We start from the raw sequence: 114,833 nt of genomic DNA, 5'->3' as shown, positions 1-114,833 counted from the left end.
TCAAGTACTAGTTTATTTACCGATCTGGCTAAAGGTGTTCAAATGGCACGAAAAGGGCCATGTTTTTTTTCATTTGTTGCACGTAAATGTTTTTTTCCGGGGTTGCCGTGCGATCAATCAGAGCCTTTGCTCGGCCAAAATAGATATAGGGCAAATAATCAACATATGTATTTTCATTGATATGGGTCAATTTATTATTGCGGGCTCGATTTTTTAGCTCGTGAAGTGATTCGATCAGGAATCCCATAGTCGCAACGGCGGCGGCTTTTGGGTTGTCTAAATCTTTAGATGAAATTTTATAATAATAGGCGATGATATCTGGAACAATTTTAATTTGAGTAGGACCGCGACTGTTTTCGCTGACGGCACCACCCTTAATACTAGATTTAATAATTTTGGCGCCTGTAACCATCCAAGGAAAAGCTTCTTTAATTTTGTAGCGGCCACTTTCGTAGAACCGGGATTCTTTGCCAAGAATACCCAGGGCCATCCAAGCTAAAAGATTGTACTCTTGCGGATCGGATTGGTAGATTTCCAAAATTCTTTGCTTTTCGTCTTCAAGCGTTCTTTTAAAGACGAGGACGCGGTCGTCAAATTCGTGGTTCGATTGGACCTGAAAGTAAATGCCGCATTGATCGCATTTGCTTTGCCCCCAGCGCCATTCAAACATTCCATCGTCAGCAAAGGCCGAACAAATAGAGGAAAAGACAAGTAGGGAGTGTATCAAAATGAGACTAACAGTTTTCATAGCATCCTCGTCAGGGGCTTACTTAAGACACCCTCAGAGTTTGAGGTAGCTAAAACAGTGCCAAAATCGAATTTTCTAAGGACGCAATATACAGTAGATGAGACCCCATTAAAATGGAATCACGCTTACAAGCGGTGAAAGATTTAGACGACATCCATGAAATGTCACATTTACTCTTCTTCGATAGAAGTTCTTAAAAGAGTTTTGATGTGGGACTTTCTTTGCGAACTTCCCAAGACACCCTTCAGCTGATTGTGAATTGTAGGGTCATTGATGAGGGCACCCAAAGTGCCTTCTCCTTTGTCGATTTTAGTCAAAATGCGATCCATTTTATCAATGCTTTGAACAATTTTTTCAGAGGTCTTGCGCTGATTCATATCTGCAGCCAGATTCTTTGCCTCGAGACTGGTGTCTTTTAAGTTCTGAGAAGCCGCTGAAAGATTTTGCATGATTCTTTCAAGGCGACCGTCGGCATTCAGGGTGTGGGTTGTCTTATAAACTTCGTTGATGATATCGAAGATTTTATCAGTTTCTTTGCCTCGTTCAGAGATGATTCCAATTAAGTCCGAGGCCTTAGCTACAGGTAAAAGTGAACCTGACTCTAGCACCTTTCCGCCTGAAGGGCCCGGGATGATATAGACAAACTTATCACCCAATGCTCCTTGCGTCCGAATCTCTGCTTGGCTGCCCTCAGTTAGTTTTGTTTGGTATTGCTTTTCTATTTTGATGCGGACGTTGATCAGATTCTGTGTTGATTCAAATTGGATATCATCAACGTTACCTATGACTAAACCCGCAAGCGAGACCACACTTCCCGAATTAAGTCCCTGCACCGACTCGAACTGGACATTCATTTCGACATAGCTTTTAAACAGTGCTTTGTCTGCCCCTAACATAAAGATAGATAGTAAAAGCAAGATAATGCCAGTTGTTAGGAATATGCCTACTTTAAGTTGGTGATTATTATTCGATTCCATCTAGGCTCTTTCTCCGTTAATGAATTGTGCTATCAATCCTTGATTGTCGTTTTGTAGTTGCTCGATCGTGCCCTGTGCAGCGACTTTTCCGTTCATTAGAAAAGTCATTTTGTCGCAGACGGCGAAGGCCGTTGGCATATCGTGAGTTACTAAAATTGATGTAACGCCCTTATTTTTTAACTTTAAAATGCTCTCTTGAATCTTTTTTGTATTGAAAGGGTCAAGCCCTGCCGTGGGTTCATCATAAAGGACCACATCTGGATGCATCATCATCGCTCTGGCTAAGCCAACTCGTTTTTGCATCCCGCCTGAAAGGTTCCCGGGAAATAGGTTTTCGGTTCCCTTGAGGCCAAATTCTTCAAGCTGATTTTCGATTTCTAGGCGGATTAATCGCTCGGATTTAGTGGTGTGCTCTCGTAGGGGATAGGCTAGATTGTCGAAAACAGACATCGAATCGAAAAGAGCTCCGCCTTGAAAGGCATAGGCGACTTTTTTGCGAATTTTAATGAGGTCTCTCTCATTCATTGGAACAATGTCCTCTCCGTCGATCAGAATCTGTCCTCCGTCGGGCTTTTCTAATCCAATAAGACTGCGCAGGATAACACTTTTGCCTGCGCCAGAACCACCAATTAGACCTAGGCATTCACCTCGTCTTACGTAAAAAGTCACATCTTGGTGAACGACTTTTTTGCCGAAGGATTTTTTGAAACCGATAACCTCGATGGCGCCTACGTTGTTATTCATATTGCCTCACAGTTTTTCGATGATCCAAAAAAGTTTGGACAGAAAGAAATCACCAACTAAGATCAAGATGGATGAAACAACGACGGCCTTCGTCGTGGCAATACCAACCTCTTTCGTTCCATTTTTGACTTTCAGCCCGAAGTAACAGGCAGGAATCGAAATGAAGAGTGCAAAAAAGAAGGTTTTTCCAAAACCGCTTAGATAGTCTCCGATTTTGGAAGTCGTCAGTACTTTTTGAAGATAAAAATTGGGGTCCAAATTAAGTTCGGCGGCACCGATCACAAGGCCCCCAAGGTTGCCAACAATATTGGCCATGGCAACTAATAACGGTAGAGTGATAAGGCAGGCGATAACTCGTGGGACCACAATCACTTTTGTTGGCGAAGTGCCAAGAGCTCGGATCGCATCGATTTGCTGAGTCACTGTCATCGAGCCAATTTCTGAAGCAATTCCAGCGCCGACCCGGGCGGCTAACATAAGCGAAGTGAAAACCGGGCCCATTTCGCGCAAGATAGTTACGGCCATTAATTTGGGGACGTAAAATTTTCCGCCAAATTTTTCAAGGCCTAAGCCGAATTGCAAAGACATTACCATTCCGGTAAAGCCAGCAGTTATAAGAACCAATGGTAAAGACCGCATTCCTATTTGGTAGATTTGTTCTACTAAGAGCTTCCAATAAAATTTACCAATGAATGTTTCTTGCAATACTTCCTTAGTAAGTAGGCCTACGCCCCCAATGAAGTAAAGAGACTCGATGATAAATAAAGTTAAAGGAAGTTGAGCCAAGTTCATGGGGCTTTAAACTCCTTTAAAAAGTCCTGAAAGGTATTTTTATCAGCCTCAAAGTTTTTCGATTGGCCAGACAGTGTGATTACGTAGTTGCAGGCGTTCTTTTTAAATATCATCGAAGCTAATTTGACCGGAATCCCGTCAATTTTACCGGTGACTTCGCTCCATAGGGCCTCGCGGTCGTTAAACATGAGCTTTTTTGATTCTTGGTTGTCGGTTTCTTGCATGGCTGACTCTAGTTCGGATTGAAGGCTTTCAAGGCTAGGATCGTTGCCTCCACATTCCGAAAGAACTGAAATCAAGTTGTTGGTTTTTTTATTTTTCCATGTTTTGTCGCCATATTTTTCGGCGATGGGGTCAAACCCATGTCCTGGTTCTTTATATACGATTCCCTTAGCTGGTGTACCTTTTGAGGAAGTTGGCAAATTGACTGATACACAAGCCAATAGGTTCATCAAAAAAATAATCAGAACTGTCAGTAGGGTTTTCGATGATGTCATTTTATTTTGCCTTCATGCTGTTAACTCGAAAGTTGAAAATTCCATTTTCTAATTCGGCAGTTACAGCATTTTTTATTAGGTCTGGGTGATGAAGACTGGACCAATGTCGAATGTCAGAAATTTGTCTGATATGACAGAAATCCAATGGAGTTTTTTGCCCAGCTTGAAGATATTGCCCAGTGAGCCTAGAAAACCCCTCAAAAAGGCTTGGCATTGGAAATGCATAGCTTTTGTTTGGGCGAGATATGTTCAAGGAGTGAACATTGAAATTACTAGGATTGTTGTCGGCGTTCTTATTCCTGTCTAACTTTACTTTTTCTGCGGCGGTTGCTGCAGAAATTGGTGGAAGCATTTCTTTTCAAGGGGACACTGTTCATCTTGAAATGTCTGGACGTTCGAACTGGACCTATGACGTAAAGAAAATTCAGCGCAATGGGAAATACGTCATGCAAATGTCGATCGAGCCCATTTCTGATGTACTGGTAAAGCAACTTGAATCTTTTAAAAGTGCCTACGTAACTTCAGTCAAGGTCGATAAACTAGGTCAAGATGGAAAGTACAATATAGAGTTCGTACTTTCTGCAAATAACATTGAGGCTTTTGATTATTTGACGGATTCGCCCTCGCGTTTGATTGTTGATTTCTATCCAGACCCAAATACTCCGATTGAAACACCTAAAAAATCTGCGCTTAAAGAAAAAGCGAGTAATAACAACGTAGAGTCTAGCGAGGAAACCGTTACATCTTTAGAATCCACAACTGTGTCCAAGGGTAAAGAGAAGCCCCGAAAGCCTGCAACAACCGATGTACTAGTGGTGGCTGATGGTCAAAAAGAGCCAAGTAAAGAAGTACGGTCGGGTATTTTTGATGGCGGTGATCCTGATTATGAGCGCTTTACAGTTAAAGATTACGAAATCAAAGATGAAGCATTGATCGCAAGTCAGGACAATTACTATATTCCATTCCCGATGGTAATGGCGGAATCTGAAACTTGGGAAAAAGTAAAGATTGCACCAACTTTATTCGAGATTAAGCCTAAAGATACTGAAGAAAACAAAATGGCTCGTCTGTTGATGACTCTTTTTGAAAAGAAGCGTCCTTTAGTATTTTTGAAAACTGTAAAGTGGTTTCACGAAAGGTATCCTCAGTCTGAATATAAAGAAATGATAGAGTTTATGACTGCGGATGTGCAGTTTTCGCTATGGGAAGAGAAGCATTCTCCAGCGGACTACGATCAGGCAATGTTGGCATATAAAAAACTTGTTCAAAAGTATCCGACCAATCCCTTGAGTGAAAGAATATCAGTTCGACTTGGCTACATTGCTCTTGAAAGAAAAGATGCAGTAGCAGCTCTTCGCTATTTTAATGATCATATTGGAAATCCGAACTTTAAAGACACTAGCTTGTCCAAAGATTTGGCCCGACTTGGCACCGGCTTAGCTTTCCATACTTTGAATCGCTATGATGATGCATTTAAGATTTATGATGACGTCGAGAAGACCTCTAAATATAAAGATATTCAAGTCGAAGCCGCTTATCGAAAAGGTGATGTCTATACTCAAAAGGGCGATTTTTTAAAGAATATGCCGGAAGAACATCGTCAGGCTTGGGCTACTGCAGTCAAAGAATATCAAATCGCCCAAAAGAAGTTTCCGGAGGCGCGAACTAGCTTTCCAAATGCTGACTACAACCAAGCCGAAGCGTTCTTCTGGCAAAAAAAATATCCACAGGCTTTGGATGCTTATAGAGACTTTGTAAAAAGATTCCCCTCACATGAACATGCCCCATTTGCTATGACCCGAATCGGCGAGTTGATGGAAATTCTAGGCGCGGATTCGTCTCGGGTGATGGGGGCGTATCTAGAGACCTACTTCCGCTATGGTGAAAGCTCTCAGGCCGCAATCGCTCGAATGCGTATGTTATCCGCTAAAATGAAAGGCATGAAGCCCAAAGAGGCTGATGCGGCAATGAAAGAGATTACTACTTTATCCAAAAAGCTAGATCTTCCAGAGATGCCTCAGTTCACAACGGTGGTGATTGCAGATGGATTGACCTCGCGTAAAGAATATGAAAAAGCGGCTGACAATTTGATTAAGTACTATCAAGCCAATCCCGTTACCGCAGATCGTAAGTTACTTACGAAGAGAATTGTAAATAACATCAACAGTCGGATCGTGGATCTGGTTGAGGACGGTCAATTTATTTCTGCCCTAAAGACTCATAGTGACTACTGGGACAAATGGTTAAAAAATTCCGAGCGTTTAGATACGAAGTTCTATATCGGTAAAGCATTTGAAGATGCAGGTGTTGATAAGCAAGCCGAGGATTATTACAAAGAAGTTTTGAATAGAAGTTATTCCCTAAAAGGCAGCAAGGCCGAAAAAGAGCTGGCGATCGTTGAAAAGATTCCTTCGGAAGATCGCCTTAGCTTGCGTTTAGCTAGCGTTTATGAAAAGCAAAATAAGATGAAGCAGTCTTATGACATGCTTAAAAATATCAAACAGCCGGAAAAGATGTCAGAGCTCGAGCAAATCGAGCGTGTGGGTTTAGCAGTTCGTTTGCTTGAAAATAGGGGCGAAAATGAATCCGCGATCCGTTATCTGACAGAATTGTTAAAAACATGGAAGGGGCAGCCAAGTCTGGTGGCGGGGCCATTTTTGAAGTTGGCTGAATTAGAAGCTAAAACTGGGCGCTTCGAGGATGCCATCAAGTCACTGGATCGTATCGATGTCATGATGAAAGACTCAAATAAAGTTGATGAATCTATTCACTTGGCATCACTTCAAAAGAAAGCCGAAATTTTGTTCGGTCAAGGTAAGAGCCAGCAAGTTATTCCGGTTTATGAATCGATGCTTGAACGTTACGAAGCTAAAAAATCACTGGGATCGATTCGTTATAAGCTCGGTGAAATATATTTTGCTAAAGGTGATTTAGCCAAGGCCGCCAACACTTGGAAAGACTTTAAGGGTGATAAATCCAAGTTTTGGCAAGATCTTGCACAAGAGAAATTAAAAGATGCCGAGTGGGCAGATGGATATAAGAAATATATAAAACGCATTCCAGCTATGAGTGAAAGCGAAGAAAGCCAATAGGAGTAAATGACAGGATGTCTTACTTTGATTTCGATGCGATGACATTTAAAGACGACGACATGAGAAAAGTGGTAGCATTGGCTCGCCAACTCTCTGGATCTGCAGCTACGATTTTACTGCGTGGTGAATCTGGAACTGGCAAGACTTGCTTGGCCCGATATATTCACGAAAAGAGTCGACGATCTGTATTAATTCATCTGGATTGCAAAACAATCCATGAACTGCCTTCATTAGAAGGAAAAAACTTGGCGCAAATCACGGTGCTTCTTGAAGACGTAGATTCAGCATCAACAAGTTTGCAGACGGCCTTGGTCGCCTTGTTTGAACGAAGCGAAAACTTAAGGCCTCGCATCATTGCGAGCTCGCGACGTGACTTAAAACAGTTGGTAAAAACCGAAAGCTTTAAGCCTGAACTTTTCTATCGTTTGGCGGTCATCCAACTTGTAATTCCAAGTCTTCAAGAGCGAGTTCAGGACTTTTCGGATATTTGCCAATTTGTCGTCGACGTTCATTCGATCATGCATGGTAAGGGTGGAGTTAAGATTTCTACTGATGCTTTGAAAAAACTTCAGACTTGGCCTTGGCCAGGTAACCTACGTGAGTTGGAAAGTGTTTTAGAAAGAGCAGTAATATTGGCTCAGTCAGGCATGATCACTGATGATTTGGTCCAGTTCGAGCAGTTTAACGGAGAAATCGCCTTCGATTTTATCCCCGGCATGTCCCTTTCTGAGGTCGAGAAGCGTCTTATCCTACAGACGTTGGAATTAACGTCGCAGAACCGGACCAAGGCGGCGCAATTGTTGGGCATTAGTATTCGAACATTAAGAAATAAACTTAACGAATATCGATTGGAGGGTTCACTATGAGTGACTTATTTGGCAAGACCATAAACGGCCTGGCGACCTCGCTGAGCATGCGCCAGATGCGACAAACGGTTCTTCAATCGAATATTGCGAATGCCGAGACTCCTGGCTATCACGCTCAAAAAATGGATTTTGAAGATGCCTTGGGTCGCGCGATGGACCTTGATGGCATGAATGCACTTTCAACTTCTGATAAGAGTCACTTTGCTTTGGGACGCATTTCTTCGGTGAAAGAGCGACCAGAAATTTATGAAAATCCCGATGTGGTAGCAAATAACGACGGGAATACTGTGGATTTGGAAAAGGAAATGGCAGCATTGACTGAAAACGCCATTCTTTATAAGTCGGCCTTACAGCTGATCAATAAGAAGATGGCTGCTCTGAAGTATGCGGCGACCGATGGTCGATAGTAATTAATTGAATTATTTAAAAGGGAGCTAGGATGGCTGACTTTTTAACGGGAATGAGAATCGCAAGTAGTGGTATGGCCGCACAAAGAATGCGGATGAACACTATTTCATCTAACATTGCTAACATTAATACGACTCAAACGGCAGAGGGGGGACCTTACCGTCGTAAAGACGTCATTTTTCAAGCAATGCCTGATGCAAAGAACTTTGGCGAAATTGTCTCGGCGACATCGCCTAATGGTCATTATCAGAGGGTCCAAGTGACAGATGTGGTCCAGGATCAAAAAGCTCCTTTGATGAAATATGAGCCCAATCACCCAGATGCAAATGCTGACGGGTTTGTTGCCTATCCCAATATCAATTTGATGGAAGAAATGACCAATATGATACAGGCGACTCGCTCTTACGAGGCTAACGTCTCGGCTTTGCAGGCCTCGAAGGATATGGCTTTAAGTGCGCTGGAAATTGGAAGATAATAATAGATATCGCTAGGATGGCGATTTTAAAGGCAAGGACGCAATGGCAGGTTTTACAGTTTCAAACTCCAACAAGTTTTTAGATACAGGCTCGATTGATGCCCAATCGATGCGTATCGAAAATGGTACGACAGGTTCGGTTGCTGAAGCGGGAAAAAGTTTCGCTGATACTTTGTCCGATGCAATTGGTAACGTCAATCAGCTTCACAAAGTGGCGGATAAAAAATCCGAGATGCTAGCAACGGGTAAGACAGATGATGTTGCCGATGTGATGATTGCGGCTGAAAAAGCAGACATCGCTTTGAAAGTCATGGTGCAAGTACGTAACAAGGTGATTGATGCGTACAATGAAATCATGAAGATGCAGGTTTGATAGTTAATTTAGCTTAAGGGACGAGGGGTATTCCTTTGGGAAAAATATTTGGTGGTTTAATAATTCAGTTTCGCGAGTTCTTCAAAAATCTTGGTCCGACCAAGAGACTCGCTGTTATTTCCGTTTCGCTTATCGCGGTGGTTACCGTTGTTACGATGGTCTTCATGGTGTCTGGAAAAGACTATGTCCCATTGTTTACAAATATTCCATCAGATCAGGCGTCGGTCATCGTTGCAAAGTTGAATGAAAAAAATATCCCGTTCAATTTGAAGGATGATGGAAAGACCATTGCGATCCCTAAAGATCTTTTGCATTCAACTCAAATGACTTTAATGTCCGAAATTGGTTCGCCTAAAATGGGTAACATTGGTCTTGAGATCTTTGAAAAGCAAGATTTTGGAATCAATTCCTATGCTCAAAAGATCAATTATCAAAGAGCCCTGCAGGGCGAATTGATGCGCGCGATTAACACGTTGTCTGCGGTGAAACAGTCTAAAGTTATTTTAGCGATGCCAAACAAAAAGACCTTTCTTGAAGAAGGCAACAAAGCCTCCGCTTCGGTAGTTGTCGAGCTTCATCAAGGTAAAGAGCTTTCTCAGGATCAAATCCGAGGTATTCGTTACCTTGTCGCTAATGCTGTTGAAGGACTGGATGCTGATCGAGTCACTGTCTTGGACGATCGAGGCAAGATTTTAACAAAACAGTATGATGGCACAACAGCAGGATCTAATGAGCTGATGGAGCTTAAAGAAAAAGTCGAAGCCGAGCTTGAACAGCGTATCGAGCAAATGCTTACTAAAGTTGTGGGTCATGCTAAAGTGGTGGCTCAGGTAGATGCGACTTTAAATCATAGAATTATTTCTTCCGTTGAAGAGTCTGTGGATCCAGAGAAAACGGCAATTCGGTCTCAACAATCTGAAGAAGAGTCCTTGGATGGTTCACGCACGAATCCATCAGGTGTTCCGGGGGCCCGATCTAATGTGCCTGGTGCCGACGATGGAACATCAGTAGGTTTCAAACAGGATGTTAAAAAGGAAATCAAAACAACAAATTACGAAGTTCCTAAGACTGTTCGAAACATCAAAGAGTCCGCGGGTAATCTAGAAAGACTTTCTGTTGCGGTTGTCGTAGATGGCGTAACAATTAATACAACAAAAGAAGACGGAAGTGTTGAGTCCAAGTGGAATCCTCGGTCAGCGGAAGAGCTTAAAAAGTACGAAGACCTTGTTAAAAATGCGATTGGCTTTAGTGCGAATCGTGGGGACTCGGTCCGAATTGAAAATATTCAGTTCCAGCCCGAGGATTTTTCAGAGGCCGAGAGATTGTTAACAAACTTGGAAAGAAAAAAACTTATCCATGCGTTGTTTAAGTGGGCGCTACTTGGGTTTTCATTGGCCTTATTCTTCTTTATCGTGGTTCGTCCATTCATGCAGTGGATTACGGATTCTTTCCAGGATTCGGTCGAGGAAATGTTGCCACGTACTATCGAGGAATTGGAAGAGCTGCAATCTGTTGATAATACCCTTCCAGGGATGTCGACAGCCTTGCCAGTCCTTCAGGAATCAATTGACCCAGAGAAAGCCGAATCCGAGCTTCTTAAGGATCGCATCATGACGATCATGGGCAAAGACGAAGAAAAAGCAGCCAATGCCTTTGGTATGTGGCTAGTAAGAAAGGATATGTAACATGAAACTACATAAGCCTGAGGTTATTGAATACGAACAACTGAAGGGTTTTGATAAGGCCGCAATCCTTATTAACTACCTTGGTACAGACGCAGTAAAAGTTTTACTAAAGCATATGGATGATGCCGACATTCGTAAGTTGATCAATCAGATGAACAAACTTCGCATTGTCCCAGTACATGTTACAAAACGTGTCCTAGAAGAATACTACGAAATGATTTCTGAATCTGAAGATTACATCTTTTCAGAACAGATTTCAGCCAAAGATACGATTGTTGATGCTTTAGGTGAAGAGCGCGCCCGAGGAATCTTGGGTGGTTTGAATATAACGGCGGGATCAAACAGATCATTAGAATCTTTAGAGATGGTTGATGCGAAGTCATTAGCCACGTTCTTGGTGAACGAACACCCGCAGACTGTCGCAGTTATTTTAGCCCATCTAGAGCCCGAGAAAAAAGGCGAGGTTCTTAAGCGGCTTCCAGAAGCACTTCAGGCTGAAGTCGTTCTGAGAATGGCGAACTTGGAACACGTGGATCCAGAGCTCATCGCAGAGATTGATCGCGTTCTTAAGCATCAGCTTGCAAATACTGCCACAGTTGAACAAGCCGCACTGGGTGGAGTCCAGCCAGTTGCTGAGATGCTCAACGTTATGGATAAGAATACGGAATCGGCGATTATGTCTCGCTTGGAAGAAAAGGATCCATTGTTAGCCGAAGAGATCCGCAAATTGATGTTCGTATTTGATGACATTGTTAAAATTGATGATCGCGGTATTCAATCTCTTCTTAAAGAAGTGCCTAATGATAAGTTGTTATTGGCACTTAAAACTTCAAGCGAAGAGATTCGTGCGAAGATCTTTAAGAATCTTTCCGGTCGTGCGGCAGAAATGCTTAAAGAAGATCTTTCAAGCATGGGACCATCAAGATTGTCAGATGTTGAGTCCGCTCAACAAGAGATTGTCAACGTGGCTCGTCGTTTAGAGGCTGAAGGAAAGATCCTAATTGCAAGAGGTGGTTCGGAAGATGCCATGGTCTAAAGCTGTTTTACCTAAGGAAGTTGCTGAAAAGTCAGTTCTGTCTTATGTACCGACTCAAATCAATTTGGGGACGCCTCAGCAGGCATTGGACTATTTGCTTGAAAAGCAAAAGGGTTCTGATTTCCGTATGAGTGAGCCGATGCGAGTCCAGACTGGTATCGCAGAGATCGAAGAGGCAGACTCGCAAGAAAAAATCGACGAAGCGGCTTTACAAAAGCTTCAAGAAATTCAGGAAGCGGCTTATCAAGAGGCTTACCAACTAGGTATGGATGAAGGAAAGCAAACGGCCTTTCAGCATCATTCGTCAGAAATTTCAGCACGTCTTGACGAGTTTGACAGATTGCTAGGAACACTCGGAGAACTTAAAAAAGAGCTTTTAGCTTATAACGAAGCTCATTTAGTTAAGTTACTTTTTCATATGGCTTCGCGAATTGCTCATAAGGAGATCAAAGAAGACCCAATGACAGTAGTCAATGCTTTGCGTGATGCTGTAGCGTTAGCTCAAGACGAGCAAAATATTCTGGTTCGAGTTGCTCAAGAGCAATTTGATTTTTTTGAAGGCTTAAAAAAACAAACAGGCCGAGAATTCGATTTTTTAAGAAAAATTCGATTTGAACCAGCGGCCGAGGTGAATGTCGGTGGCTGTATTGTTGAAACGAATTTTGGTGAAGTCGATGCGCGCATCGAGCAGCGTATTGAAACATTGTGGAACGTCATTCAGGAAAACACTCCTAAAGTAAAAGAAAAGATAGCGGGCTAATGGACGAGCTTCGGTTAGATTTGGATAAGTACGCAAATGTTATTGATTCGGTTCACTTGACCAAAGACTCTGGTAAGGTGACCGAGGTTAACGGTATGCTTATTAAGGGAAATCTTCCCGGCGCAAGCGTTGGTAGTATCGTTGAAATTGCCCCGAGTGGGCACGATCGTACCTTTCTTGCTGAAGTTGTTGGTTTTAAAGATAAAAGTGTTTTGATGATGGCCTTGAACGACATGCGAGGTGTCGGCTTGGGATCTAGAATCACTTTGGCCCGGCAAATAGCGACGGTCAAAGCCGGTGACGCTTTATTGGGACGAGTCGTTGATGGTCTTGGACGGCCCTTAGATGACCTTGGCGAATTAGAAGATTTTCGAGAAGTTCCCTTGTATAGTGAAGTTCGTAATCCATTACAAAGAACGCCCATTCGCACTCCGGTAGATATTGGTGTGCGAGCAATTAATGGGGCATTAACCGTTGGTCGTGGTCAGCGAGTCGCAATTATGGCAGGCTCCGGAGTTGGTAAATCTGTTTTATTAGGTATGATGGCTCGAAATACCGATTCAGACGTGAATGTGATTGCTCTGATTGGTGAGCGGGGACGGGAAGTTCGTGAATTTATCGAGCATGATTTGGGTCCCGAAGGGATGGCGCGCTCGGTTGTGGTTTGCGTAACGAGTGATCAAAGTCCTCTGCTGCGAATGCGCGGGGCTTATGTAGCCACTGCTTTGGCAGAATATTTTTGTGCTCAAGGCAAAAATGTTCTTTTGATGATGGATTCAGTGACTCGATTTGCGATGGCTCAGCGGGAAATTGGCTTATCAACAGGCGAACCTCCTTCTTCAAAAGGATATACACCAAGTGTTTTTGCGACCTTACCTAAACTTTTAGAGCGTGCTGGAGCTTTTGATGGTGAAGGCAGCATTACTGGATTCTATACAACCCTTGTCGAGGGCGATGACATGAATGACCCGATTGGGGATTCAGTGCGAAGTATTGTTGATGGACACATAGTCTTATCAAGATCACTGGCGCAGCGGGGGCATTTTCCCGCGATCGATGTTATGCAATCAGCCAGTCGGGTTATGCGAGCTGTGACGAGTCCCGAACATGCAAAGCTTGCTCAGAAATTGCGTGAAGTTTTAGCGATCTATAAGGATGCGGAAGACCTAATTAACATTGGAGCTTACAAAGCGGGTTCAAATCCAAAGATTGATAAAGCAATTAAGGTTATTGATCAGGTCAACGCGTTTTTGCGTCAGGCCGTTGAAGATCCTACGGATTTTAACTCAACAATTCGAATGTTACAGGGAATTTTAGTTCAATTCTAATTTAGAGGAATCTTGCGGTGCCTAAATTTAAATTTTCTCTGCAGAATGTAATCAAACATCGCAAGGTCAAAGAAGATCTAGCACAAAAGGATTTTATGGAGGCAGTGGCCTTTTTAAGATCGCAAGAAGAAAAATTGCACAGACTCTCTTTAGATCTTAAGAAGTCGTACACTCAGGCCGGTCAATTTATAAGTCAAGGGGGGCCTCAAGGTCCAGCTCTTCAGCAAATAAATGAATTCAAAAAATTACAGGATATTCGTATTGAACTGCAAAGGTCTAAAGTCCGAGAAGCAGAAAAAATAGTCGAGGAGCGAAGGGAAATTTTGCGACTTGCGGCCTTAGATACTAAAATAATAGAGAAGTACCGCGAAAAAAAATTCGAGGACTGGAAATTTGATCAGAAAAAAGCAGAGCAAAACGAAATGGATGAGATGAGTATCCTACGTTTTGAGAGTGGAGAAGCTGAAAAATGAGAAACGGATATGATCAGTTTTTTAAACAGGCTAAACGAGTGGCTGCCACAACAGGGCATCAGCCAAAGCCTGTCCGTTCTCGTCTCGAGGCTCGGCTTTCTGATGAGGAAATTGAAGAGCAATTGCGTTCACGTGCTGGTGTGCAACGCCGAACAAAGAATAAGAAAACGAAGAAGCCATTTCCTTGGATGATGACAATTGTCTCTATCCTTGGGGTGGGTGTTGCATATTGGGGAATGGAAAATTTCGAACTGGTTGAAAAGACTGTGAAGCGCATTGAATTCACGTTGACCGGACAGGTTTATGCGGCGGACTCGGCAACTCCGGCTCCTGCGCCAACTGCGGCCGAGGCGAAAAAAGAGGCTGAAGGGATTTCAGCAGAGGTTGCCAAAGCAGAAGACATCAAAGATCCAAATAAAATAAATGATGATGAACTCAATCACATTGCGCATTTAAATGATAAGAAGAAAGAGTTGGATGCGAAAGAGGAAGAACTTTCGCGGATGGAGCAGGAATTAGCTGCTCAGAAGGTCGAACTAGAAAAAAGAATGAAAGAGCTAGAGGAGATGAGACGTGGTATTTCCTCTGTTCTGGAAGAAAAGGTTAAGGTGGATTCTGAAAAACTGGATACGCTGGTTCAGATGTATACCAATATGAAGCCACCGCAGGCTGCAAAAGTTTTCGAAGAGATGGATGAAGACTTGGCTGTCGAGATTTTAAGTAAAATGAAAAAGAAAAGTGCCGCAGATATTTTGAATTTGTTAAAGCCGGAAAAGGCCAAAACATTCTCGGAAAAATTTGCAGGCTATAGAAGAAAATAAACTAACGATTCTGCAACCAAGGAAGGAGGCAGTTTTGATCAACAACATACTGGTCGGGTCACCCATACAGGGTGCGCCGGGTGTGAAGGTCCCTGATCGGGATTCGAAAGCACCGCCGGGGTCCGACTCGTTCGGGGAAGTCTTAAATGCCAGGACGCAAGATGCGAAAGTACCTGACAGAAAGACGGAAAAAGACGCCAGCAAGGGCGAACCGAAAGAGACTCGAATAGGCCGCGAGCAAAATAAGACAGACTCGGGAAAGAAAGACAAGGCAGAGGCAAGATCTAAAAACGACGAGCCAAAAGCTGAGAAAAATAACGAGAGTGTCGAAACTAAAAGCGCAAAACCAAATAGTAGGAAGCAAGCGATACAAAAATTCATGGACTCATTCGAGAGTGAATTCGGAATACCCTCCACACGACTTGTGGAATCCATCGCAAACTTAAATCCTACCGAACAAGAAATGACGCCTGAAGACACAGCTCAGGAAGTCATTGGAGATTTGGGACTTGATAAAGAGTCCGAGCAACGAGCTATGCAGATGTATGCGGGGCTGTTGGCGGATTTGAAGTCTCAGCCAATGGTTATTCCTGTGCCGCTAGAAAATAGCAATGCTTTGGCTGCGCCAAAAATTGAAATCGTGGATTCGAATTCTAATCAAACAGACGCAATGGCGGCTTTGATGGCTAAGTCGAAGTCTTCAGAGGCCTCGGCAAGTGCTGCAACGGCGTCGTCATCGGCGAAGATGCCTGCGTTGTCTGTGGACTCGTTGGCGAAGCTTCAATTGGATTCAGAACTTCAATCTTCGATGGATGCTGCGCAGGAGTTCGATGCTGATGAATTATCAGCAGCTCCGGTGGATTCCGAAGCGATGGTGCCGGAAAATGAATTTGCAAAGCAAGTTCCGAATGCAAAGTTAGAAAGTGCTTTGTCTCAGTTAAAAGCTCCGGTGCAAGAGATGTCACCCTTGGCCTTGGCCGCTTTGATTGCTAAACAGCAGTCAGCAAAAGCGGCCCAGGGTTCAGCTGATTCCTCTATTGAAGGAACGCTCAGCGAAGGGGCGTCGGTTGACGCTAATCAGAGTCCGTCTTCAACCATGGAGGCAATGCTCAAGAATCAATTAAGCAAAGCACAAGGGCAGCAAGAAGCTCCGTTGCAAATGCGCCAGTTGATGGACGAGTATCGTCAGCAAGGTTCTGGTCAGCAATTCAATGGCCAAGCTTCGGCTTCGAAGTCTGCAAATCTTCCTAATGAAAGTAAGGGCGATTTAAAGACATCAGAGTTTAAGTCGACCTTGGATGCTCTATCGCCTCATTTGATGCCATTGAAGACAGATATGGCGAAATTAGAAGGCCCTATTGCTGCGGCGGCAACGGCTGCGACTCTTCAACCGACACCGGCTGATCAAGAGGCCAATATTAAACAAATCTTAAGCCAAGCCCAAATTCTTGTGAAAAAGGGTGGTGGTGAAATGAGCTTAAGAATGAGTCCAGAGGGAATGGGTGAAATTCATTTGAAGGTCCTAATGCAGGACGGAAAAATGAGTATGCAAATGCAAGCCGAGTCTAAGGAAGCGAAACAGGCCATTGAGTCTAGTCTAGCTGAACTAAAAACCAGTCTTGCAGCACACAAATTGTCGATGGATCATGTTAAAGTGGATGTTGTAAGTTCGACGAATACTGAGAACTCTACGAACAACCAGATGAATATGAATTCACAGGGTGGACAAGACCAGGCGAAGAAGTTTTGGAATAGCTTCAACGAAAACTTTGGATCGAATGCGAAAAGAGAGTCATTTTTCAATTCGCCTAATTCGACCGGTTATGGAAGCAAAAAAACCAATCCACTTCAGCCCATTGAAACTTCAGAACGATCTTCCGTTCGTGCAGTTTCAGGTCGCGGACAAGGTTTGAATTTAGTCGCATAACTTTAGAGGAGGCCAAGGATGGCAACAGTACAGGCAAAACAAGGTGTCAACGCATTCGGAGCTATGTCGGAAAAGCCGACGAGTGCAGCATCATCACCCTCGAATTTAACACCTCAACAGCTACAGCAGTTGGGTGGAGAGAACGTCGGTGAGGTTTTAAATAAACTTGCTGATGCTAACTATGTGGATCCTTCAAAAAAGACTCGGGCCGTCGGTAGTGATAAGCTGGATAAAGATGCTTTCTTTAAGCTGATGCTTGCGCAAATGAAAAACCAAGATCCTACAAATCCACTAAAGTCACACGAGATGGCCGCACAGCTTGCGAACTTCTCTTCACTCGAGCAGATGCAGAACATGAACTCAACAATGACTGAAATTAAGAATGGTCAAAAGCCTCAAGAGGCTTTCCAGGCTTTAAATTTGATTGGTAAGTCAGTGGCAGGAGACTCTGCAAAATTGACTCGTATGAAGGGCGATACAAATCATGATTTCAGATTTACTCTTCCAGCGGACGCTGCAGAGTTTTCTTTGAAGGTTCGTGATGCATCTGGGACTGTTGTAAAAACTCTTGATGCGAAAGCATTAAAGGCCGGAGAAAATAAACTTACTTGGAACGGTCAAGACGAGAGAGGAAATGCAACAGCTGCTGGAGAATATCAATTCTTTGCAGAGGCAAAAGATGGCGCAGGCAAGAAGCTAGAAGTAAAAACATCTTTTGATGGATTGATCACGGGAGTGAACTTTGGTGCAGAAGGACCTGTACTTGTGGTGGGGAATCAGACAGTCAAATGGCGAGATGTGAAGAAGATCACAGACCCAAGTCTACTGAAGAACGACCAGAAAATTAATAACATTGAAACACAAGACTTGAAAAAAGATAACGCAACAGGCGAAACTCAAATCAAGGGGAATGTAGAGCAAGCAAAAGCCGCCCCTGAGGCTCCTGTAGCGGATGTATCAAACATCATGGATTCGGTGGGGTTAAGCCGAGAGATGATGGAACAAGTCGCGAAAGAGACACAAGGCGGTTAGTTATGGATCTAAAAAAGCTCCAAACGTTTGAAGCTCTAAAGCCGGTCACGCAACCCCAAAATGGTATTCTGCCAAAAGCAGATGCCACGCAGGGAGCAGGGCCGTCCTTCAAAGACACCCTTGAGGCAGTGTCGCAGCCAGCGGGATTGCAACAGGTGGCAAAGCCAGATGCAGCGCAAGTTGCAAAGGCAATTGAAGGGATTAAATTTTCCAACCACGCGGTAGAGCGGATGAAGACTCGCGGAATCAATTATGGTCCCGAAGATCTTGAGAGGCTAAACCAAGCAGTTCAAAAAGCTGCAGCGAAGGGTTCGAAGGATTCATTGGTGCTACTCAATGACTCTGCACTCATCGTGAGCGTGAAGAACAATACGGTTGTGACCGTGATGGATAAGACGGCATTAAAAGAAAACGTCTTTACCAATATCGATAGCACTGTGGTGTTGTAGCAACGTCCTTTAGAAAATGAGTTTCTGAGGGACAAAACGCAAACAAGATGGCGACTCTGTCTTGAATGCAAAAAAACTTAATATTGGGCCGGTCCTCGTAGAGGAGGCCCTCCAAAAACTGAGTAAGCCGAACGACAGAGGCGAACTCAAATTGACATGGAGGTCACATGGGTATTCTTTCATCTCTTTACACTGGTGTATCTGGTATGACAGCTCAGGGCGAAGCCTTGGGAGTTATCGGTGATAACATCGCCAACGCCAACACTATTGGTTTCAAAGCAAGCCGCGCAGAATTCCAAGATATTATCGCAAAAAACTTAAAAGGTATCCTTGGTGGTAACCAAATTGGTCGTGGTGTGAAGATCGGTGCAGTAAACCCAATTCTTTCTCAAGGTAACGTCGATGCGACGGAAAAAGTGACGGACCTTGCAATTTCTGGTGATGGATATTTCAAAGTTAAAGGTTCAGATGGTGAATCTTATACTCGTGATGGATCATTTCACTTTGATCGTGAAGGTTATCTAGTAACAAATGACAATCAAAAAGTTCAAGGTTTCTCGATTGATGATCGTGGAAACGTTTTGAATAAAGTTGGTGACATTAAGTTCCCTCGCGCTTTGATCCCAGCAAAAGCAACAAAGGAATTGAAGTTTGACTTGAACTTAGATTCACGTGTTGAAGCGACAAAGAAATTCGACATCAAAGATCCATATGCAACTTCTCACTACTCTACAGGTGTAGAGATGTACGATTCTCAAGGTAACAAGCACTTGCTTTCAATGTTCTTTAATAAGGTAAACGATCGCGAGTGGGAATTTAAAGGCCTTGTAGACGGAAAAGAAATTTCTGGTGGCGAAGAAGGTATTTTCTCTCAGGTATGTTCGGGTAAGTTGACATTCACCACTGATGGTAAACTTGAGTCTCAAGAAATGACAGAGTCTGCATTTAACTTCAAAGGTGGAGCTCTTCAAGATCAACAAATCAAAATCAATTTCGGTGATGCTATCGCTGAAGGCGGTAAAGGTTTGGATGGTACTAAGCAGTACGGTAAAAACTCGGACCTTATCAGCTGGCACCAAGATGGCGCGGCAGCTGGTACGATCACTTCACTTTCTTTCTCGGATGAAGGAACTTTGACAGCGGTTTATTCTAACGGTCAGGCACAAGATTTAGCACAAATCGCATTAGCAAAGTTCGAAAACCCAGAGGCGATGTTTAAAGTAGGTAACAACCGTTTGAAAGAATCTAGAGAATCTGGTTTGGCATCAATCGGTGCTCCAGGTGCTGCCGGTCGCGGTAAGCTTTTCGCAAAATCTTTAGAGCGTTCAACGGTCGACTTGGCAACTGAGTTCGTGAACATGATTCAGAACCAACGCGGTTTCCAAGCCAACTCTAAAACGATCACAACAACAGATGAACTTCTAAACGAAGTGATTCAGTTGAAGAGATAAGCTGGAGGCTAAAGGCTCGAGTTGACTCGAGCTAGAAAAGCCGCCGGAGTCTAAAAGCTAGGGCACCGCCCTAGCGTGTCCCTTAACCATGTTAAATAAACTCCAACAGCCTTCCTGTTACCCCCAGGAGGGCTGTCTTATTTTATAACAAATGTTGGTTTATAACGATCCAAGTTGTTGTAATTACGTATTAAATTAGTACCATTACATTAAAAGCGAGTAATTTAAGGCTTTTTGTAATGTTCATTATTTACATTGCAAAGGCCTCCTGTAATATACATTACATGATTACAAATACAGCACCCCAAACAGAAAAGACTTCTATTAAATGCCTCGTTGTTGAGGATGACCCAGAGATCGCGGCGATTGTTCGCGAAGGCTTGAAAGAGCTTGGCGGCGAAGTGGATATCGAATCCAACGGTCGCCGTGGTTTCGAAAAAGCTGTGGCGAACTCGTACGATATCATCATTCTTGATATGATGATTCCTGAAATGGATGGTTTTACTTTCCTTGAAAACCTGCGCGCTAAGGGCGTGACGACTTCTACATTGATTCTGTCAGCTCTTCGCGAACTTGATGACCGCTTGCGTGGCCTACAACTAGGTGGCGATGACTATATGACGAAGCCATTTGCAATGGCAGAGTTGCAAGTTCGAGTGCAAAACCTGTTGAAGCGTGCCACAAAAACAACCGAAGTGACCCAGCTTTCCTTTGCAGACATCAAGTTGAACCGATTAACTCGGGACGTGACTCGTGCGGGTCGAAAATTAGACCTTCAAGAGCGTGAATTCATCTTGTTAGATCTATTTATGTCAAATCCAAACAAGATTATCGGCAAATCGATGATTCTGAAGCATGTTTGGAACTATGATTTTGATCCTCAAACAAATATTGTCGACGTTCTTGTATGCCGCTTGCGCAACAAGCTTGAAAAGGACTTCCCAACACGGCTAATCTATACAGTCCGTGGGGTAGGATATGTCCTTAAATCTGCAGCCTAAAAGTTTTCTTTCAAAAGTCAGCGTTAAGCTGGCAATCCTATACAGTATGGGGCTGATCTTCAGCTCCATACTCGTGTTTAGTCTGGTCTATTTTCAAGTTCTTTATAGCTTTCAAAACCAAGGCAAGCGAGATCTCAATCAAAAGCTCAATGAGATAGCTCAAAGAATCGAGATAAGCCTTAACGGCGGAGTCACATCAGCCGACCAGATTTTTACTTCGGTCAATTTAGACGGCGAATCTACCTACTTCTTCTACTCAGCTCAAGGCGACTTATTGTATTCTCATCGTTCAAACGAGAGCCTTACAATTTCAGAAAATATTTTAAGTCGGCTTGTTGATGAAACAAAAGAGTCAGCGACTTTTCACAGTGAAGGGGACCCCTTAGGCGTTGATGGAGCTTTAGTTGTTTCGAAAAAACTTAAAGGTGGAGAAAAGCTGATTGTTGCACGATCCGCTAAGAGTATCGCAGACGAGTTGCTGGTTTTAAAAAGAGTCTTTTGGTGGACTCTATTTCCTGTGGTTCTATTTGGCTTCTTAGTTGGTTTCTATTTATCATTTAAGCTTTTAGGCCCTTTACAAGAAATCATTGAGGCATTTAGGAAAGTTGAGAGCGGCTCTTTTTCGGCAAGAGTTGCAGTTGGTAAATCGCAGGATGAGTTGAATGAACTTAAATCGATGTCAAATGGAGTTTTGGATCAGGTTGAATTAGCGATATCCAATTTGCGAGAGGCCTTTGATCACCTGGCTCACGATATTAGGACGCCGGTGACTCGACTTCGAGGTCGAGCAGAGTTAGCTCTAAATGGTGAAGAGTCTGTTGATGCCTATCGAGAAGCTTTGCAATCCTGCTTTGAAAACTCAGATCGAATTTTAAGATTTTTAGAAACGCTGACTCAGATTTCTGAAGCTGAGAATAGAGCTTTGAAGTTGAAATTTGAGAGGGTCTCGTTAGGCGAAATGGTTTCGGAAATAATGGAGCTATACGAGATTGCTTTTGAGGAGAAAAACATCACTGTTAAGAAAATACTCTTAAAGGCAGATGTAGTTGATTGCGATCAACATTTAATAAAACGAGTTATTGCCAATCTTTTAGATAATGCCCATAAGTACACTCCAGAAAATGGAGAAGTTTTTATCGAGACTTATAAGACTGATAAGCACGTGGTTTTATCAATCCGTGACAGCGGTATGGGTATTCCACGCGAAGAATTATCATTGGTTTGGAATCGTTTGTTCCGTGGGGATAAGAGCCGCACCGCTTACGGCATGGGCCTCGGATTGACTTTTGTTCGGGCTGTTGTTGAGGCTCATGGTGGGACGGTCAGTGTTTTAAGCCCTGTGGCGGAAGGACGGGGGACCGAGTTTTTAATAAAACTAAAGCAGCCTGCTCTTAAGGTCGCAAATAGTTCAAACGCTCTTCCTAGTAGAATGAATGTCTAATAAAAAAGAACCGAGCTAAGGCTCGGTTCTTTTTTATCCACCAAGATAAGATCTGCGAACATCATCGTTATTTAGTAGCTCACTTCCTGTTCCTGAAAGAGTCAGCATTCCTGTTTCTAGCACGTAGGCGCGGTGTGAAACCTTTAAAGCCATTTTTGCGTTCTGTTCGACCAAAAGAATGGTGGTTCCTTCTTGGTTTAGCTTTTTTACAATCTCAAATATCTGGGCAACAATCAGCGGAGCAAGTCCTAGCGAAGGTTCATCCAGAAGTAAAAGCTGTGGGCGACTCATAAGTGCGCGCGAGATCGCTAGCATTTGCTGTTCTCCGCCTGATAAAGTTCCCGCAAGCTGCCATTGGCGTTCTTTAAGTCGAGGAAAAAGGGTAAAGCACTGTTCAAGATCTGTTAGCATTTCCTTTTTGCTAGATTTTGAATAGGCACCCAGTTCCAAATTTTCAAGAACACTCATTCCAGGGAAGACGCCACGACCTTCAGGGGACTGTGACAAGCCTTTAGTGATACGCTGATGAACCGGAATCTTTTGTAAGTCTTCATTTCCAAGTTGGATCATACCTTGAGATTCGACGATTCCCGAAAGGGCGCGCAGGGTTGTAGTTTTGCCAGCACCATTGGCTCCGATCAACGAGACTATTTCGCCTTGGTTGATGTGAAAACTAATCCCTTTAAGAGCATGGATAGATCCGTAATAAACATGTAGATTTTCAACTTTTAAAAGAGGGCTCATGCTTCCTCCTCTACGCCAAGGTAGGCTTCGATAACTTTTTTGGATTGTTGAATAACACTTGGGGTGCCTTCTTCGATTTTTGTTCCGTGGTCTAGGACGAAAATGTTTTCACAGATTCCCATAACCAACTTCATGTCGTGCTCGATTAAAAGTACCGTCAGATTAAATCTCTTTCGGATCTCGGCAATTGTTTCCATTAACGAATGAGTCTCGGCGTGGTTCATTCCTGCAGCTGGTTCATCAAGCATAATAATCTTTGGATTAGTTGCCAGTGCGCGGACAATCTCGAGCTTTCTTTGTTCGCCATAGGGTAAAGATCCTGCGGCCTCTCGAGACTTGCCGTCTAAGTTGAAAATCTTTAGCAAATTAAGAGCATTTTCAAAAATTTCTTCTTCTTGGAGGTGAAATTTTTTAGTTAATAGTAGTGTATCGAGTAGGCCATAACGAACATGCTGGTGGGCCGCGATGCGCACATTATCGAGCACGCTTAGTTCTTTAAAGAGCCGAATATTTTGAAATGTTCGAGTGATCCCAAGGTGGGAAATTTGAAAAGGTTTTTTACCTTTTAAAGATTTTCCATCTAGGAAGACTTCACCGGCTGTGGGTTGATAGACTCCCGTTAGCATGTTAAAAACTGTCGTTTTTCCGGCGCCGTTGGGGCCAATCAGTCCAGCTAGTTGTCCAGATTTTATTTGCATATTCAGGCTATCGACGGCTTTTAGGCCACCGAACTGCATCGTAATATTTTTTGCTTCTAAGACAACATTAGACATTTTTTTGTCTCCAGCGCTGAATGTATTTTCCCAGGATTTCATTTAACTCTGTTTTGCCGAAAAGACCTTTTGGTCGAAGTAGCATCATAAGAATCAGCATCAATGAATAGATTACCATTCTTAAGTCAACACCTGTAAATTCTTGAAGGAAGCGAAGGCCTTCGGGAAGAATCGAGATTAAAATGGCCGCGACGATAGAACCGGTCATCGATCCCATTCCGCCTAAAACCACCATGATAACGCCATTAACACTTAATAAAAAACCAAAAGAGTTGGGTGAAATGTAATTGTTGAAATGAGCATACAAAGCCCCGGCAACTCCGGCGAAAAAAGCCGAAAGGATAAAAGACCGTACTTTAGTTTCAGTGGTATCAATACCCATGGCTGCCGCTGCGACTTCGTCCTCGCGCACTGACAAAAATCCGCGACCAAAGGAAGATCGCATCAAGCGCCAAATGGTGAAGAAGGTTACCAAAATCCAGATGCAAGCAAAACTCCAACCGACGATGAAATTGGGGAACACCGGATAGCCTCCCCAGCCTCGTGCGCCCCCAAGGAAGTCCATATTCAGAAGTGCAACGCGAATGATCTCGCCGAACCCTAGTGTGACAATCGCTAAGTAGTCACCTTTAAGTCTTAGCGATGGCTGTCCCAGTAAAAAGCCGAAACCTGCAGAAAGAAGGCCCGCAAGATAAACGGAATAGAAAAAATTAAGCCAAGCTAATTCCCCTTGAAAGAGTGGAAGCTTCGCGCTTACAAACACCGAAGTGTAGGCGCCCACGGCCATGAAGCCAGCGTGCCCCAGCGAGAACTGCCCCGTATAGCCATTCAAAAGATTCAGGCTCATCGCTAAAATAATATTAACCAGTACAAGTGTCGCCGTAAGTTGAATATAGGCATCGGTGCCAAACAGCAGAATCATTCCTAAAACAACCAGGGAGGCAAAAGCAATCAGAGGATTTTTTAATGCTTTAAACATAAGTGATTAAACCTTTTCGATGGTGTTTTTTCCCAACAGGCCAGCGGGCTTAAAGATTAGAATCGTGATCAAGATTCCAAACGCGAGGGCGTCACGATAGGTTGAAGAAAGATAGGCAACCACCATTTCTTCAGACAGGCCCATGATCAAGCCTCCTAAGATTGCACCCGGAAGGCTGCCAATGCCCCCGAGAACTGCAGCCACGAAAGCCTTCATTCCAATCATCATTCCCATCAATGGGTCCAATTTTGGATATTTCATGCCGACAAGTACTGATCCAACGCCCGCCAATGACGAGCCTATAACGAACGTGAAAGTGATAATTCTATCGACATTAATTCCAAGCATAGATGCAACTGCCGAATTGGAACTCACGGCCCGCATCGCTTTTCCTGTCTTGGTTTGGTATATCAAAAAACGCAGGCCAAGCATGGCAACAAGACCCACAGCTAAGACTGTAACATCAAAAGATTTAACAGGAACGCCCGCAATTTCGAACATGACCGAATCAACCATGACATCTGGAAAGACTTTAGGATCTGCGCCAAAAATAATTTGGGCCGAGTATTGAAGCAGAAGACTGACTCCAATAGCGGTAATAAGAATGTTTAGCTTCGGTGATTTGCGAAGAGGCTTGTAGGCGAAGCGCTCAATAATCATTCCAAGGGCGGCACAGGCAATCATCGAGCTGAAAAGAAGCAAGACCAATGTTCCTAGTCCAGGTTGGCTTTCAATACCTAGGAATTTTGCCACATAGTAGGCCGCAAAAGCTCCTATCATGTAGACATCAGAGTGAGCAAAATTGATCATCTGCAAAATTCCATAAACCATAGTGTATCCCAGTGCAATCAATGCATAGATACTTCCTAGGCTGATTCCGTTGATAATGTGCTGTAAAAAATCTTGCATTCAGTCTCCAAAAAAAAATCGAGAGAAAAGAAACTTCTCTCTCGATTTTGATCAAGTCTATAACACTTGTCACTCTTTAAGGTGTTACAGTTGTAACGAACTTTCTTTCTGGTCCTTGCACTTGGACTACCACTGCCGACTTAATCGCATCACGATTCTCGTTGATAGTGATCTTTCCGGTCACACCTGGGAAGTCTTTCGTTTTTGCAATCTCGTCGCGAATCTTGGCAGGAGAAAGGTCAGATCTTTCTAGGGCCTGAGCTAAGATGAGTGCAGCATCGTAACCCAAAGCAGCTAGGGCATCAGGAGTTTCGTTGTACTTCTCTTTGAATTTTTTGATGAATTCAACAACAGCAGGCTCTGTAGATTCTGTTGTGTAGTGGTTCGAGTAATATGAGCCATTGATCGCTTCTTTTCCGATTTCGTGCAGTTTAGAGGAATCCCATCCATCACCACCCAAAAGAGGAGCCTTGATGTTTAACTGACGAGTTTGTTGGGCAATGAGACCTACTTCCGTGTAGTAGCCAGGGACGAAGATCACGTCTGGATTTAATCCACGGATTTGAGTTAATTGAGCTTTAAAGTCAATATCACCAGCTTGGTAAGAAAGGTCGGTGACGATTTGTCCGCCCATTTTCTTAAATTCTGTCACGAATACGTCGGCCAATCCAACAGAGTAGTCATTCTTAACATCACGAAGAATAGCTGCTTTTTTTGCTTTCAAATTTTCAGTTGCAAACTTAGCCATTACGAATCCTTGAAATGGATCGATAAAGCAAACCCGGAAAATATAGTCACCGATTTGAGTCACAGTTGGGTTTGTAGAAGATGGGGTGATCAAAGGAATTTTATTTGCCTGGGCGATTGGAGCTGCGGCCTTTGTGCGTCCAGAAGCGACTTCTCCAAGAACGGCGATAACTTTATTTTGAGTGATCAGGCGAGTAACAGCTTGGGCTGCTTCTTCCGGTTTACCTTGGTCATCCAAAGTAATCAGCTTTAACTTCTTACCTTTGATTCCACCCTTCGCATTGATCTCGTCGAAGGCCATTCGAATACCTTTATTTGTCGATAGGCCAAATGTGGCATCGCTACCAGTCAGTGAGCCATATTCACCGATAAGAATTTCGTTATCTTTTTTTGTGCAGCCAGAAAATACAATTCCAGCCAGGCAAATAGCCGTAACAAGTAAACGTTTCATGAACTCTCCTTGATTCATTTTGATAGCCTTAATGAAATCAACCCTCGAAGGGTGAGTCAAACAAAACTCACTTTTACGTCGGTAAATCTTTAGTAATTACTTTTTTGAAATCCAAGCTATGTCGCTAAAATATTCGCAAGTTGTACTAGGGATAAGTCCGTATGCTTTCTATTTTCGGTCGCTGTTTTTAATGGCACTTCTACCAAGTTCTGTCCTTGGGTTCCTATCATCAAATTTGATTTGCCAGAGATAAGGGCTTCAACAGCGGCGCCTCCTAGGCGGGAAGCTAAAATTCTGTCTGAAGCAGTTGGGGCACCACCACGTTGTTGGTGTCCAAGGATGCAAACTTTCGCGTCTAAACCTGATTTCTTTCGAATCGCCTCGGCAAGATCATAGGCACGTCCAGGCTTTTGGCCTTCGGCGGTAATAATGATCGAGCTTGTTTTGCCTTTGGCTGTTGATTGTACGATTCTTTCCACGGCTTTTTCAACAGTGGTATTGCCATCGGGAGTGAAGATTTCTTCAGCGCCTCCAGCAAGCCCGACGTGGGCGGCGATAAATCCCGAGTTTCTCCCCATAACTTCCACGATGAAAAGTCTGTCGTGGCTGGCGGCTGTATCACGAATTTTATCAATGGCGTCTAGGGCTGTGTTAACGGCAGTGTCAAAGCCGATAGTGTTGTCACTTCCAAAAATATCGTTATCAATGGTCCCAGGAATTCCTATGACCGGGATTTTATGTTCTTCGGTTAGGGTCAGGGCTCCTCTGAAAGAGCCATCGCCGCCAATACACACTAAGCCTTCGATACCATGTTTTTTTAGGTTAGCTGCGGCCTGGGCGCGAAATTCGGGCTTCATAAATTCAGCAGAGCGCCCAGTTTTTAGAATTGTGCCTCCGCGCTGAATGATATTTGCCATGTCACGCAGTGAAAGGGGTTGGATATGGTTTTCAATCATCCCAACATAGCCAGAGTAGATTCCGAAAACCTCAAGGCCTCGGGCGATACCGACTCGAACTACTGCGCGAATGGCGGCATTCATTCCTGGAGCATCGCCACCACTAGTAAAGACTCCGATTCTTTTCATATCCCACTCCCTTTATGACAAAAAAGTCATGAATGAATTTATTTTGTCAGAAATTTCCTCGTCCGAGAATAAAAAAAAGCCCCTGTTGTATAACAGAGGCTTTTTTTGAATTCAGTTTAAGTAGAAACTACTTAACTACATTGATTTAAGTAGAAACTACTTAACCATGTTTTTGAATTCAGCACCAGCGCGGAACTTTGGAGTCCATGCTGCTGGGATTTTGATCGCTTTACCAGTTTGTGGGTTGCGACCAGTGCGAGCTTTACGTTTAGCTTTAGTGAAAGTACCGAAGCCAACTAGTTTAACATCGTCACCTTTTTTAACTGCTTTTTTGATGTTTTCAACTGTGCAGTCAAGGATAGCTTCAGCTTGAGCTTTAGAGATGTTTGTTTCTGTAGCGATTTTTTCGATCAATTGCGCTTTGTTCATGATGAACTCCTTTGATGTTTATCTTGTTGTTTAAATTTTTTGCCGTTTAGACGGCTGAATGCCTTCATTAAAAGTTGAAAAAATAGATATCGTCAATCAAATTCAGAAAAATTCTCTAATCCCATGTCGTCAGGGGGAGTTTCTGTCGGGACGCGATACGATTCATCCGCCCACTTGCCAAGGTCGATCAATTGACAACGCTCAGAGCAAAAAGGTTTAAATTTATTCTCGGGAGAGAAAACGGTCAAATGCCCACACTGTGGGCATTTGATGGTTTTAATATTCTGTGTTTTCGAATCCATAAGTATTTAATAGGCACACTTTTGCAAATGTGCAACTTTTTATGCTTAGCGAACGCGGCCAACACTTGAAGATGTCAAGATCACATACGGCACATTGTTGTGTGGGTAGGACACTGACATATTGTATGAGCCTTCGTTTTTCTGAGTCAGAATATCAGTTAACTGAACTTGTAGAAGAGTCAGTCCAGAGGCTGTTCCGAATGGTCCGTAACCTCTAAACTCAAGTCCTTGGTAGTTGTTGATCCAGGCCGGAGTTGCTGTAATACCAACGGTGCATTCAATTTCGGCAGTCGTGAATGAAGTAAGCCAGTAAATGCATCTTGCCGATTGTGGGCGCGGTCGGCCCACGTAAAAGTCAAAGTTAAATGGAGGAACTGTGGCATTGACTTTAACTACCACTTCGCCGGTACTATAAAGTGGTTTTCCTGCGCTGTTTACTGTTCCCGTTGGATTTAGCTGTGCTGTTACTTGAAATCGCAAATTTGTCCAATTATTGCAGCTCGAGCTTCCTCCAGTTATATCTGATCGGTCGCAAGCACCCATGTGGTTTTGAAGTAGGGATCTCACTGCAGCTGCGTTCTGAATCGTCATTTGCTGGAAGCTGCCGTAAACACCTGATTTGTAAGTGACTGTGTTCGGAGGGGTGATCACGCCCGTTTGGCAGACGCCATTAATAATAGCTCCGTTACAAACAACATTATTGTTAGAGCCGCCGCCCGAGTTGCCACAAGCAGACAGAACTGCTGCAGTTAAAACCGAACCAAATAATAGCAAAGCTTTTTTCATATGCGACCTCCCGAGGCCGAAAAAAATAAAATGATCTCGAACCTTCCAGATACAAGAACTGCGCCGGGGGATAGGGTGTGGCAGGTCAAATTTAATGCGATCTGGGCTTTTAGATCGGCCAATTTTTGCAAATCTATGCCATTTTTTGTCTGTTTAGACGTCTCGTTTTGAGAATTACATCGCCAAAGCTCATAAATAATATCTCGTATTTGGCGATCAATTTGCTCTCTATATATATGTTTAATTAATTTAAGCGTGGAGATTGCATGGACTCGAAACAGGGAAATCGTACTTTATCTAAATTTCTCGTACCAATCTTTTTTATGTTTTCTACTGAAACAAGCCATGCTTGGAAACTTCCTTCCCTCGGAGAGGCTCTCAATCAATATGGTGATGCTATGGGAAATCTATATTCGTTCGGAGAAACGGGTCGAAGACGAGATGAAGAGCGCTTAAAACATGCCCTTGAGATGGAAAAGCTGAAAACTTCCCATTTGAAGCAAAAGTTAGATCTTCAAATTCAGTACCTTCGAAACCAAGCTTCAATTGATCAAACTTATTTTTGTGACGACTTGGAACAGATGAAACTATCGCTGGATATTCGACGAAAGCTTTACCTGTCGGCATCTTTATTTAAAAACCTAAGGGCAAAGCTTTCGTTGAACGAAAATGCCTTGCGGGCGGGCGCTGCCTTATCTGCTGAAACTAAAAATCAAATTCAAGTACTATCAAATGATCTAAAGTTCGCCTTTGAAAATACCAATGGAAAGAATATTTTAGACTCTGGTGAAATTACCTTGAAAGTCATCGAGCTATCAAAAAAGTCAGAAGTAGATTCCGAAATACTATACGGATATCTATTGAACAATATAGTCGAAGAGGGTGAGGGCCTTAAGGCAAGCCTAAATATCCTTATTTCAGTATTTGAGGCTTTAGTGGTCGAGCACTCGAAACAAGAGGACCTAATTAGGAAAAGTATTGAAAGAATCACAAGCAATCAAAGAAAGACGCTTTCTCAACTAGCGGCTTTAGATGGATTAAACGGCATTTCAAGTATTCTACCATTTGATTTGATCAAGGGCTCTTTCTGGGAGACTGATGAGTGTTATCTAAGGTTTGATAGGTCCTCGATTGGTACCTTTGACAAAATCGGATCGGCTCAACAAGTAATTGAGTCAGCAATCAGGCATCGTAACAGTACTGGACAGCCAACGGCTATGGGGGCCGATCGGCAGTACCAGAACCTTCTAATTTATCAAAGCCAGATATCCTCAAAAAACGATTTAATTTATTCGCGGGGGCTAGAGAAACTAATGCTTTTTGGAGTGCCTAAATCTTCAGAAGTTATAAATTTTTCTATCTATTCAATTTATGATTTCCAAAATTATATGTTAAAGAAGTACTTATCTTTAAAAAATAAAGATCTTTACCAATTGGAATCTTTGATAGATCGTTTTTCGAACGATAGTATGTATGGACAAAAGCTAGATGGAGTTCATCCCGCTTATACTCTGGAAGATATCCTTGGCATATTCGTAAATCCAGAAGCCCCCTATCTTGATGTCGTTGAGTTTATTGGGCAGAGAAGTCGAATGGCAGAGGATGTGATTGCCGCCAATTTGATTTATCAAGGCTACAATAAGCTTAAAATTCGCTATTCTTCAGAACAGAAGATAGTTCCAACTTTCACCGAATATGTGGCAGGTCTATATGTTGAAAGAAATAGATTTTCAGCGGACTCGATGCGAAATAGCTATGAACTAAGTCTCGTAAAGGCAATATTTGATACTAGTTATTCAATTAAGCTCCAGGAAAACGTGTTTTCATCTGCTGTCGAAAACACAGCCCCCTTCTCGCCGTTTCCTAGAACTCAGATGCTAGTCCCTGTTCCTGGGACGCCGGTTCCGAGGTAGTACGTATGAAGAACCTTTCAAAAATGCTGTTTTGCATATCGATTACTTTAGTTTACTCACTAAACTTAGTGGCCAGTAGTGAGGTTCGTACTATTGGCGAAGAGGCGGGAAAGGTATATGTCATCGATCAGGTAGATACTTACCTGTTAAAGCATGTAGAGTTACCAGCTCCGGTTAATTCGACAGTAGGCCCTGTCAGCGGGGCCTTAAATGTATTGCAATTTGGAAGGTCCGTGGATGATTTTTCTAAAGCCAAAACAGATGAGCAGAGGCTATTTGCGACCGCGGATGCAACAGCCGCCGTACTAAATATTGTTGTTCCAGGAGTCGGTCTAGTTGCAAGCCTGGGTATACTAGCATCAAAGGCGATCGTAGCTAATCTTTCGATGAGCGCATTGAAAAGAATGTTAGAAATTCAAAGAGCAATTGAAGTAGAAATTAAGCAGCAGCTCAAGATGAATGAAATGAAGCTTAGATCGGATATTGTTTATTTGAATTTATCAATAGAGCGTATGACGTTGGGACAACGTCAGGTTCAGATGATATTACCAATTATGAATAAAACATGCCAAGCGATCAGTGGCGAATCCGATATATCAGAGATTCAAAAGTGTTTGGACATGGCAAAAGCGATTTTATTTAACCAAAGAATTTACGTTGAATCAGTGGAAGACATTTTAGATTTTTCTTCGAAGAATAAAGAATCTGCGATAATGCTGGATTCGACCGGATTAGATTTGAAAGCCTTGCGTGCTGATATAGAAAAATATAGTGAAAATCTGGATAGTTCTAAAAAGTTCATTAAGATTTTAGAGGAAGTATACTCAAAAAAATTATTTTCCCTTCTTCTGACTGATGACGATGTTGATAGTCAGAATGTTCAGATGGCTTTCTTTTCATCTTGCCTAGCAGACCTGAGGACCTTAGAGATGCTCGAAGTTCGGCAGCAGATCGGTAAGCTTGCGACGTCGGAAATTGATTTATTAAAAAATGAAATTAATAGGTCGACAGAAGATTATATTGCAAGAATTGAAGAAAAAGGATGTTTTGAGTTTACATCAGAGGCCGGCCGAAATCCATTCGGAGTCATGGTGTTAAATCGAAAGCAAAGTTTTGATAGCATCAGGACAAAGCACGAGGAGTCTTTATGATTCTATCAAGAGTCTTTAAGCTTCTCTTTTCGGTGTTGATCGGGGTGCAGTTCGCGTTCGCGGATTCGCAGTCTAATTTAGGGGCAGCTCGAAGGCAGGCTTTACAAAGTCCCGATTATTATTGGCACTTTGATGATAATGTAGCAAAGGTATTACTTAGTTCACCTCCGAATTCTGAAATGATTATATTCAGTGGAGGCCGAGCTTATTCTGTAATTTATCTGGGTACCGAAATGTATCAAGGAGAGCGAGTCCTTGTCTTTAACGGCACCTTGGATATCGGGCCTGCCCCTGAAGGTTTTAATAAGTCGGAAGTTGTCGTTTCCAGAGTCGGAAGTCAAAGCTTGTTAAGTGGTAAAGACGCGGCTTCGAACAATCAGTCTGTAAGTTCGGGACAAAGTAGCGTATCTACTTCTGATGGTGAGGCCTCCACTTCCGGTAAGTTAAATTCGAATTCCCATGCTAGTTCTTTAAGTAAGGGCATTCAAGCTGGACTTCAGAAAGTTTTAATTGGTGCCTTTTTCGATAAGGTCGTCGTTCCCGTAGAGCTAAAAAATACAATTACAGACATTGGTGCTGAAGTCCGAGATTTAGTTGCGTCTAATCAAGAGGCTTCTGCTATCAATGATCGTTTGTTCTCGGATATCGTCATTAAGCAAGCCGTCGTTTTAAATGACTTGGCAAATTCCCGAGGACTGATTGAAGCCCAGAAAGCGACTTTAGATTCGCTTGCTGCGATTGCCGAGGGGCGAAGAGGTAATGATCTAAATCGCGCCCAAATCTCAGATGTTGTTCGTGAGCTGAAATCTTATACACAGGTCAGACCAGATTTTAAGCATAAGATAGGGAATCTTTCTAAAAGAATTACTGACATTGATCCAAGAAGTTTAGATCAAGTAAAGGGCAACTACCGAAACCTATCAGAGCGGCTGGCTCTTTCAGCGGTACAAAGCGAAGTTATGGGGGACTTCGAGCTTTCTGATTCAATACTTAAATTTGCCGAAAAAGCTTTAGATGTGGTTGTTGGTTTAGACCCATTTACTGGAATAGCTAGAGATATCTTTGAGGTGTCTACAGGAAAAAACCTAATTACAGGAGAAGATCTCTCTTCGTTAGAGTTAGGGGTTTCAGTGGTCAGCTTGGCGGCTTCTGCAGTTAGTTTCGGAATGGCCTCAAGCCTTAGTCATGGTATAAAGGCTGGTTTAAGCTTAGTTGGAAAGACGAAGAGTGGTTCTTTATTAGCTGCTAAGTCAATTCAAGCCTCTGAGCAGATAAAGAACGTTGTTTCTGTTTTAGCTGAACATAGGGTCTCTTTGCAAAATTCTGGTGGTAAGCTTTTTCGTAAACTCAAAGAGGTCGCAAAGTCTTCAGCTGGAAATATACAAGATTTTTCAAAAGGCTTGAGGGCTAAAATTGGAGCCGGCGAGATTTCGACTCTTTCGCGTTTGTCCCGAGAAATTGTTGAGAATCCTGCAAGTCTTAAGGCTATCGAGAGAATGAATCAAATCGCTATTGATATAAAGAATATCAACATACTTCCCCACCATTTCAAGCCCGGTGGATCAAAGCTAGTATTAATTGGTAGAGATATGAAAAATCGAATCATTCCATTCGCTGAAAGATTAAAGCGAGAAGGATTCGATGTCGAAGTTTTTGATGCGGATCTTATGGGGAAATGGGGCAAAGAAGTTCCCTATAGCGCCGAGGATGTTTCAGATCTCCTTGAAGCTGGAAATAAGCTATCTTATAGGGAGATCCAGAGCACTAGCATGTATATGAAAAATAGAGACTTCATTTTGAAGGCCAAAGACCATGGCGCTACGATTCTAAATTTAGACTATAATAGCCGCCTCGGAGAAAGCGCGTTTTTTGACATGGAACGTTTTGAAGTTGGATTTGAGGTTATTCAATGAAACAAGTGATTCTTAAGTCCTTGATGTCAGATCTCTTTAATGAGGTAGATTTGCTGGGTTACCAGCAAATTGAGTTTACATCTAATAAAGAGAGAGTAAATACGAAGAACCCTTCTAGGGCCTACAGATGGCTTTTTGAGAATAGTAAATTGAAAATGAAATTCCGTGCTGAGGTATATGTAACTGGAGCTAGAGAGATTAAAGTGATCTGTTCGGTCCAAAGGGATGATTTTCAATCATGTATCTTAAACCTTTTACCCGAGTATCGCGAGATCAAAGAAGAGATGGGATTGTCTTCTTCGGGGAGAAATAGAATAAAAAATTTCATTCGTAGGTCTTCGGATTCTTTTGTTGTAGCCCTAAGGAGAGAATCTATACGACAAATTTTAATGGGTGAGCACTGGGTTCATAACTCGGTAGTTGAAAGATAGAACTATGAATATGCTGAAAAAATATAATAAGTATTTCTTTTTCATCCTCTTGTTCAATTTATTGGGAATTCACTCTTTTGCTGAACAAGAATCTGGAGATCGTCCGGGATATTTCTATCTGCCGCCGGGTTCGGCGAATGTCTCTTCGATCTCGGAAGAGCAATATAAAAAAGTATTGATTGAATTTCAAAATTTTTGGCAACTCGAGGTGATTCAGAAAACGAAGAAGCCATTACTGGTAAAACTGGAGTGGGAAAGCCCCTATTTTGCGGCCTTTGCAGTAGATAAGACGACTCATTGGGAAATTTCTTTATGGGGAGGAATGGCTAGGGCCCGAGAAGCGACAACGGCTCATTTGAAGGCTGTTCTATGTCATGAACTAGGACACATCATTGGCGGAGAACCCAGACAAACGATCCCGGGGTCGGATTGGGCCTCAACCGAAGGGCAATCCGATTTTTTTGCGGCGTCAGTATGCCTTCCAAAAGTTTTAAAGGCCGAGGATTTAAAGAACGGGCTTAGTGCCGATGTCAGTGTGATTTGCCAGCAAAATGAAAAATGTCAGTTGATTGCTCAGGCAGGATGGGAGCTGATTTTGTTCTTCCAGCGCTTTTCATACAAAGAAAATCCCGAAGTCAGCTTGCTCACCCCCGCAAAGGCAGCGCCAGAGCTGGTACGTAATACTTATCCCTCGGATCAGTGTCGATTAGATAGCTATGTTCAGGGCGCCCTGTGCAGCACAGGCGTCAGTTGCCGTGCTCCGGTTTGTTGGTTGCCTCCAACGAGATAGCTATCTGAGTTTTATAGATACCTGCAATTCCGATGGCTATCAGGCCTAGGCTGATCCAACTGGAAAAGCTGAGTAAAAAGACGGGGCCGCGGAAATCAGCTCGGAATTGCTCGATGATAAGTCGGCCGATAGCATGCACAGTAATCCATCCAAAAAAGAGCCCGCCCTTATTGGGGCGTTTCTTTTTTTCTAAAATAAGAAGAAGAATCGTCAGCGCTAAATCCCATGCCAAAGAGTAGATTTGAGTCGGGTGGCGTTGGTTCCAAGCCCATGGTAAATCGCAGGACCTTCCGTAGCAACATCCAGCCAGTGCACAGCCAATTCGTCCCAGAGAAGTCCCAAGGGATGCGGGCACTGCGAAAAGATCAGCGAATGAAAGCCAGTCTTCGTTTTTAAGTTTTAAATAAATAAATGAAAACAGAAATGCGGCGATGGCGCCACCGAAGTAAACAAACCCACCCGAGCTAATATCGAATATTTTGGAAGGGTTGTTTTGATAAAACTGAAAGTCTTCCCAAAATACATGAGTGAGGCGTGCTCCCAAAAAAGCCGCCAGCATAATGATCAAGCTGACATTTAGAACATGAGAGGACCGCAATCTGTAGACATTATTTCGTTGGTAAACCCAAAACAGAAGTGTGGTGAACAGAATTGAAATGACTAAAAAGAAGTAAGGAAAACTTGGCGGTAAGATAAAGTTAGAGATATTTTCTGCCACGTAAATTCCTTTCTTACGACCTATGACTTGATTTTTGAGATTATCCTTCATAAGTGCAAGCTGAAACTTCCCAAGTCTATATTGGTATGGGCATAATAATTTTATATGTCGAAGCTTTTAATTCTCGACGTTGATCCGGAGAGGCGAAGGGTCACGGGGGAATATTTGAATAAAATGAATGTTGTTGCGGCGGTTGTTGGCGATGAAGCGTCAGCAAGGCAACAACTGTTAGATGAAGCAGTTGATATATTCTATTGTGACTTAGCTTCGATCTCTTCGTTCGTGCAATTTCAGAAGGACTTCCCCAAGAAAGCTTTGGTTTTACTTTTGACCGATGAAATTGAAAAGCACTTCGCAGATTTATTAAATTATTCCCAAGTTAAATACATCGTTAGTTGTGCTGGTTTTGACGATGGCACTTGCCAAAGGGCCTTCATTGCTTCCTCCAGTAAAATTCGCGAGTCTCATTTTTTTGGGTTTGATAAATACTTTGCAGATGAGCCGCCAAATTTAACGCTGAAAGTATGTGACAGTCGTCAGCGCCATGATCTCAAAGATCAAATGATGGAAGAACTTAAAAACTCTGGAGTTCGAAGTAGTATTGCTGATCGAATGTATACAGTGGCCGAAGAGCTTTTAATGAATGCCATTTATGATGCCCCAGTTGATGAAAATGGTCAGTCTTTATACAACCATAAGTCTCGTAAAGAGGAAGTTCATTTGTCGGTACCACATCAGTCAGAATTCAATATTGTGGTAAGTAAAAAAATGGCAGGAGTATCAGTTGTGGACCCGTTTGGGGCCCTGCCAAGTGATTTAATAGTGAAATACCTTAAGTCATGTTACGAGGGCACCGCGGGCTCAATGAATCAAAATAAAGGCGGTGCTGGGCGAGGCTTGCATCAGATTATTGAAAACTCGGATGTAACAATTTTTAATGTCAGTCCTCAAAAAAAGACCGAGGTGATTTGCTTATTTAGTCTTGAGCGCCCTGGCACTTTGCCTCCCCCAACTTTTCATTATTTCAGGGAATAAAAAAAAGGAACCGCAAGGTTCCTTTTTTTATTCAGTTACTTTTTCCTGGGTTTCTTTGCCCTCTAAGAGCATCAGAATAAGAAGTAGAATCACTCCGCCGACGATGGCCATGTCCGCGACGTTGAAGGCCGGCCAGCTATATTTATTGTACAAGTGAAAGTCTAAAAAATCGATGACGTAGCGGAAGCGCACGCGATCAATATAATTTCCAATGGCACCACCGAAAATCGAAGACAGAGCCACGATTTGATAAGTGTCGTTGTCTTTAACTCCCCGAAGAATCGCTAAAATAATAATTAAAGCAACTGGAGGCATGATTAGGAAAAACATTTCTCGGAAGTTCGGGTGAGTCTCGGCAAGAAACCCAAACGCTGCGCCAGGATTTCTTACATAAGTCAGATTGAAAAAATTCGGAATGACTTGAATCGACTCGCCAAGGTGAAAATTCGTATGAACGTAAACCTTGATGACTTGATCAAGGGCAACGAAGAGACCCGAAATTAGCAAAAGCCAAATATATTTCTTTTTCATGAATTTAGGTTAATTGAAACTCAGTTTGAAGTCAGTACGAAAACTAACTTTGAACCATGTTTTTGGCGCGAGTGTAGCCAATTTTAATTAACATTCTTAGGGCCTCGTGGTCGTCAGACAGGTTGAAGTCTTCTTTGACCTCTTGAATCATGGCTAAAGATTTAGCGTCCATCTGAGACAGAAGCCCATTTGATTTGGCTGACTGGGACACAGGAGGAAGGTTGTTTGACTGCTGACTGGTTGAGGACGTCGCCATCATGGCCTGGGTCGGCTGTTGGTGGCCCGTGACGTTGACATTAATTACCGGCGGAGCCTGATAGTGATTAGATACCGACTGAGCCGCTACAGTTTGAGGCTGAGTTTGGTAGTGATTGTGTGAGGCCGAGTGGTTTTGCATATGGTGTGTGTAGTTCTGCTGTTGAGGTTCCAACTCGCCCATGAGGCCGGCAAGGCTTTTCAATTCGTTTTTAAAATTTTGAATACTAGGACGCTCTAAAACCGCTTCCCCATCCCGATGAGTCTTCAAATACAAACTGATCAGGATATCTGGCGTTGTCGCCATTTCCCGAACAGATTCACTTTGATTCATGAGCCATGCGTAGGCCTTCATCAAGGTGTCTTTTGTATATGCCTGAGGTGGTAGTGGATTCATTGTCATCTTTTTCTCGAAGGTCAAAAGTAGTAAGGCTTTCGTTACCGGCAGTCAATTATTGGAATGAACTATTTGTGCCTAATATTTAAGCAACACAAAATATAGGGGATAAAAAATGATCTACCCCTAGGGGCAGATCATTTTCCAAGTCTATTAAGTTGTGTGTCAAATTCGGAAAGCTATTGACCTAGTTGGAATAGTCTTTAGCGACGATCCCGTATTTTTCGATTTTCCGTAACAATGTCTTTTTGGGAATATTAGCGTGCAAGGCAGTCTGATTGATGCGTCCACCAAAGGTTTTAAGCGCTTTGATGATAAACTCTTTTTCAAAAGCCTCTTTTTGGGCATTGAAATCCAAATCGCCGCCAGCAGCATCACCAATTGTGATATCTGCGTCGTCGTCTAGGTCGCTATCTGATGTGTTATCGTCATCTTCATTTAAGTTAGAGATAGCGGCATCGCTACTAGTTGTTTGCGCAAGCATTTGGTTCTCTTCGGCTTTAACCATGGTGTCGATCGGCATCTCGATAAGATTCACGCCCGTGGCTTCTAAAACAGACTCTGGTAGTGAAGTGATCGTGATCAGGTGAGTAGATTCTAAAACGAAAGAGTGTTCGATAACGTTTTCAAGTTCACGAATATTACCTGGCCAGTTGTAGCGCTTCAATACATTAAGGGCATCATTTGTAATACCAGCGATACGCTTCCCATGAAGATTGTTGAACTTGCGAATAAAGCCATGAATCAAATTTGTGACGTCGTCCTTACGGGCAGCGAGGTCCGGCAAGAAGATGGGAACTACATTTAAACGATAGAAAAGATCTTCGCGGAATTTGCCTTGTTTGATCATTTCTTCTAAAGGTCTGTTTGTTGCTGCGATAATTCGCACGTTCGTCGGAATTTCGCGGTTACTTCCAACTGGAGTGAACACCTTTTCTTGTAGAACACGCAAGATTTTTACCTGCATAAGTTGTGGCATATCGCCTACTTCGTCTAAGAACAGAGTTCCGCCTTCGGCAAATTGGAATTTCCCCAATTTGCGGTCATTGGCACCTGTGAACGATCCTTTTTCGTGTCCAAAAAGTTCGGATTCAAAAAGATTTTCAGGGATGGCCGAGCAGTTGATCGCCACAAATTTTTCATCTTTTCTGGCCGAGTTATAGTGAATTGCTCGGGCTACAAGTTCTTTACCAGTTCCCGAAGCACCGCGAATTAAAACAGGTGTGTCGACTTTTGCAAGGCGGTTGATGATATTGAAGACCTTCTGCATCTGAGAAGTGTTTCCAATTATCTTACGACCTGCTTCCATTAATACGGGTGCAGAGGCTGCGATATTAGCAATCAAAGTGTGAGCGCTAAGTGCTTTTTCGACTAAAGCTAAAAGATCGTCCGACGATACTGGCTTTGAGAGATAGTCGTAAGCTCCGTCTTTTACCGCTTGAACCGCATCGTTCAAAGTTGCATGGGCAGTCATGATGATGACGATCGTGCCTGGATCATTTTCTTTGATCTTGCGAAGAGTATCGAGTCCCCCCATACGAGGCATATCGACATCTAAAATAACGAGGTTGTACTTCTTCTGGCCTGCTAAGATTTTTTCCATGGCATTGATGCCATCAAAAGCTTCATCAACCGTGAAACGGCTTTCCAAGCAGGATTTGACGGAAAGTCTTAGTGCCTGATCGTCGTCGACTACAAGTACATTAAGCATGGTTTACTCCCAAGTTATTCGGTATCTCTACCGTGAAGGTCGAGCCCTGTCCCAAAGCGGATTCAACGGAAACCGCCCCATTATGCAATTCAATAAAGTATTTCGCCAGATAAAGTCCCAGCCCTGAACCTTTTATAGGTGATGTTTTGGCATTTTTACAGCGATAGAACTTCATAAAGATATTAGGTAGGTCTTCGAGGGGAATGCCGGCCCCCTGGTCAGAGACTTGAACGACCACTCGGCCGTCTTTTTCCTCGGAGGTCACCAAAACTTTGGTTTCTTCCGGGCTGTATTTGATCGCATTTTCTAAAAGGTTGGAAAGAACCTGCCTCATTAAGTCGGGATCGACCTGGACAGGAAACATAGGTTCTAATTCTGTAATGATCTGAATCTTTTTAAGTTTAGCCAAGAAGTCATGCTTCTTAACGACATCTTCGATTAATTTGTTAATGTCTTTGGGCTGAAGATGAAGGTGCACGCTTTCCGCTTCTATGCGGCCATAGGCTAAAATAGCATTAATAAATTTAAGCAAATCGTCGGCAGAGTGTTTAATCGTATCGACAGCATCTCTTTGGGAAGAACTCAAAGTGACAGTGTCTTTTAGGATGATGTCAGTCATTCCTTGGATGCGCGCGATCGGGGTCTTTAAGTCATGTGACATCATAGAGATGAAGTTTGTTTTCAGTTCTTCCACTTGGCTTAAAAGTTTATTTTTTTGCTGATATTCCCAGCTTCGCCGATTCTCGACAATAAGCCGATATGGAATAAAAAAGTAATAACATAGAAAGATGGCTAGCAGGGGGGCTGCCATTTGAATCCACAGACCTAAGCTCCAGAAGACCGTCCAGCAGAAAATAGAAAAGCCAATAAAGGTCCCAACAAGAATCAGCAGCCCCTGAGCGGGGGTTAATGAAAGAACAACGTGAATTGTTAGTATGGAGATTAGAAAGATGAAAACGAAATTAAGCCAACGAGGTGTAGGGCTTGTGGCATTGTTTTGAATCAGAGTTTCGAAAATATTGGCGTGCATTTCAGCCAAAGTCATGGCTTTGATGTCGCGACTTAAAGGAGTCATGATATATTCTTGAGACGTCTTGCCAAGGTCGTTTCCAACGATAACTATTTTATTTTTTAACTGAGGCTGCTTTCTGGCAAACAAGATGTCAGCAAAATTATGGCGGGGGAAGCTACCTGCGGAATGAAAGCGGATGTAGGCCTGTTGTGATCCTGCAAAGTCGAAGACACCTTTGATTTTTTCTAAAAATTTAACGTCAGGGTTAAATTGACCCGCTACAAAAGTGTGTAACATCAATTGATCTTGGAATGAAATCAGCATGCGCCGGGTGACACCGTCTTTTGCGAAAATCTTCGTGTCAGCGGTTTTTGGAGCTGAAAAAACAGGAGCTTTGCTAAAAGGCTCGGGAAGTTTTAGTGTGCCCTCTTCGCCCTTCATCGATAATTCATCAGAGGTAAAGTAAAAGCCTTTGGTATTTGCGGCCTTTTCAGCGAACTCTTTTTTGTCAGCTAAGGTTCCCTGAATCTCTTCGGGGTTTAAAGTAAAGATGATGCTGTTCGGAGATTGGCCGTTTAGACGGTCTAAAATCAGGGTCAGATCACGAGCGGTCGGGGTTCCGCGCATATCCTGTACGGTATCAGAGTCAATGAGGACAAGTTCAACATTACCTGAAAGCTCTGTCTGAGGGGCCCAGCGAGAACGAAGGTCATAGAGATAATACTCGGCCCAGTCCATCTTTGATTGCGATAAAAAGAACGCAATAATTCCCGCAAGTAGGATCCTAAGTCCTACAAGAAATATTTTTGAACGAATGCTTTTTCCGAGGGAGGGCGGAAAAGGCATAACCTAACTATGTTCCTTCAAGGGGAAGGCAAGTAGGGCGTGGAGCCTGTTTAACAGAACCTTCTGTTTTCTTAGGAGCCACTTTTTTAATGTGTTTGGTGTTTTCTGACATAATGATTTCCTCTCTTTACGTCCTAGCTAGTTGATAATACATAATGCTACTTGCAAGCAAGCGTCTTTGTCGCTCGCAAAAGCTGTCATGTTTTTTATTCTTACTTCCTGTCAAAGTTTTATGCACATAAAGGCAGCCACCTCCGCAAAGATGGCGGGCCCAGCATTCCTGACAGTTGTTGGCATCGATAAAACTCTTTTGCAGGGGTATCAGTTTACTTTGATCCAAAAGCGTCTCTTGGCCAACTTGTTCTTTCTTATCTTCCACATCCAACGGGCAGGCAAAGATGCGATTCTTGGCATCGATGCTCAATAACGACTTACCAGATCCACAATAGCTGCTTTTTCGCAGCTGTGAATCCAAAGCTTTGAAATATCCATCGAACAAGGTGATCTTGCGAAGCTCTTGTTCTTGCCCTCGCTTCCACGCTAGAGCCGCCGTTCTTTCCATCTCTTGGATAAAAAGTTGATTAGCTTGGTGGTCTTTTTCAGTCACATCAAACGTGAATTCGTAGGCGTCTGGATTGAACTCCGATAGATACTGATAGGTTTCAGCTACAGCGGTGTGAGTCTTTGTAAAGACCGAGTGAATCAGAATACGCCCCAGGTGTTCACGATTTCTAATAGCTATTTCAAGGCCCGCAATGGCCGCTTGGCTCGAGCTTTTTCCATTTTTCATCGGTCGAACTCGGTCTTGCACTTCTGGCTTTCCATCAATGCTGATCGTAAGATGGGCCCGCATATCTTTCAGGATTTCGATGGTTTCCGAGTTTATTAAAGTGCCATTCGTAATAACGTTGTAACCCAGCTGCACCTCTGTACCTGCGGTCATCAACTTTAGGTAATTAGCAATAAGCTTAATTCCTTCTGGATAAAGTAACGGCTCGCCCCCAAGGAAGGTGATATTGAAGGTTCCTTTGCCGTTTAATTTATCGATAAAGAATTTTAACTGAGGCAAGGTTTTTTCAACAGAGATTTTGGCAATAGCATCGCCATAAGTGCCGTCGCCACCAGCGGCACAGTAGGCACACCCAAGATTGCAGATTTGGGTTACGTTGATTGTGAGGTGACGTATGGCACCTGAAAAGTTAACGTCGGTCGTTTCGCTAGAGGGCTCATTGTTCCACGCAAGTAGGTCTTGAGCGGCTTCGTTTTTTGGGTCCATTGGGTTATATTGCGTAGAGTTAAAATTGGCTAAACCCAAGGTCTCCCAGGCTTCAAGAGTGATTTCGGCAACCTCGAGATTGCTGGCGTGAAGCGCAATTATTTTTGACTCTGGAAGAGATAGCGTCGCTAGGGCAGGGTCAGTCTGCCCCCATTTAAATGCGATAATGTCTTTAAAACGCTTTACTTCCATCTGAGCCTTCGTGTTTTGCCACTTTCCGCGTTGCTTTTGGAGTCAACTTGACTCCAAATTTGAGCGTAATCGGGCTTAACTTTCATATAAGCAATTCTCATTCCATTTTTACTTAAGTGCCGCGTTAGACTTGATAGTGTACTCACCATTTTCGTCTGTCCACAAACGCAGGTCGAATCCTTGATTGTTGATGACACTCTGGGTGTACATCAATGCTTCGTAAAGGGCTTCTTGTTCAAACTTTCCAAACTTGTGGCTGATCACAGGGCCATCTTTAGAGGTTAATGAAAATTCGAAGCTGATCAGCTGCCCAAGACGACTTGCGGGAAGTAAAGAGATCAGAAATCCATCACCTTTGGCCTCCCAAGCGGGAATCTTCTTAAGACGATTGAACGCCTCCAAACGATCTGTCGAAGTGGCTTCAGCTACAGTGATTTTATGTAGATTTGAAGCAATATCTTCAAAGTCAAAGTCGTAGCGATAGGGGCCATAATTATGATTGTCTTGCCATGGACCTTCATTTGCGACTCTTACGTTCAGACCTCCGGTGGACTTGACATAAGCCTCGAAGCGCTTTTTTATCTCTCCCGTTGACAGTGAAGGAAGAGCGCTGAGGGCCTCAGGATGGAAGAACACCTGGATTCGATAAGAGGAGTTCAAATAATCACCGTTTTTGAAGTCATAGGCTGACCACGGAATTTTGTTGTACTCACTAATAGGAATTAGGGCGCGAACTTGTTTTTTGATTTTGTTAAGATCACCAGAATCAAGTTCTGACTCTTTTTTAGATTTATCAATCGACATGGCAACGAATTGAGTAGGATTGAATTTATCATCTGTTAAGAAAAGCAAGCTTGATGAGTCTATTTCATCTGAAGACCATAATCCAAACAGCCCTTTAGATTTTGCTCTGTTCGAATGCGTCTCTAAAATATATTTTTGGGGATTATTTTGTCGATCAAAACTAGTAACTTTTGATTTTGCCCAAGAAGTTCCATTTTCGAATTTAAGTAGGTTGAATCCAATCTTAAAGTTTTGGTCAGTATTCGACGATTGATTCAAGCCTTTGAAAAGGCGATGGACACGACGCTCTTGAGATTGCTTGCTACGATCTTCCGAGGCCAAGCTTTCGATATTGCTTAAATCTGTTAATACAACTTCAGCCATTTTTTCAGCGCTCAATAGCGGATTTGCTGCTTTCAATTCTTGAAATTGTACTTTACTTGTCATCATTTCGTCGTAGGCCTTAGCAGCAGTTGGATCTTTTAAGTCAATTACGTAATCTAACATAAAGACTTTGTTGTTAGATCTACTTACGCCGATATTGAGAGGACTCAAATCGATTATGCGATCAATTTGCTTCTCTATAAAATTAAATCCTACAATATCAAGGCCGTACTCCGCACCCAGGTGAAGGCCGGTGCCTTTTCTATTTAGCGAAATTAACTTAACTCGCATTTTATCGTTAGGAAGGCGGAATAAATGAACTAAAAATTTTCCAGAAATAAATGCGTGGGTAGATCCATTCAGTTCGAAGCCTCCCTGAAGGGTGCTCCCGTTCAAACTTAAAATAAACGCTAGATTTGCTTCTAAACCAACAAAGTCACCCACATTTAGCATACGCAGTGCCCGATCAGAGGATAGGGGTATGTTTCTGGGCGTGTATGGCAAGGCGACTAAGGATTCTTTTTGTGATTTGAATTGTCTCGCAAAAATTAATTCTGCTCCTTTATCGATGTTAAAGGATATAGGCATATCCATGTCATCGATAATGTCGCCAGGGCTAACCGAGGCATTAAAAGAGTACTTATCGATACGTGTGTAGAAACCATTGACGTAAGAGGGTTCAGACTCGATTCGATACTTGACGGCAAGACCTAGTCCATCAAAGACCTCAGCTGAAAATATTTTTAAGTTTGCACCGATTTCAGCTTTTGCGATCTCTTTGCGTACACGGTTTTCAATGTTAGCTGGCTTTAGGAATTCTAAGTCTGCTTTAGCGGAAGGTGTAAAGCCAATGCCGCAAAGTACGGCTGCACTTAATAATAAAACTCTGCTCCGAAACATGAGGCCTCCCGATGGAATCTATCGATTTAGCTACAGGTTTTGGGAAAGCTGCAATTCAAGGACCAGCTAGGGGGCCAAATAAATAAAAAGGCACTGTCTAAGAATAAGACAGTGCCAAATTTGAGGACTTTTAGCTTTTAAGATTACTGAGACTTTTCAGACTCAACTGCACGGCCTACGCCGCCAGCCGCATCGGCAGCTGGGCCTTCTGAAGCAACCATTCGACTTTGTTTTTTAATAATAGCCTTATTGATGGCAACTGTTTTTTTCATTCCAGAGTCAGAGTACAAGATTGTTGAATCTTTAAGTTGGAAATGGACAAGATCGATTTTTGTTTTGTCACCGACCTTGATTTTCTTTTTCTTAAGCTCTTCTACAACTTCGGCATCTTGTTCGATGGTTTTTGTATTCGTAAGGCTTTCAAGTGTTTTGTTATTAGGAATTTCAATAAAACGTACCGAGCCAGTTTTTTGATTTGTGATAGACAAAGTCAATGTGGATGGCTTTGTGCTTTTATCTGCGAATCCTTTATAAGCGTCTTGAGCGCAGCTTACCGAAATATCAGATTTGCAAGTTGGGCAATTATTAACTTTTTCAGCATTGCAATTCATGTCCGCAAGGGCTGTCGAGGTTAAAGTCGCAAGTAGAATTGATAGCATGAGGTCTCCTCTTTTTGTTGTTTTCTTTTCGTTAATTTGTAGGACATTGATATTCAATATTAATTGTTTTTCCAGCCGGAATCGCCGGCGAGAATATTAAGTTGTTGTTTTCAACCCTTGAGCTGAACGCCATAGTTGGGGTGATGCTGACTTGAACGTCATTTAGCGGTGTACATTCCAGAGGAATTGAAGACATAGAGCTTACAATTTTGTCTTTAAAGTACTTTAGATTGCTAGAGTAGTCGGATTCACAAATGCTTCCGGTATGTCCGCCCGTTAAACCCGAAAGCTCTGCATACTTTACTCCGTAATGAGACTTAGCACCTTCCGCATCTTGGGCCTGCATACAAGCAGCGTCTCCTGGGCGAACAATGATTGAATTTACGGCAAAGCGTTTTGCGTTGCCGAAAATATTCTTAACATGGTTTACAAACGTAGATGGCTGATCGTCTGATTCCAATGGCTTTAACTCGTCAGTATAGTACTTTTGGGACGCATCACCGCCGACCGATCGCTCGTCTTCGTCAGAAAGAATAATTACTGAAAGACCGGCATCTTTGCGATAGCAACCAGAGGCTCCACTATACGAAGGATCGCCGTTCCATACATGCCACCACGCTGCCTTGATGGCGCGCTCGTCGTCGGTTCCAGCCCAGCCGGCACCGATCTGATTAATAGTGTCTCGGAAAATTTTCATCGTGTCTTGATTGCTAGGTTTCAAGATATAAGGGACCGAGTTTGAGTTTCCTATCCAATAGCGAGATGCGCCCCAGTAATAGGTATTATCTGTGGTGGATACCTTTTGGGCTCGAGTGAGTGTCGCACACATTTGCCAATCAAAACCAGCTGTCGTTAGGTCATTTACAAAACCTTGAAGGCGATCCGCCAGACGCAAATTGTCCTTTAGCATCGAGTTGGAATCATCAACGACCAAAAGAATGTCTAGTTGATTGTCCGAGGCTTTTACTACTTTAGAGGTCTTAACGGTTCTAGTGGGACGGGCAGGCACTGTTACCGTCAAAGGAGTTTGAGACGTATAGGCTTGGTAACCGCTGGCAGTCGCATTCAAGCTGATTGTGTAAGTGCCGGGATTCAAAGATAAGAAGTTTGGTGTCGAGGAGCTGCCAGTCAAGGTTGGAACTGAAATCGTTTGACCCCCACTCGTTACCGTCCACACATATGACACATTCCCAGGATTGCAATTAGCGGCAATCGTAGGATTATTCCCACCGTACGTTAAAGTTAGGGTCTTTAAGTTGCCATTGATTGATTCTGTGCAAGTAATTTGAGGAAGGTTGCTTAGCCCAGTTACTGTTACGGTCAAGGGTGAGCTAGAATTGTAAGATTTTAATCCTGTTTTTGACGATGTTAAATTAACTAAGTAGGTTCCTTGGCCGGATCCATAAAAATCGCCAACTGACGATGCGCCCGAAAGGCCATTAATTGTGACTGCCGCCCCAGATTTTGTGACATTCCATTGATAAGTTACATCTGCGGGATTGCAACTTGCTTTGACTGTTGGGTTTTGTGTTGAGGCGCTCACCGAGGCGCTTGTCGCTCCAGAGTTTAAGCTGATGGCGCATTGAACGCTGTTCAAGTCTGTTGGATTGGTAATAGTGTCGTTGCTACTATTTTTTTCGTCTTGGGCAAATTTAACTTTGGAGCATCCCATAATAGATGAAATGATGATTGCTGGAAGCAGCCAATGGTACTTGCTTAAAGACATGATTCCTCCTGAATTCACAGACTAAATATAGAATATCAAACTGACTTGCTAACAACAGGTCCTGATTTTATCGGGTCTGGTTTTATAAATTATTCTGTGTTTTAGTCTAGGCCAGTCTGGTTTGTGAGAGGGACTCGTACAATTCGTTGCCATATTGTGAGGTGAACATCATGCTGATTATATGTCGTTAAATGTAAAGTTTTGGGGTGTTAGAGGATCCCTTCCATCAGCACCTTCTCCGCAAGAATGGGTTTATACGCTAGAGGGTCACCTCCGTAATTTCTTTTTATCTGGCCACCGAGACATCAATCAAATTTCGAAATATATTGAGTCTTTAGAGATCCCGATGATTGGAAGTTATGGATTAGCCACAACTTGCATTGAGGTTGAAAGTGCTAAGTCGCGTCTGATAATTGATGGCGGCAGTGGTATCCGCAATTTAAGCGAAAAGATCATGTCTGGAACCGCGATGCGCGGCAAGGGCGATTTTCATATATATATGACCCACTTTCATTGGGATCATCTTATCGGATTGCCTTTTTTTACCCCACACTTTGTTCCGGGCATGTCGATTCATTACTATGCAGTTCAGCCGGAACTTGAAAAGTGTATTAAAGCCTTGTTTCAAAAGCCGAATTTTCCAGTCCCGTTCGAGGCTTTGCGTTCAAAGATTTTTTTCCATACTTTAGAGCCACGCAAACCATATGTTATCGGTGATATGACTATCACTCCGTATAAATTAGATCATCCAGATCCTTGTTGGGGTCTTAAGGTCGAATCGGGTGGTAAAACTTATGCGCACTGTGTGGATACCGAAGGAACTCGAGTTACTCGTGAAGATTTGGGCGAGGATCTTCCATTGTACCAGGGTGTCGACATGATGTATTTTGATGCGCAATACACCTTCCCGGAGTTAGCTGAGAAGGCCAACTGGGGGCACAGTGCGAGCCAAGTTGGATTGGATATTGGAATTCGCGAGGGTATTAAGAACGTTATATTTTCGCATCATGATCCCGGAGCGACGACAAATCAGATATTGGATTTAAAAAGACAAACCAAAGAGTACTTTGATTGGCGTATTGAAGAGGCCAAAAAAGGTGGCGATCCGGCCCCTGATCTTCGGTGGGATTTTGCTTGGGAAGGCATGGAAGTGAAGCTCTAAGGAGCTTCACTTTTTTTTTCGAAATCGTGCACTGGAAATGGCTTCATTTTAAAATTCATATAGTCTAACCAAACGCCGACGGGGCCACTAGCACCGGTCAACCGATGAGGTGTGTTATTGTCGTATCCCATCCAAACTAAAGTTGTTATCTCGGGGGTGAATCCTGCGAACCAAGCATCTTTGTAGTCAGACGTTGTTCCAGTTTTCCCAGCTGCTTTCCAGATAAATCCGCTTTTACCGATGGCTGCAGAGGTTCCCGTCTGAGTTGCTTCTTCTAAAATTTTAACTACTTTTAGAACAGCATCAGGATTCGCATATTTTTTGTTTTCCTTGTTGGGCTCCCATAAAACTTTATCTTCTTGAGAGTAAATTTTAGATATAAAGCTTAACGAAGGAACTTCGCCTATCGTAGAAAGGCCGGCATAGGCCCGAAGTACTTCAAGGTGAGACATCTCGAAAGCGCCAAGGGTTAATGAAGGCACTTGTTCCATTCTGGATTCTAATCCAAAAAAATTGGCTGTTGAGATTACGTTTTCCAGGCCTGATTCGATGCCTATTTTTGCGGTAGGTATATTAAGGCTCAGCTTCAGGGCCTCTGTTAATGATACAGGTCCTCTGGCTTTTTTGTCATAGTTTTGTGGTGTCCAAGATTGTCCTTGCCACTTGTAGGTGAAGGTCTTGTCTTCGACAATTGAATCAGGGGTAAAGCCATGCTCGAATGCTGTTAGAAATACAAACGGCTTCATGATCGAGCCAATTTGTCGTTTGGCTTCGGTGGCTCGATTAAATTGAGTTTTCTTGAAGTCGCGACCACCCACGGCGACCTCTATTAAACCTGTTTTTGACGAAACCGAAAGGAGTGAGCCTTGAAGCGTCAGTCCCTGTTCTTTGTTCTTCTTGATTGTTTTATTCTCGGCTTCGAGTTGCTCTAACTTTTTGATAAGTGCATTTTGTGCCTGAGCTTGGGCTTCGAGGTTGAGGCCTGTATAAATTTTAAGACCTTCCCATGGTAGATTCAAAGTGCTGATTTGCTTCCGGACGGCTTCGACATAGTAAGGAGCTGTCTCGACAGCCAACGTGGGAAGCACTTTTGGTAGAGCTTGCTTTTCGGCTTCTTCTTTTTGGCGTTGAGAAATCAGATTCAGTTCGAGCATCTTCGCTAAGACAAGCTGCCGTCTTTTTATTGCCTTATCGGGGTTTTTAAAAGGATTGTAGATACCTGGGCTATTGATAATTGCGGCAAGTAGCGAGCATTCTGCAAGATTCAGCTTGCTCAGATCTTTGTCGAAATAATGGCGCGCAGCGGATTTGAATCCTTTGACTTGGTAGGCGCCGCTTTGGCCCATATAGATAATGTTCAGATAGGTCTCAAGAATTTGATCTTTGTTGAAGCGAGTTTCAAGCATCAATGCCATGGCAATCTCACGCGCTTTGCGTGAGTATGTTTTTTCGGCAGTCAGAAAGTAATTTTTAACAAGCTGTTGGGTGATGGTGCTTGCGCCCTGCGCTTTTCGTCCTTCGATTAAGTTCCGTGAAAGGGCCCGAAAGATTCCTTTGAAGCTGACTCCGCTATGCTCTAAAAATTGCTGATCTTCTATGGCCATCACGGCATTGCTGCACAGGGCTGGGATTTCGGCCATACTTGCAGATTCATGCAAAACTGGCTGAGCTCCCAAATACTGCGCAATCAAGCGCGGAGGGAAATCAAAGGATTCAGCTTTTTGGTTGTTGATATAAATTTGAGCCAAAGTCGTAGAGTCTTTGAACACAAACAAGACGTCTCGATTCTGTTCGTCCTTTAAGGCAATACAGGCAAATGCACTGAGGTTCCATTCGTCACTACATTGGGGGGAATTTAAGATTCTGAAGTCTTTTTTTAGTAGTATTTGTCCGTCGGTGCGCTGGCGAAATTGGTATTTGCTGAGTAAATTTTGAGCGTCTTGTGGTGAGGTGCTAAGGCCTGATATCAGGGCGGCCGGAGCTGAATAGATCTCGGTCGGAGAGATAAATTTTTTTGTTTCGAGTTTGGTGATCATCTCTTGTTCAAGATCAAGAAAAGCGTTGGCGCTCCACGCGATGCCAAGCGTAAACAAGAGGGATAGAACTATTGTCATCCTGAATAAAATGGTCTTTAATCTGTAACGTAACATAAACACAGACTACACTCACTTCTGTGAGTTTTCTAGAGAGAAAACCGTGGCTAAAGCGAAAAAGAAAACTAAATCAAAAGTGGTTCAAAAAAAATCAATTAAAAAAGCACCTAAAAAGGCTGTTAAAACGGCGGTAAAAAAATCTTCTACTGGTAAAGCAGCTAAGAAAGCCTCAAAAAAGGCAGCTAAACCGGCGCCGAAGAAGGCAGTTAAGAAAGCTGTAAAAAAGGTTGTAAAGAAGGCGACTCAAAAAGTCGCTTCGAAGCCGAAACCAAAATTAAAAACTAAAGTTCAGGCGACGGCGAAGGTCTCTGAAAAGACTTCAGTTAAGAAGTCCGAACCTTCGTGGACTCAGTCTTTGGAAAAAGCTTTGTCTCCGTTGGATGATCGTTTGGTCGTGCAAGTCGCTGAAGCTGAAAAAATGACGGCTGGTGGATTGTTTATACCATCGACAGTCAGTGATGTTTCTGGAAATTTAAAGGGCCGTGTGGTTGCAATAGGACGAGGTCACCAAAATAAAAAAGGTCATATTAAGCCGATGGATGTGCAAGTCGGTCAAACAGTCCTTTTTTCTGAGTATGCAGGTACGAAGTACAATCATTTAGGTACAGAAGTTATCATTATTCGCGAGTCCGATGTTTTAGGAATCGTAGAGTAAAAAGGCGGAATTATGTTTAAAAACTCTTTGAAATTAATGGTGCTAGCAGCAATGAGCCTAGCATCATTGCCCGTGACTGCGGCCACTTTAGACTTTACCGGTGGGTATCGTTTTGAATGGAACGAAGTTGACAATACAAATTTGGCTGCGAGCAAAGGGCGTAAGTCTTATTTGACGAATTATCTGTTCATAGCTCCAAAGTTTATCGCTGCGGATGGAGTGGATATTATCACTCGATTTGATGTGGTAACAGATGGAAGTGTTTATGAAAACACCTACGTTGGGGCTCTTTGGGGATCCAACAGTCATTTCGGAGTGAATAATCCACAGGGGACGATTTTCTCGGGTAACAAGGGAAATATCGAGATGAAGGCAAGTCAGCTTTATCTTAAAATTTCTCAGGAGTATGGCCAGATTATTTTAGGCCGTGCACCTTTTGAGTTTGGCCTAGGTATGACTTATAGTGGTGGTCAGGGCGAGTTTGACCATTTTTATCACAATCGCGACATGGCGGCTTATAAATTCATGATCGGCGATACGACTATTATGCCAATGATCACTCGCGTAGATGACGGTGATTTTGCACAAGGCCAGTCGGCAGGTTCTACTGCGATACTAGTTCAGTATGAAAACAAAGACTCTAGATCGACTATTGGTTTTTTCAAAGAGGATCAAAAAGGCTCAAGTACAACAAATAACTTTCCTGATTTTGGACAGACGATTGCTTCTCGCGGTGGATGGTCGATGGGGCGCACAAGCTTCTTTCTTTCTCGGGGTTGGGATTTCATGACCTTCAAGTTAGAAGGTGGTTTTGTCGATGGCTCTACTGGATTACGAGAGCAAACTTCGGGTAAAGAGATTGATATAAAAAGTTATGGGGTTGCGATGGAACTGGATTTCCCCCGTCCCGAGAACAAATGGAATTTCAGCTTGAAGTCTGGTATCGCCTCGGGTGATGACTCGTCGACAGTTTCCTACGAGGGATATTTGTTCGATCGTAACTACAATGTTGCGATGTTGATGTTTAATCATCGCCTAGGAAAGTATGATATTTTTAAATCTTCTGTTGGAAGATCTTCTTCGCTTTCGAATTCGCAGTCAGTTGATGATGAATATCTAAGCAATGCGATGTATGTTGTTCCTAAGTTTGCCTACACGATGAGTGATAAGTTAACTTGGAATAATAGTTTCGTGTTTGCACAAATTCTTAACAATGCGAAAAATTCTCTAGCATCTTCAAAAGATTTGGGCTTAGAATGGGATACAGAGCTAGTTTACAAGTACAATAAGAATGTTACTTGGGTGAATCAGCTCGGTATTCTCTTCCCGGGGAAGGCCTGGAGATACGGCTCGAACACGGAATACGAGAATGCGACAACGTACGGATTTGCATCTAAAGCCGCCATCAGCTTTTGATAGCATCTAGAAAACAACTAGTACGACAGCATAAGATTTCAACACGAAAACACAATTTATGGTGGTGAGCAGCCCGGAGGTCGCAAGGCCTCCGGGATTTTTTTCTTTAGTAGAGCGATTAAAATGAACTTGAAAATAGTCGTCGAAGATTGATAATTGAACTTAAGATGAAATCAAGAAACGGTCTATTTCGGATATTTGCACTCAGTCTTTTTATCGGTATTTTTATTTCTTTATGCTGGGTTGTTTATAAGGAGCTGGGCGAAAGAAAATTTCAGAAGCAAACAATCATTCTGGTAAAAAAGTCATTAGAACAATCACTTCCGCAGGAGCTACCGCGGAGGTTTGATAGTGATCCCGAGCTTCTTCAGTTAACAATAACCATGCTATTAGAGATCAGTGAAGTAAGTGTTAAGCATTCTTCTTTAGATGAGGATGTTGTTGTAGCGCAGATTGAGATTAAGACTATTTCACCCCAAGTATTCGAGCCTTTTATCGATATCATTGCCGACGAGCGTTCTAAGCAGCATGAACTATCAAATAAACAAGTGGTCTCCATTCTGAAAAGTAAAGATTCTTCTTTGACGATTTGGAGAACTCTATTTAAGACTATCGCATTTGATAAACAAAATGGACAATGGGTGCCTCGCGAAGAATACTAGTTTCCTATATTGATCCAGTTAGCACCGTCACAATATTTGTATTTATTTACGGAAGTGAAGTATTCGATACTTCCCTCTGAGCTTGTAGGAGTAGTGCATCCTGCGCCTCCAGCTCCTGGGGTTGGACCTGTTGCTATGAAGTTAGTACCATTGCAAAATGATATGACCTTTGCCGTCGTATTGTAGTCTAAATTTCCGGCGGTTGAGCATGTTCCCAGCATAACTGTCGGTGTCGCTTGATAGGTTGAGATCTTGTCGTTATACAAGGTCGTGGTGAGTAGTCGATTTGATGTATAGTATAAATCGTTATTTAAGGTACCAGAGATACTGTCGTTTAGCAGGGGGGCATTTTTATTGGTGATGTCGACAATTGTTAGATAGCTAGAACTCGTGACGTAGGCATAGTTTCCGGAAGTTGTAATGGCGCCTACCGATGAAAAGTTATTTAAACCAGTAAGGGACCCTACGATAGATGGACTTGCTGGAGTGGAAATATCTATAATGGCAAAGGTTTTATTGGTGGTTCCAGTTGCGTAAAGATAGTTTCCCGAGATTGCTAGTTGTGAGCATCCCCCCAACAAACTTGCATTTGTTAGCGTTGTGGTGAGGACCATGGATAAAGGATTAGAGATATCGACCACCGCTATTGAACTGGATCCACATGCATAGAGGTAGGTGCCGGACTGTGCTAGGCCATAAGCACTAAAACCTATATTTAATGAATGCTTAACTGTCGGAGTTAAAGGCGATGAGATATCTACACTTGTGACATTTGTTTGCGATCTAGGGCCTACATATAAATAGTTTCCGGAAGTTACGAGTTCGCCACCACCGGCGAAAGCAGTGTAGCCCGCGGTTTTTGCGTAATATTGAGGTGATGAAGGATTGCTGATATCGATGACGCTTAGAGTGTAACCGGCTCCCGAACCAACAACATAAGCGTAGTTTCCGTTTACTTCAACGCCCGTGGGGTTGTCAAAATTTGTGTTTCCAATGCTTCCTAGAATCGAGGGAGAGTCAATGTTGGTGATATCTAAAATAGTTAACCTGTTACTGCTAGCACCGGTGATGTAGGCCTTATTTCCAACGACTTTCATCATGTTATTGTTGCCGAGAGGCTTAGTTAAGGAAAAACTAGAATCAATGTAAAGAGCTGATTTAGAGTCGCTAATGTTCCAGACATCAAAAGAATTAATTGCGAGTGCTCTATATAAATAGTTTCCAGAAATAATAAAGTCTCTAATGGTCCCGGTACTAATAAGTCCCTTTAAGCCGGTTACTGCAACGCGAATATTTAAAACATCAGAAATGCTTGCTTGGCTTAGCAGAGTGGATGATGAGCCGTAATAGAAAAGTGTTGTTCCCTTTACTGCCATCTGGGTGACAGTTGTTGGCGTTGACATTTTTTTAACATAAGTGGGGGCAGAGGGGGTGCTTATATTTACAATTGCTATTCCGGAATTTACACCGACAAGGGCGTAGTTCCCTGAAATAACTAAAGTTGAAGCATTTAATAAGTTTGTTGCGTCAGATAGGCTACCAGAAACCGAAGGAGTTGTTGGGGTTGCTACCGATACTGTGACAATGGCATTCGTAGCATAGCAAGCTAGGTAAATGTTCGTACCCGACATTATCATTCGTCTGCAGTCTGAAATATTCGCGTGTGCTGTATTTGTGACGTAAGTTGGTGCAGTTTTGGTCGCGATATTGACAACAGTGAATCTGTTGCTTGCAGCGATGAAAGCGTAGTTTCCAGATATAATTATATCTTTAGGATTTGATAGGTTGGTGGAGTCATTTAGGAAGCCGGTAATGCTTGGGGATGTTGGGGTGGAAATATCTACTATTGTTAGGTAGCTGTTTGATAAAACATATGCGTAGTTTCCACTTATAACAACTTTAGTAGTGTTTGCAAATTTTGCGGCGTCAGTGATGCTCGCGACAATTCTTGGTGCTTTTGTGTTGCTTACATCGATGACAACAAATGATTGTTTTGCCGATCCTAAGGTAAAGGCATAGTTACCGGAAATGTCCAAACCCATTATACTATCAAGTTTTCCTGCTGGAGCGGCTGTTCCAGCTATCGAAGGACTGCCGGGAGTAGATACGTTAATCGCCGAAATACTCGATGCATGTTCGGTGTATAATATAGAGCCAGCTAAAAAAAGGCTGTTGCCAGAGCTTGCTAAAGAGCTAATAGGGGCCGGAGTTGTTGGTGTAGAAAGGCTAGAGACCGCTACTGATTTATTGTATGAAATTGTATAAAGAAAGCTTCCAACAACTGCGATGTCTTCTAGGACTCCGTAGTGAGTTGCATTGGTCACAGAGTTTGCAATTGTTGGCGCGGATGGCGTACTGATATCGACAACCGCAACACAACTGCAATTGACAGATGCGACATAGGCGTAGTTTCCAGAAACAGCAACACCTTGTGCTCCATTAAGTGCCGTTGTATCCGTTACTTTTCCGACAAATGTGGGAGCTGATTTATTTGTGATGTCGTATATGGCAAGTTCGCTAGCAAATGTCGTCATGTAAATGGTATTGCCGGAAATGGCAAGTCTTTGTCCCCTACCAGCAGATCCTGTGTGTTTGCTAACATAAACTGGGTTCGAAGGCGTAGATATGTCAAAGATACTGATTCCGGTGCTGTTTGTCGAAATTAAATAGTTCCCAGTAACAAGCAGTCCTGCGGCCGAACTCCAATTGGTGCTTATCAGTGATTTTTCCACTACTGGGTAGGTTGGATCCGTGATGTTGATCACGGATATTCGTCCCCAGTTCGAGTTCGAGGCGTAGGCATAATTACCTTTTAGTGCAAGTCCGGATCCGTAAATATTAGTTGTTCCAGGTATTGTCATTTGCCCTTTATAAACAATGCTCGCGGGATTGCTAACGTCTAAAACATATAGGGTTTCGGCGGCATCAAGTGAAACTGCGTAATTTCCATCAACGGCAATAAACCCACTTGAAGATTTATTTTTATCGGTAATAAATCCGTCGGGTTGGGTTCTCACTGTCGGTTTTAACGAAACGTCGAAAGTAGTCAATAAAGATTTGCTATCGAGAATGGCCAAGTTATTTCCTGAAACTGAAATACTTTTAGCACCTGTTGTGCCTGATCCGGGTACCGTTAATGAAAAAACGTTTGCTGGAGCTGTGGGAATTGAAATATCTATCGTAACGACATTGCCTGGAGAGTTGGAGCCCGGCATGGTGCCCACATAGGCTATTGAGCCGTTTAAAGCCAGATCAGTGATGCTGCTTGAAGCCGGCAAGTTAAGCGATGTAACAAAGGCGGGCGATGTTTTTGTTGTGACATCTACAACAATAAAATTACCGGGATTGCCGGTTGAGGTGGCAAAAATATAGTTTCCTGAGGTTTCTAAATTTAAAATTCCGTTCATTCTTGAGTCGGTGATAGTTCCAGTGATTGTGGGGTTTGACGGAGTAGATACGTCAATAACGGAAACCTGATTTGAGTTTCCAGCAATATAAGCGTAGCCGCCAGCGGCAACAACATTATAACAATATGGAATGCTCGTACTTGTTAGTGTGCCGACTAGGGATGGATTTGATTTGACGCTGATATCAATCACAAAGAGCTTGCCAGGGCTGGCGGACGAGTTTGTGCCATAAGCGTAATTGCCACTAACTGCAATATTCGTAATTCCAGAAACTGTCACGCTGCCAGCTATTGACGGAGAGCTTGGTGTTGTGATGTCCACGACAACAACCTTGCTAGAGGCCGATATAATTAGGTGCGATCCTGAAATTGCAATGTCGTTTGCATTGCTTAGAAGACTGTCTTTTAAAATTCCGATGGGAATAGGGTTTGCGATATTTGTGATATTTAAAATTTCAACAGCACCACTCGAGTCAATGACGTAACTGTAGGTTCCGCTGTTTAAAACTTTTACTGGAGTTATTAGCCCAAAAGGTGGCGTATCTGTAAGTTGATTGATTAAGGAAATGCCGCCGTATTTCATGCTTACCCAGTTTGTGCCATTGCAGTACTTGTAGGTTGATTCGGCGGAAAAATAATCCATAACTCCGGCTGTCGCAACAGGAGATGCACAATCAGCCCATGCTTGTTGGGAAAAAGCTGTAAGAATGCCAAAAATGAAAAAAAATGTTCTTAACACGCTCATTAATAAAAACACCTTATTTTAGCCCATGAAGCAACGAAGACTATTTAATCATCGGTTTAAATGACTAAAAACTAAAAATTATTTCGTATTAACGAATTTCAGAAATATAAGAGACTCAAAATGATACAAACCCAGTGTCTAATAGGTGTGTTTTTCGTCTAACGGCAAAAAGCTAAAACACCCGCGATTCCGACCTTGGAATTGGAGGGGGGTGTTTTAGCTTATTTGTTTTAAGTTTACAGTTTTAGTTATTTAGGACCGAACTGCGAGCGAATCTGTTGTCTTTGCTGAATCAACTCTGGAGTGGCAGTGTAAGCAGAGCCGTCAGTGTAAAAACCCTCTTGTACAGTCCCAGTCGAAGTCGTCGGTTTCAAGCTTTCAGGTACCGTTCTCATGCCACCAGCTGTTTCTGCTTTGATACGAGCGATCAGTTCTGGACTTAGCTGAACCGTCATTCCGTTAATTGTAGTTAGACCTTCGCGCTGAATTTGAGTCGCCGCATTCGAGTTTGGATTCAACTGAGGACCTGGCATAGTGACCGTTCCGTCAGCATTGTAAGTAGGACCTTTTAGAATTTGCTCCATGTTCTGATTGTATTGCTGGATATACTTCAAGTACACGTTGCGGTCAGAAGAAGAGATTTCTTTTCGGTCAGATAGATAATCCAGTCCCATTTCAATACCGTTGACAGACTTATAAGACCATTCTGAAAGTTCATTGCGAAGATTGTCTGCCTCGTGAGACTTTTGAAGGAATCCAGTATGGTTTTTGTTTTGAAGATCAGTCACAGCCATTAAGCGGAGCTCTCGCACAGCTAAGGCCGATCTTTGCATGACTTCAGTTACTGTCTTTGTAACTTCCGAGCGCAATTTTGGATACTTAGCACCTGAAGCTTTCACAAGGTTTCTTAAAGACTCTGCAAGGTCTTTGCGTGCATTTTCAATAGAGTCCCGAGTCTCACTAATTGTGTTCAAATACTCTTCGCGCTCTAATTGTTGGGCAAATGGATCCATCCCCAAAAGCATCTGATCTTCTTGGCTGTATTGTTTTCTGTTGAAGCTAAGCTCTTTTACTTTTGCCTGAGACTCTGTGACAAGGTCACGGATAGATTCGGCAACATGATCTTTATAGAAAGCTACAACCTCATCTTGTTCGATATTCTTATTTTTTGCGATTTTCTTAGCAAGCTCTGATGTTAAGCATGACGGCTTGGCTTCAGCGGATTTCTTTTCGCACTTCTTTTCGATGTCCTCAAAGTTATTTTCTCCGCGAACGATGCCACCTTCTTCAGCCTTTTCAGCTTTTTCAGGTTTGGCCGGGGCAGCTTCAGCTGCTGGTTTTAGTTTTTGAAGAAGCGCTACATTCAATGTCTCAAGGTCTGTCTTACTTTTATCAAAATTGACATCTAAAGTATAAGTGCCGCAATAATCGCAAGTCGCTTGTCCTTCAGTTTTAGGAACGACGGCCATCACTTTTTCGCCATCTTTGATGTACTTAACTTTAACGACACCTTTGTCAGTTGCCACGCGGGTTGCAACAACTTCGCCTTCATCGGAAGTGGATGCGAGATCTCTCGATCCAAATTCTTGTGGAATAGTTGTGAATGAGGCTGTTGCCGTTAGTGCGACCATCAGTACACTGGCAAGGGCCCATCTTCTTTGGTTATAAGTTAAAGTTTTCATACATCCTCCTATTAAAGGTCGCTCCGGACCTATTGGTTATCTGTCAGAAATGCGTGAACCACGCCAAGTCGGCAGGGGGCAGTATTGGCCAGCAAGTATTTGTAATTTAAAGGAAAAAATGACTATTCAGAGGAGTGTTTCACTGTGGGAAACTGTCGATTTTTTAAAGCCTCAATCTGAGAAATTCAAAAAAGTAGGAGTTTTCAAAGGGTTGAGTATATTTTTCGAGGGTTTGAAGATAGGTACCCAAAGCGCCAATTTTGGGCTATAAAGGCCTCCCTCGAGTATGAAAATACAATTCAAAAAGGCCCCGCGGCCTCCTCAGATTCAGGAATCCGATTGGTTGCAGTGGAGTTGGCAACTTCGAAAGTCATTGAAAAATGAAAGCGACTTTAAGGACGTGTTTAAGCTGACGGATGATGAGTTGGCAGCTTTTGCTGGCGGCGGAGAACTTTTTAATATTCGTACAACTCCCTACTATGCGGCCTTGGCTAATCATTCAGGTCAGGCACAAGATCCGCTTAGACGTATTTTGATGCCGACACGATTTGAATTAGCACCAGGTTTGCAGCAGATGCTCGATCCTTTAGGAGAAAAAAAGAATAATCCCGCACCGAGAATTATTCATCGCTATCCCGATCGTTGTCTTTTTTTGATTACGGATATTTGCTCGGTTTATTGTCGTTTTTGCACGCGAAAACATTTTACCGGTCAAGAGCAGGCCTTTGTAAAAAATGAAGAGTATGAGCAAGCGCTTGCTTACATTCGATCACACACGGGAATTCGCGAAATTATTCTTTCCGGTGGTGATCCACTGACAGTATCTGATGCTCAACTTGAAAGAGTTCTTTCTGATTTAAGAAATATTGAACACGTCGAGATTATACGCATTGGTACAAGAATGCCAGTGGTGTGTCCAATGCGTATCACTGAAGATCTTGCGAAAATGATTCGAAAGTTCAAGCCTGTTTATATGATGGTTCACTTTAACCATCCGCGTGAATTGACTGAAGAGGCGGCGATGGCGCTTGAGCATCTTGTTGATAATGGAATTCCTGTTATGAACCAGATGGTTTTACTGAACGGTGTTAATAATCATCCGCATATTGTGCAGGCTTTAAATCGTCGCTTACTTTATTTGCGAGTCAAGCCTTACTATATGTTTCAGTGCGATCCCTCGATTGGAACTGATCACTTGCGAACATCGGTTGAGGACTCTTTGCAAATACAAAAAGAACTTTGGGGGAATTTATCTGGATTGGCGATGCCTCATCTTTCGATCGATATACCAGATGGTGGTGGAAAGACTTACCTTGTTCCTAATTTTCAAGTAGGGCAAGAGGGCACTCGCCGCAGCTTTGTTGGCTGGGATGGTGTTGCTGCGGACTATGTCAGTCCCGAACCCAAGCAAATCGTTAAACCAATTGATGCCGATTTCTATGCTGAAGAATGGCAGTCTTTAAAGAACGCCAAGAAATAAACTTACTGAGGAGTGTTTATGAGCTCAACAAATGAAGTGAACCCTCAAGGGGTCGGAGCTTCTTACAATAAAGAGTCCTTCAAAAATTCTCAGAAAATAGGTTGGCAGATTCTAGAAAAATTAAACACTTTGATTTGCACTGGGCAAACCGAGGAGGACGCACGATCCTTGTATAAAGATGTGATGGCCGAGTTTGGAGTCGAAAAAAATTGGCACCCACCAAAAATTCGGTTTGGACCAAATACGATTAAGTCTTTTCGGGAGTTGTCTGACGAATCTTATCGCTTATCTGCAGGTGATATTTACTTTTTAGACTTGGGTCCTATTATTGATGGATATGAAGTGGATGTCGGGCGAAGTTTTGTTATGCCAACAAATGATCCTTCAGATTCTTTGCGTTTAGAACAGCGTCGTAAGGCCATCTTAGATGGGAAAGAAATTTTTGATTTAGTAAAAGACTATTTCCACCAAAATAAATGCCGGGGGCCAGAGCTGTATATGCATGCAGAGTCTTTGGCGAGCCAGCGTGGATGGGTTCTGATTGATGAGGGTGCCAATGGACATCGCATTGGTGACTTTCCCCATCATGGATTTTATCGAGGTAGTTTACGGGCCTTTGATGCACAGGAAATTGTGCCGGATCTATGGATCTTAGAAATTCAAATTACTGACTTAAGTAAGACATTCGGGTCGTTTACAGAAGATTGTTTGGGATAACTCGGTAGCAGAGTAAGGAGATTTTATGGAAAATGGATTGCAGGATATTGCTGGGAATTTTTTGAATCCGGATACAGAGACTAAGAAGTATGTTTTTAATCATACGATGCTTCGAATTAAAGATCCGAAGGCATCTTTGGATTTTTACACTCGCGTTTTGGGTATGAAGTTGATTCGTAAGTTGGATTTTGCAGATTGGAAATTTTCTCTTTATTTTTTAGCATATGTTCCTGAGGGCGTTCAGGTGCCCAGTGATTCAGTAGGAAATGCAACTTATACCTTTGGGCGTGAGGCGGTATTGGAATTAACTCATAATTGGGGCACGGAATCGCAAGAAGGTATGCCGTATCACAATGGAAACTCGGAGCCTCGCGGTTTTGGACATATTTGCATCTCTGTTCCTGATATTCACAAAGCCTGTGCCCGATTTGATAGACTTCAAGTTAACTTTCAGAAGCGTCTTTCAGAGGGGGGAATGAAGAATATCGCCTTTATCAAAGATCCGGATCAATATTGGATCGAGATCGTTCAAAATACCTTGATGGGATAGTTCATGAAAAGATCCGGCTTGGCGATGATTTTAAGTTTTTTGCTTTCAACTTTGATGCTTCCAAGCTTTGCTGCGGCAGTTTGCGAGCGCGGGCATCCTGCTTATGCACAGCAAGAGTACTTTCATTGGGTCGAAAGTGGTCCTTGGGAGCTTTATGCTTGGACGCGAAAGCCCTTTGATCCAACATTGCCAACCGTTCTATTTTTTAATGGGGGCCCTGGCCAAAGCTCTCATGGTTCCGAATGGGATATTCCAGGTTGGAATTTAATTTTTTGGGATCAACGCGGTGTCGGGTGTTCTAAACCCAAAAATGAACTTCAGTACTTAGATAACGGAAGTTACTCGATTGAAGGAACTGCAGATGATGCCAAGGCGATTTTGAAATATTTTGGCGTTTCTAAAGCAAGTCTTTACGGAGTGTCATTCGGGACAGCGCCGGCCACGGTGTTAGCTTCAAAATACCCCCAGTTAGTTCGCGCAGTTGTTCTTGAGGGCACTTTATACACGGGTTCAGAAAGCCTTCATAATGCTCCATTTCGACAAAATATTCTAAAAAGCTATTTTCAGAATTTAGATCCAGAGTTGAAAGAGATGCTACTGCTGTGGTCTCAGAATACTGAGCTGCACTCGGCATGGTTCAGCAGATTGGGGTTTTATTTTATGGGATTTAACGATGGTTTAAAGAAGTTCACTGATTTTTTAAAAGCCATCAAAGAGTCCGATTCTTTTTCTCCAGGTTTTTTTAATAATTTTGGTCCGCGAGCTTTTGAAGATGAAGAGCTTGGTTTTAGTGCTCGAACTTATGCAGCTATCGCTTGTCAGGAGTTGTCACAGGGGTCTGATAAGACTTTTGGGGGACTTCAGATTAAGAATAAAACTTTGCACAAGGTAGAGGACCTACCAGCGAAGTCTTTGTGTCGGGGAATTGCAGCTCGGAAAAATTTCGAGGCTCGCCATTTTCCAATTGATGTGCCTGTGACCTACTTTCAGGGAGCTCATGACGGGGCGACAAGTGCAGATCAAGCAATTCTGCATTTTAAACATGTCGCCAAGGGAGCAAAAGTTTTAAATCTTTTAAAAGAGGGTGGTCATACACCTTTGAGTGGCGACTTGTTCGATCCATTCTCTGGTGATGAGTCTTTGAAACAAACTTATATGAGGATGTTGACCAGTGCACTTTTGGGTGAGCCTTCGGCGTGGTCGGTCGAACATAAAAACTGGATACAGGTCAGACGGAACTAGAATATTCTAGCTAAAGCCAAATAGTAAGGTATTCCCAAAATAACATTCATTGGAAATGTAAGTCCTAAGGGGAGCGCAATATAGAAAGCAGGGTTGGCGTTTGGAATTGCAAACCGAATTGCTGCAGGAGCTGCAATATACGAAGCGCTGCCGGCCAAAACTCCAACCAGCACCTGATTGCCTTCAGAGATATCGAAGAAGCTGGCTAATATTAGAAAAAGACTTCCGTGAATTAATGGTAGAAGTAGGGCAACGAAGACAGCTTTTCCTTTTTGCTTCCAGGCTTGGGAGATTTGCGCCTGCGCATTGACTCCCAAATCCAATAAGAACAGAGCCAAGAAGCCTTTGAAGGCATCCTGGAAAAGAACTGAAACGGCTTTCCACTCTTGCTCGCGGAAAAGATAACCAATCACGAATCCACCTAAAAGCAGCATGATTGATTTACCTTTTAAAATGTCCAGGGTGTCATTGAGCACCGAAGAGTTTTGCTGAGATGTTTGATGGTGCTTTTTATAAAGGAACAAAGCAATAACAATAGCAGGTACTTCCATCAGGGCCATCACTGCCACCATGAACCCGCTGGTTTCGATCCCTTGGCTGCTTAGAAGTGAGTTGGCAGCGATAAAGGTAACAGCACTGACCGAGCCATAACTGGCAGCAAGGGCTGCCGCATTTTCAAGGCCTAATTCTTTTTTAAGAAGTCTTATAATAACAAAAGGAATGACAAAACAAGAGAGCATTCCAACACCCAGGACTTCGAAAAACCCATCCAGGTTCGTGGCCTCGCGAACTTGATGTCCGCCTTTTAGGCCCAAAGCTAGTAGTAAATAAACGGAAAGAAATTTCGCAGTATTTTCGGGGAATCTTAAGTCAGACTTAGCCCAAGAAGCAAAAAAACCTAAAGCAAAGAAAAGTATAATTAGATCTAAACCGCTAAATATATTCATGGCTCAACCTACCGAAATTTGAATTTTGCGTAAACTCAAAATTTGAGCATTTATCTGTTGAAATACAAAAAAGTGTGAATTAACAAAAAAAATTAAAATGCGATTATAAAGACACCAAGGCTGACTAGAGCCCCTCCGATTAATGTCTTCGGATTCAGGGGTTCATTGAAGATCACAAAAGAGAGTAATATCGTGATTGCAACACTTAATTTGTCGATTGGAGCTATTTTAGAAATTTCTCCCAATTGAAGGGCTTTAAAATAGAGCAACCACGAGGCCCCAGTACAGATTCCGGAAATAATAAGGAAAATTAAACTTTTATTTGAAATTTCACTTACGAAAAGCTTTTGGTGCCATACGATTGCGCTCGTAAAAACTAAAATTACGATAGTTCGAATCCAAGTCGCAAGATTGGAGTCAATAGATTCGACTCCAATCTTAGCAAAAAGGGCAGTTAGGGCTGCAAAAATAGCTGAACCAATGGCGTAAAGAGTGGCTTTATCCATACTTTTAACCAATACGCTCGAGTCGAGCGTACTTGGCTACGAATTTTTTGATGGTATTGTCTTGGAACATGACTCCGACCTTCAAAGTATCGCCGGCCCCTTCGATAGAGTAAATCGTTCCCGCTCCGAATGTTGGATGACGGACCTTCATACCCTTTGAGTAACCAGAGTTCGAACTTCCATCACCGTCGTAATCAGGAAAATCTTGAGAGTCGTAATCATCACTGGAACGCATCGTATTGCGTGCTGAAGTTGGTCGATTGTAAGAGCTACGTCCCCAACCAGAATCGTCTTCATCATACGAAGCATGCCGAGCCATAAAGCGAGGTGCTTCGACGGCTGACTTGAACTCATAGTATTCTTTCGGAATCTCTTTAATAAAGCGCGACTGAGGATTGCTTTGTTCATTTCCCCATACTCTTCGCATACGGGCATGAGTTAACCAAAGTTTTTGCCGAGCCCGAGTCATTCCAACATAGGCTAAGCGACGTTCTTCTTCGACGTCCTCTTTACCTTCTTGGTCTGTTGAGCGTGCACTGGGAAATAGATTTTCTTCCATACCAACAATAAAGGCATAAGGGTACTCAAGGCCTTTAGAAACGTGCAGGGTCATAAGCGTTACGGCGTTTTGTTCTTGATCCAAACTATCGACGTCGCTGACCAAGGCCATCTCTTCCAAGAAGCTGACAATAGTGGCATCTTCTCCGCGCTCTTTGCAAAATTGAGCAATAGCATTACTTAATTCTTCTATGTTTTCAATTCGGGCCGCCGCCTCCGGAGAGTCGTCTTTCTTTAACGAAGCTAAATACTCTGTTTTATCTAGCAAAATCTCGAGCAGGCTTTCAGGCGTATAATCAGGCGAACGAAACGTGGCCCCCAGGTCCGCAGTTAAATCTAAGAACCGACGAAGCTTGCCCGTCGTTCCAGCATTAAAGCTTCGATCTAAAATCGACTTTTCAGTCGCCTCCATCATAGTGATTTTATTTTCCGCTGCAATTTCTTCGATTTTATCGACTGTGGTTTTTCCAATGCCTCGAGCTGGCACATTGATAATTCTTTTTAGAGCAATATCATCAGATGGATTCACAATCAGCTTCATATAACTTAGGATATCTTTGATTTCCATGCGATCATAGAATCTAACTCCGCCGACAAGACGATACGGAATACCATGAGTGCGCAGCTGTTCTTCAAGAACGCGAGATTGAGCATTGGTCCGATAGAACACGGCATAGTCATTATAAGTTCCCTCGCCAGAGTTCATCATAGATTCGATCGTCTTCGCGACAAAGCGCGCTTCGTCGTATTCATTACGCTCTTCACGTACCTGGATCAGATCACCCTCGGAATTGCTTGTGAACAGAGTCTTATCTTTTCTTTGAGTATTATTTTTGATCACCGCAGTGGCTGCGCGAACAATATTTGAAGTAGAACGATAGTTTTCTTCTAGCTTCACAACTAAGGACTCCGTGAAGTCTTTTTCAAAACCTAAAATGTTCGAGATGTCGGCACCTCGCCACGAGTAAATCGATTGATCCTCGTCTCCGACCACACATAAATTTCGATGAGCTTTTGCCAGCATTTGAACCAATAAGTACTGAATGCGGTTGGTGTCTTGATACTCGTCCACCATGATATATTTAAACTTGTCCTGGTAGGCCTCTAAAATATCGGGATACATTTTGAAAAGCTCATGAGTCTTTATCAAAAGATCGTCGAAATCCAAGTTATTCGATTTCTTCATTTCGACTTCGTAGGCTTTATAGACCTCTAAAGTTTTAGGATCCATGACTCCGCGACTGCCTTTTTCAATATCCTCCGGCGCCAAGCCCAACATCTTTGCTCCTGAAATTCGATGTTGGAAATTCTTTGGTGGGTACATTTTGTCGTTGATATTTAAGGCCGTCATAACCTTTTTAATTTGGCTTAATGAGTCCGAAGAGTCGTAGATACCAAAGAAAGGTTTGTAGTCCAAAAGAGTGATGTGCTGTCGCAAAATACGCACGCAAAAGCTGTGGAATGTCGAGATCCAAAGCTGCGCATGAATGGCCACTTTATGATCCGACAGAATTTTGTAAATACGATGTTCCATTTCTTTGGCGGCCTTATTGGTAAAGGTCACACAAAGGATCTCTTCCGGGGCGGCTAAGCCCTTCGCAATGATATAGGCCATGCGATGAGTAAGAACTCGGGTCTTTCCGGACCCTGCTCCGGCAAGAATAAGCACGGGTCCCTCGGTCTGCTCGACGGCTTGGCGTTGAGGACCATTAAGGCTTTTCGTAATGTTATCGGCAGTTTCCATGCTCTTTGTACCCTTTTTAGTCAGACTGACAAAGTTTGTCCAAGTAGAGGTTTTTATTGCGAAAACCTTTAACTTCGCCTACAACTAACGCGATGCGTATTAAACTTTTTGGCGATCTTCGCACCTTATCACTAGTTTTGGCCTCTTCGATAGCTTTAACGGGCTGCATGGGCTCGAAAGAATTGAAGCCAGCCGATGGGCAAAGCTCTGTCCGTATTCCCGTAGAATCCCAAGGGCAATTTAAGATGGAATCCGTCGTTTTAGAGGGCGTCAAAGACTATACGACCCTGGAGGGCTCGGCGGCTCGCTTCGTCCTTTACCCTCGCATGGGAGAGTCTACCATTTCAGGGGCACGTCCTAATTTTAAATTTTCCAAGGGTAGCAAATCGCAGTTTCAGGCGATGGACGATTTAAGCCTGCAAGCAGCGATGATCGCCTATCACTTTCAAGAGTTTAAAAAAATGGATGCCCAGTTAGGTCTTGATGGAGTCCTCAAATACCCCCGAGCGGTCGGACTAGCCATAGATAAGTCGTTAAAAATTGTGAATAATGCCTTTTACGATTCTAAAACCGATGCTTTCGTCTTTGTCCCATTCACTGACAGCTCACTGCCTTTAATGGCCAATGCCGGAGTGCTAGCTCACGAACACTTCCACTCGCTGTTTAATAAACTTATTGGCGCAGAAATTCGCAGTACCTATACGGCAGCCCAAATTGCGACGGATCATATTCACGATGGTGTCTTTATTGGTCAGCCCCCAGAGCGGGAACAAAAAGTTGCCGTGGCCGAGCTATCCGTGGCCCAACGAGAACTCTATCACCAGGTTGTCTTCAGAGGAATCAACGAAGGATTGGCAGATGTATGGGCGTGGATCTATACAGGGAACCCTGACTTTTTGGCTTTGTCTTTACCTCGGGAAAAAGAAGGCCGCACGTTGGAAAAGCCAAAGAATCTAGAACTAGTTTTTGATTCTGTAGAAAAAATAAAACTAGATATTTTAGATACAGAAGCTGATGAGCCATCACCGAGAGCAAAGTATTTAAATTTTGTTTCATATGGTCTGGGGACTCAACTGTCTCGGCATCTCAAAGTTGCGGCGTCTCAACTTAAAGTCGAAAAAGAAATTTCCGAAACTGAAAGTCGGCGTCTGTTGGCGAAGGCACTATTGGCGGCTTTGCCCGAGCTAAAGGGGCAGTTTTTATCCCTGAAAGAGAACGAATATCTGGCCCCCAATGCTGTGTACGATATTATTAAAAGAAAGCTGAGCGAGCTATGAAATTTGCGACCTTTAAATTTTTAATTCTTTTGCTTTCTTTTCTGTTCACGCATCAGATGGCGTGGGCCCAAAGTGATAGTTCATGGATTTTTTCTCCGTTTACTCCCGAGTTAAGAATTGTTGATGGCAGTGATAAAAATCATAAACAAGAATCCGCATGGGGTGCTTCGCTAGAGCTGCGCAAAAACTTTTGGGGCCTGCAAGCTGAAGTTCTGAAATCAAATACTCAATCCGGAAATCAGTCGTTAAATGTCGGAGTCGAACGGTCTGAATTAAGACTGCTGGTTCTACTTAACCCCACTCAGTCGACGTTTCTTGGAAACAACCAATTCTATTTGGGGGCCGGAGCCGCGTCTTATCAAGACAAAATCGAGACCCGAGTTCTAGGAACATCGGATTTATCAACGCAGCCCTGGAAATCTGCGGGTCTTTTATCCGCGAAAATCGAAACTGCTCTTCCTGCTTTCGAAAAACAGCAATTTATTGCAGCATTGGACGGAAAGATGCTTTTTGCCTCGCAAATTCAAAAAAATCCGATTTGGATTTTAGGCTTAAAACTGGGAATTCTTTTTTAAATGAATTAACTATCGGATACCAGGGAATGCTGTTTTAAATGCTTTCAGCATTTCCTCTGCACGTTTTTTAGTTTGAGGGTTGCTGGAATAAATATCTTTTTTCAGCTGATTGATTTCTGCATAAAGCGTGTTTTCAAAGACGTCGCTTCTTTGAGGTACATCAAATCTTTTTGCAATATCATCTTTAACAATCTGATAGCGGCGGGTAATTGAATTGGCAAGATTTTGAGTCTGACCAGTTTTGGCAGCGTAGTCTTCGAATACCTGAAGTTCTCGTTCGCTCATCGTCATCGAACGCGATTTAAATCCCGATACGTCGGTGGGTATTCGACGCTCTTTTTGGTAAAGTTCAAAGGCCTTTTCGTAAGCGACCGAGACATCTTTGTTCAGGGCGGCTCCGGATTCGGCATAGAGGCGGTAGGTATCACTTCTGACTTGCCCTTTTTGCTGAGCAATTTGCAGGGCTTCGCTATAGTGTTTGTGAACTTCCTCGGGGGTTGTCATTTTACCGGCAAGACCGGATCTTAATATTCTGTCAGCTTCCTGTGGTGTCCAACCGCCATCCGTTAAGGTTTTTAGTTTTTGTTTTAGTTCTGCGGGTGAATATTCAAAATATTTTTTATCGCTGGCCACACGGTGTGCGGCAATAAGGCTTTCAGATTGAGACTTAGACAACTTGCCTCCACTTTTGAAGAGTGCCGAAGCCGCGGTGATGCGATCTTGATCTGTCAAGTTTCCAGAGAGATTCAGAAACTTTGATTTTTCAGCTAGAGTCATTTGTTTCAAGCTGCCGCTATTTTGCATTTCTCTTATGAACTGTCCAAGTTTTGAATTTTGGTCTGCAATTTTTCCGACCAAATAGGGGGTTTTCATTCCCGCAATACTTAAGCTGGCTTCGAAAATACATTGGTTGTAGTTAGTCTGCTTAAGAATAGTTTGCGGTGTTTGGGTGCAGGCTCCAGAGATTTCGGCGCCTCCAGCACTTGTGCAGGTATCAGCTAAAGAGTGAACGGCTAATCCTCCTCCCATCATCATAGCTCCCATCGAGAGGGCGCGTGAGGAGCTTGCGATTCCCGCTGTGGCTTTTGGAAATTGGGCTAAATAGGCAACACGTCCTACTTTAGCAAGAGCTAAAGCGCCTCCACTAAAGGCGAAGCTCGCAACATTAGCGGTGGTGCTTACGATTTTTGCACCAGACTTTCTAGCCTCGGCCTGACAGTTGTATTTTTTGATCAGTGGTGAAAGATCAGGGGTTTCTCGGCTCATCATCCCGATAAGGTAGTCATCAGTGGCTAAGCGCTCTCGGGTGTCAGCATCTAGATTATAGTTTTGACCTTCTTTTTCCGAGGCCATTTTTTGAATACTTTTGTTAAACTCATCTTCAATTTTCTTTGCTGCTTTCGTAAATTTTTCTTTTGAAATCAGTTCGTACTCTTTCGAGAAAAATCCAGGCCCTGCGTGGTCTAGAATCATGTCTCGAAGTGTTGGGATATCTGAATGAGGAATTTGAGCGAGCATGAGCTCTTCAATTTTCTTCATCTCTGCCATTTCTTTTTCATTATTTTCGTATTCGTCAATTTTTTCTTTTTGGGTGGGCAAGGCCTTCAGTTGTTCTCGAGGAATGCTAAAGTTAATGCTCCCCTGAAGTTGCGTATTGCGAAGTTTAAGCTGATTAAATTTTGAACGCAGATTGTTGAGCTGTGGAATCAATTTGTTGATGGATGTTAGCAGTTGATCCGTGTTTTGCGACGAATTTGTTCCGCTGGCGATCGATTTCCAATAGTCTCGGCCACACTCAAGGCGCTCTTTTTCATAGGTAGCAAGGCGATTGAAAAATTGAGACTCTGAAAATGCAGCTAGCTTATTTTGATTGATCTTAGTTGGCGAATTCGGAGGGCAGTTTGACGAATTTGCCTTTCCGCCTTCACAGTCTTTTCCGCTGAAGGCTTCGTAGATATTGCGATAGATTGATTCTGAAATGAGCTCGGCCTTTGAGGTCGAAGTCCAAATATTAAGTCCCGAAAAAACAATAATAAGGAATTTCACAAATTTCATGTCACGTCCATGTGGCAAAAAAAAGAGCACACCATTTGGAGTGCTCTTTAAAAATTTAAAAAATCATTTAATTACTGAGTGATTTTTTGAACAAAAGCAGAGCCAACTTTTGCTTTTTCGACTAATTCAGCCTTAAACAGTGAAGCTTCTTGTTGGGTTGCGAATTGGCCTACGCTAACGCGGTAGTAAGTCTTACCTTTCACCAAAGTAGGAACATAAAATGCGCTATAACCTTGTCCCTTAAGATCTGTGGCCATCTTTTTTGCTTCTGCTTCATCTGTGTAAGCTGCTACTTGAACGGTAAAACGAGCCGGTTGATATTGACCAACTTCTTTAGGCAGGCTTGTTGGAACGCGTCCTTCAACCGTTGTTGAAGATGGGTTGTGCTCGCGAAGCTTGCTGGCTGCTGGCTTTTCAGTAGTTGCAACTGTTTCAGCTTTTGCAGTTTCATGCGTAGAAGCGGTCGTTCTAGCTTTTGCCGTTGTTTCGCCATGAGCCTTTTCGGTAGCAGCGGTTGTACCATGGGCGGCTTCAGCGTGAGCATCTCCGTGGCTATCGCCATGATCATTTTTAGCAGCGACAGTGTGAGTGTCGTCAGCAACGAACTCTTCGGCCAATTTAGCGATTTCTTCATCGCTCATTGTACCGCCATTTGTAGAGGCTGTTTCACGTGTAGGTTCGCCATGACCTTCTGTGGCTGCGGCCTCACCGTGTCCAGCAGCTTCGCCGTGATTCGCTTCGCCGTGGCCAGCATCGCCATGCCCAGCTGCAACTTCTTCACCATGTGCTGATTTTTTACCGGGCTCTAGAGCTGCAAGTTGGTGTTGGTTGTCAGAATATTTTTTTCCAACAAAGGTCCCCACCGAGAAAGAGAGTAAAGAGATGAAAAAGACCAATGCTAATTTGCCAATTAAAACGGTTTTTGAACCCATTCTTATTTCCTTTAATGGTGCCTGTTTCAGTCATTCCATTGACTTCAATTCTATGTTAGCGTCATTAAATCAAGACGGTCAATGGACCATCCTTAAATTCCCGGGGCTAAAGACCAAGGAGTGTTCGTGGAAAATGACGTAAAATCAATGGATTGGCAACTAGTTCTGCAGAAAGCAATTCAGGCCTGTCGTCTAGGTCGAGAAGTCCTTTTAAAGTATTACGGGAACTTAGAACAGGTCGAGGAGAAGTTTCAGGCTGGGCTTGTTTCTGAAGCCGATCGCGAATCAGAGCGCGTCATAAAGGAATTCTTGGGGAAAAACTTTCCTCATATTGAATTTTTAGGCGAAGAGTCGGCCTACCTTGAAGGAAAAAAGGGACATCAAGCCGCAAAGGGGGCGCGTTGGATTGTCGATCCTCTGGATGGGACGACGAACTATATTCATCGATTTCCCATTTGGGCGATTTCATTAGGCTTGGAAGTTCAGGGTGTTGTGCAGGTAGCAGTTATTGATATTCCGATGCTTGGTGAGGTTTATACGGCTATTCGTGGTCAAGGTGCATTTGTAAATGGTCGTAGGCTGAAGATTTCCAATTGTCAGCAGCTCGAGAAAGCATTGCTTGCTACGGGGTTTGTTGCAGAGCATGAGCACGTTATTAGCGAACAACTAGATATTTTTAGCGAAGTGGTTCGCGAATGCCGTGGAGTCCGTCGTCCAGGGGCCGCAGCTGTGGATCTAGCGATGGTTGCAAAGGGTGTTTTTGATGGCTATTGGGAACGCAACATTCAGCCGTGGGACGCGGCTGCGGGTATCCTTTTAGTCGAAGAAGCTGGTGGAGTCGTACGCACTTACAAGGGTGAGACCTACAATCCTTTTAAAAATTCAATCGTCGCAGGTAGTGCAGAAGTTGTAGAGCAATTACGAGCAGTTCTGACCAAGCATTCCCGAAACGAGACAGATTAATATTGGTTTATCAAATTGAATGACTCGGATTAAATCCAACTCATAATTCATTCTTTCGCTGAAAAAAGATCTTTGGCAACGCACAATTATTCCTGTGTTCAAAACACGGGAGGGTTTGTGAAGAAGATTTTGTTAGTTTTTTCATTCTGGTATTCGGCACGTCAGTCTTTGCAGAAAACATCAAATTTGTCGTTGGAGAGTCCTTTGCTCCTTTAATGTGGAATGATAAAGGAACTACAAAAGGAGTCGCCGTTGATCTAGCGAAAGCCATTGGCGCTAAGGCTGGATATTCTGTGAGTGTCGAGACTTGTCCTTGGACCCGCTGCCAACAAATTGCCGAAACCGAAGGTGCTTTCATTGTTGGCTTTTCAAAAAATGACGAACGTCTAAAAAAGTTTACGTACACAGATTCTTATATGGATGACGAAGTTGTGATTGTTGTTCGCAAAGGAAAAGAATTTCCATTCGCGAAAGATGAAGATCTTAAAGGGAAAGTTATTGGCGCGCAATTAGGATCAAGTTTTGGACCTCGCTTTGAAAAGCTTAAAGGCATTATGAAAGTTGATTCTGATAGCGCTGACGTTCTTCGCATGAAGAAGTTACATGCAGGAAGAATTGATGGCGGGATTTTTTCTTTAGGTAAAATCGGTGCGGTTTTTTCAGCTAAAGAGGCTGGAATTGATCCTGACGAAGTGGTGGTGCTACCTGAGCCTATCGCGCGAGATCCAAACTTTATGGCCACAGGTGTGAGTACTGCAAAAAATAAAGAGATCATCGAAAAGCTCAATGCTGCAATCAAAGCTCTTAAAGCAGATGGAACACTTAGTAAAATTATTCAGTCGGCAGGACTTAAATAGATCAAAAAATGAACATAGAAGTAAACGTGTATTAGTATTTGGACGATTTTTTAGAAAGAAGGACGATTTATGAGAAAGTTAATATGCACTCTGCTTGTTTTGACAGGTTCGGAAGTGGCTCTTGCAGGTATGGCTTTAGATCTCCGGTCTGACTATCGTAGTCGGCCGTCTTATGACTATATTACGAATGTCGATGCCGCCGGTGCCACAGCCAACGGAACGACTAAAGAAGAAGCCATCTTTGTCATGTCTCGGGCTCGCGTCAAGATCGAGGGGCAGCTCGCGCCGGGAATCAATGCCTATACTCGGCTGAATTTGAATGGGGATGGCAGCACGAATGATAAAAGTGGGCCCACCAATCTACTTGAATACGCATTTATTTCTCATGATGTAAATCCGAACCTCACGGTTTCCGCGGGTAAGCTAGCTGCATTGGTCGGCGGACACGAGGGCGACTATAACTGGGCGGATATCTATTTTCCGACACATGCAGGATATCAGCAGAATGGATTATTCTCGGGTCTTTCAATTGATGTAAAACCGGCCGATAACCAAGTTATAAGTTTGGTGGCTGGTAATAACGAAGACTCGACTGCAGATAATCAAAAGAAAATGGGATCAGGTGTCTTTTACCGAGGTGGGGTGTTGAATAATCAGTTGGGAATTGCTGCCAATTATTATCAGACTTACAAAGGCCAACAAGATGCCGAGAAAAAAATTGTCTATTCTAATTTCGGTTTAAAATACACGGGTGTTGCAAATCTCGTAGTTGATTTAGAATACATAGGCGCAACAAGCGAGCAAGGTGGAAGCGGTAATGAAATCAAAGACAGTTCGGTCTATACTCAGGCAAAATATACTTTTGGTAAAACGGCAGCCGTTCTTAAAGTAGAATCCAGCCAACATAAAGATGAGGGAACAGATACGAAGTCTTTTGATCGTACGCGAGCAGGATTGGCCTTGGAGTATTATCCAAATGAAGCTAATCAGAATTTCCGCTATCATATCGCTTACGACTCGTGGAATGACAAATTCAAAGCTAAAACGGGCGGTAAAGACGAAGTGAATGCTTCAGAGGTGTTTGTCGGTATGCGCTTATACACTGATATTGCTGGTAAATAGTTCGTATTGGATTGATTGTGTAGAACGAAAAAATACGCAGAGGAAATTAAACCCTCTGCGTGTTTAAACGGCCCAGACTAGACGTCTAGAAACGTCAAATTATCGACGCTAGACCTCGGCTTTTTGGACAGGAACTTTTTTGCCGAGGGGGAAAAAAATGCCCATCTCTAATTAACCATCAAATCAAATTCGAAGCTGGACCATCGTCATGTTGGCACTAGTGTTGCTTATAAAACTGTGAGACCAGTGTATGGTCGTTCATCATGGAGGATGAAGTGGCTGAAGAAAAAGCACCAGAGGCAGCATCAAGTTCAGGATCAGGTGGCCAAAAACCCATTCTTCTTATTGTATTAGCAGTGATTAACATGATCATCGTCGCAGGCGTTGGTTTTATGCTCTACAAGGGAAAACAGAAGGAAGCGGCGGAACCAAAAATTGAGCATGTTATTAAGGGCGAGCATGAAACTGCAGCCAAAGAGGCCGAGGCAGAGCCTGAAGTCGTGGGTAAGGTCATTCCTTTAGAGACGTTCATTATTAACTTGGCAAACTCCAAAGGCCGTAAGGTCGCTAAGATCAATATGGAGCTCGAGCTTAAGGGTGAAAAAGCGCCCGAGGAAATTGAAAAAAGAAAAGCTCAAATTCGCGATATTATTATTATTATTTTATCTAGCAAAACTTATGACGAAGTTTCGACTCGAGAAGGTAAAGATAATCTGCGAAAAGAAATTCAAGACACTATTAACTCGTTCTTAACCCAAGGGAAAATTACGAACGTCTTTTTCACCGAGTTCATTTACAACTAGGAAGGTTGAGGCATGAATCAGGTCTTATCGCAAAGTGAAGTTGATGCGCTACTAGCCGCTGTTTCCGATGGAGATGTGCCCTCGGCAGATAGTCCTAAATCTGATGACGGTGGTGGTAAACAGGGTAAATTAGACGGAGCGGTGGAGAAAAAGATCAGTAATTATGATCTTACCAGCCAAGATAGAATTATTCGAGGCCGTCTTCCGCAATTAGAAGTTATCTATGAAAAATTCATGCGATCTTTTCGAGTATCGCTGTCTGGGGCTCTTCGTAAGATCGCTTCTATCACTTTGACCTCTACGGAGTTCTTAAAATTCGGAGAGTTCATTAACACTCTTCCGCTGCCGACTTGTATGTCAGTGCTGCGTTTTAACAACCTACGTGGTTCGGCATTGTTCGTGATCGAATCTAAGCTTGCCTATGCGTTAGTAGATTCGTTTTTTGGTGGTGCGGATCGTCCTTATACCAAGATTGATGGTAAGGAATTTACGCCGATTGAATTGCAAATTGTAAGACGGGTCGTTGAGCTGGCGATTTCGGATCTTGAAAATGCTTGGGCCTCAATTGAAAAAATTGGTTGTGCCTGGGTTAGAACCGAGCAGAACCCACAGTTTGTCGGGATTGTGCCTCCGACGGATGTGGTTATTGCTTCTACCTTTGACGTTGAATTGGAAAATGCGACGGGAACTATTTCAATTGTTATTCCTTACGCAACGATCGAGCCCATTAAACAAAAGCTTCAGTCGGGCTTCCAAATTGAGTCAGATCAGACCGATAAAAAGTTATGGACTTCTATTATTCGCGAGCAGCTTCTAGAAACTGACGTCGAAATGAAAGTAAATCTTGGCGAGACCGAAATACGTTTAAAAGACTTAATGACGCTGAAAGTGGGGGATGTGATTCCTCTTGATCAAGATGCGACGGGTGAATTCGATATCCAAGTAGAAAATGTTAAAAAATTTAAAGGCTACTACGGAATTCACCATGGAACAGTGGCGATGCAGATCACTCGCCAAATTGAAAAATAATTTAAAGGGAGATTCAGATGAGTGACGATACATTAGATAGTTTGGCAGATCAGTTAACGGCCGAAGCAGCGGGGCCCGTAGCGGGCTCTGATGCAGTTGGTGCGACCAGCGGACCTCGGGACAGAAACCTGAACTTAATTTTAGATATTCCATTGCGGGTCACAGTCGAGTTGGGGCGAACGAAAATGGCAGTTAGTGAATTGCTAAATTTGACCCAAGGAAGTGTTGTTGAGTTAAGCAAGCTTGCCGGAGAACCTATGGAAGTTTACGTCAATGATAAATTGATCGCGCGGGGTGAAGCCGTGGTCGTGAACGAAAAGTTCGGCGTTCGTTTAACTGATATTATCTCTCCTGCCGAGCGTGTAGAACAATTGAGGTAGTCCTATGAAGAAGATTTTGATTTGTTCATTTTTGTCGATTCAGTTATTTCAGGTTTTTGCATTTGCCGCTGAAAATCTGGGTAATAAAGCCGAAACTGCCGAGGATGTGGCGGTTCGCGAAGCATTGGCAACAGTCGAAGAAGTTCAAAAATCTTCTTCGCAGAAGTCCAAGGCTACCTTGAAAGAATCTGACATTCCCTTGAACTTGGGTGCTTCAAAGAAAACAGCCGATGCGGATTCATCTATCTTCCGCTTACTATTTAGCGTTTCAATTTTGGGGATTTTAGGTTGTGGGGCTTTCTTTTTAATTCGCCGAAAAGCAATTCCTGGGCAGATGAAACATCAGACGCAGATAAAAGTGCTTCAACAGCACTACTTGGGTCCCAAAAAGAGTTTAGCAATCGTGCGTGTAGCAGGTGAATCTATTCTGGTGGGAATAACAGATCATAATATCTCTCATATCAAAACTCTCTCCTTGCTTGATGACGAGCTTCCTCAAGAGGTCCCCAATGACTTTGGTAATGTCGTAAAAGGCTTAGACCGTGAAGCCGATTTTATCGAAGCAGCACAAGCTCGGGATCAGAAGTATTCCGTTAGCGAAGATGAAGAGTTTTCGTTTGGTGGTATTCGCGAGGCTGTTACTAAGAAGCTTAAAAACATGAGGAATCTTGAGTGAACAAAATTAAGTGGCCTTTTTGGGCAATCTTACTTTTTCCTTTTTTACTTTTAGCAGGTTCTCATGCGATGGCGCAGGTGACTTTGCCAACGATGAATTTGGGGTTTAAGACAACAGATAATCCAACAGAAGTTGTCAGCGCGGTAAAGTTAGTACTGATCATGACCGTACTGACTCTTGCGCCCGCCATCTTGATTATGATGACGGGTTTCACTCGAATTATCATCGTACTTTCATTCTTGCGACAAGCTATGGGGGTGCAGAATATGCCACCGAATCAGCTTCTGGTGGGATTGGCTTTATTTTTAACTTTCTTTGTCATGGGGCCTTCTTTTCAAGAGATGAATGAAAAAGGAGTCCAGCCTTATCTAGCAGGCAAGATTTCTCAAGAGGTTGCAATTGATAATACTTTAGCGCCTTTAAGACGCTTTATGTTCTCACAAACTCGTGACTCGGATCTTTCTTTATTTATCAAATTGGCGAAGGTCGAGTCGCCTAAAACTCGAGCAGATGTCCCAACTATTGTGTTGGTGCCTGCGTTCATTGTTTCCGAGTTAAAAACGTCATTTCAAATCGGCTTTATTATCTTTCTGCCGTTCTTAGTTATCGATATCGTGACGTCATCTGTTTTGATGGCGATGGGGATGATGATGCTTCCGCCAGTAATGATATCGTTGCCATTTAAAATTATGCTCTTTGTTTTAGTCGACGGCTGGGGCTTGTTAATCGGTTCGATGGTTAAATCATTCGGTTGAGGTGATAAGTGGGAGAAGATGTCGTTATACAATTAGGACAAGATGCTTTGAAAACAACAGCGATGCTAGCTGCTCCGCTTTTGCTTTCAACTTTGATAGTGGGACTTGTGGTCAGTGTCTTTCAAGCTCTGACGCAAATTAACGAACAGACTTTAACGTTTATTCCCAAAATGATCGTTGTTGCAGTGGTCTTTGTTTTGGCGGGCCCTTGGATGATGGATGTTATGAGCACTTATACTGTTAATTTATTCGAGAACATCGCAACGATAGTGCGGGAGTGATAGATGCTAAGTCTTTACAAGATTCCAGAAACGCAGATGATTATTTTTGTCCTGGTTTTGCTCAGGATTTCTGCGTTCTTGGTCTCTTCGGCTTTTTTTTCAAGTCCGTTGATTCAGATGCCTATTAAGCTCTTGTTGTGCTTAAGCTTGGCGATGATTCTGTATCCGTTGGCACCTATTCCGGCGGCTGGTAAAGATATTATATTTACCAATGAAATTATTATCTTAGTAGTTCGCGAAGTGATTTTAGGCCTGACCATGGGATTTTTAACCCGCTTTTTCTTTTTGGTTGTCACAATGGCAGGGGACCTAATTACGACCAGCATCGGGTTGGGGGCCGCTCAAATGTTCAACCCATTGATGGGACATACTGGTTCCTCGATGGAACAGTTTATGACTTTGATTGGCACAGTTGTGTTCTTAGCCGTCAATGGTCATCATTTAGTTATTTCTGCGCTGGCTCATAGTTTTGAAGTTATACCTGTAACTGGGATGGCAATTAAACACGAGGTATTCCAAGAGTTAGCCATGATGGGACAAACTCTACTTTTGATCACAATCAAGATCGCGGCTCCGATCATGATATCCATTTTATTGGCCAACATGGCTATGGGTATCCTGGGGCGTGCGGTTCCTCAGATTAACGTTTTAGTCACTTCCATGCCGGTTACTTTGATGATCGGTTTTGGAGTGTTATTTGTGTGCTTACCTTTGATGGTTTCAGAGATGAATATTGTCCTGGACCAAATGGCAACTAGACTGTTGTCAGCGATGAAGGGCATGTAGAATTAAGTTAGTTAAGTTTTAAAAAACCTAAGTCATTCCAGGATGGAAGGAAACGGTTTAGATGGCTGAAGACGACAGCGAAAAGACAGAAGAAGCAACGGACGCGCGTAGGGAAGAATTCCGTAAGCAGGGTCAAGTTGCTCAAACAAAAGAGTTGGCCTCGGCGGTGCTATTATTAGCAGCGGCGGGCTCTGTCTATTTTATGGGTCGCTTTTTCTTCAAAGAAATTTCTGAAATATTTAATTATTCTTTTGGGCCACAATTAGTAGATCACATACGGCAAGGCGACTTTACTGAAGCGCTAAAGTTTTGCGCATTCAAAGCGATGATAATAATGCTTCCAGCTTGTGGTATTGCCGCGGTTATTGGTTTTGCATCTCAGGTAGCGCAGACGGGCTTTATGCAGGTCGAGGACGCGCTAGCGCCCAAGCTAGAGAAAATGAATCCAATAACTGCATTAGGGCGCATTTTTTCAATGAGAACATTAGTCGAGGGACTGAAGTCAGTTTTGAAAATGGCTGCCGTTCTTGGAGTTCTTTATTTGGTAATGCGATCAGAGATTCACAACATTCCTTATCTCTTGTCTTACAATGTAGAACAGCTTTTGGGCTATATTGGTACCATATTGGTTAAGTTGTTTGGCTCGATCGGTGGAATGCTTTTGGTCATCGCTGGAGCAGACTACTTTTTTCAACGCTACGATATTGAAAAAAGAATGATGATGACAAAACAAGAAGTCAAAGAAGAACACAAACAGCGCGAGGGTGATCCTATGATCAAGTCGCGTATTCGTCAGATTCAGCGTCAAGTGGCGACTCGTCGTATGATGGACGCAATCCCTAAAGCTACGGTTGTTGTCACCAACCCCACACATATTGCCGTCGTATTGAAATATGATGAAAATCTACCGGCTCCGCAATTGGTGGCTATGGGAGCCGATTTAGTCGCAGAAAGAATTAAGGAAATTGCTCGTCAACATAATGTGCCAATTATTGAAAACAAACCATTAGCTCGAGCTATCTTCAAGACACTCAAAGTTGGCCAAGTTGTGCCGCGTGAACTGTTTGTCGCGGTCGCAGAAGTTATTTCGTATGTTTATCGTTTGCGTAAGAAAGTGAAGAGATCATAATGGAATTTTTATTCGTCTTTGCAAAAAGATTTGAAAAGTACACGAAGAATACCGATCTATTGATCGCGATTGCAATCATAGTGACCTTGGCGGTAATGATCATTCCATTGCCAGCTGTGCTATTAGATATCGCCCTCTCTTTTTCTTTGGCGATAAGTATTTTGATCCTTTTGACAAGTATATACATCAACAAGGCTTTAGATTTCTCGTCATTTCCATCGTTGTTGTTGATTACAACCTTATTCAGATTGTCTTTGAACGTGGCGACGACTCGTTTGATTTTAACTGAGGGGCATACCGGAACTCAGGCTGCCGGACATGTGATCGAGTCTTTTGCAAACTTTGTTGTCGGCGGCAACTACGTTATCGGTTTCATTATGTTCTTAATCCTAATGGTTATTAACTTTATTGTTATCACTAAGGGTTCTGGGCGCGTGGCCGAAGTTGCAGCACGATTTACTTTAGATTCGATGCCAGGTAAGCAAATGGCTATCGATGCAGACTTAAACGCAGGTCTTATAAATGAGGCAGAGGCTCGTCGTCGTCGTAAAGAAGTTTCTCGCGAAGCGGATTTTTATGGAGCGATGGATGGTGCTTCGAAGTTCGTTCGTGGTGATGCTATCGCGGGAATTTTGATCACGGTTATCAACTTGGTGGGTGGTCTTATTATCGGTGTGGTTCAGAAGAATCTGGATCTGGCGACAGCTGCTAAGTATTACTCAATGTTGACAATTGGTGATGGTCTTCTTTCACAGATTCCAGCATTAGTTATTTCTACAGCAGCCGGTACAATTGTGACTCGAACTTCGGATTCAGAACAAAATATGGGTGCCGAAGTGACAAGTCAGCTCTTTATCAACCCAAGGGCGGTCGGAATTACGGCGTCCGTCTTGGGATTGATGGCTTTAGTGCCAGGCCTTCCTACTATTCCATTTTTGACAATTGCTGCTTGCCTTGGGGCTTTGGCGTGGATTGTGAAACGCTATCAGGAAGAGAGCGTAAAGAATGAGGCCGCAAAACTTGAAGCTGCTGCAAATGCACCTAAAAAAGAAAATATCGAAAGCATGCTACCTTTAGATATTGTCGAGCTTGAGGTCGGCTATGGTTTGATCAACGTTGTTGAATCCAACAGTTCTGGGGACTTAATCGAAAGAATTACGTCGATTCGGAAGCAATTTGCGCTGGATCTAGGAATTGTGGTTCCTAGCATTCATATTCGTGACAACCTTCAGTTAGCTCCTGGCGAGTATCGCGTTATGATTAAAGGAAATAAAGTTGGGGGAGGCGTGCTTCGTCCCGAACTATTATTAGCTATGGATCCTGGTAACGTCGCTTCAGCCATGGACGGTATTCCTACTAAAGAGCCTGCGTTTGGGCTTGATGCAATGTGGATTCATCCAAGTAAAAAAGAAGATGCCGAGCTATCAGGCTATACGGTTGTGGATTTGCCAACTGTCATGGCGACACACTTAACAGAGATTGTTCGTACTCATGCACACGAGCTTTTGGGGCGCCAAGAGGCTGCAAGTCTTATCGAGAACTTTAAAAAGAGTTATCCAAAAGTTGTCGAAGAGCTCATCCCAGACATTTTGCCATTGGGATCTGTGGTTCGTGTTATGCAGAACCTACTTAAAGAGCAAATTTCGATTCGTGACTTGTTAACTATTTTTGAAACCTTAGCTGACGAGGCTCCTCGCAATAAAGATATTGAAGTATTGACAGAGCAAGTTCGCAAAGCGCTGGCTCGTGGTATCACTTCTAAGTTGTCTCCGGATGGTTCGACTATCCAAGTGATGACTTTGCATCCTCACGTTGAAGAGATGATCGCCAATAGTTTGCTTCAGACTGATCAAGGGGTTCAGTTGGTGATGGATCCAGGGACGGCCCATCATTTAATCAATGAAATTGCTCGCAATGTTGAGTCACATCCCGAAATTGCAAGTCAGCCGATTCTGTTAACAAGTCCTACGAGTCGCCGTCATATCTATAAATTGACGTCGCGATTTATACCTCAATTGATTGTGCTTTCGCATAGTGAATTGACTAGTGATGCCAGTGTTCAAGCCGTTTCAACTGTGGAGCTAAGCCATGCAGGTTAAGAAATTTGAAGCCCGTACGATGAAAGAAGCTCTCGAGCTTGTGAAGTCTCAACTTGGTCCTGATGCGATTATTTTATCGGTACGCGATAACAATAAGTCGTACGGACTTGTTGGTGAAGGTAGCGTCGAGATCACCGCTGCTGTTTCGGAAGAAACTTTGCAAAAGAAGAAATTTGCCGAGTCTCGTCTTCGTGAGCAAGACAGACAAAAGTTTCAGCAAAGCCCAGCTAGGCAGCAGAAAGAACTAATTACTAAGATGGTTAGTAGTCATTTGGAAAAGAGTCAGAAACCAGATTATACAAAACGCCGCTACGTTGAGATCGAAGATGACATCGAAATGTCGCCAAATGCGCGCATTGCGGAAGAACGCATCAAAGGCGCGGCCCAGCGTGCTTTAGCGGCCTTTAATCAACAATCTGCTGATGAGCGCAGAAAAGAAATTGAATTAGAAATGGCTCGTCGTCAAAAGGCGGCAGGTGTGCCAGCAAGAACAGCGGCTCCGGTTGCGGCTCCTGCGCAGCCAGTGGCGAAGCCAGCACCGCAAGTTCCAATGGAAGCTGCCGAAATCAAGGCCTTAAAAAATGAAATCGAAAGTTTAAAGAGTGTCATCGCTCAATTCCAGACAATGCCTCAGAACTTCACGGGAACTCACCCGGGGGCCGATTACGGAATTAGTTATGATTTAAGTTATATGTTTGATCGCTTGAATCAAGCAGGAATGGCTCCAGAAATTTGTGCCGAGATCTTAACAAAGGCACAGCAAAATATTCCGGCATTAAAGCAAAAAAACAGATCGATTGTTGATGGTTGGGTGGCTCGGCAGATTCTAGAAACAACCAGAGTCAGCGCAGGATTGGGTGGCGGAAAAGTACATTGCTTTATGGGTCCTGCGGGCGCAGGGAAAACCAGTATGATGGTAAAGTTAGCGTCCCATCTCGTTGTCCGTGAACATAAAAAAGTAGCACTTCTAACGACGGACACTTTTAAGGTTGGTGCCGCTGATCAACTTCGCATTTATGCGCAAATTTTGAATGTACCTTTTGCTGTTGTTCGATCGCAGATCGATTGGAATAACATCATGAGATACCTTGAAAAGGTCGATGTTGTTCTGGTGGATTTTGCCGGGTTTAGTCTGAAAAGCCAAGAAGAGATCCAAACGATCAGATCTGTTTTGCCACCGCAAGCATTGAATGCGAAGGTGCATTTAGTTTTGAATGCGGCAATTAAAGATGCAGATGCGACCGAGATCGGCCGTCGATATGGAGTGTTTAACTACCAAGATGTTGTATTCACCGCTTTAGATGAAAGCACTCAACATGGGACTATCTACAACTTTAGCCGACGCTTTGACGTCCCATTATCTGCCTTTGGGATCGGTACCCGTGTTCCAGAGGACTTCGAGTACGCTACCAAAGAAAGAATGTTAGATCTGATTTTTAAGATCACGCATCAGCAAACTCAAAAGACAAATTCAGAGGCGGCTGCGGTATGATGTTTGGACAACCTAAGACGCGCACAATCAGTATCACTTCAGGCAAGGGCGGTGTTGGTAAAACAACTTTGGTTGTGAATCTGGCTTTAAAGTTAGCCCAGGCGGGTAAACGAGTATTGATCCTAGATGGTGATTTGGGGATGGCGAACGTTGATATCTTCTTTGGCTATCGACCTCAGGGCTCTATTCTGGATCTTTTGTACGGTGATAAAAGCGCCTCTGATGTTTTGGTTGAAGTTGCAAAAGATGTTTTTCTTATCCCAGGTGGTAGCGGTTTAACCGAGTTCAATAATTTGAACCATTTTGAACGTCGAGCGATGCTTGAGGCTATAGCATCGATGCCTCAAAAATTCGACTATCTGATCGTTGATACCGCTCCGGGCATTGCAGACAATGTACTATTTTTAAATGCGGCCGTGCAGACTGTCAGTGTGGTCATTACGCCGGATCCGGCAAGCTTTGCTGATTCATATGCTTTGATCAAAGTACTTCGTCAGCAATATCAGTTAAAGAAGTTTTCTGTTGTTATTAATATGGCGAAGGACCTTGAAGAGGGAAGAGTGCTTTTCCGAAGGTTCGAGGATGTTGTTCAGCGCTTCCTGGATGTTTCTTTAGAATACTGGGGGACGGTGCCCTTAGATCCAGTCCTAAGGAAGGCCAATCAAATGCAGCGTCTCGTGGTGAGACAGGACCCGCAAAGCTTGAGTGCTTTGGCAATCCGCGATCTTACAGCGCAAATAGAAAGAACTAATGGGAAAATTGATACTCGCGGCGGTTTGCAGGTCTTCTGGCAGCAGGCCGTAGGGACAGCATAAGAAAATTGGACTATGGGGTCGCTGGTCGGTTTGTTAAGATGATTTCTACGAGGGTAAGGGAAAAATATGTCAAAAAATGCAGCCTTGCTGAAAAAGTATAAAGAAGAGCCAAAGCGTCTTACACAGGCGCAAAAAGATGAACTCATCAAAGAGTACGCTCCTCTTATTAAATTTATCGCACAGAAGATCGCTGTGCGCTTGCCTTCGAATATTGAGCTAGATGATCTAATTTCAGCAGGTGTTATCGGTTTGATGGATGCTATTGATAAATATGATCCGACTCGTGATAACAAATTTAAAACTTACGCAGAGTTTCGTGTTCGTGGGGCCATTTTAGATGAGTTGCGAGCCCAAGACTGGGTGCCTCGTTCAATTCGTGATAAGGCGAAACTTCTGGACAAGACAATTGCCAATCTTGAAAACGAGCTAGGTCGTACAGCAACGGATGAAGAAGTTGCAAAGGCTTTGAATATAAATATCGATGAATTTCACGAGTTGGTAAATCAAGTTCGTCCGGTCAGCTTGCTTCCTATTGATCAAGCGACGACTTTTTCGAATACCGATAAAAAATCAATCATGGATATTTTAGAGGGATCAAGACTTAACAATCCCTTCAACCAATTGAATATTAAATCGATCAAAGATGTAGTGGCGCAAGCTATTGAAGAGCTTCCAGAGCGTCAACGCTTGGTGCTTTCACTTTATTACTATGAGGATTTGAACCTAAAAGAAATTGGTCAAGTTCTTCGTGTTACAGAGTCTCGAGTTTCGCAGTTACACGCTCAGGCTGTAACAAGACTTCGAGCGAAGCTAGCAAGTACAATCGGTGCAGGCGAGCTTGAGATCACATAGGAATTAACGTCTAAAAAGAAGAAAAGCTAGGTGAACGACCTAGCTTTTTTTATTCTGGAATCATCAGTTTTTTGATTTTATTCATCAGGCGAGCTTCAGTCTGTCTAACAGCTTCACGAGTGATCTTATATTTGTCACCGATCTCTTGAAGGGTCAGCGGCTCATCAGCCAATATGCGCTCCTCTAAGATTATAGTTTCTTTTTCGGTAAGTTGTGGCCTTAAGGCTTCGATTTTTTGCTTTAAAATTTCAATCATTTCTGATTGAGCAAGTTGCTCGTCGAGGGGTTGATCGAAATTATTTTTTTGCATATCCCCAAGGCTAACCCCAGACTCATCGTCTAAGGGTTTATCTAAGCTCACATCGCGACCACTAAGACGTTGAGCCATGTCTTTGACTTCGTCCTCGGGGATTCCAAGTCGCGAGCTAATCAAGGCAATACTTGGTTCTAACCCCATCGCATCCAACGAATCTTTTTCTTTTTGCAGTTGATAGAAAAGTTTGCGCTGGTTCTGGGTTGTTCCAATGCGAACCATTGAATGTTGTCGCATCAAGTACTCTTGAATGTAACCGCGAATCCACCAAACAGCGTAAGTGATAAGACGGGCACCTTTGTAGGGATTGAACTCCCGAACGGCATGCATAAGACCAACATTGCCCTCTTGAATCAGATCGATCATTTTCGCACCAAATTTCGAGTACTCTGCGGCGACTTTAACGACAAAGCGTAGATTCGCTTTGACTAAAGTTTGGGCGGCTTCAGGGTCTTTGTCTTCGTAGTATCTTTTAGCGATTGCAATTTCTTCTTCTTTCGAAAGAAGTGGATAGTTGCGTATTTCAGCAAGATACATCGCTAAGGGGTCGGTGGTTGCAAGAGCTTTCGAAGAGCTAATTTGGGGTGTTTGGTTTTGAGCTACTGGAATTAATGAACTGTCTATATCGTCACTTGAAGAGATGACTTCAGCTTGATCAAAATCCTCTTGATTTGACGACGACTCGAAATAGGGCTGTTCGTCGTCGACAATTTCAGCCACGACAGCGCGAGTCTCTACTTTGCCGGCTTTGGTGGCCTTTGTCTTAGAGACTTTCTGAGGCGTATTTTTTGCGCCCTGTTTTGGTGCTGTTTTTTTAAGCACTTTTTTCGCCATCGGGAATGATTCCTACCTTAGCCTAGGTATTTAGACAGCTGTTTAAGCAGCGTTTCCTGCACTTTGCCTTTGAACGGCATTAACATCAACGGCAAATCGACAGTCACGGAAACTTGTGAACCTGCGCCTTTATTTTGAACTTTTAAGTCAGCTTTAAATTGAGCACCTTTGATTTGGCAGGTGTGACTGGTGTCGTCGAAATGACACTCTACCTTTGGATCAAAGCGTCGTACGCCCTCTTCTTTTCCAAGAAACTCTTTAATTTTTTGAAAGGCTTCGCCTGCTGCGATCGGGCTGTCGTGGTCGATTGTAAACTTGGGCATGATGTCTCCTTTGACTGAGATGTTCCCGTCTGTCATTATGATAGACTGTGTATTCTTAGTCAAAATGCAAGAAGGACCATATGAAATTTGTTAAAGAGTTAAAGCGAACTGATTATTGCGGCAATATGAACGCCAGCAAGGTAGGACAAAAAGTTGTAGTCATGGGATGGGTTGAGACTCGTCGTGATCATGGTAGTCTTGTGTTTATCGATTTGCGTGACCGCGAAGGCATTGTTCAAGTTGTTTTAGATCCCAATAAAAACGAAACTTCATCTTCTAAAAATTTCCGTGGCGAGTTTGTTGTCGCCGTCGAAGGTATAGTGCGTGCACGCCCTGATGGAATGAAGAACGCAAAAATTAAAACAGGTGAAGTCGAGATTGAAGCGACTCGTTGTGAAATTCTTAACGATGCAGCGACGCCTCCATTTCAAGTTCAGGATGACAACGTTAACGAGATGTTGCGTTTGAAATATCGGTACTTAGACTTAAGATCGCCACGTTTAACGAATCACTTGATGGTTCGCCACAAGGTTGCTCAGATTGTTCGTAATTTTTTAAGCGAGAACGGTTTTATCGAGGTTGAAACTCCGATACTTTACAAGTCGACTCCCGAAGGCGCTCGAGATTATTTAGTGCCTTCACGGGTGAACCAAGGGCATTTTTATGCCCTTCCTCAGTCTCCACAAACTTTGAAACAGCTTTTGATGATTGCGGGTTACGATCGTTATTTCCAAATCGCGCGTTGCTTCCGAGACGAAGATCTGCGTGCCGATCGTCAACCAGAATTTTCTCAGATCGATATGGAGATGTCGTTTATTGATCAAGAAGATATCATGGCAATGAACGAAAAGTTGCTTCGTACTATTTGGAAGCAAGTTAAAGGAGTGGATGTTGGTTCGATTCCTCGAATGACTTACCAAGAGGCGATGGACACCTATGGAAATGACAAGCCCGATGTTCGCTTTGAAATGAAGATCAAAGATTTGGGAGCAATAGTTAAGGGGTCGGGATTTAAAGTCTTTGACGATGTCTTAGCACGCGGAGGAATTGTTCGAGGTCTTGCGGTGCCCAAAGGCGGCGTGTTTTCTCGCGGTCAGTTTGACAAGTTGACTGAAGTGGCAAAGCGCGGTGGGGCTAAGGGATTGGTGTGGATTAAACAAGAAGCTGATGGTTCTTTTGCATCACCAGTTTCAAAGTTTTTTTCTGCAGATAAACTGGCTGAAATCTTTAAAGCGTGTGGTGCAGCTAGCGGAGATTGTGCGTTGATTGTGGCAGATGATTACGATCCAGCTTGCGCTTCTTTATCAACGCTACGAAATCACTTGGGTAAAGAACTAAACCTTATCGACACGAGTTCAGATAAGTTTTTATGGGTCGTAGATTTCCCACTTCTTGAGTACTCTCCAGATGACAAGCGTTGGGTCGCAAGACACCATCCATTTACGGCACCTCAGGATCAATTCGCAAATGACTTGATCAATAATAACGAGGCAGCCTATGGAAAGATGCTTGCGAAGGCTTACGACTTAGTTTGTAACGGCTATGAAATGGGTGGTGGATCTATTCGTATCTACCGTAACGAGATTCAACAGGCGATGTTCAAGGTCTTAGGTATGTCTGCTGAAGAGACCGAACATAAATTTGGTTTCTTCCTTGAGGCTTTAAAGTACGGCACGCCACCACATGGTGGTATCGCTTGGGGCATGGATCGTTTGGTGATGTTGTTGTGCGAGACAGATGCTATTCGTGAAGTGATTGCTTTCCCGAAAACAGCAAAAGCGACATGTTTGATGTCGGACTGTCCAAGTGAGGTGCACACAGATCAGCTGACAGAGGTTGGTGTTCGTTTAAGTGCTTTAGCTGAAAAGAACCTAGCTGAACTCAAAAAGAATTCGTAAGAAAGTCGATGAAGAGATTTATAAATTTTTTTAAATTTCTTCTCTCTTTTATTTTTTTAACGGGATTTGTCGCCTTCGCAGAAGAGGGCACAAATCCCGAATCTTTAGATATATTCAAAGATGAAAATCAATACATCATGGCGGTGTCTCTGGATGATGGAACCGATGTTTCAGATGGTGTGGAGATCTACAGAAGTGCCTTTGAATGGTACGTGCCGCTTTCCTATTTCTCTGATTCTTTGGGATTTTCGATCAAGGTTTTTCCTAAGCTAGGACAGGCAGATGGCTTTTTTATTAGTGAAAACAGAGTTTTTAAGATTGATTTAGCCAAATGTACTGCCGAATTTTCCGGAGCCCAGGAGAAGTATGAGTGTGATGGTGCTGTGGTATTTGAAGACGAAATTTATGTAAGGTCGTCCTTCCTTGAAAAATGGTTTCTGCTAAAGTTGAATTTTGACTCGTTCGCATCAAAACTAATCGTGACGCCTAAGCTAAAACTTCCTATTCAATTAAGAGCCGAGCGTGAAAGAAAAATTTTTAAATCTGAAAGTACCAAGACCGATGAGGACATTCAAGCCGAGCTATTGAAGGCACAAAGCGAGAAACCTAGAAAGTTCGGAGATATTTTTTTTGATAATCAAATTGGATGGTTTGAAAGGAAGACTCAGGCTCAGACTGAACGAAGTTTAAGTTATTCATCAAATCTGACCACGGAGGTTATGGGTTTTGAAACATCCGCCTATCTAACAGGCGCTGATGGTAAAGGTGTTAAAAATTCATACTTAAATTTCAGCCGTAAGGATCCTCGGGGAGGCGTTCTAGGCCTGAAAGATTTAAAAGTTCTAGAGCTCAATGATTTGCAGTTACCCCGAGAATCTGTATTGACGGATCCTGTAAAAGGACGGGGTGTTTTTATATCTAGCGAGCCATTGGCTCAAAGTGCTGTCTTTAGTAAACGAGATTTCCGAGGTTCTTTACAGCCGGGTTGGGAAGTAGAGCTTTATCAAAATGATTTGTTGATTGGACGTTTTGTTAGTGATGGTTCTGGAGAGTATTCCTTTAAGGATGTATTGACCTTCTACGGACTTAATAGATTTCGGCTTGTGTTCTATGGACCACAAGGACAACAAAAAGATGAAGTCCAAAACATTAATGTCGGTCCCCAAATGTTGAAGGTGGGGCAAGTGCAAGGGCAGCTCTACCAATTAACGGATGAATTTTCCAGCGCTAGAACTTTTATGAAGGCCCAAACTGGAGTGACTGAACGAGTCTCTGCTGGAATTTCATTTATGAAGTTTTCCAATGAAAAAAGTAACGAACATCGACAATACGGTCTTTTGAATTTAAATTCGGGCTGGGGATCGTCTTTGTTGAGTCTTAATTTAATTGGAAGTAATGATGGTGGTTCAGCATTAGAGGCAAACGCTACCTCGAGCTTCGAAAAATTCAATATTGGTGTCTCGCATGCTGAATTCAATAAATTTAAAAAAGCAAAAATCAATGCAAATGATTCGATTCGGTCTCAGTCGACCTTGAATTTTTTCACATCCTTAGCGCCGATTATTCCGGTAAATCTAAATCTGGGAATTGATCAGACAGATTTTTTGACAGGGTTAAATTCAACCGAGGTTAACCAGAGATCGTCGTGGCAATGGGGTTCAGTCTACTTTTTTAATACTTTCAATCGAAACATCGATACGCAAAAATTCTGGGGTGGAAGTTTTACTGCGATGACTCGACTGAATAATTGGGCTTTGAAGGTTGGATCAGACTACGAAAGAAGCATTAAGAACTTTACGGGCGAAGTCCACTATTCAATGAATGACCTATGGACAGCGCAAATGCGAGCAAAAAGAGACTACCTGTCAATCTACGATGAGGTGTCTTTAAGTGCCTCCAGACTTTTGAAGAACACTCGATGGAGCGGCGAAGTAATTGGGGACACCCATCACCGCTATTATGTAGGCGGGGGAGTTACTTTTTCAGGGTTCTTGGATTCGGGGGTTTTTCGCTTGGGCTGGAGTCCTAATGAAATCAGTGAGTCGGGAATTTTGCATGCCACGGTTTTTTTGGATGCAAATCAAAACGGCATTCAGGATCCTGGAGAGCTTCCTATTGAAGGTGTGGGTTTTTTAGTAAATGAAAACTCTGCCGGAGAGGGCACAGACTCTCAGGGAGAGGCTTATCTTACTCGATTGCCAGTTTATACTTCTGTATCAGTGCGAGTTGACACCAAGACCTTGCAAGATCCAATTAATATGCGATTTTTGCAGCCTTTAAGTTTTATATTTAAACCCGGAGCCATTTCGCATGGAAGTTTTCCAGTTCTAGTATTAACTGATTTAGATGGGATGGTAAAAGCAGATAAGGGCCGAGGACCTCGTGGTGTTCGCGGATTGAAAGTTGCCTTGATAAATTCGAAAAATGAGAAGATCAAAGAGGTTCTTACCGAGTCCGATGGGTATTACTATTTTGAAGCCATCCCTTATGGGCGATATCGCATTCAAATTTTAGAAGAAAGTCGCACTGGACTTATGGGTACTTTCGAAAAAGAAGTTTTGTTGGATTCCACTGGACTTGCGGAGGGAACTCCAGACTTTGATCTTAAAAGCAGGCCCTGATCTTTGATGGGTTTTTATTAATAGAACGCAATTCATAAAGTTTTTTTCAGTTTCTTGTTTAAAATTTTACAGGCGAGCCGAAAGAGGACGCGCAGTAAATGAAACATCAACAAGGAGAAACATTTATGTCAAAAAATAGCAAAGCACTTTTAGCAGCGGTAGTAGCAGCAACAGGCGCAATGACTTACTCTATGAACGCGGTAGCCGCTTCAGCAACTGGTAACGCTGTGCAAGTTGTTACTGCAGCATTGAATATTGCCAACGTGTCTTCATTGGATTTTGGTACTGCAGTTCAAGGTGACGCTGCAAAGACAGTTGCCGCAGGAGCCACTGAAAATGCCGAAAACGGATCATTCAACGTTACTGGTCAGGCCAACACAGCTTATACAATCACATTGCCAGCTAACGGCTCGGTTCAAATGACAACAGGTGGCGGTGGTGCGAACGAAACAATCGCGGTGAATAACTTTACATCATTCCCATCGAATACAGGGATGTTGAGTGCGGGTGGTTCCCAAACATTGTTAGTTGGTGCGACACGAGCAGCACTTGGTGCAGCTCAGGTTGCAGGAAGCTATACTGGTACGTATACTGTTACTGTCGTTTATTAATTAACGGGAGTATTTTATGATTAAAAGAGTCAAAGCTAGGATCAATATGTATCTGGCTTTGGCTCTTTTGTTTTTTTCGTTGAGTGCAGCAGCAAAGCCTATATCTATATCCCAAATATCGGGTTTGAATTTTGGAGTAGCGGTATCTGGTGATCCGTCAAAAACGGTTCCGCCAGGGACTTCCGAAAATTCGCAGAACGCAAGTTTCCGAGTCACTGGGGATAAGTGGACCACTTATGCAATCATCTTACCTTCATCGGCAACAATTTCGACTACGGTGAATGGAAAGACGGACACCATTACAATTTCAAATTTTAAGTCTTATCCCGTATGGGAAGGGTATTTGGATAGTAGAGGGCGCGAAAATTTGTTCGTTGGCGCAACTCGGTCTGCGATCAAAGTTAATCAGTTAGCGGGCTCATATAGCGGCGTCTTCACAATGACTGTTGTTTATTAAAGGAAATTTATGAAATCATTGAACCGATTTTTTTGCGTATTTACTGTATTCTTGTTTTCCAGCGTTGCCTTTGGCGAGCTACAAGTTTTTCCTTTGCGAGTTGTATTGAACGAAAAGAATAGATCAGCCCAAGTTTCGGTACGCCATAAAGGTGCGACACCTATGAAGTATAGAATTTCTACGATCTTCTATCGAATGCAACCGAATGGAGCGATGGAAGAAGTTAAAGTGACCGGGCCGGAAGATAAGGATGGCAGCGAGTTTTTTCGATATTCTCCGAAACAAGTCACCCTTGAACCTAATGTGGAGCAAGTTGTCCGTTTGATGTTAAGAGCGCCAGCGGATTTGCCCGAGGGCGAATATCGTTGTCATCTTCATTTCGAAGGTATGGATGAAATTGATAAGAAGAACGATTCAGCCGCGGGGCGAGAGGCTCAAATGTTTTTGAAGGCCCGCATGGCTGTTGCGATTCCAGTTATTATTTCAAAAGGAACTCCTAAGACTGATTTGCAGTTGAAAGATTTCAAGTTTTCGAAAGGGCCTCAGGGTGAGACTCTTTTTTCAGTCGTGATGGAAAAAACCGGAAACGGTTTTCTTTATGGCGACTTCGAAATCGTAAAAGCCGATGCTAAGGGGGATGAATCTTCTGTGTTCACGGTTAATGGGGTCTCTAGCTATATTCCAAAACGAACCGTTAGTTTTCCAGTTCAGAATGAAAACCTCAAGCCAGGCAAATATAAGATTATCTTTAGACAACATGTCTCAGGAGAAGACAAAGTAGTGTATTCAACCGAGACAGTTAAGGAACTTTGATTTAAGAGAATTTTTTTTTAAACGTATCCTAGGGGAGTGAAAAGACTAACTTGGGGTTTTTCGTCAAACAAATTGTCAGCTGCGGTGCTCTGGAGCGCCTGTGTTGTAATAGGAATTCTGGGCAGCTCTGCCGCGGTTGCGCAGAGTGGTCGTGGAGAGGTCGTGATGGAAGTAGTGCCTTCCGCCCACGTTCAACTTTTGTCGCCGATTGAGGGAGCTTCCGAACCAAGGGTTCAGGTGAGTGCTCCCGGTGATTATTTTTATGAAACCCATTATACCCAGGATTTGACAAGAAATCGCGGTCCGGCGGCGACTAAGGATTTGGTTGTTACCGTTATATTTCAGTAGCCGATCTAGTGTTTTTTTGCCAAACCTCAAAAAATGCGGAAAATTTTTCCAGACTCAAAATGATAGGGCCCCGACGCTGCGCCTAAGCCTACAAAGAATTTGCACTTCTGCGTCAGAAGGTAGATAACCGTCCTATCTATGAATACAAGTAAATCAGTCGTTGTAATTGGTGGCGGAATTATCGGTGTGTCTGCAGCTCGTGAGTTAGCAGCCGCTGGAGTTAAAGTAACTTTAATTGAAAAAGGACAAATCGGGCACGGGTGTTCTTATGGAAACGCGGGATGGATGACTCCTTGTTTTGCGATGCCTCTTCCGATGCCAGGAATGCTTTTGAAGTCTATGAAATGGCTTCTGAATCCAGAAAGCCCTTTGTATATCAAGCCAGAGCCTAGTGTCCTTCTTGCAAAGTGGTTGACGCGCTTTATGCTTTCAATGAACGAAAAGCAGGCCAATGCAGCTATTCAAGCGCTGGTGCAGTTGTCTCAAGTTTCGTTGGACGCCTATAAAGAGCTTGCCGCACGGAATCCAGGAGCTTTTGATTTTACTCAAAAAGGTCTTTTGATGGTCAGTCAGACCTCAGATGGTGTTCAGGCAGCGGTTGATGAAATGAACTTGGTGTCTCCGTTAGGGGTTCCGGGAAAACATTTAACTCCCGATGAGGTTTACGCTCTTGAGCCAGCAATCACTGGCAAGGTGCAAGGTGGCGTCTACTTCCCGGCAGAAGCTCATGGAGAGCCTTTAAAGATTGTTCAGACATTAGCGGCGGAAGCAAAAGCATTGGGCGCTGATTTGAAAGAGTACTGTGAGTATCAATCATTCACATATGATTCTAACGGAAAAATCTCTTCAGTTGTAACATCACAAGGAGCTATCGCGGCGGATGCTGTCGTATTGGCGACTGGAAGCTGGAGTGAATCTTTAGGGAAACAGCTTGGCCTAAGCATTCCGATTTTGGGTGGTAAAGGTTATGCGATGATTGTACCTCCTTTAGAAAAGCAGCCTCAGATTCCGTTGATGCTTGTTGAAAAGAAGGTGGCGATCACGCCTCGCCAGGGCAGCTTAAGAATTGCTGGTACACTGGAGCTAGTGAATCAGGATTTCTCGGTCACTCAACGTCGAGTCGACGCAATTATGAAGGGCACGAGACAATATCTTACTTTGCCAGAAAAGCCTCAGGTTCAGGAATTGTGGAAAGGGCTTCGTCCTTGTACGCCTGATGGTGTGCCTTTAGTTGGCTGGTCTAAGAAGCACAGCAACTTGATGTTAGCCTGCGGTCACCAAATGTTAGGTCTTCAAGCGGGCTTGGGAACTGGTATTATGGTTCGCGAAAAGATGACCGGACAAAAAGTAACTGTGGATTCTAAAGTTTTTGATCCGAATCGTTTTTAAACAGGTAGTGGATCAAATAAAATAGCAGTTTTGCTAGATACCAGCTTAAAGCACACATTACTAAAATGAGGCTAAATCCCACGGCTGCCAGGAAAAAAGATCCTGAGACAGCCGTGAGTGCTATTAGTGGTGTTAAATTTACTAGAGGAATTAAAAGGGTGGCGATAAAAGTAGCGATGCCCCCCAGAGTGGCGGCTGAGAGAGCTAGCGCCCATCCAATCATCCATAAAGTAGCAATGCAAATTCCAGGTGCTATTAAAAATAGAAAAATTAAAGCTGGTGTTAAAATCAATTTTTTAAGTAACATCGTAGAAGAAGATATCACAGAAAGAGGAGCGCGCCATGGCCAGAATTTTAGCATCTAGTACATTTGAAAGAACCGCAATGTCCATGGGAGCCATGTATGTCGAAGAGGCTGGTGTTCTGGACGAAATATACAACGATCTGGATCCAGAATCAGCCAGCAAGCAAGCCGTTGAGTCAGCAGTTGCCGAGGGCTTCTTTCGCCTAGACATGGGTATGGGCTCTGAGTTCAAAGAGCAAGTTTTAGAAATTCTAGAAAATATGTGGGAAGTGACGGATGAAGCATCAGCTTTGCGTGCGCTGTCTGACCTTCGAACTCAGGGGCATCGTAATAAGTTCTCGGCTTTGTTAAAAGTTTCTTCTGACCCAAAAAAATTTCGTGAAGTCTATGAGTTCGATTTTCAAGCTGATCCTGAAGATGAAGTTATTCCGGAAGAGGAATATCAGCATCTTGCGGAATGGATTCGTAAGGCCAATGCCTATATTGAAGGAGTGGGGATTTTAGGTTGGGATATGGGACGTCATACTCACTTAGTGCGCCTTTGTTATTTAGGCGGCATGCTCAATGAAGAGCAGTGCTGGGCTGAAGTTGCCAAGGTAGAGCCTTTAATTAAAAATAAATTCAAAGACTGGATGCAGTTTGCACAAAGTTATTTGATCGGCCTTAGTTTTTGGGCGGGCCAAGAAGACGAGATACTTAAAGGTTCATGCGAGCGTCTGATGGGATACGAAATTAGTCCCTGGATCCTATTCCCAATGCCAAAGTAGTAAATTAAAGCTGGTCTTTAGACCGGAAAATCGCTTCTTGTCTCAAGTTGTGACGTCTCATGCCGATACGTTAGATAACTCGGATACACAGGAGGTGTTCCATGGATAAGATCAGCGGTATTTTGCCTTCAAGTCCCCGCATCAAAGCAATTGATACGACGAAGTCGCAACCCGCACGACCCGGAGCCCCTTCATTTGGAAGAGCCGAGGGAAAAAACTCATTGGGTGCAGCTAAGGCCGCTTTCTCTAAAGAGGCGCAACTTGCGGCAGCTGAGTCTGAATTGGGATCAGCTCCACTGACTCCAGATAGCAAACCATATAAGAAGTTGACTGAAGCAGATCATGCTAAAATTGCTCAGGATATTTCCAAGCGATTTTTCGAGGGGATAAAATCTGATATCCACGGCGATCAAAGTTTATCGGATGAAATTGCGGAGCGCTTTGAAGAGGCTTCTGGCCCTACAGAGCTTCCATAAGAAAACCGTTCTCTTCTAATGATGTTAGTTTATATATTGAGTGAAGCCGTCGATGACCATCGGCGGTTTTTTTTGTAACTATAATATACTGCAGAGACATTTGAATGAGTCTGCGTATCGCGGTTAGATTCCATTGCGGAGCCCCTAGTTGAATCAGCATCTCAAGTCGTAGTAGGGCTTGTGCGGCATCGTCAGCATGTAAAGTGGCAAAACTACCGCCATGGCCCGTTGCTAAAGCCATTAAAAGATCTTTTGCCTCGCCAGCTCGAATTTCTCCTAAGACAATTCTGTCCGGTCTAAGGCGTAGAGCTCTTTTAACAAGATGTTCCTGATCAATATTAGGAAGCTCTCCATTGGGGTCAATTCGAGTTAAAATCTTCGTGCTGGCTTTATTCGGTAAACGAATCTCATTGGAGTCCTCTATCACAACAACGCGCTCGTTTTCGGGTAGTGTTTGCAGTAAAGCATTACAAACAGAGGTTTTACCGCTGCCGGTGCCACCAACGACTAAAAAATTTTTTCGGGAACAAATAAGAGAGAGTAATTTTTCAAAATCAGAGTCTTTAGCCCAATCTTGTTGTTCTAGCATTTTGATCGTCCATGGATTTTCAGGATGGCGGCGAAATGATATATGGATGTGATCTTTAGTGATTTCGTTTCCAACTACTGTAAAACGAAAATTCTTAAATTTTCCGTCGATAAATGGAATGGCCGATGTTAAATGAACGGCGGCCTCATCGCATATGCGATTGAAAACTTGTTTAAAGGTGATCGCCGAGTAAAACTGGTCGCTGTATTTGTGAAGACGTCCTGATTTTTCAAACCAAATATTGTCTTCACCGTTAACTAAAATTTCTGTGATTTCGCCATCATCAAAAAGAACTTTCAGTGGGCCCCAGCCAAAAATCTCTTCATTAATTCGGTCAAAATCTTCGATCGACATTTCATTTTTGTATTTCGATAAAATATTTTGGACTTTGTGGGGCCAGCTAAATTCATTACTAGATATAAAAGTATTAAATTCATCTGACTTGATGGCTGTGATTTCATTCCATATTTTTCCAAAGACGCTGTTTAGAATCATTGAATTTCTCCGTTCAGATGGACGTTGTCGCTTTGATATTGAGGCTGCATAAATTCAGCCGATATTATTTCTGGCCGAACCAAAACCACCAGTTCAGACTGACTGTTTTGAAAATCTTTGCTGGCAAACAGACTTCCTAAAATTGGAATATTGCTTAAACCAGGAAGTCCCTCGCTTTGTTTGGATTGTTCATTTTTAATCAACCCTGAAAGGACAATTGTTTGTGTTCTTAGAAGATCGAATTGTGACGATACTTTATTCCTAGTAAATCCTGGAATATCGTCAACCTTGCGAGACTCATCTATACTGGATATTTCAGTTTCTATTTTTATATTCATGCGGCCAGATGAGTCTGCAGTAGGAAGTATCTTTAGCTGAATGCCATAAGACTTCCACTCAATGCTCTGGTATTTGTAGTTGATAATTTTGATTGGAAGTTCGCCGCCGGCAAAAAAGCTGGCTTCGCTTCCGCTTCTGGCAAGCAAGCGCGGGCTTGCTAAGATTTTGCCGACGCCCGAAGATTCTAACGCTTCCGCTGAAAATATGGCTTCGCTGCGTTGCCAGGTTCCTTCCGGAAGTAACGAGGCGCTATAATTTGAAGGCCATCGTAGGCCCCATTTTTTGATGTGATCCTTACGAATTTCAGCGACGGTAATTCGTATATTTATTAAGGGCTTGGTTTCGAGACTACTTTCATCGGTAGCGACTCGAATACCGAGTTTAGATAATATTTCGTTATATCGATTTAGATCTGGATGCTTTTGAGGTATTCGAATTTGCCAATTCGTATTAAAAAGAATGGTTTGGGTACTGAGGTTCTCGTTTTCAAGCTTAGAATTCAAATATTTTTGAACTTTTAATTTTAGTTCGTCCCGGATTTGTACAGCCATACTAAATGAGGCCCCATTCGAGTTTTTCAGAATCTCTAGATATTCTTCCATCGAAAATAGCGTGCCCTTAATTTCAATACTTCCATCAACAACAACCATCGACAGTTTGACGGCCTTTGCCGTGGATTTTTCGATATTAGATTGGTTGGCAAAAGCCAGATTATCCATGACGTCGATTTTATGAAGGTCTTTGCCAACACGAATAAGGCTTGCGCCTGGGTTAAGACCCAGAAGACGAACGCGAGACCCGTGAATCGAGGCTTTGATTGTCTTTTTATTTTCAATCCATATATTTTGTTGAGCGGGGAGTTCGATGGATCCCCCATTTTCAATTAGATATTGATTTGCAAAGCTTGAATTCGCGGTGGTCAAAACAAACAATAAAGTTAAGAAAATGATTTTTTTCATACAGTCTCGGACATGCAAAGTCGAGCATGTATGAAGACTATTGAGGCCTTAATTTAGGTTCGCATCATTCCGAAAATGTCCGGATCACGACCTTTACATCATTAGGGGAAGCTCAAACCAGGATTGGACGCCTCCGCCCGCGTTTTCTATATGAAGCTCGGAGCTGTGACTTTTTAGAATCGATTGGCAAATTGTTAAGCCCAGGCCTGTTCCTGTAGAGTGATTCATGACATCTTCATCAAGATAAAAAGGCTTTAGAATTTTCTCCATAACTTTAGGGCTGATTTGTGGACCAGTATTTGAAATAGTGAATTTTAAGTTATTACCATTGCGTAGAATTTGAATTTGAATCTGAGTCTCGTTGTCTGCAAACTTTACGGCATTGTGAACTAGGCGAGTCAGGACTTGCTTTAAAAGTCTAAGGTCGGCTTGAATAGCATAATTTTCAATTTGAGTATTGATCTTCAAATTCTTTGTCTGAGTAATTTTAGTTATTTCGGGATTTAGGATGTCATCAATTTTAGACAGGATGACACCTTGAAGATCAATTTTTAATTGATTGGTTTCAGCTCGAACAATCAACAGGACATCGTCAACAATCGATTTTAGCTTGTCGGCTGCTTTTTGAATTCTATTGACCATCAGTTTGTCTTCGTCTGATAGATTTGATTCAGCTAACAAAGAAGAGAAACTAAGAATGGAGGTTAATGGTGTCTTTAGCTCGTGATTGATCAAAATCATAAAGTTTGATTTGGCAACATCCAAAGATTTGAGTTCACGGTTTGCTTGCTCTAACAGTTTATTTTTGTTTTCGAGTTCGACCCCTAGTCTGAATCGTTCTGCGGCGTGATCAACCGTATTTGCTAAATCAATCGGATCCCAGGGCTTTGTGAGGTATCGAAAAATCTGACCTTTGTTGACGGCCATGATAACCGACTCTAGGTCGGTGTATCCGGTTAGTAGCATTCGAACTGTATGTGGATGTTTTTCAATTGTTTGCTCTAAAAATTCAACGCCAGTCATACCTGGCATTCTTTGGTCGCTAATAATTACAGAAACCGGGTCTGGATTTTGGTCTAGCAGATCTAGCGCTTGTTGTGCCGACGTCGCTTTAAGCACGTTATACTTTTTTCTAAAAAGGCGCTCGAGAGCATCTACATTGTCGATTTCATCGTCGACACAAAGAATTGTCTGTTTTGTCATAAGGTTTAGTGTAGAATTTGAATATGAAGGGTGCAAGGAAATCCGCACCCAGACTTGTCGTCATGGATGATGGCTGAATAAAATCACCTAAGGAATACAGACTCTACTAGGGTCTAGATTTCTGTCTAAAAGGCCGGATTTGACCCTCTTTGAGTCAAGTCTACTTGCGCTCTGACCGACAAGTGAAACGATAATAAAGTGTATAGTTTCCTTATGTAGGAGAAAACTTATGAAGTTCGGTCTTAAATGGATGAGCACGTTCACACTTGTTGCAGGTGTTGCATCTCAGGTGCATGCCCAGTTCGTTCCTTGGGGAACGGGAGTTTACGGCGGTATGCAATCATGCCCCTATCAAGTGAGCGCTGCTGAAGGCTCTTCGAGTTATTTAGATGAAATTCGTGACATTGAGTCGCGAACAAAAGAGGCCCAAGAAGAACTTCGCAGAAAAAAATCTGAAAAAAGAAAGCTAGATAATATCGAGCTTAAGAAGTCGCGCGGTCGTATCGAGTCTTTCTTTGCGACAGACTATGCTGACTTTATGATGCAACATATGGATAACGGTTTTGCATGTACAGATTACAAAGGCATGCGGGCTCGTGGCGAAGAGCCAGAAGTTGGTGGCGAAGAAGGTGGGCAAGAAGTTCAAGGGACTTCGTCTCAAGTAATCCAAGCGTTTACGGGACAAGAATTTGCACGAGTGTGTGATCCAAATAAAAAAGGTGGATTTGTTCCGGCGGTTTGTGACAACGCCAAATTTAAAAATACCGATTCAAAGCGAGTTTCACCTCAAGATTGTAAAAGAGCAGTCGCTGATTATCGCAAACAAATCAGTCAGTCTCAAAAACTTCAAACTGAAATTGAGTTCCTTGAAGATACAATTAAATCGAATCGTGAGTCAGTGAAAGAAGCTAGAAATAGCTATCGTGAAGAACAGCGAGAACTTCAGCGTGAACGTATGGAAGGTGGAATTTGCGTAGAGTGTATGGCGCAAAGTTCAACTTACGGATATCAAAAGCAAGAGCCAGACTGGGCCGGAGTTGCGACAAACGTAACAATGGGATTGTTGGCGACCTATATGGGTTACCAAACTAATAAACAAACAGCTCAGTACAATGCTTCGATCGGCTTTCCTTCTCAATCTTATCCCGCATGGGGATACGGATTCCCATTCTTAATGGCTGGCATGTACGGAGCTCTTGGTGGAGGTACAGGCCAGGGAGCTTTTGGTTGCGCTAGTGGAATGGGCGGTGTCGGTAATATGAATGGTCCTTATGGAATGATGGGACCATTTGGTATGGGCGGTCTTTATGGCGGAGCTGGCGGTGCCTTCGGTTATCCGATGGGCATGGGCGGCGGCGCTATGGGTGGCGGCATGTATCCGGGTGGTATGGGACCTTGGGGCATGGCCGGACCATGGGGCTTAACTGGTCCATTTGGTATGGGTGGAGCCTTTGCTGGTGGATTTGCTGGTGGCATGGGCGGCGCAATGATGGGCGCTTATCCAGGTGGTATGATGGGCGCATATCCAGGCGGCATGATGGGTGCGTACCCTGGCGCAATGGCCGGAGGATTCGCAGGCGGTATCGGTGGCGCAATGATGGGAGCTTACCCTGGTGGAATGATGGGCGCATATCCAGGCGGCATGATGGGTGCTTACCCAGGTGCAATGGCCGGAGGATTTGCTGGTGGCATGGGCGGCGCAATGATGGGCGCCTACCCTGGTGGAATGATGGGCGCATATCCAGGCGGCATGATGGGTGCTTACCCAGGTGCAATGGCCGGAGGATTTGCTGGTGGTATTGGTGGAGTTATGACTGGCGCCTACCCTGGTGGAATGATGGGCGCATATCCAGGCGGCATGATGGGTGCTTACCCAGGTGCAATGGCCGGAGGATTTGCTGGTGGCATGGGCGGCGCAATGATGGGCGCCTACCCAGGTGGCATGATGGGTGCTTATCCCGGTGGTATCGCTGGTGGTATTGGTGGCGCGATGATGGGCGCTTATCCAGGATCTATGGGCGGATCATTCGGTGGTGGAATGACTGGCTTCGACGGTGGAATGGGACAAATGCAAATGCAGCAGCAGATGATGCAAATGCAGATGCAGCAGTGGCAAATGGCAATCGAGACTCAACGTCGCTATCAAGAAGATCAAATCTCAAGACAGCGTGTCGTGATGGGATTGCAGCAAGAGCTTCAAAGCTTAGTTTACAGAATCCAACAAGTTCAGATGGGCTACGGCGGAACCGGCTATATTGGCGGCGGCGGAACAACTGGTGGGGTCTTAACTCCAGGAGTTTCAACGGGAACAGCAACGCCACTTCCGGGCAGTTCAGGAACTGGTGGAACGGCGACAACGCCATTGGGTGGCGGACGCTAAAAGTCAAAAAATCGAGAATAATACAAGAGCCCTCTTCGAAAAAAAGAGGGCTCTTGCTTTATCTAGGCTCTACCGCTAGAAAACTAGCATGGATGGAAAGTATTTAAATCTTTATGATAGCCATGTGCATTTTCTAGGTACTGCAGAGTACTTGGGTGGAGTTGCGCTTACTGATGTGAGGTCGGCAGATCAGTTAAAGGATCTGGTATTTAAGCCCACGGCATACAAAGGAGATTTTCTAACAGCCTTTGGTTGGAATCCAAAAAATATTCCGAAAGAAGAATTAACGGCTGATATTCTGGATCGAGTTTTTCCCGATGTTCCTGTGATGTTTTCCCGTAACGACGGGCATGCTTCTTGGTTAAATACATTGGCGTTAAAAAGACTCGGATTTGGTGATCGGCAGGGCCTTCTTGAAGAGGCCGATCATTTTTTGGCATTAGAACGATTGCCGAAGCGTGACCATGAAGCTTTAAAAAATAAGCTGATGGAGGCCTCGCAGATATTTTTAAGCCAGGGTTTTACTCACCTTCGGGATTTAACTTCATCTAAAGAGGAAGCTCTTGCACTTTTCGAGTTATCTAAAGAAGGTCGCTTTCAGCAGTTTATCGAACTTAATTTTCTGTTAAAAAATATTCGTGATTTGGGGCCATTGCTAGAGACTTTGCGGGACTTGAAAGCTCGAGCGGTCCCTAATGTTTGTATTCAAGGAGTCAAACTTTTCTTTGATGGCACTCTGGGCGGTGGCAATGCCTTTGTTCAACAATGTCAGTGCTGTCGGGATTCTCAGTATTGGACTCGCGAGCTATATTCTGAAGTTTTGAAGCAAGTCTGGGGGGCCGGTTTTGACATAGCTGTGCATTGCATCGGTGATGATGCTGTAGATGAAATCGTTTCGTGGACACGCGAAGTTTCGGCCCAAGGAATTGTTGGTCGTTTGCATTTAGAGCATGCAGAGTTTGTTCGTTCGGAAACCATACAGAAGATGAAGCCATTGCATGTAAAAGTGCATATGCAACCCTGTCATTGGTTTGGTGACAAAGAATGGTTGGCCACAAAAGCTTCCAGCGCATTAAAGAAAATCGCATTTCCTTGGGAGTCTTTGCGACGAGCGCAAATACCAATCCACTTTGGCAGCGATAGCCCAGTTGTAGCTCCATCTGTCATTTCGAATTACCAGGCGCTTCAGCAAAGCGCCCACGACGGAATTAAAAAATTTGAAGGTGATTTTGCTCAATTTCATTCGTATTCAGGTGGGACGTCAATCGAAGCAGAGACCATCTTTGAAGACCAAGAGGTGCGTTCTGTCCGAATTAACGGTCAAATAGTCTGGCATAAAGATTGAACTACGGTTTAGTTAGCCTGATTTTACGCGATGCTCGCATGAAATCAGGGGCAAAATGCCCCCATCACCAAGGAGTGCCTCTATGAATTTCAGATCTTTACTACTTGCAGCAGGTTTGGTTTGTTCTGCGATGACCGCTTATTCGATGGAAATGGGAGAGGTCTCGATCGCGGGAAACATTTGCCAAAATCCCGTGGGGACTCACAAAGTTGTTTCTGGGGCTGATCCTGATTCCTTCGTGATTCCGTTAGGAGTCTATCTGAAAAAAGACAATACGGCGGGACTTGCTCGCGGTGCTTGTACATTTGCAGTTCCATTAAAGGCAGAAGCAAACAAACGCATCGTAGTTCGCGCGGCCCGACAATTCTATAGTCTTCGCACTTACCAAGATGTTTCGAAAGCAAAAATTGACGTAGAACTATTTAAAGCCGGATCTCGAGGGCCCTTGTTGAGTGCCGAAATTCCCGGTAGCGAGGGGCTTAGTAAGACTCACGGATTTTTGGTTGCTGATGACGTCATCGTTTCGGGGTGTGGAGAATCCCTTAATTTACGCGGTAATCTTTCTGCGATGATTGTAGGAACAGGTAAAGCGCGAGTATTTGCTAAAGACCTTCAATTGCATATTGTAGAAGAAATCTGTCCTTAACTTCTAAAATTGAAATAGCTTAACGCTGACTTGCTTGTCTTTCAGAGCATACCCCGCGGCTAATATCAAAATAACAGAACCTAAAATTAGTGCAGAGTTCGTAGAGTCGGTGAACGCCGACTCTTTTTTTTCTTTTTCAATACTGGGCATAAAGTTCTTCTCGAACTCCTTTTCTGGAGTGGAGTTCAGGTCTAATTTTTCCGTCAGCTCAGCTTTGATCTTAGCATCAATAGCAAGTTGTAGTCGGGGGGACGAGAAGGATTTTAGTTCTAATAAAAAATCTTTTTCGCTTTGCATGAGTGGAGCTTTTGTAGCGTCAAGCTGCCTAATAAAGTCTGCCTCTGTAATTTGTCGATTTTTTAATTCAAAACCAGCCGAATAAAGACTTTCAAAGTTTGTAGCGCTTGCTTGAATTGAAATGTGCAAAGAAATAAATAGAGTAAAGAAAGTTTTAAATAATTGTTTCATAAAGAGTCCTCTTTATATTCGATAGTGAAATTATTTTTTTTAGGTTGAATCTTTTCCTCTTTAAGGACTTCGCTTCCTTTCGAGTTCGGGTTGTGAATAACGGCAAAAAAAGGCCCCTGAGCTTCTAAAATAGTGTCTGAAAAATCTTCCTTTATCAAAACGGCAAAAAGGTCTGGATTCAGTGGTGCTCTCAGGATTCGAATTTTTCTGCCAATAATTTTTCCTTTTAGCCCGCTTTGATTAGTTAGATAAAGGTCAACGGTTCCTCCAATTCGGCCCAAGATCGAATTGAGTCCTTCGATATTGCTGATCTCGATCGGGATTAATACATGTCCCGGCGGTATGTAAGTATCTGCAGAAAGTGTTTGTTTAGGGGTTTCTAGGTTTGCACCAGAAACTTCTTGAGCTTGGGTTGGTGGGGTCAGTAGCGAAACTATTATGGAGATCAATCCCAATGCTAAAAAAACAAAAATCGTCCATTTTTTATCGGTGTAAAGAGCCCATTTTTTTATTAATTCATTTTCCATAAGTTGTCTGAATTTCATTTTTTGTCCTCTGTGTGCTTTCTAGATTTTTTAGGGTTAAGACTTGTTCTTTGGCGAGGTTTAAAAATATCACCGTTAAAGTCCATGCTGCTAATAAGACCAAGAGTTCTGTGAATGCTTGGCCGGACTCAGTACTGCGTCTAATTTTTCGTTCAAACTGGCTGCGCATCCTGAATTGGTTGTTTGTCCTGCCGAACTTAAAAAAGTGGATTCGGTATGTCGGTTGAAGAAGAAGTGTCTCCATTTTATTTCTACCTTTTGCTCATGTATAAAATTTTCAGCAAGTTGATAGGTGGGGGCTAAATCCAAGTCACCCGGAGTAACGGCCATCTTTGATTTTGGTAAATTTTTGATGATTAGGTGGCTTTTCCAAAATTCAAAGAATCTTTTTAAGCGCGAAATCTTAAAACTTGTTGCCGCTAATCGGGCTTGAGATTGCATTCGACTGTTTTCTATAATTGATTTCTGAACAGCATCTAATTTTTTTTGCTTTTCGAGCACCTTCTGAAAACGTAGTAAAATTGTAGGGTCACATGTTGCAGGGATAGCCAAGCAGCTTCCGAGTTGCACTATCAGAACTTTTTTTTGAATACGTAAAGCAGTCGCTAAAGAATTAAGCGCCAAAAGCTTCTTTATTTGTCCGCCGATTTGGTTTTGTATGGCTTTAAGTTCTGTCCGGCAAATTTGGCTTGCCTGAAAGTCTTGCTTGAGCGTGGACCATCCGGTTGTAAAACCAAAAAACAAGATGCCTAGTAGAGTAATAAAGGGAAGCATCAAGGCTAAAATTGAACCTTTTTTATTATTCAATATCACCATGGCGGCTCCTTAAGCTCGTGCTCCACTTGGTAGTGGTTCTTAAGCAAATTTGATAGTTCAACATGTGCGTCGACGCGCACCTTTATTTTATGGGCGGGTCGCTGAAGTTTGCGTACGATTTTCGTTTTACCTAAAAGAAGCACTTGCGCTCGTCGGAGAAAATCTTTTTGGCAATCGATTTGTTGAGGAATCAAGGTTTCACAGATAACGGATTCATGCGTGAGCCAATTTATACACATAGAGTTCCAAGCATTCAGAGCGATCACAAAAAACAAGATGATTGCGACAGTCAGTACTTGTAGTACAAAAAGGGTTTCAATAAGAGCTTGTCCGTTCTTATTTCGTAGAATTAACTGACCCTTGAAAGAAGTTGCTAAGATCTTTGTCCTCATAAGAACTTTTCCCCACGGTTTTTGATTCTATTTTTTGAGTTTGATTGGTGCCCAGGGCATTCGCGACATTTGCAAATTGCGAGCGGAGATTTCCCGACAGAGTTTTAACTACGGCGATACTTGCAACCGCCATAATGGCGACGATAATAAGGTACTCGATCAGTCCTTGGCCCTTGTTGTTAAAGCTAAAGTGTTTCTTCATAAATCCCCCCAGAGGTGAGTGTTGATAGGGATAGGTACTGCAAATGAAGTTGTGTCCGAGTTGCGATTATAAGGCTTATAGACGGACGTGATGTCCGAGCTTTGTCCGGATTTTGATACTTTGCGGAAAAGCGTCTCGATTTGATGTGCGTATATTAAGGGGGATTACTTGGCTTGTGGTCTGCTTTAAGCCGCGAGAAAATAAGATATCGAGGGAGGTTCCATGCTGAATCACGTTCAACAACATATGCGTTTCAAGCCAGACCCACTAGATGTGGCGATGGTGGATTTAAAAGCTTCGACGCCTGCTTTTAGTCCAACCAATTCGGCTATGATAATAAATGAAAGCTTTTCTGGTTCAGCTCTAGTGATGAATCTTACTCACGATGTTGATGTCGGTTCTTTTATTAGAGTCAAAGTGGGAAGAATGGATGCCCTTAGGGCTGAGGTCGTTTGGTTTAAGCGACTTGATACCGACGTGGTTAAGATCGGTATCACCTTCTTAGAATAAAGCGGATTACTTCTTTTTAGCAGCGGACTTGCCGTCGGCTTTTTTAGCTTTGTCGTCGGCAGCTTTGCTGCTTTGTTTTTTGGCCTTACGCTGTTGGATAATTTTATCCAAGATATCAAAGGACTCTTTTTGAAGGTCGTTTTCATATACAAATCGGTAAAATCCTTCGATTTCTGGGCTCTGTCTGAACTTTTTTAGGCTGGTTGGGATGTTGTCAGATTGAACAAAGTCAATCGAACTTCCGTCTTTGGACAACTTCACTTTTTCAGACATGGCTACCTCTTTTACGTAAGAATCTTGTCGAACAATAAAGCAAAGGCCCCAGTCTGGTCAAGAAAGGGTCTTATGACTTGCATAAATAACGCAAATCATTGATTTTCTTGGCAAAAGGAAGCAAATTAAAGAGGTCTCGGGGGAATCCCTCTGGGTCGGGAGGTGCCCATGCTCTTACTGGATGGGAAAATTGTCGCACAAAAGGTGCGAGAAAGTGTGAAGTACCGTGCAGAGCTTTTCGAGGCTCAGATGGGGCGCAAGGCTCACTTGACGGTCGTGATGGTTGGTGATGATAAGGCCTCTGCGGTCTATGTGAAAAACAAGCGTTTGGCTTGCGAAAAAGTTGGAATGAACTCTAGTCTTCATCATCTATCCGCAGATTGCTCGCAGGGGGACCTCGAGGACATAATCTATGCTTTGAACAACGACAAAGAGGTGGATGGGATTTTGGTACAATTGCCGTTGCCATCTCACCTCAATGCAGCTCGGGTTCTTGAGATTTTAGACTCTAGAAAAGATGCTGATGGCCTGACATTCAACTCATTGGGTCGTTTTTTTGCGGGTAAAACGCGAGTCGCTCCATGCACCCCAAGTGGTATTATGCGCATTTTAGAGCATTATCAAATTCCTGTCGCAGGGAAACACGTTGTTGTTATTGGACGCTCGAATATCGTTGGAAAGCCTATGGCGATGATGTTGAACAAGGCTGATGCAACGGTGACCATGTGTCATACGAAAACGCTCAACCTTCAAGAGCACACCAAGATTGCAGATATTGTGATAGTTGCCGCTGGAAAACCTCGAATTTTTTCGCGTTCGGATTTTAAAAAAGGGGCCACCATTATTGATGTTGGGATTCACGGAAGTGGAAGTACGACCGGTATTTGTGGTGATGTTGATTTTGAAAGTTTGCATGGTTGGGTGACAGCTGCGACCCCGGTTCCGGGCGGAGTTGGACCGATGACTATTGCTTGCCTTCTGGAAAATACAATCTCGTTGGCGGAAATGTCTCACCTGGGTAATTAACGTATGATCGCTTTTCGTAAACTTATTTTTTTCATTTGGGCCTTTCCGGTTGTTGGAAAGGCTTTTTCGTTAAATTTTGAAGCCGAGTTCAAAGTTCCAATGCAGTCGAAGAGTGGGGCCTCTGTTGGTGGGCTTTCGGGCGCTTACCTGGAAAATGAGCAGACTCTTTGGACGATTTCTGATGATCGTGGGCGTTTCGGTGATCCTCGCTTGATTCAGTTTTCATTGGTTAAGAACAGAAAAGACAAGTTGAGTCTTGAGTGGCGCAAAAATATTGAAATACAAGATGGTGGTAAGGGGCCTGTCTATTTTGATGGAGAAGGCCTAGCATTTTTTGGTGACTCTTTAGTGGTGTCTAGTGAAGGTGATAATAACTCGAAGCCTCGGAAACCCCCTCGTTTGGTCGAATTATCAAGAACTGGCAAGTTTTTAGGCGACATCGACTTACCGTCAGAGTTCTTACCTGAAGCGACAGGAGAGCAAAAAAAAGGCATCTATAATAATTGTGGTTTTGAAGGCCTCACCCGAATTGACGGAGAATGGCCCGGCTTCTTGGCGATGACCGAGACTTCCTTATTTCAAGACCAGGGATCGGCGGCACGCTGGTTGAGATATGAAAAGAAAGATCAAAAATGGATGCTGCAAGGTCAGGGGACATATCCTTTGAGTGCAAAGAAAGAGCATCCAGAGGGCATCGAGGTCTTTCGAGGCGTAGCCGAGGTTTTGCACTGGAAAAATGACGAGTTCTTGGTTTTAGAACGATCGGCAATTTTTTCGAAAAAAGGGCCGAAATATGCGGCCGAAATCTATCTTTGGAATGAAAGAACTTCTGAAAAGAAAATCCTAGTTGATTTAAAGGTAGATCTTATTAAAAACAGAGGGGATAAACCTGTTCAAAACTTTGAGGCCTTGGCTTGGGGCCCCGAGATTAAGGGACAACGTCGTTTACTTGTTATTTCTGATAATAACTTTAATAAGAACGAGTCCACGGAAGTATTAGTTTTTAAAGTAAACCCCTAGGAGATAGTCATGGTAATTTGGAGATTAAAAGCTGGTGCGGATCGGCGCATAAAAAGTGGTCACCCATGGGTGTTTTCAAATGAATTAGAAAAGAGTCCCAAAGGCACTCCATTAGGAGAGCCTGTCGAGCTTCAAGATAGCCGAGGGCATTTTTTAGCTCGGGGTTATGGAAATCCTCATTCTTTAATCGCATTTCGAGCTTTAAGCTTTTCGGGTTTAGACCGAGAGCCATGGTCGTTTTCTTCAATTCATGACAAGGTTTTAAAAGCCTGGAGTATTCGGAAGTCATTAGGGTTCCGTGGAAGCTTCCGATTGGCATTTGGTGAATCAGATTATGTTCCTGGTTTGGTTTTAGACTATTACGTGATCGAACATAACGGTAAGCGGGCCCAACTTTTTGCAGCTCAATTGGTGACGGCCGGGATGGATCTAGCTTTGAAAGACCGAGCAGGTTTTTTTAAAGAATTGACGGCAAAAGCGGCTGAAGCTGGGCTTTCGGAATTTTCCTGGGATCAAACTGCCGTAGTTATTCGTAACGATGTCAATGTTCGTAAGCTCGAAGGTCTGAATGTTGAAGAACCAGTGGTTGTAAAAGATCTGGGTGATTGGAATTTGCGATCGGTTGATATTTTATTAAATGCAGCTCAGGATGATGGCTTAGTAAAAATGAGATGTGATTTGGTCGATGGCCAGAAGACAGGCTTTTTCTTGGATCAAACTCAAAATATCTTTTTAGCGACGGGTGCATTTAAGAATTGGGCCAAAGTAACACGTCCCAAAAAAGTAAAGGTTCTAGACCTATGTTGTTATGTCGGGCATTGGGCGACTCAGATTACGCGCACATTAAAGTCTTGCGGTGTTGAGGTTGAGGTTCATTTGGCTGATGTTTCAAAGCCTGCACTTGAGTTTGCGGCTCACAATGCTCGTCGTGAGGGGGCCGAAGTCTTTGTTCATCAAATGGATGTTCTTGAAAAAATGCAAGAGCTTCCTGGTCAAGCATTCGACATTGTGATCGCAGATCCTCCAGCGTTTATCAAAGCAAAAAAAGACATTCCAACTGGAAAGCACGCTTATTTAAAAATGAATACTCAGGCATTCCGGGTTGTAACCTCGAAGGGCTTCGTGGTTTCATGCTCGTGCTCGGGCTTACTGACCGAGGAAGATCTTCGAGATGCTCTTCGTAAAGCAGCTCAAAGAAATTTTTCAGAAGTTCGAAGTATCATGCGCGGGGGGCACGCGGCTGATCATCCAACGTTAATGAACTTTCCCGAGGGATTTTATTTAAAGATGTATGTTCATCAAATGATGTAAAAAAACCGGCATTAAGCCGGTTTTTTTTATGCATTCCCTGTGGGGCCCATTCCTTGTTGACTCTGCTGAGCCATCATTTGCTGGGTTTGTTGGTGGTACATATTAAGTTTGTTGATATAGTCTTTGAGTGCCGCATTTTCTTGTTTTAAGACGGCCGTTTGGGTCAGTGCTTGCTGCAAATGACTGTAATAGTCTTGAGCCTCCACGCTCTTCTTGTCTAAAAGCATTTTCATCTCGACAATTTTGCTTTCAGCTACGTCCATTAAGTTCTTTAGGACATCTTGCTGTTGTTCTGCAGAGTTCTCGACATCTTTAAAGGACTGTTGAATTTGATTGATTTCAGAATTTAAACGCTGAATCTCTTGATCTTTAGAATCCACAGTTTGATTCAAGGTCTCAATAGCATTTTGATGTTCCGCATTTTGCTGTTTTAAGCCCATGATCTCTTGTTCAAAGCGATCGCGCTGTTGTGTCCATAGATCTTGCTCTTTAAGAAAGGCGTTTTTAGCTTTAGCTAATTCCATCGCCGTTTCATCTTTAAGGGCTTGGTTTAGTTCAAGGTCTCTTTGCAAAAGCTTGGTCTTATCAAGAAGAGCTTGGCTGTACTTCTTTTCTTCTGTTTGAATTTGCATGGTTCGAGCTTTAAGCCCCTGAATTTCTAATTGCAGTTGCAAACAAAGCTCTAAAGACTTTGCGAGATCGGCGCTAAGTTTTGTATTGTGCGTACGCTCGGCAGCAAGTTGCTCGGCCAGTTGACGGACTTGACCATCGACGCTCTCTGGAGAATACGTCATGTTGCCCATAGCTTTAATTTTCTCTTTGAGCTCTTCCTGAGTATCTTTAAGTTCAGTGTGAAACTTCTTCATCTGATCTTGCATCATATTAAAGCGTGGTTGTTCTACTGTTTGCAGGTCGTCCATGCTTTTCTCCATAACTTCAGCACTTGTATTCGGTGCTGGCACAAATTCGTTTAGTTGGTTGCAGATTTCGTCGAATAATTTTTCGTGATCTTGAATTGAACTGGTCATATTCAACAGTCTAATAGTCTAGAAACTCGACGTCATTCAGGATTTTTGTCCACGGGTCATAGGTCTAGCCTCTACATAGAAAATGAAAGATGGTTTCACTTCAAAAATGAAGTGTTAAAATACTTTTAATCACTAGGGGCACCGATGAAAATGATGATTCGACTTTGTATGGCATTTCTTATGTTTAGTTCTACCGTTTGCTCAGCCCAAGGACAAGAGTTGGGACTGCTGGGTGATATACGTCCCCCGGGGCAAGCGGCGGAATATATCTACCGGTCATCACCTAAAGAATCCTTGATATCAGTTCAGCTATTAGGAGCTGTGAATAAGCCGGGTATATACTATATTCCTGCGAATACAGACTTGATAAAATTGCTTTCCTTAGCGGGCGGGACAGGTAATGGCGGGGACATGAGCGAGATCCTTGTTCGTAAAACTGAAAATCAAGGTTGGAATAAAATTAAGAGCAAAGCCATTAATGAATATTCAGGCGCCTACGAGGTGGATTTGGAAAAAATCATTAAGTACGGAGGTGGTCGCCAATTGACATTAGCGCAGGATGATTTTGTCTATGTTCCACCTAAAGAACCATGGATTAGTGGTGATGTTTCTAGAACTGTAACTGTAGTCTCGGTTCTTTTGGGAATTGCCTTAACATCGATTCTTATTCAGAAAAATGCAAACTAAGGCAACCCAAGGGCGGGCTTGGGCCATTGCTCTGATCGCGTTGATTTTTATCTCGAAGATTTCTTTCAGAAGTCTGCTCCCTTTTATTCCTAAAGAGCTTTCAATCGTATTATTTCAGGGGGGGCTGCATCCTTATCTTAATTTTATAGCAGTGATGGGATTAGGGGTGATATTGATTTTACGATCAAAACCGATCAGTTCCCTTAGTCCAATTTACCTTCTTTTCTGTTGGGGCCTCATTGGTCTGTTGGGAATCACTTCAATCTTGCAAATTATGTTTTCTGGTACAGGCCTATTTGCGACTTTGGGAACTTTTGTTGCTAGTTCTGCGCTGATTGGAATTTATGGTCTGCGAATACCGAAGGTTCTAGATATTGAAGAGACTTTAGATTGGATATTTCGTTGTTCATCTATTTGTGTTTTTCTGTCGCTATTGGTGTTTGCCATCTTTCCCGAAAATGCTTGGAAGGGAGGGCGCTTTATTGGGGTGTTTAAGCATATTCCCCATATGGTGACATGCGCCTCGGTAGCATTTATTTTTTCGCTGGATTTTTCGAAACATAAGATTTGGAAGTTGTTTACAATTCCGGCGGCGCTGTATTTGCTTTTACTAACAGGGACTCGCTCATCTTTGGCAGCGGTTTTGATGGCCGTAATTTTAGTTACGATTTTAATAAAGACAAAATCGATAGCCGCTTTATTTTTAAAATCAACCGGGATTATCGTGGCAATCACCTA

Annotated in this window: 111 protein-coding genes (2 of these 111 cut by a window edge); 68 read left to right on the top strand and 43 right to left on the bottom strand. The window is 43.1% G+C overall.

The window, feature by feature from the left end:
* On the top strand, positions 1-11 hold the 3' portion of the coding sequence (locus AC04MN_RS03320) for a hypothetical protein (protein ID WP_475381766.1). The gene continues 394 nt to the left of window position 1, outside the view; the window shows 11 of its 405 coding nt (coding positions 395-405); its start codon lies beyond the left edge, outside the window; its stop codon occupies positions 9-11.
* Positions 12-28: 17 nt separating this feature from the next.
* On the opposite strand, the gene AC04MN_RS03315 is transcribed toward AC04MN_RS03320, so the two are convergent.
* From AC04MN_RS03315 to AC04MN_RS03295, 5 genes are all read right to left on the bottom strand, one after another.
* The gene (locus AC04MN_RS03315; protein WP_475381765.1) at positions 29-748 is read right to left on the bottom strand and encodes a hypothetical protein; all 720 of its coding nucleotides are present in this window, start codon (positions 746-748) and stop codon (positions 29-31) included.
* Positions 749-918: 170 nt separating this feature from the next.
* On the bottom strand, positions 919-1,725 hold the full coding sequence (locus AC04MN_RS03310; protein ID WP_475381764.1) for an MlaD family protein: 807 nt from the start codon (positions 1,723-1,725) through the stop codon (positions 919-921).
* Positions 1,726-2,469, bottom strand: coding sequence for an ABC transporter ATP-binding protein (locus AC04MN_RS03305; protein ID WP_475381763.1), 744 nt, complete (start codon positions 2,467-2,469; stop codon positions 1,726-1,728).
* Between the two features lie 6 nt (positions 2,470-2,475).
* Positions 2,476-3,261 carry an MlaE family ABC transporter permease gene (locus AC04MN_RS03300; protein ID WP_475381762.1) on the bottom strand — a complete coding sequence of 262 codons (786 nt, stop codon included), beginning with the start codon at positions 3,259-3,261 and terminating at the stop codon, positions 2,476-2,478.
* Entirely contained in the window at positions 3,258-3,758 is a 501-nt protein-coding gene (locus tag AC04MN_RS03295) for a hypothetical protein (RefSeq protein WP_475381761.1), read from the bottom strand. The genes AC04MN_RS03300 and AC04MN_RS03295 overlap by 4 nt, the downstream gene beginning before the upstream one ends.
* Before the next feature lie 263 nt (positions 3,759-4,021).
* Between AC04MN_RS03295 and AC04MN_RS03290 the strand changes: the two genes are divergently transcribed.
* From AC04MN_RS03290 to AC04MN_RS03210, 17 genes are all read left to right on the top strand, one after another.
* Positions 4,022-6,850: a tetratricopeptide repeat protein gene (locus AC04MN_RS03290; protein ID WP_475381760.1), complete on the top strand. Its 2,829-nt coding sequence runs from the start codon at positions 4,022-4,024 to the stop codon at positions 6,848-6,850.
* Between the two features lie 14 nt (positions 6,851-6,864).
* A complete protein-coding gene (locus AC04MN_RS03285) occupies positions 6,865-7,716 on the top strand; it encodes a sigma 54-interacting transcriptional regulator (RefSeq protein WP_475381759.1) in 852 nt (283 codons plus the stop codon).
* Positions 7,713-8,123 carry a flagellar basal body rod protein FlgB gene (gene flgB, locus AC04MN_RS03280; protein WP_475381758.1) on the top strand — a complete coding sequence of 137 codons (411 nt, stop codon included), beginning with the start codon at positions 7,713-7,715 and terminating at the stop codon, positions 8,121-8,123. Before AC04MN_RS03285 ends, flgB begins: the two co-directional genes overlap by 4 nt.
* 32 nt (positions 8,124-8,155) lie before the next feature.
* Positions 8,156-8,599 carry a flagellar basal body rod protein FlgC gene (flgC, locus tag AC04MN_RS03275; RefSeq protein WP_475381757.1) on the top strand — a complete coding sequence of 148 codons (444 nt, stop codon included), beginning with the start codon at positions 8,156-8,158 and terminating at the stop codon, positions 8,597-8,599.
* A 43-nt stretch (positions 8,600-8,642) separates the two neighbouring features.
* Positions 8,643-8,972 carry a flagellar hook-basal body complex protein FliE gene (gene fliE / locus AC04MN_RS03270; RefSeq protein WP_475381756.1) on the top strand — a complete coding sequence of 110 codons (330 nt, stop codon included), beginning with the start codon at positions 8,643-8,645 and terminating at the stop codon, positions 8,970-8,972.
* 35 nt (positions 8,973-9,007) lie between these two features.
* Positions 9,008-10,657, top strand: coding sequence for a flagellar basal-body MS-ring/collar protein FliF (gene fliF / locus AC04MN_RS03265; RefSeq protein ID WP_475381755.1), 1,650 nt, complete (start codon positions 9,008-9,010; stop codon positions 10,655-10,657).
* A gap of 1 nt (position 10,658) precedes the next feature.
* Complete coding sequence (gene fliG / locus AC04MN_RS03260; RefSeq protein ID WP_475381754.1) at positions 10,659-11,693, top strand: flagellar motor switch protein FliG; 1,035 nt, start codon at positions 10,659-10,661, stop codon at positions 11,691-11,693.
* Positions 11,680-12,453 carry a FliH/SctL family protein gene (locus tag AC04MN_RS03255; protein WP_475381753.1) on the top strand — a complete coding sequence of 258 codons (774 nt, stop codon included), beginning with the start codon at positions 11,680-11,682 and terminating at the stop codon, positions 12,451-12,453. The genes fliG and AC04MN_RS03255 overlap by 14 nt, the downstream gene beginning before the upstream one ends.
* Positions 12,453-13,781 (top strand): FliI/YscN family ATPase, encoded by a 1,329-nt coding sequence (locus AC04MN_RS03250; protein ID WP_475381752.1) that lies wholly within the window; start codon positions 12,453-12,455, stop codon positions 13,779-13,781. The genes AC04MN_RS03255 and AC04MN_RS03250 overlap by 1 nt, the downstream gene beginning before the upstream one ends.
* Before the next feature lie 17 nt (positions 13,782-13,798).
* Entirely contained in the window at positions 13,799-14,254 is a 456-nt protein-coding gene (fliJ, locus tag AC04MN_RS03245) for a flagellar export protein FliJ (RefSeq protein WP_475381751.1), read from the top strand.
* Complete coding sequence (locus AC04MN_RS03240; RefSeq protein ID WP_475381750.1) at positions 14,251-15,075, top strand: MotE family protein; 825 nt, start codon at positions 14,251-14,253, stop codon at positions 15,073-15,075. The genes fliJ and AC04MN_RS03240 overlap by 4 nt, the downstream gene beginning before the upstream one ends.
* A 34-nt stretch (positions 15,076-15,109) precedes the next feature.
* Positions 15,110-17,002 carry a flagellar hook-length control protein FliK gene (locus tag AC04MN_RS03235; protein WP_475381749.1) on the top strand — a complete coding sequence of 631 codons (1,893 nt, stop codon included), beginning with the start codon at positions 15,110-15,112 and terminating at the stop codon, positions 17,000-17,002.
* An 18-nt stretch (positions 17,003-17,020) separates the two neighbouring features.
* Positions 17,021-18,034 carry a flagellar hook assembly protein FlgD gene (locus AC04MN_RS03230; protein ID WP_475381748.1) on the top strand — a complete coding sequence of 338 codons (1,014 nt, stop codon included), beginning with the start codon at positions 17,021-17,023 and terminating at the stop codon, positions 18,032-18,034.
* Positions 18,035-18,036: 2 nt separating this feature from the next.
* Positions 18,037-18,483 (top strand): TIGR02530 family flagellar biosynthesis protein, encoded by a 447-nt coding sequence (locus tag AC04MN_RS03225; RefSeq protein WP_475381747.1) that lies wholly within the window; start codon positions 18,037-18,039, stop codon positions 18,481-18,483.
* A gap of 167 nt (positions 18,484-18,650) precedes the next feature.
* Positions 18,651-19,934, top strand: a complete 1,284-nt coding sequence (locus AC04MN_RS03220; RefSeq protein ID WP_475381746.1) for a flagellar hook protein FlgE — start codon at positions 18,651-18,653, stop codon at positions 19,932-19,934.
* 284 nt (positions 19,935-20,218) lie between these two features.
* Positions 20,219-20,935 (top strand): response regulator transcription factor, encoded by a 717-nt coding sequence (locus AC04MN_RS03215; protein ID WP_475381745.1) that lies wholly within the window; start codon positions 20,219-20,221, stop codon positions 20,933-20,935.
* Complete coding sequence (locus tag AC04MN_RS03210; protein WP_475381744.1) at positions 20,913-22,376, top strand: sensor histidine kinase; 1,464 nt, start codon at positions 20,913-20,915, stop codon at positions 22,374-22,376. Before AC04MN_RS03215 ends, AC04MN_RS03210 begins: the two co-directional genes overlap by 23 nt.
* A 33-nt stretch (positions 22,377-22,409) precedes the next feature.
* Here the strand turns inward: AC04MN_RS03210 and AC04MN_RS03205 are convergent, their stop codons facing one another.
* The 9 genes from AC04MN_RS03205 to AC04MN_RS03165 all read right to left on the bottom strand — a co-directional run bounded on the left by AC04MN_RS03205 (position 22,410) and on the right by AC04MN_RS03165 (position 29,581).
* A complete protein-coding gene (locus tag AC04MN_RS03205; protein WP_475381743.1) occupies positions 22,410-23,120 on the bottom strand; it encodes an ABC transporter ATP-binding protein in 711 nt (236 codons plus the stop codon).
* Positions 23,117-23,893 carry an ABC transporter ATP-binding protein gene (locus tag AC04MN_RS03200; protein WP_475381742.1) on the bottom strand — a complete coding sequence of 259 codons (777 nt, stop codon included), beginning with the start codon at positions 23,891-23,893 and terminating at the stop codon, positions 23,117-23,119. Before AC04MN_RS03200 ends, AC04MN_RS03205 begins: the two co-directional genes overlap by 4 nt.
* Positions 23,886-24,872 carry a branched-chain amino acid ABC transporter permease gene (locus AC04MN_RS03195; protein WP_475381741.1) on the bottom strand — a complete coding sequence of 329 codons (987 nt, stop codon included), beginning with the start codon at positions 24,870-24,872 and terminating at the stop codon, positions 23,886-23,888. The genes AC04MN_RS03200 and AC04MN_RS03195 overlap by 8 nt, the downstream gene beginning before the upstream one ends.
* 6 nt (positions 24,873-24,878) lie before the next feature.
* On the bottom strand, positions 24,879-25,781 hold the full coding sequence (locus tag AC04MN_RS03190; RefSeq protein WP_475381740.1) for a branched-chain amino acid ABC transporter permease: 903 nt from the start codon (positions 25,779-25,781) through the stop codon (positions 24,879-24,881).
* Positions 25,782-25,857: 76 nt separating this feature from the next.
* Positions 25,858-26,979: an ABC transporter substrate-binding protein gene (locus tag AC04MN_RS03185; RefSeq protein WP_475381739.1), complete on the bottom strand. Its 1,122-nt coding sequence runs from the start codon at positions 26,977-26,979 to the stop codon at positions 25,858-25,860.
* A 116-nt stretch (positions 26,980-27,095) separates the two neighbouring features.
* On the bottom strand, positions 27,096-28,064 hold the full coding sequence (gene pfkA / locus AC04MN_RS03180) for a 6-phosphofructokinase (protein WP_475381738.1): 969 nt from the start codon (positions 28,062-28,064) through the stop codon (positions 27,096-27,098).
* Positions 28,065-28,220: 156 nt separating this feature from the next.
* Complete coding sequence (locus tag AC04MN_RS03175) at positions 28,221-28,493, bottom strand: HU family DNA-binding protein (protein WP_475381737.1); 273 nt, start codon at positions 28,491-28,493, stop codon at positions 28,221-28,223.
* A gap of 92 nt (positions 28,494-28,585) precedes the next feature.
* Positions 28,586-28,795: a DNA gyrase inhibitor YacG gene (locus tag AC04MN_RS03170; RefSeq protein WP_475381736.1), complete on the bottom strand. Its 210-nt coding sequence runs from the start codon at positions 28,793-28,795 to the stop codon at positions 28,586-28,588.
* 45 nt (positions 28,796-28,840) lie between these two features.
* Positions 28,841-29,581 (bottom strand): hypothetical protein, encoded by a 741-nt coding sequence (locus AC04MN_RS03165; RefSeq protein WP_475381735.1) that lies wholly within the window; start codon positions 29,579-29,581, stop codon positions 28,841-28,843.
* A gap of 266 nt (positions 29,582-29,847) precedes the next feature.
* On the opposite strand from AC04MN_RS03165, the gene AC04MN_RS03160 reads away from it, so the two are divergent.
* The 5 genes from AC04MN_RS03160 to AC04MN_RS03140 are packed head-to-tail and all read left to right on the top strand — an operon-like array spanning position 29,848 to position 35,779.
* Positions 29,848-31,494, top strand: a complete 1,647-nt coding sequence (locus AC04MN_RS03160; RefSeq protein ID WP_475381734.1) for a hypothetical protein — start codon at positions 29,848-29,850, stop codon at positions 31,492-31,494.
* A gap of 5 nt (positions 31,495-31,499) precedes the next feature.
* Positions 31,500-32,645, top strand: coding sequence for a hypothetical protein (locus tag AC04MN_RS03155; protein WP_475381733.1), 1,146 nt, complete (start codon positions 31,500-31,502; stop codon positions 32,643-32,645).
* The gene (locus AC04MN_RS03150) at positions 32,642-34,558 is read left to right on the top strand and encodes a pre-toxin TG domain-containing protein (protein ID WP_475381732.1); all 1,917 of its coding nucleotides are present in this window, start codon (positions 32,642-32,644) and stop codon (positions 34,556-34,558) included. Before AC04MN_RS03155 ends, AC04MN_RS03150 begins: the two co-directional genes overlap by 4 nt.
* On the top strand, positions 34,555-34,989 hold the full coding sequence (locus AC04MN_RS03145; protein ID WP_475381731.1) for a hypothetical protein: 435 nt from the start codon (positions 34,555-34,557) through the stop codon (positions 34,987-34,989). The genes AC04MN_RS03150 and AC04MN_RS03145 overlap by 4 nt, the downstream gene beginning before the upstream one ends.
* A 4-nt stretch (positions 34,990-34,993) precedes the next feature.
* Positions 34,994-35,779 (top strand): ImmA/IrrE family metallo-endopeptidase, encoded by a 786-nt coding sequence (locus AC04MN_RS03140; RefSeq protein WP_475381730.1) that lies wholly within the window; start codon positions 34,994-34,996, stop codon positions 35,777-35,779.
* Here AC04MN_RS03140 and AC04MN_RS03135 read toward each other — a convergent pair.
* Positions 35,736-36,548: a prolipoprotein diacylglyceryl transferase gene (locus AC04MN_RS03135; RefSeq protein ID WP_475381729.1), complete on the bottom strand. Its 813-nt coding sequence runs from the start codon at positions 36,546-36,548 to the stop codon at positions 35,736-35,738. The two genes, AC04MN_RS03140 and AC04MN_RS03135, sit on opposite strands and share 44 nt — an antisense overlap.
* A 114-nt stretch (positions 36,549-36,662) precedes the next feature.
* Here AC04MN_RS03135 and AC04MN_RS03130 point away from each other — a divergent pair, with 114 nt between their 5' ends.
* Complete coding sequence (locus AC04MN_RS03130; protein WP_475381728.1) at positions 36,663-37,532, top strand: hypothetical protein; 870 nt, start codon at positions 36,663-36,665, stop codon at positions 37,530-37,532.
* Positions 37,533-37,559: 27 nt separating this feature from the next.
* Here the strand turns inward: AC04MN_RS03130 and lspA are convergent, their stop codons facing one another.
* The 8 genes from lspA to AC04MN_RS03090 form a co-directional block, all read right to left on the bottom strand.
* Positions 37,560-38,063 (bottom strand): signal peptidase II, encoded by a 504-nt coding sequence (gene lspA, locus AC04MN_RS03125; RefSeq protein WP_475381727.1) that lies wholly within the window; start codon positions 38,061-38,063, stop codon positions 37,560-37,562.
* A gap of 43 nt (positions 38,064-38,106) precedes the next feature.
* Positions 38,107-38,715: a hypothetical protein gene (locus tag AC04MN_RS03120; RefSeq protein WP_475381726.1), complete on the bottom strand. Its 609-nt coding sequence runs from the start codon at positions 38,713-38,715 to the stop codon at positions 38,107-38,109.
* 187 nt (positions 38,716-38,902) lie between these two features.
* Positions 38,903-40,426, bottom strand: a complete 1,524-nt coding sequence (locus tag AC04MN_RS03115) for a sigma-54-dependent transcriptional regulator (RefSeq protein ID WP_475381725.1) — start codon at positions 40,424-40,426, stop codon at positions 38,903-38,905.
* Positions 40,419-42,284, bottom strand: coding sequence for an ATP-binding protein (locus AC04MN_RS03110; protein ID WP_475381724.1), 1,866 nt, complete (start codon positions 42,282-42,284; stop codon positions 40,419-40,421). The genes AC04MN_RS03115 and AC04MN_RS03110 overlap by 8 nt, the downstream gene beginning before the upstream one ends.
* Positions 42,285-42,411: 127 nt before the next feature.
* On the bottom strand, positions 42,412-43,752 hold the full coding sequence (locus AC04MN_RS03105) for a radical SAM protein (RefSeq protein ID WP_475381723.1): 1,341 nt from the start codon (positions 43,750-43,752) through the stop codon (positions 42,412-42,414).
* 108 nt (positions 43,753-43,860) lie between these two features.
* Positions 43,861-45,819 carry a hypothetical protein gene (locus AC04MN_RS03100; RefSeq protein ID WP_475381722.1) on the bottom strand — a complete coding sequence of 653 codons (1,959 nt, stop codon included), beginning with the start codon at positions 45,817-45,819 and terminating at the stop codon, positions 43,861-43,863.
* A gap of 143 nt (positions 45,820-45,962) precedes the next feature.
* Positions 45,963-46,478 carry a hypothetical protein gene (locus AC04MN_RS03095; protein ID WP_475381721.1) on the bottom strand — a complete coding sequence of 172 codons (516 nt, stop codon included), beginning with the start codon at positions 46,476-46,478 and terminating at the stop codon, positions 45,963-45,965.
* 31 nt (positions 46,479-46,509) lie between these two features.
* Positions 46,510-48,204, bottom strand: a complete 1,695-nt coding sequence (locus AC04MN_RS03090; protein WP_475381720.1) for a hypothetical protein — start codon at positions 48,202-48,204, stop codon at positions 46,510-46,512.
* 181 nt (positions 48,205-48,385) lie between these two features.
* Here AC04MN_RS03090 and AC04MN_RS03085 point away from each other — a divergent pair, with 181 nt between their 5' ends.
* Positions 48,386-49,366, top strand: coding sequence for an MBL fold metallo-hydrolase (locus AC04MN_RS03085; RefSeq protein ID WP_475381719.1), 981 nt, complete (start codon positions 48,386-48,388; stop codon positions 49,364-49,366).
* Here AC04MN_RS03085 and AC04MN_RS03080 read toward each other — a convergent pair.
* On the bottom strand, positions 49,363-51,516 hold the full coding sequence (locus tag AC04MN_RS03080) for a transglycosylase domain-containing protein (protein WP_475381718.1): 2,154 nt from the start codon (positions 51,514-51,516) through the stop codon (positions 49,363-49,365). The two genes, AC04MN_RS03085 and AC04MN_RS03080, sit on opposite strands and share 4 nt — an antisense overlap.
* Positions 51,517-51,562: 46 nt before the next feature.
* On the opposite strand from AC04MN_RS03080, the gene AC04MN_RS03075 reads away from it, so the two are divergent.
* From AC04MN_RS03075 to AC04MN_RS03065, 3 genes are all read left to right on the top strand, one after another.
* On the top strand, positions 51,563-52,174 hold the full coding sequence (locus AC04MN_RS03075) for a co-chaperone GroES (protein ID WP_475381717.1): 612 nt from the start codon (positions 51,563-51,565) through the stop codon (positions 52,172-52,174).
* A 12-nt stretch (positions 52,175-52,186) separates the two neighbouring features.
* Positions 52,187-53,590 carry a hypothetical protein gene (locus tag AC04MN_RS03070; RefSeq protein WP_475381716.1) on the top strand — a complete coding sequence of 468 codons (1,404 nt, stop codon included), beginning with the start codon at positions 52,187-52,189 and terminating at the stop codon, positions 53,588-53,590.
* A gap of 167 nt (positions 53,591-53,757) precedes the next feature.
* The gene (locus tag AC04MN_RS03065; RefSeq protein ID WP_475381715.1) at positions 53,758-54,252 is read left to right on the top strand and encodes a hypothetical protein; all 495 of its coding nucleotides are present in this window, start codon (positions 53,758-53,760) and stop codon (positions 54,250-54,252) included.
* On the opposite strand, the gene AC04MN_RS03060 is transcribed toward AC04MN_RS03065, so the two are convergent.
* Entirely contained in the window at positions 54,249-58,403 is a 4,155-nt protein-coding gene (locus AC04MN_RS03060; protein WP_475381714.1) for an LVIVD repeat-containing protein, read from the bottom strand. The genes AC04MN_RS03065 and AC04MN_RS03060 overlap by 4 nt on opposite strands.
* A 248-nt stretch (positions 58,404-58,651) precedes the next feature.
* Positions 58,652-60,085 carry a hypothetical protein gene (locus AC04MN_RS03055; protein ID WP_475381713.1) on the bottom strand — a complete coding sequence of 478 codons (1,434 nt, stop codon included), beginning with the start codon at positions 60,083-60,085 and terminating at the stop codon, positions 58,652-58,654.
* Positions 60,086-60,371: 286 nt separating this feature from the next.
* Here AC04MN_RS03055 and AC04MN_RS03050 point away from each other — a divergent pair, with 286 nt between their 5' ends.
* The 4 genes from AC04MN_RS03050 to AC04MN_RS03035 are packed head-to-tail and all read left to right on the top strand — an operon-like array spanning position 60,372 to position 64,074.
* On the top strand, positions 60,372-61,565 hold the full coding sequence (locus AC04MN_RS03050) for a KamA family radical SAM protein (protein ID WP_475381712.1): 1,194 nt from the start codon (positions 60,372-60,374) through the stop codon (positions 61,563-61,565).
* An 18-nt stretch (positions 61,566-61,583) separates the two neighbouring features.
* Positions 61,584-62,282, top strand: coding sequence for a M24 family metallopeptidase (locus AC04MN_RS03045; protein ID WP_475381711.1), 699 nt, complete (start codon positions 61,584-61,586; stop codon positions 62,280-62,282).
* A gap of 25 nt (positions 62,283-62,307) precedes the next feature.
* Positions 62,308-62,832, top strand: coding sequence for a lactoylglutathione lyase (gloA, locus tag AC04MN_RS03040; protein WP_475381710.1), 525 nt, complete (start codon positions 62,308-62,310; stop codon positions 62,830-62,832).
* 3 nt (positions 62,833-62,835) lie between these two features.
* Entirely contained in the window at positions 62,836-64,074 is a 1,239-nt protein-coding gene (locus AC04MN_RS03035; protein ID WP_475381709.1) for an alpha/beta fold hydrolase, read from the top strand.
* Here AC04MN_RS03035 and AC04MN_RS03030 read toward each other — a convergent pair.
* From AC04MN_RS03030 to AC04MN_RS03020, 3 genes are all read right to left on the bottom strand, one after another.
* Positions 64,071-65,021 (bottom strand): sodium-dependent bicarbonate transport family permease, encoded by a 951-nt coding sequence (locus tag AC04MN_RS03030; protein WP_475381708.1) that lies wholly within the window; start codon positions 65,019-65,021, stop codon positions 64,071-64,073. The genes AC04MN_RS03035 and AC04MN_RS03030 overlap by 4 nt on opposite strands.
* Positions 65,022-65,113: 92 nt before the next feature.
* A complete protein-coding gene (locus tag AC04MN_RS03025; RefSeq protein ID WP_475381707.1) occupies positions 65,114-65,527 on the bottom strand; it encodes an EamA family transporter in 414 nt (137 codons plus the stop codon).
* Between the two features lie 4 nt (positions 65,528-65,531).
* On the bottom strand, positions 65,532-67,829 hold the full coding sequence (locus AC04MN_RS03020; RefSeq protein WP_475381706.1) for an ATP-dependent helicase: 2,298 nt from the start codon (positions 67,827-67,829) through the stop codon (positions 65,532-65,534).
* A gap of 92 nt (positions 67,830-67,921) precedes the next feature.
* Here AC04MN_RS03020 and AC04MN_RS03015 point away from each other — a divergent pair, with 92 nt between their 5' ends.
* Both AC04MN_RS03015 and AC04MN_RS03010 read left to right on the top strand, forming a co-directional pair.
* Positions 67,922-69,106 (top strand): hypothetical protein, encoded by a 1,185-nt coding sequence (locus tag AC04MN_RS03015; RefSeq protein WP_475381705.1) that lies wholly within the window; start codon positions 67,922-67,924, stop codon positions 69,104-69,106.
* Positions 69,103-69,681 (top strand): hypothetical protein, encoded by a 579-nt coding sequence (locus AC04MN_RS03010; protein ID WP_475381704.1) that lies wholly within the window; start codon positions 69,103-69,105, stop codon positions 69,679-69,681. The genes AC04MN_RS03015 and AC04MN_RS03010 overlap by 4 nt, the downstream gene beginning before the upstream one ends.
* 9 nt (positions 69,682-69,690) lie before the next feature.
* On the opposite strand, the gene AC04MN_RS03005 is transcribed toward AC04MN_RS03010, so the two are convergent.
* Together AC04MN_RS03005 and AC04MN_RS03000 are read right to left on the bottom strand one after the other, a co-directional pair.
* Complete coding sequence (locus tag AC04MN_RS03005; protein WP_475381703.1) at positions 69,691-71,736, bottom strand: hypothetical protein; 2,046 nt, start codon at positions 71,734-71,736, stop codon at positions 69,691-69,693.
* A gap of 71 nt (positions 71,737-71,807) precedes the next feature.
* Positions 71,808-72,668, bottom strand: coding sequence for an SPOR domain-containing protein (locus AC04MN_RS03000; RefSeq protein WP_475381702.1), 861 nt, complete (start codon positions 72,666-72,668; stop codon positions 71,808-71,810).
* A gap of 126 nt (positions 72,669-72,794) precedes the next feature.
* Between AC04MN_RS03000 and AC04MN_RS02995 the strand changes: the two genes are divergently transcribed.
* From AC04MN_RS02995 to AC04MN_RS02925, 15 genes are all read left to right on the top strand, one after another.
* A complete protein-coding gene (locus AC04MN_RS02995; protein ID WP_475381701.1) occupies positions 72,795-73,631 on the top strand; it encodes an inositol monophosphatase family protein in 837 nt (278 codons plus the stop codon).
* A 68-nt stretch (positions 73,632-73,699) separates the two neighbouring features.
* Positions 73,700-74,488 (top strand): substrate-binding periplasmic protein, encoded by a 789-nt coding sequence (locus AC04MN_RS02990; RefSeq protein WP_475382954.1) that lies wholly within the window; start codon positions 73,700-73,702, stop codon positions 74,486-74,488.
* A gap of 69 nt (positions 74,489-74,557) precedes the next feature.
* Positions 74,558-75,610, top strand: coding sequence for a porin family protein (locus AC04MN_RS02985; protein WP_475381700.1), 1,053 nt, complete (start codon positions 74,558-74,560; stop codon positions 75,608-75,610).
* Positions 75,611-75,885: 275 nt separating this feature from the next.
* On the top strand, positions 75,886-76,413 hold the full coding sequence (locus tag AC04MN_RS02980) for a flagellar basal body-associated FliL family protein (RefSeq protein ID WP_475381699.1): 528 nt from the start codon (positions 75,886-75,888) through the stop codon (positions 76,411-76,413).
* Positions 76,414-76,425: 12 nt separating this feature from the next.
* Entirely contained in the window at positions 76,426-77,442 is a 1,017-nt protein-coding gene (gene fliM / locus AC04MN_RS02975) for a flagellar motor switch protein FliM (RefSeq protein WP_475381698.1), read from the top strand.
* A 17-nt stretch (positions 77,443-77,459) separates the two neighbouring features.
* Entirely contained in the window at positions 77,460-77,822 is a 363-nt protein-coding gene (gene fliN, locus AC04MN_RS02970; protein WP_475381697.1) for a flagellar motor switch protein FliN, read from the top strand.
* 4 nt (positions 77,823-77,826) lie between these two features.
* Positions 77,827-78,498, top strand: coding sequence for a FliO/MopB family protein (locus AC04MN_RS02965; protein ID WP_475381696.1), 672 nt, complete (start codon positions 77,827-77,829; stop codon positions 78,496-78,498).
* A gap of 68 nt (positions 78,499-78,566) precedes the next feature.
* Entirely contained in the window at positions 78,567-79,253 is a 687-nt protein-coding gene (gene fliP, locus AC04MN_RS02960) for a flagellar type III secretion system pore protein FliP (RefSeq protein ID WP_475382953.1), read from the top strand.
* Between the two features lie 8 nt (positions 79,254-79,261).
* Positions 79,262-79,534, top strand: a complete 273-nt coding sequence (gene fliQ, locus AC04MN_RS02955) for a flagellar biosynthesis protein FliQ (protein WP_475381695.1) — start codon at positions 79,262-79,264, stop codon at positions 79,532-79,534.
* 3 nt (positions 79,535-79,537) lie between these two features.
* Positions 79,538-80,320 carry a flagellar biosynthetic protein FliR gene (gene fliR / locus AC04MN_RS02950; RefSeq protein WP_475381694.1) on the top strand — a complete coding sequence of 261 codons (783 nt, stop codon included), beginning with the start codon at positions 79,538-79,540 and terminating at the stop codon, positions 80,318-80,320.
* 61 nt (positions 80,321-80,381) lie between these two features.
* Positions 80,382-81,449 (top strand): flagellar biosynthesis protein FlhB, encoded by a 1,068-nt coding sequence (gene flhB / locus AC04MN_RS02945; RefSeq protein ID WP_475381693.1) that lies wholly within the window; start codon positions 80,382-80,384, stop codon positions 81,447-81,449.
* The gene (flhA, locus tag AC04MN_RS02940; protein ID WP_475381692.1) at positions 81,449-83,548 is read left to right on the top strand and encodes a flagellar biosynthesis protein FlhA; all 2,100 of its coding nucleotides are present in this window, start codon (positions 81,449-81,451) and stop codon (positions 83,546-83,548) included. Before flhB ends, flhA begins: the two co-directional genes overlap by 1 nt.
* Complete coding sequence (locus tag AC04MN_RS02935) at positions 83,538-85,040, top strand: flagellar biosynthesis protein FlhF (protein WP_475381691.1); 1,503 nt, start codon at positions 83,538-83,540, stop codon at positions 85,038-85,040. The genes flhA and AC04MN_RS02935 overlap by 11 nt, the downstream gene beginning before the upstream one ends.
* On the top strand, positions 85,037-85,855 hold the full coding sequence (locus AC04MN_RS02930; RefSeq protein WP_475381690.1) for a MinD/ParA family protein: 819 nt from the start codon (positions 85,037-85,039) through the stop codon (positions 85,853-85,855). Before AC04MN_RS02935 ends, AC04MN_RS02930 begins: the two co-directional genes overlap by 4 nt.
* A gap of 66 nt (positions 85,856-85,921) precedes the next feature.
* Positions 85,922-86,707 carry a FliA/WhiG family RNA polymerase sigma factor gene (locus tag AC04MN_RS02925; RefSeq protein ID WP_475381689.1) on the top strand — a complete coding sequence of 262 codons (786 nt, stop codon included), beginning with the start codon at positions 85,922-85,924 and terminating at the stop codon, positions 86,705-86,707.
* A gap of 49 nt (positions 86,708-86,756) precedes the next feature.
* Here AC04MN_RS02925 and AC04MN_RS02920 read toward each other — a convergent pair whose 3' ends face one another.
* Together AC04MN_RS02920 and AC04MN_RS02915 are read right to left on the bottom strand one after the other, a co-directional pair.
* Positions 86,757-87,854, bottom strand: a complete 1,098-nt coding sequence (locus AC04MN_RS02920) for a sigma-70 family RNA polymerase sigma factor (RefSeq protein ID WP_475381688.1) — start codon at positions 87,852-87,854, stop codon at positions 86,757-86,759.
* A 17-nt stretch (positions 87,855-87,871) separates the two neighbouring features.
* Positions 87,872-88,177 (bottom strand): polyhydroxyalkanoic acid system family protein, encoded by a 306-nt coding sequence (locus tag AC04MN_RS02915; RefSeq protein WP_475381687.1) that lies wholly within the window; start codon positions 88,175-88,177, stop codon positions 87,872-87,874.
* 80 nt (positions 88,178-88,257) lie between these two features.
* Here AC04MN_RS02915 and aspS point away from each other — a divergent pair, with 80 nt between their 5' ends.
* The 10 genes from aspS to AC04MN_RS02865 all read left to right on the top strand — a co-directional run bounded on the left by aspS (position 88,258) and on the right by AC04MN_RS02865 (position 97,861).
* Entirely contained in the window at positions 88,258-90,075 is a 1,818-nt protein-coding gene (gene aspS / locus AC04MN_RS02910; protein WP_475381686.1) for an aspartate--tRNA ligase, read from the top strand.
* Between the two features lie 8 nt (positions 90,076-90,083).
* The gene (locus tag AC04MN_RS02905) at positions 90,084-92,696 is read left to right on the top strand and encodes a hypothetical protein (protein WP_475381685.1); all 2,613 of its coding nucleotides are present in this window, start codon (positions 90,084-90,086) and stop codon (positions 92,694-92,696) included.
* A 125-nt stretch (positions 92,697-92,821) separates the two neighbouring features.
* Positions 92,822-93,307, top strand: a complete 486-nt coding sequence (locus tag AC04MN_RS02900; protein WP_475381684.1) for a DUF4402 domain-containing protein — start codon at positions 92,822-92,824, stop codon at positions 93,305-93,307.
* A 16-nt stretch (positions 93,308-93,323) separates the two neighbouring features.
* Positions 93,324-93,764, top strand: a complete 441-nt coding sequence (locus AC04MN_RS02895; RefSeq protein WP_475381683.1) for a DUF4402 domain-containing protein — start codon at positions 93,324-93,326, stop codon at positions 93,762-93,764.
* Between the two features lie 9 nt (positions 93,765-93,773).
* A complete protein-coding gene (locus AC04MN_RS02890; RefSeq protein ID WP_475381682.1) occupies positions 93,774-94,577 on the top strand; it encodes a fimbrial biogenesis chaperone in 804 nt (267 codons plus the stop codon).
* A gap of 36 nt (positions 94,578-94,613) precedes the next feature.
* Complete coding sequence (locus AC04MN_RS02885; protein ID WP_475381681.1) at positions 94,614-94,925, top strand: hypothetical protein; 312 nt, start codon at positions 94,614-94,616, stop codon at positions 94,923-94,925.
* Between the two features lie 138 nt (positions 94,926-95,063).
* Positions 95,064-96,314, top strand: coding sequence for an NAD(P)/FAD-dependent oxidoreductase (locus AC04MN_RS02880; protein ID WP_475381680.1), 1,251 nt, complete (start codon positions 95,064-95,066; stop codon positions 96,312-96,314).
* 113 nt (positions 96,315-96,427) lie between these two features.
* The gene (locus AC04MN_RS02875) at positions 96,428-96,679 is read left to right on the top strand and encodes a hypothetical protein (protein ID WP_475381679.1); all 252 of its coding nucleotides are present in this window, start codon (positions 96,428-96,430) and stop codon (positions 96,677-96,679) included.
* The gene (locus AC04MN_RS02870; protein ID WP_475381678.1) at positions 96,657-97,385 is read left to right on the top strand and encodes a DUF1266 domain-containing protein; all 729 of its coding nucleotides are present in this window, start codon (positions 96,657-96,659) and stop codon (positions 97,383-97,385) included. Before AC04MN_RS02875 ends, AC04MN_RS02870 begins: the two co-directional genes overlap by 23 nt.
* A gap of 101 nt (positions 97,386-97,486) precedes the next feature.
* Positions 97,487-97,861 carry a hypothetical protein gene (locus tag AC04MN_RS02865; protein WP_475381677.1) on the top strand — a complete coding sequence of 125 codons (375 nt, stop codon included), beginning with the start codon at positions 97,487-97,489 and terminating at the stop codon, positions 97,859-97,861.
* On the opposite strand, the gene AC04MN_RS02860 is transcribed toward AC04MN_RS02865, so the two are convergent.
* The 3 genes from AC04MN_RS02860 to AC04MN_RS02850 form a co-directional block, all read right to left on the bottom strand.
* Positions 97,845-98,945, bottom strand: a complete 1,101-nt coding sequence (locus tag AC04MN_RS02860) for a CpaF family protein (RefSeq protein WP_475381676.1) — start codon at positions 98,943-98,945, stop codon at positions 97,845-97,847. The two genes, AC04MN_RS02865 and AC04MN_RS02860, sit on opposite strands and share 17 nt — an antisense overlap.
* Positions 98,942-100,243: a type II and III secretion system protein family protein gene (locus AC04MN_RS02855; protein ID WP_475381675.1), complete on the bottom strand. Its 1,302-nt coding sequence runs from the start codon at positions 100,241-100,243 to the stop codon at positions 98,942-98,944. Before AC04MN_RS02855 ends, AC04MN_RS02860 begins: the two co-directional genes overlap by 4 nt.
* Positions 100,244-100,336: 93 nt before the next feature.
* Positions 100,337-101,446 (bottom strand): ATP-binding protein, encoded by a 1,110-nt coding sequence (locus AC04MN_RS02850; protein WP_475381674.1) that lies wholly within the window; start codon positions 101,444-101,446, stop codon positions 100,337-100,339.
* A gap of 229 nt (positions 101,447-101,675) precedes the next feature.
* Between AC04MN_RS02850 and AC04MN_RS02845 the strand changes: the two genes are divergently transcribed.
* The 3 genes from AC04MN_RS02845 (at position 101,676) to AC04MN_RS02835 (ending at position 105,817) form a co-directional block, all read left to right on the top strand.
* Positions 101,676-103,826, top strand: coding sequence for a hypothetical protein (locus AC04MN_RS02845; protein WP_475381673.1), 2,151 nt, complete (start codon positions 101,676-101,678; stop codon positions 103,824-103,826).
* A gap of 88 nt (positions 103,827-103,914) precedes the next feature.
* Positions 103,915-105,171 (top strand): amidohydrolase family protein, encoded by a 1,257-nt coding sequence (locus AC04MN_RS02840; RefSeq protein WP_475381672.1) that lies wholly within the window; start codon positions 103,915-103,917, stop codon positions 105,169-105,171.
* Positions 105,172-105,253: 82 nt separating this feature from the next.
* Positions 105,254-105,817 carry a hypothetical protein gene (locus AC04MN_RS02835; RefSeq protein WP_475381671.1) on the top strand — a complete coding sequence of 188 codons (564 nt, stop codon included), beginning with the start codon at positions 105,254-105,256 and terminating at the stop codon, positions 105,815-105,817.
* A gap of 3 nt (positions 105,818-105,820) precedes the next feature.
* Here AC04MN_RS02835 and AC04MN_RS02830 read toward each other — a convergent pair whose 3' ends face one another.
* From AC04MN_RS02830 to AC04MN_RS02810, 5 genes are all read right to left on the bottom strand, one after another.
* Complete coding sequence (locus tag AC04MN_RS02830; protein ID WP_475381670.1) at positions 105,821-106,285, bottom strand: hypothetical protein; 465 nt, start codon at positions 106,283-106,285, stop codon at positions 105,821-105,823.
* Positions 106,282-106,830, bottom strand: coding sequence for a hypothetical protein (locus AC04MN_RS02825; RefSeq protein ID WP_475381669.1), 549 nt, complete (start codon positions 106,828-106,830; stop codon positions 106,282-106,284). The genes AC04MN_RS02830 and AC04MN_RS02825 overlap by 4 nt, the downstream gene beginning before the upstream one ends.
* A 90-nt stretch (positions 106,831-106,920) precedes the next feature.
* Entirely contained in the window at positions 106,921-107,646 is a 726-nt protein-coding gene (locus AC04MN_RS02820; RefSeq protein WP_475381668.1) for a hypothetical protein, read from the bottom strand.
* On the bottom strand, positions 107,640-108,038 hold the full coding sequence (locus AC04MN_RS02815) for a hypothetical protein (RefSeq protein ID WP_475381667.1): 399 nt from the start codon (positions 108,036-108,038) through the stop codon (positions 107,640-107,642). The genes AC04MN_RS02820 and AC04MN_RS02815 overlap by 7 nt, the downstream gene beginning before the upstream one ends.
* Positions 107,983-108,240 (bottom strand): Flp family type IVb pilin, encoded by a 258-nt coding sequence (locus AC04MN_RS02810; RefSeq protein WP_475381666.1) that lies wholly within the window; start codon positions 108,238-108,240, stop codon positions 107,983-107,985. The genes AC04MN_RS02815 and AC04MN_RS02810 overlap by 56 nt, the downstream gene beginning before the upstream one ends.
* Before the next feature lie 222 nt (positions 108,241-108,462).
* Here AC04MN_RS02810 and AC04MN_RS02805 point away from each other — a divergent pair, with 222 nt between their 5' ends.
* Positions 108,463-108,750: a hypothetical protein gene (locus AC04MN_RS02805; protein ID WP_475381665.1), complete on the top strand. Its 288-nt coding sequence runs from the start codon at positions 108,463-108,465 to the stop codon at positions 108,748-108,750.
* A gap of 6 nt (positions 108,751-108,756) precedes the next feature.
* On the opposite strand, the gene AC04MN_RS02800 is transcribed toward AC04MN_RS02805, so the two are convergent.
* Positions 108,757-109,023, bottom strand: a complete 267-nt coding sequence (locus AC04MN_RS02800) for a hypothetical protein (protein WP_475381664.1) — start codon at positions 109,021-109,023, stop codon at positions 108,757-108,759.
* A gap of 168 nt (positions 109,024-109,191) precedes the next feature.
* Here AC04MN_RS02800 and folD point away from each other — a divergent pair, with 168 nt between their 5' ends.
* From folD to AC04MN_RS02785, 3 genes are read left to right on the top strand one after another with little or no spacing between them, the layout of a single operon-like run.
* Positions 109,192-110,049: a bifunctional methylenetetrahydrofolate dehydrogenase/methenyltetrahydrofolate cyclohydrolase FolD gene (folD, locus tag AC04MN_RS02795; RefSeq protein ID WP_475381663.1), complete on the top strand. Its 858-nt coding sequence runs from the start codon at positions 109,192-109,194 to the stop codon at positions 110,047-110,049.
* A 3-nt stretch (positions 110,050-110,052) separates the two neighbouring features.
* Positions 110,053-111,069, top strand: a complete 1,017-nt coding sequence (locus AC04MN_RS02790) for an esterase-like activity of phytase family protein (RefSeq protein WP_475381662.1) — start codon at positions 110,053-110,055, stop codon at positions 111,067-111,069.
* Positions 111,070-111,078: 9 nt separating this feature from the next.
* Complete coding sequence (locus tag AC04MN_RS02785; protein ID WP_475381661.1) at positions 111,079-112,380, top strand: class I SAM-dependent rRNA methyltransferase; 1,302 nt, start codon at positions 111,079-111,081, stop codon at positions 112,378-112,380.
* A 26-nt stretch (positions 112,381-112,406) separates the two neighbouring features.
* Here AC04MN_RS02785 and AC04MN_RS02780 read toward each other — a convergent pair whose 3' ends face one another.
* Positions 112,407-113,408 carry a hypothetical protein gene (locus AC04MN_RS02780; RefSeq protein ID WP_475381660.1) on the bottom strand — a complete coding sequence of 334 codons (1,002 nt, stop codon included), beginning with the start codon at positions 113,406-113,408 and terminating at the stop codon, positions 112,407-112,409.
* Between the two features lie 144 nt (positions 113,409-113,552).
* Between AC04MN_RS02780 and AC04MN_RS02775 the strand changes: the two genes are divergently transcribed.
* The gene (locus AC04MN_RS02775; RefSeq protein ID WP_475381659.1) at positions 113,553-114,095 is read left to right on the top strand and encodes an SLBB domain-containing protein; all 543 of its coding nucleotides are present in this window, start codon (positions 113,553-113,555) and stop codon (positions 114,093-114,095) included.
* Positions 114,085-114,833 carry the 5' portion of an O-antigen ligase family protein gene (locus AC04MN_RS02770; RefSeq protein ID WP_475381658.1) on the top strand. The gene runs 475 nt beyond the window's last position, so only the first 749 of its 1,224 coding nucleotides appear in the window; its start codon is at positions 114,085-114,087; the stop codon falls past the right edge of the window. Before AC04MN_RS02775 ends, AC04MN_RS02770 begins: the two co-directional genes overlap by 11 nt.

It is taken from the genome of Bdellovibrio sp. ZFWA1 (assembly GCF_056175665.1).
This window is presented reverse-complemented; position numbering and strand designations above follow the sequence as displayed.

What these genes read in the sequence shown, in the direction of transcription:
- AC04MN_RS03315 (WP_475381765.1), bottom strand. Translation starts at nt 748, where the DNA reads ATGAAAACTGTTAGTCTCATTTTGATACACTCCCTACTTGTCTTTTCC.
- AC04MN_RS03310 (WP_475381764.1), bottom strand. Translation starts at nt 1,725, where the DNA reads ATGGAATCGAATAATAATCACCAACTTAAAGTAGGCATATTCCTAACA.
- AC04MN_RS03305 (WP_475381763.1), bottom strand. Translation starts at nt 2,469, where the DNA reads ATGAATAACAACGTAGGCGCCATCGAGGTTATCGGTTTCAAAAAATCC.
- AC04MN_RS03300 (WP_475381762.1), bottom strand. Translation starts at nt 3,261, where the DNA reads ATGAACTTGGCTCAACTTCCTTTAACTTTATTTATCATCGAGTCTCTT.
- AC04MN_RS03295 (WP_475381761.1), bottom strand. Translation starts at nt 3,758, where the DNA reads ATGACATCATCGAAAACCCTACTGACAGTTCTGATTATTTTTTTGATG.
- AC04MN_RS03285 (WP_475381759.1), top strand. Translation starts at nt 6,865, where the DNA reads ATGTCTTACTTTGATTTCGATGCGATGACATTTAAAGACGACGACATG.
- flgB (WP_475381758.1), top strand. Translation starts at nt 7,713, where the DNA reads ATGAGTGACTTATTTGGCAAGACCATAAACGGCCTGGCGACCTCGCTG.
- flgC (WP_475381757.1), top strand. Translation starts at nt 8,156, where the DNA reads ATGGCTGACTTTTTAACGGGAATGAGAATCGCAAGTAGTGGTATGGCC.
- fliE (WP_475381756.1), top strand. Translation starts at nt 8,643, where the DNA reads ATGGCAGGTTTTACAGTTTCAAACTCCAACAAGTTTTTAGATACAGGC.
- fliG (WP_475381754.1), top strand. Translation starts at nt 10,659, where the DNA reads ATGAAACTACATAAGCCTGAGGTTATTGAATACGAACAACTGAAGGGT.
- AC04MN_RS03255 (WP_475381753.1), top strand. Translation starts at nt 11,680, where the DNA reads ATGCCATGGTCTAAAGCTGTTTTACCTAAGGAAGTTGCTGAAAAGTCA.
- AC04MN_RS03250 (WP_475381752.1), top strand. Translation starts at nt 12,453, where the DNA reads ATGGACGAGCTTCGGTTAGATTTGGATAAGTACGCAAATGTTATTGAT.
- AC04MN_RS03240 (WP_475381750.1), top strand. Translation starts at nt 14,251, where the DNA reads ATGAGAAACGGATATGATCAGTTTTTTAAACAGGCTAAACGAGTGGCT.
- AC04MN_RS03230 (WP_475381748.1), top strand. Translation starts at nt 17,021, where the DNA reads ATGGCAACAGTACAGGCAAAACAAGGTGTCAACGCATTCGGAGCTATG.
- AC04MN_RS03225 (WP_475381747.1), top strand. Translation starts at nt 18,037, where the DNA reads ATGGATCTAAAAAAGCTCCAAACGTTTGAAGCTCTAAAGCCGGTCACG.
- AC04MN_RS03220 (WP_475381746.1), top strand. Translation starts at nt 18,651, where the DNA reads ATGGGTATTCTTTCATCTCTTTACACTGGTGTATCTGGTATGACAGCT.
- AC04MN_RS03215 (WP_475381745.1), top strand. Translation starts at nt 20,219, where the DNA reads ATGATTACAAATACAGCACCCCAAACAGAAAAGACTTCTATTAAATGC.
- AC04MN_RS03210 (WP_475381744.1), top strand. Translation starts at nt 20,913, where the DNA reads ATGTCCTTAAATCTGCAGCCTAAAAGTTTTCTTTCAAAAGTCAGCGTT.
- AC04MN_RS03205 (WP_475381743.1), bottom strand. Translation starts at nt 23,120, where the DNA reads ATGAGCCCTCTTTTAAAAGTTGAAAATCTACATGTTTATTACGGATCT.
- AC04MN_RS03200 (WP_475381742.1), bottom strand. Translation starts at nt 23,893, where the DNA reads ATGTCTAATGTTGTCTTAGAAGCAAAAAATATTACGATGCAGTTCGGT.
- AC04MN_RS03195 (WP_475381741.1), bottom strand. Translation starts at nt 24,872, where the DNA reads ATGTTTAAAGCATTAAAAAATCCTCTGATTGCTTTTGCCTCCCTGGTT.
- AC04MN_RS03190 (WP_475381740.1), bottom strand. Translation starts at nt 25,781, where the DNA reads ATGCAAGATTTTTTACAGCACATTATCAACGGAATCAGCCTAGGAAGT.
- AC04MN_RS03185 (WP_475381739.1), bottom strand. Translation starts at nt 26,979, where the DNA reads ATGAAACGTTTACTTGTTACGGCTATTTGCCTGGCTGGAATTGTATTT.
- pfkA (WP_475381738.1), bottom strand. Translation starts at nt 28,064, where the DNA reads ATGAAAAGAATCGGAGTCTTTACTAGTGGTGGCGATGCTCCAGGAATG.
- AC04MN_RS03175 (WP_475381737.1), bottom strand. Translation starts at nt 28,493, where the DNA reads ATGAACAAAGCGCAATTGATCGAAAAAATCGCTACAGAAACAAACATC.
- AC04MN_RS03170 (WP_475381736.1), bottom strand. Translation starts at nt 28,795, where the DNA reads ATGGATTCGAAAACACAGAATATTAAAACCATCAAATGCCCACAGTGT.
- AC04MN_RS03165 (WP_475381735.1), bottom strand. Translation starts at nt 29,581, where the DNA reads ATGAAAAAAGCTTTGCTATTATTTGGTTCGGTTTTAACTGCAGCAGTT.
- AC04MN_RS03160 (WP_475381734.1), top strand. Translation starts at nt 29,848, where the DNA reads ATGGACTCGAAACAGGGAAATCGTACTTTATCTAAATTTCTCGTACCA.
- AC04MN_RS03155 (WP_475381733.1), top strand. Translation starts at nt 31,500, where the DNA reads ATGAAGAACCTTTCAAAAATGCTGTTTTGCATATCGATTACTTTAGTT.
- AC04MN_RS03150 (WP_475381732.1), top strand. Translation starts at nt 32,642, where the DNA reads ATGATTCTATCAAGAGTCTTTAAGCTTCTCTTTTCGGTGTTGATCGGG.
- AC04MN_RS03145 (WP_475381731.1), top strand. Translation starts at nt 34,555, where the DNA reads ATGAAACAAGTGATTCTTAAGTCCTTGATGTCAGATCTCTTTAATGAG.
- AC04MN_RS03140 (WP_475381730.1), top strand. Translation starts at nt 34,994, where the DNA reads ATGAATATGCTGAAAAAATATAATAAGTATTTCTTTTTCATCCTCTTG.
- AC04MN_RS03135 (WP_475381729.1), bottom strand. Translation starts at nt 36,548, where the DNA reads ATGAAGGATAATCTCAAAAATCAAGTCATAGGTCGTAAGAAAGGAATT.
- lspA (WP_475381727.1), bottom strand. Translation starts at nt 38,063, where the DNA reads ATGAAAAAGAAATATATTTGGCTTTTGCTAATTTCGGGTCTCTTCGTT.
- AC04MN_RS03120 (WP_475381726.1), bottom strand. Translation starts at nt 38,715, where the DNA reads ATGAATCCACTACCACCTCAGGCATATACAAAAGACACCTTGATGAAG.
- AC04MN_RS03115 (WP_475381725.1), bottom strand. Translation starts at nt 40,426, where the DNA reads ATGCTTAATGTACTTGTAGTCGACGACGATCAGGCACTAAGACTTTCC.
- AC04MN_RS03110 (WP_475381724.1), bottom strand. Translation starts at nt 42,284, where the DNA reads ATGCCTTTTCCGCCCTCCCTCGGAAAAAGCATTCGTTCAAAAATATTT.
- AC04MN_RS03105 (WP_475381723.1), bottom strand. Translation starts at nt 43,752, where the DNA reads ATGGAAGTAAAGCGTTTTAAAGACATTATCGCATTTAAATGGGGGCAG.
- AC04MN_RS03100 (WP_475381722.1), bottom strand. Translation starts at nt 45,819, where the DNA reads ATGTTTCGGAGCAGAGTTTTATTATTAAGTGCAGCCGTACTTTGCGGC.
- AC04MN_RS03095 (WP_475381721.1), bottom strand. Translation starts at nt 46,478, where the DNA reads ATGCTATCAATTCTACTTGCGACTTTAACCTCGACAGCCCTTGCGGAC.
- AC04MN_RS03090 (WP_475381720.1), bottom strand. Translation starts at nt 48,204, where the DNA reads ATGTCTTTAAGCAAGTACCATTGGCTGCTTCCAGCAATCATCATTTCA.
- AC04MN_RS03085 (WP_475381719.1), top strand. Translation starts at nt 48,386, where the DNA reads ATGTCGTTAAATGTAAAGTTTTGGGGTGTTAGAGGATCCCTTCCATCA.
- AC04MN_RS03080 (WP_475381718.1), bottom strand. Translation starts at nt 51,516, where the DNA reads ATGTTACGTTACAGATTAAAGACCATTTTATTCAGGATGACAATAGTT.
- AC04MN_RS03070 (WP_475381716.1), top strand. Translation starts at nt 52,187, where the DNA reads ATGTTTAAAAACTCTTTGAAATTAATGGTGCTAGCAGCAATGAGCCTA.
- AC04MN_RS03065 (WP_475381715.1), top strand. Translation starts at nt 53,758, where the DNA reads ATGAAATCAAGAAACGGTCTATTTCGGATATTTGCACTCAGTCTTTTT.
- AC04MN_RS03060 (WP_475381714.1), bottom strand. Translation starts at nt 58,403, where the DNA reads ATGAGCGTGTTAAGAACATTTTTTTTCATTTTTGGCATTCTTACAGCT.
- AC04MN_RS03055 (WP_475381713.1), bottom strand. Translation starts at nt 60,085, where the DNA reads ATGAAAACTTTAACTTATAACCAAAGAAGATGGGCCCTTGCCAGTGTA.
- AC04MN_RS03050 (WP_475381712.1), top strand. Translation starts at nt 60,372, where the DNA reads ATGAAAATACAATTCAAAAAGGCCCCGCGGCCTCCTCAGATTCAGGAA.
- AC04MN_RS03045 (WP_475381711.1), top strand. Translation starts at nt 61,584, where the DNA reads ATGAGCTCAACAAATGAAGTGAACCCTCAAGGGGTCGGAGCTTCTTAC.
- gloA (WP_475381710.1), top strand. Translation starts at nt 62,308, where the DNA reads ATGGAAAATGGATTGCAGGATATTGCTGGGAATTTTTTGAATCCGGAT.
- AC04MN_RS03035 (WP_475381709.1), top strand. Translation starts at nt 62,836, where the DNA reads ATGAAAAGATCCGGCTTGGCGATGATTTTAAGTTTTTTGCTTTCAACT.
- AC04MN_RS03030 (WP_475381708.1), bottom strand. Translation starts at nt 65,021, where the DNA reads ATGAATATATTTAGCGGTTTAGATCTAATTATACTTTTCTTTGCTTTA.
- AC04MN_RS03025 (WP_475381707.1), bottom strand. Translation starts at nt 65,527, where the DNA reads ATGGATAAAGCCACTCTTTACGCCATTGGTTCAGCTATTTTTGCAGCC.
- AC04MN_RS03020 (WP_475381706.1), bottom strand. Translation starts at nt 67,829, where the DNA reads ATGGAAACTGCCGATAACATTACGAAAAGCCTTAATGGTCCTCAACGC.
- AC04MN_RS03015 (WP_475381705.1), top strand. Translation starts at nt 67,922, where the DNA reads ATGCGTATTAAACTTTTTGGCGATCTTCGCACCTTATCACTAGTTTTG.
- AC04MN_RS03010 (WP_475381704.1), top strand. Translation starts at nt 69,103, where the DNA reads ATGAAATTTGCGACCTTTAAATTTTTAATTCTTTTGCTTTCTTTTCTG.
- AC04MN_RS03005 (WP_475381703.1), bottom strand. Translation starts at nt 71,736, where the DNA reads ATGAAATTTGTGAAATTCCTTATTATTGTTTTTTCGGGACTTAATATT.
- AC04MN_RS03000 (WP_475381702.1), bottom strand. Translation starts at nt 72,668, where the DNA reads ATGGGTTCAAAAACCGTTTTAATTGGCAAATTAGCATTGGTCTTTTTC.
- AC04MN_RS02985 (WP_475381700.1), top strand. Translation starts at nt 74,558, where the DNA reads ATGAGAAAGTTAATATGCACTCTGCTTGTTTTGACAGGTTCGGAAGTG.
- fliM (WP_475381698.1), top strand. Translation starts at nt 76,426, where the DNA reads ATGAATCAGGTCTTATCGCAAAGTGAAGTTGATGCGCTACTAGCCGCT.
- fliN (WP_475381697.1), top strand. Translation starts at nt 77,460, where the DNA reads ATGAGTGACGATACATTAGATAGTTTGGCAGATCAGTTAACGGCCGAA.
- AC04MN_RS02965 (WP_475381696.1), top strand. Translation starts at nt 77,827, where the DNA reads ATGAAGAAGATTTTGATTTGTTCATTTTTGTCGATTCAGTTATTTCAG.
- fliP (WP_475382953.1), top strand. Translation starts at nt 78,567, where the DNA reads ATGGCGCAGGTGACTTTGCCAACGATGAATTTGGGGTTTAAGACAACA.
- fliR (WP_475381694.1), top strand. Translation starts at nt 79,538, where the DNA reads ATGCTAAGTCTTTACAAGATTCCAGAAACGCAGATGATTATTTTTGTC.
- flhB (WP_475381693.1), top strand. Translation starts at nt 80,382, where the DNA reads ATGGCTGAAGACGACAGCGAAAAGACAGAAGAAGCAACGGACGCGCGT.
- flhA (WP_475381692.1), top strand. Translation starts at nt 81,449, where the DNA reads ATGGAATTTTTATTCGTCTTTGCAAAAAGATTTGAAAAGTACACGAAG.
- AC04MN_RS02935 (WP_475381691.1), top strand. Translation starts at nt 83,538, where the DNA reads ATGCAGGTTAAGAAATTTGAAGCCCGTACGATGAAAGAAGCTCTCGAG.
- AC04MN_RS02930 (WP_475381690.1), top strand. Translation starts at nt 85,037, where the DNA reads ATGATGTTTGGACAACCTAAGACGCGCACAATCAGTATCACTTCAGGC.
- AC04MN_RS02925 (WP_475381689.1), top strand. Translation starts at nt 85,922, where the DNA reads ATGTCAAAAAATGCAGCCTTGCTGAAAAAGTATAAAGAAGAGCCAAAG.
- AC04MN_RS02920 (WP_475381688.1), bottom strand. Translation starts at nt 87,854, where the DNA reads ATGGCGAAAAAAGTGCTTAAAAAAACAGCACCAAAACAGGGCGCAAAA.
- AC04MN_RS02915 (WP_475381687.1), bottom strand. Translation starts at nt 88,177, where the DNA reads ATGCCCAAGTTTACAATCGACCACGACAGCCCGATCGCAGCAGGCGAA.
- aspS (WP_475381686.1), top strand. Translation starts at nt 88,258, where the DNA reads ATGAAATTTGTTAAAGAGTTAAAGCGAACTGATTATTGCGGCAATATG.
- AC04MN_RS02905 (WP_475381685.1), top strand. Translation starts at nt 90,084, where the DNA reads ATGAAGAGATTTATAAATTTTTTTAAATTTCTTCTCTCTTTTATTTTT.
- AC04MN_RS02900 (WP_475381684.1), top strand. Translation starts at nt 92,822, where the DNA reads ATGTCAAAAAATAGCAAAGCACTTTTAGCAGCGGTAGTAGCAGCAACA.
- AC04MN_RS02895 (WP_475381683.1), top strand. Translation starts at nt 93,324, where the DNA reads ATGATTAAAAGAGTCAAAGCTAGGATCAATATGTATCTGGCTTTGGCT.
- AC04MN_RS02890 (WP_475381682.1), top strand. Translation starts at nt 93,774, where the DNA reads ATGAAATCATTGAACCGATTTTTTTGCGTATTTACTGTATTCTTGTTT.
- AC04MN_RS02880 (WP_475381680.1), top strand. Translation starts at nt 95,064, where the DNA reads ATGAATACAAGTAAATCAGTCGTTGTAATTGGTGGCGGAATTATCGGT.
- AC04MN_RS02870 (WP_475381678.1), top strand. Translation starts at nt 96,657, where the DNA reads ATGGCCAGAATTTTAGCATCTAGTACATTTGAAAGAACCGCAATGTCC.
- AC04MN_RS02865 (WP_475381677.1), top strand. Translation starts at nt 97,487, where the DNA reads ATGGATAAGATCAGCGGTATTTTGCCTTCAAGTCCCCGCATCAAAGCA.
- AC04MN_RS02860 (WP_475381676.1), bottom strand. Translation starts at nt 98,945, where the DNA reads ATGATTCTAAACAGCGTCTTTGGAAAAATATGGAATGAAATCACAGCC.
- AC04MN_RS02855 (WP_475381675.1), bottom strand. Translation starts at nt 100,243, where the DNA reads ATGAAAAAAATCATTTTCTTAACTTTATTGTTTGTTTTGACCACCGCG.
- AC04MN_RS02850 (WP_475381674.1), bottom strand. Translation starts at nt 101,446, where the DNA reads ATGACAAAACAGACAATTCTTTGTGTCGACGATGAAATCGACAATGTA.
- AC04MN_RS02845 (WP_475381673.1), top strand. Translation starts at nt 101,676, where the DNA reads ATGAAGTTCGGTCTTAAATGGATGAGCACGTTCACACTTGTTGCAGGT.
- AC04MN_RS02840 (WP_475381672.1), top strand. Translation starts at nt 103,915, where the DNA reads ATGGATGGAAAGTATTTAAATCTTTATGATAGCCATGTGCATTTTCTA.
- AC04MN_RS02835 (WP_475381671.1), top strand. Translation starts at nt 105,254, where the DNA reads ATGAATTTCAGATCTTTACTACTTGCAGCAGGTTTGGTTTGTTCTGCG.
- AC04MN_RS02830 (WP_475381670.1), bottom strand. Translation starts at nt 106,285, where the DNA reads ATGAAACAATTATTTAAAACTTTCTTTACTCTATTTATTTCTTTGCAC.
- AC04MN_RS02825 (WP_475381669.1), bottom strand. Translation starts at nt 106,830, where the DNA reads ATGAAATTCAGACAACTTATGGAAAATGAATTAATAAAAAAATGGGCT.
- AC04MN_RS02820 (WP_475381668.1), bottom strand. Translation starts at nt 107,646, where the DNA reads ATGGTGATATTGAATAATAAAAAAGGTTCAATTTTAGCCTTGATGCTT.
- AC04MN_RS02815 (WP_475381667.1), bottom strand. Translation starts at nt 108,038, where the DNA reads ATGAGGACAAAGATCTTAGCAACTTCTTTCAAGGGTCAGTTAATTCTA.
- AC04MN_RS02810 (WP_475381666.1), bottom strand. Translation starts at nt 108,240, where the DNA reads ATGAAGAAACACTTTAGCTTTAACAACAAGGGCCAAGGACTGATCGAG.
- AC04MN_RS02805 (WP_475381665.1), top strand. Translation starts at nt 108,463, where the DNA reads ATGCTGAATCACGTTCAACAACATATGCGTTTCAAGCCAGACCCACTA.
- AC04MN_RS02800 (WP_475381664.1), bottom strand. Translation starts at nt 109,023, where the DNA reads ATGTCTGAAAAAGTGAAGTTGTCCAAAGACGGAAGTTCGATTGACTTT.
- folD (WP_475381663.1), top strand. Translation starts at nt 109,192, where the DNA reads ATGCTCTTACTGGATGGGAAAATTGTCGCACAAAAGGTGCGAGAAAGT.
- AC04MN_RS02790 (WP_475381662.1), top strand. Translation starts at nt 110,053, where the DNA reads ATGATCGCTTTTCGTAAACTTATTTTTTTCATTTGGGCCTTTCCGGTT.
- AC04MN_RS02785 (WP_475381661.1), top strand. Translation starts at nt 111,079, where the DNA reads ATGGTAATTTGGAGATTAAAAGCTGGTGCGGATCGGCGCATAAAAAGT.
- AC04MN_RS02780 (WP_475381660.1), bottom strand. Translation starts at nt 113,408, where the DNA reads ATGACCAGTTCAATTCAAGATCACGAAAAATTATTCGACGAAATCTGC.
- AC04MN_RS02775 (WP_475381659.1), top strand. Translation starts at nt 113,553, where the DNA reads ATGAAAATGATGATTCGACTTTGTATGGCATTTCTTATGTTTAGTTCT.